Genomic DNA, 110,313 nt, shown 5'->3' on the forward strand with positions numbered 1-110,313 from the left:
GGCACGCACGCCCGACACGGCGTCCTCCAGGACCACCGACGTCGCGGCCGTGGCGCCCAGCACCTCGGCGGCGTGCAGGAAGGTGTCCGGTGCCGGCTTGCCGGCCAGCCCGAGCTCCTTGGCGACCTTGCCGTCGACGACGGTCTGGAACCGGTCGGAGAGCCCGGCGGTCTCGAGGACCGAGGGCGCGTTGGCCGAGGACGACACCACGGCGAGGGGCAGGCCGAGCTCGCGCAGGTGGTCGAGCAGGGCCACGGAGCCGGGGTAGGCGGTCACGCCGTCGCGCTCCAGCACGATGTTGAAGGCGTCGTTCTTGCGGTTGCCCAGCCCCTTGACGGTCTCCTCCGAGCCGGCGTCGTCGTCGCTGCCCTCGGGCAGCTCGATCCCGCGGGAGGCGAGGAAGTCGCGGACGCCGTCGTAGCGCGGCTTGCCGTCGACGTGGGCGAAGTAGTCGGCGTCGGTGTAGGGGGCGGTGTCACCGCCGCCGGACCAGGACTCCAGGAAGCCGTTGAACATCTCCGCCCAGGCCCGCATGTGCACCTCGGCGGTCGGGGTCACCACGCCGTCCAGGTCGAACAGGATCGCGTCGAAGTCGGTCCACGGGACGGCGGAGTCGGAGGTCATGGGTCCAGCGTAGGGAGTGCGCCCCCGCATCCCCGCCTTGAGATCCGCGGGTCGTGGCGTGCGCCACGCCGATAGGCTCGTGGTCATGAGTGACGAGTCCCCGCAGCACGACCTCAAGCCCCGCTCCCGCGACGTCACCGACGGCCTGGAGAAGGCCGCGTCCCGCGGCATGCTCCGCGCCGTGGGCATGGGCGACGACGACTGGGAGAAGCCTCAGATCGGCGTCGCGTCCAGCTGGAACGAGATCACCCCCTGCAACCTCTCTCTCGACCGCCTGGCGAAGGCCGTCAAGAACGGCGTGCACGCCGCGGGCGGCTACCCGCTCGAGTTCGGCACCATCTCGGTGTCCGACGGCATCTCGATGGGCCACGAGGGGATGCACTTCTCGCTGGTCTCCCGCGAGGTCATCGCCGACTCCGTCGAGACCGTGATGATGGCCGAGCGCCTCGACGGCTCGGTGCTGCTGGCCGGCTGCGACAAGTCGCTGCCCGGCATGCTCATGGCCGCGGCCCGCCTGGACCTCGCCAGCGTCTTCCTCTACGCCGGCTCGATCATGCCCGGTCAGGTCGACGGCAAGGACGTGACGATCATCGACGCGTTCGAGGCGATCGGCGCCTGCCTGGCCGGCAAGATGTCGCGCGAGCAGGTCGACAAGATCGAGCGGGCCATCTGTCCCGGCGAGGGTGCCTGCGGCGGGATGTACACCGCCAACACGATGGCCGCCGTCGGCGAGGCGCTCGGCATGTCCCTGCCCGGCTCGGCCGCCCCGCCTGCGGTCGACCGCCGCCGCGACGGGTTCGCGCACCGCTCCGGCGAGGCGGTCGTGGGCATGCTGCGCCAGGGCATCACCGCGCGCCAGATCATGACCAAGGAGGCGTTCGAGAACGCCATCACCGTCGTCATGGCCCTCGGCGGCTCCACCAACGCCGTCCTGCACCTGCTGGCCATCGCCCGCGAGGCCGAGGTCGACCTGACGCTGGACGACTTCAACCGCATCGGCGACAAGGTCCCGCACCTCGGCGACCTCAAGCCGTTCGGCAAGTACGTCATGAACGACGTCGACAAGGTCGGCGGCATCCCCATGGTGATGAAGGCCCTGCTGGACGCCGGCCTCATGCACGGCGACTGCCTCACCGTCACCGGCCGCACGATGGCCGAGAACCTCGCCGACATCGCGCCCCCCGAGGTGGACGACGACGTCATCCGCAAGCTCGACCGCCCCATCCACCGCACCGGCGGCCTGACGATCCTCAAGGGCTCGCTGGCCCCCGAGGGCGCCGTCGTGAAGAGCGCCGGCTTCGACGAGTCGGTCTTCACCGGCACCGCCCGGGTCTTCGACGGCGAGCGCGCCGCCATGGACGCCCTCGCGGCTGGCGAGATCAAGGCCCAGGACGTCGTGGTCATCCGCTACGAGGGCCCCAAGGGCGGCCCCGGCATGCGCGAGATGCTCGCGATCACCGGCGCCATCAAGGGCGCCGGCCTCGGCAAGGACGTGCTGCTGCTCACCGACGGGCGGTTCTCCGGCGGCACCACCGGTCTGTGCGTCGGCCACGTGGCCCCCGAGGCCGTCGACGGCGGTCCCATCGCGTTCGTGCGCGACGGCGACCGGATCACCCTCGACGTCCTCAACCGCACCCTCGACGTCGAGATGGGCAGTGACACCGAGTGGGAGGAGCGCAAGGTCGGCTGGGAGCCGCTGCCGCCCAAGTACACCCGCGGAGTGCTCGGCAAGTACGCCAAGGTCGTCCAGTCGGCCGCCCACGGCGCCGTCACCTCCTGATGGGGCGCTGAGGTGGGCAAGGTCCACGAGGCGATCACCGGTCGGGTCCGGTCGTTCATCGAGCGTCAGCCGGTGTTCTTCGTGGCGACCGCGCCCTCCGGCGACGACGGGCACGTCAACGTCTCGCCCAAGGGCCTCGCCGACACCTTCGCGGTCGTCGACGAGCACACGGTCGCCTACCTCGACCTCACCGCGAGCGGTGCCGAGACGATCGCCCACCTGCGCCAGAACGGCCGCGTCACGGTGATGTTCTGCTCGTTCGAGGCCACGCCCAACATCGTGCGGCTGCACGGCCGCGGCCGGGTGGTGGGCCTCTACGACGAGGAGTACGCCGCTTGGTCGGCGCGCTTCCCGGACAACCCGGCCGCGCGCGCCGTGATCGTGGTCGACGTCGAGCGCGTGAGCGACTCCTGCGGCTACTCCCTGCCGCTGATGTCGCTGGACGGCGAGCGGGACCTGCTCACCCCCAACATGGAGCGCCGCGGCGCCGACGGCGTCGTCGCCTACCGCCGCCTCAAGAACCGCACCAGCATCGACGGGATCCCCGCCTTCGACGACGACCCCGAGCCGGTGTCCGGCGCGTGAGCGCGTGACGGGGGAGCGCCCCGACCGCAGCCGGCTGGTGCTGCTGGTCGTGGCGGCGCTCATGGCCGGCCTCATCGGCGTCGCCTGGGCCGCTGGTGGCCCGGCCGGAGAGCCCGCTCCTGCCGCCGGGCCGAGGGACGACGCGGCCGCCCCGGCGCCGTCGGCGTCGCCGACCCCCAGTCCTGCGCCCGCACCGCCGTCGATCACCCCGGTGCCCCCGACACCGCCGGCGCGCCCGGCCACCCTGCCCGGCGGCCGCACCCGGGTCTTCGGCGGCCACCACTTCCTGGTCGCCTACTACGGCACCGCGGGCACCGGGTCGCTGGGCGTCCTGGGGGAGACCGGTCCCGACCAGGCCATCCGGCGGGTGCGCCGAGCGGCCCGGCCGTTCGCGCGCCCGGGCCGCCCCGTGCAGCCGGTCTACGAGCTCATCGTCACCGTCGCCGACGGGGTGCCCGGACCGGACCGCGACTTCAGCCACGACATCGACCGGGCCGCGGTGCGCGGCTACGTGCGTGCCGCCCACCGCGACGGCGCCCTGCTCCTGCTGGACCTCCAGCCGGGGCGCTCGGACTTCCTCACGGTCGCCAAGCGGTGGGCGTGGGCGCTGCGCCTGCCCAACGTCGGTCTCGCCCTCGACCCGGAGTGGCGGATGGGCCGCCACGAGAAGCCCGGCCGGGTGATCGGCTCCGTGCGTGCCCGCGAGGTCAACCGCGTGTCCGCCTGGCTCTCACGGCTCGCCACGGACCGTCAGCTGCCGGAGAAGCTCTTCGTCCTGCACCAGTTCCGCAGCGACATGATCGAGGACATCCACCGGGTCCGACAGCGACCCGGGCTGGCGATGGTGCAGCACGTGGACGGGTTCGGGACGCGGACGCAGAAGCGGGCGACGTACGGCGCGGTGGCCCGGCCGGGGCAGTTCTCGATGGGCTTCAAGCTCTTCTACGACGAGGACGTCCACCGGATGGGGCCGCGCGAGGTCCACCGGCTCCGGCCCCGGGTGCGGTTCATCAGCTTCCAGTGAGCTGAGGCTCGGGCGTGGGCGATACCGTCGCGACCGTGCCCCATGCCACCGCCCCCACCGACCTCGACCGGCGCGACCCGCTGGCCTCCTACCGCGACCGGTTCGTGGGTGCGGAGAGCCCGCTCGTCTACTTCGACGGCAACTCGCTGGGCCGGCCGCTGCGCGCCACCGGGCCGCGGCTCGCGGAGTTCGTCGAGCAGGAGTGGGGCGGGCGGCTGATCCGGGGCTGGGACGAGCGGTGGTTCCTGCTGCCCGAGGTGGTCGGCGACGACCTGGGCCGCGTCGTGCTGGGCGCGGCGAAGGGGCAGACGGTCGTCGGGGACTCGACCACGGTGCTGCTCTACAAGGCGATGCGCGCCGCCGTCGCCGCCCGGCCGGGGCGCAGGGAGATCGTGATCGACCGCGACAACTTCCCCACCGACCGCTACGTCGCCGACGGCGTCGCCCGCGAGTGCGGACTGAGCCTGCGCTGGATCGACGTGGACACCGCCGGCGGCGTCGAGGCCGACCAGCTGGCCGCCGCCGTCGGGCCGCAGACGGCCCTGGTCGTGCTGAGCCACGTCGCCTACCGCTCCGCCCACCTCGCCGACATGGCCGGGCTCACCGCGATCGCCCACGACGCGGGGGCGCTCGTGCTGTGGGACCTCAGCCACTCCGTCGGCTCGGTCCCGCTCCACCTCGACGAGCACGACGCCGACCTGGCGGTCGGGTGCACCTACAAGTACCTCAACGGCGGCCCCGGCGCGCCGGCGTTCGTCTACGTCGCCGCGCGGCTGCTCGACGAGGTCGCCCAGCCGGTCCAGGGGTGGATGGGCGCGACCGACCCGTTCCTCATGGGACCCGACTACCGCCCCGCCGCCGGCATCCGACGGATGCTCAGCGGCACGCCGCCGGTGGTCGGGATGCTCGCGATGCAGGACATGCTCGCGCTGGTCGAGGAGGTCGGGATGGAGGCCGTGCGCGCCAAGTCGGTCGCGCTGACCGAGCACGCGATCGAGCTCGCCGACGAGCGGCTGCCGGGCGTCACCGTCGCCTCGCCCCGCGAGGCCGACCGTCGCGGCGGCCATGTGACGCTCAACCACCCGGCCATGCGCGAGGTGACCGCCGCCCTGTGGGCCGAGGACGTCATCCCCGACTACCGCGACCCCCACGGGCTGCGCCTCGGGCTGTCGCCCCTGTCGACGTCCTTCGCCGAGGTCGACGCCGGGCTGGAGAGCGTCCGGCGCACGCTGGAGCGACTGACCTCCTGACCGCCCGACCCCAGCGCGACCGCGGGTGGGTGCGGTCATTTCGGGTCATGTGCCGACCACGGGGACCGTGGGGTAATGGGAGGCCCGCCGCCTCCCGAGGAGCCTCCATGACCAGTCGCACCATCGCCCTCACCGCCTGCGCCGGACTGCTGGTGCTCTCCGGTGCCGGTGCCGGGTTCGCCGCCGCCAGCCTGCCCAAGAACAGCGTCGGCACCCTCCAGATCAAGAAGAGCGCGGTCACCGGCGCCAAGGTCAAGGACGGCTCGCTGTCCGCCGCCGACCTCGGCGCCAAGGCACGCGCCAAGCTGCGCGGCGCGCCGGGACCCGCCGGCGCGACGGGTCCGGCCGGCCCGGCGGGACCGTCGACGTCGGTCTTCGCCGCGCGCAACACGCCGCAGGCGATCTCCGCCGCCCCGGTCGCCGTGGTGACGCTCGACGTCAACGGACCCAGCAAGATCACCGTCGACCGCCTCTCCCAGCTGGTCCTGCAGGCGACGATCACCATCGGCAACAACGCCAACGGCGGCGCGACCTCGGTGATCGAGTGCCAGCTGCAGGTCGACGACGGCAGCGGGTTCGACGCCGTGGGGGTGCCCATGCGCACCGACTCCTTCGGCAACAGCGGGCACGACCAGACCACGGTGCTGTCCGTGGTCGCCGCGACGAACGTGCCGGCGGGCTCCTACGACGCCGGACTGTTCTGCTACGACGACCTCAACATCGCCGCCAGCGTGCCGCTGATGCGCACCGGGGCCCTCGTGGCCATCGCGACCGGGCCGGGTCCGGTGGCCTGACGCGCCCCTCCCGGAGCGGTGCGTGGCAGCCTGGGCCCATGAGGTTCCCCGCACCGCTCCGTCCCGGCGACCGCATCGGCGTCACCGCACCGTCCAGCGGTGTCGGCCCCGACCTCCAGCCCCGCCTCGACGCCGCCGTCGCCTACCTGGAACGACGCGGCTACGAGGTCGTCGTGGGGGAGTGCATGTCGGCCGAGGGCGTCACGTCCGCCCCGAAGGCCGCCCGCGCCGCCGAGCTGACGGCCATGCTCACGGACCCGGAGATCGCCGCGGTCGTCCCGCCCTGGGGCGGGGAGCTGGCCATCGACCTGCTCGACGAGCTCGACTGGGACGCCCTCGCCGCCGCCGAGCCGACGTGGCTGGTGGGGTGGAGCGACCTGTCCACGGTGATGCTCCCCATCACGCTGCGCCTCGGCTGGGCGAGCCTGCACAGCCTGAACCTGATGGACACGCCCTACGATCCCGCGCCCGGGCTCGCCCACTGGCTCGACGTGGCGTCCGCCACCGGCCCGGTCACCCAGTCGAGCCCCGGGCTCTACCGCGAGGGCTGGACCGACTACGTCGAGGAACCGAACGTCACGACGATGACGCTCGACCGCGAGGGCCCCTGGAAGGTGCTCGGGGGCGGCGGGGTCGACGTCAGCGGGGTCCTGGTCGGCGGCTGCCTGGAGGTGCTGAGCCCCTTGGCCGGCACGCCGTACGGCGACGTGCCTGCGTTCGGCCGCGAGCACGCCGACGAGGGGCTCCTGGTCTACCTCGAGGCCTGCGAGGCGGAGGCGCCCGCCGTCGGCCGGATGCTGCACGGGCTGCGGTTGGCCGGGTGGTTCGACGACGCCTCGGGCATCCTGATCGGCCGCACGGCCGCGCCGGACGCCGACCGGATGACCCAACAGGAGGCGGTGGCCGACGCCCTCGGCATGCTCGACCTGCCGGTCGTCCTCGACCTCGAGTTCGGCCACGTCCAGCCGTTCCTGCCCCTGGTCAACGGCGCCAGCGCGCGCGTCGTCGCCGACGACCGGCGCCGGGAGATCACGCAGACGATCGGAGGTTGAGGAGGGACGAAGTCCCGTCTCGAAGCCTCCTCAACCCCCGGAGCGGGTCAGTGCACGTGGTCCTGCCAGTCGGCGGGAACGCGGCCCCGGGGTCCCGGCGCAGGCTGGTCCTCGGGGTGCGACGTCGGCGCCGCCAGCGGCGGACCCGCCAGGCCCACCTCGCGGGCGAAGTCCCAGAACCACTCCTCACCCGGCTCGAAGCTGGCCATGACCGGGTGCCCGGTCTCGCGGAAGTGCGCGGTGGCGTGCTGGGAGGGGGAGCTGTCGCAGCAGCCCACGTGGCCGCACTGGGCGCAGCGCCTCAGGTGGACCCACCAGCCGCCGGCGGCGTCGCACTCGACGCAGCCGGTGCCGCTGGGAGGGACGGTGGGGTCGATGCCGTCGGTCATGTACCGACCCTAAGCCGCGGGGCTAGGTTCGTCCCGTGCCTGAGCTGAACGAGTTCGACCAGTACGTCGGCGACCCGGTGCCCGGCTGGGCTCCCCGGCCGCCGGCGACCGCCGTCCGGCTGGAGGGACGCCACGTCACCCTCGAGCCGCTCGCGCGCGAGCACGCGCCTGCGCTGTTCGAGGCGCTCGGCGCGCCCGAGGACCGTCCGCTGTGGACCTACCGGCCGACCGAGCAGCCCGTCGACGTGGCCGGGATGGAGGCGCTGGTCGAGGCGACGCTCGCGGCGCCCGGCACCGAGACGATGGTGCTCCGGCCCGCAAGCGGCCCGGCCGCGGGCGTCGCGTCGTTCATGCGCATCGACCCCGGCTTCGGACAGGTCGAGGTCGCCGGCGTGCTCTACGCCCGGTCGCTGCAGCGCACCACCGCCGCCACCGAGGCCATCCACCTGCTGATGCGCCACGCCTTCGACACGCTGGGCTACCGGCGGTTCGAGTGGAAGTGCGACAGCCTCAACGAGCCCTCCCGGCGGGCCGCGGCGCGCCTGGGCTTCGTCCACGAAGGCCGCTTCCGCAACCACATGGTGACCAAGGGCCGCAGCCGCGACACCGACTGGTTCTCGGTCACCGACGCCGAGTGGCCCGCGGTGCGCGAGGCGCACGAGCGCTGGCTGGCGCCCGAGAACTTCGACGCGTCAGGTCGGCAGCGGACGGCGCTCGGCGACCTGTGGCAGGGTCGGTGAGATGGACCAGCGGATCAGCTTCGTGACCCTCGCGGTCGCCGACCTCGACGCCTCGCGCGCCTTCTACCTCGACGGGCTCGGCTGGGAGGCGGCGCTGGACGTGCCGGGGGAGGTGCTGATGATCCAGGCCGGCGAGCACCTCGTGCTCTCGCTGTGGGACCGCGCCGAGTTCGAGGCCGAGGTGGGGCCGATCGCCGCTGGCGCCGGCGTGGCGCCGTTCAGCCTCGCGCACAACGTCGCCACCAAGGACGAGGTCGACGCGGTGCTGGAGACCGCCCGGTCGGCCGGAGCCGACCCGGTGCACGAGCCCTTCGAGCGGGAGTGGGGCGGCTACAGCGGTTACTTCGGCGACCCCGACGGGTATCGATGGGAGATCGCCTTCAACCCCGGACCGATAGGACAGGTGGTACTGCCATGAGCGACGACCGGAGCGACTCGAGACGGATCCTCACCGGGCACGAGCTGGAGAGCGAGCTGCTGGCCGACTGGCGGGTGCTGTTCTCCACGCTGCACGCCCGCTTCGAGACCGGCGACTTCGCCACCGGCGTGCGCCTCGTCGACGCGATCGGCAAGGCCGCCGAGGAGCTCGACCACCACCCCGACATCGACCTGACCTACCCGCGCGTGACGGTCCGGCTCACCAGCCACGACGTCGGCGGGGTCACCAGCCGCGACGTCGAGCTTGCCCGCCGGATCAGCGACCTCGCCGGCGGCCTGGGCGCCACGCCCGACCCGGCCGGGGTGTCGGTGCTCGAGCTCGGCCTCGACACCTGGGACGCCGACGAGATCAAGCCGTTCTGGGTCGCACTGCTGGGCTACGAGGTGACCGACGACGACGTCGAGCTGGTCGACCCGACCGGCACCCGGCCGACCATCTGGTTCCAGGAGACCGAGCAGCACGAGACGCCGCGGCAGCGCTGGCACCTCGACATCCGGATCCCGCCCGAGGAGGCCGACGGCCGCATCGAGGCGGCGCTCGCCGCCGGCGGGACCATGGTCAGCGACGCCGTCGCTCCGCGTTTCTGGGTGCTCGCCGACCCCCAGGGCAACCAGGCCTGCATCACGACCTGGATCGGCCGCTCCTGACCGCCGCCGTCCGCCACATGGTGGGACCGCCGTCCCGCATCCTGGGACGCCTGCCACACTTGGCTGACGGCACGAGACCACGGCGCTACGGTGGGGCCATGAAGTTCGACCTCCTCGTACGCCCAGGGCGCGCCCGCTGATCTCACGACCAGCCAGCGCGTCACCCCTCGTTGCCCCGGCAACCGAGGGGTTTTTTGTTGGGGCCACATCGCTAGCAGTGCCAGACCAGACGTAAGGAAGACCACCTGATGAGCGAGCACATGACAGGCGCGCAGAGCCTGGTCAAGTCGCTGGAAGCGGCCGGCGCCGAGAACATCTTCGGCATCCCCGGCGGCGCGATCCTCCCGGCCTACGACCCGCTCATGGACTCCTCGATCCGCCACATCCTGGTGCGCCACGAGCAGGGCGCGGGCCACGCCGCCCAGGGCTACGCCTCGGCCACCGGCAAGGTCGGCGTGTGCATGGCGACGTCCGGCCCCGGCGCGACCAACCTGGTGACCCCGCTCGCCGACGCCCACATGGACTCGGTCCCGATGGTGGCCGTCACCGGGCAGGTCGCCGCCAACGCGATCGGCACGGACGCCTTCCAGGAGGCCGACATCCGCGGCATCACGATGCCGATCACCAAGCACAGCTTCCTGGTGACCGACCCCGCCGACATCCCGCGCACCGTCGCCGAGGCCTTCTACATCGCCTCCACCGGCCGTCCGGGCCCGGTGCTGGTCGACGTCGCCAAGTCGGCCCTGCAGGCGATGACCACCTACGACTGGCCCACCGAGCTGCACCTGCCCGGCTACCGCCCCGTCACCCGGCCGCACGCCAAGCAGATCCGCGAGGCCGCCCGGCTGATCCTGGAGTCGCGCCGTCCCGTCCTCTACGTCGGCGGCGGCACGATCCGCTCGGGTGCCTCCCGGGAGCTGCGCGCGCTCGCCGAGCTCACCGGCATGCCGGTCGTCACCACGCTGATGGCGCGCGGCGCGTTCCCCGACAGCCACCCGCAGCACCTCGGCATGCCCGGCATGCACGGCACCGTCGCGGCGGTCGCGGGGCTCCAGCGCAGCGACCTGATCATCAGCCTCGGCGCCCGCTTCGACGACCGGGTGACCGGCAACCTCGACTCGTTCGCCCCCGGCGCCAAGGTGATCCACGCCGACATCGACCCCGCCGAGATCGGCAAGAACCGCCACGCCGACGTCCCGATCGTGGGCGACGTCCGCGAGGTCATCGGCGACCTGGTCGTCGCCCTCCAGGCCGAGGCCGACGCCGGCACCACCGGCGACTACGAGGGCTGGGTGGAGTTCCTGGCCGGCGTGAAGCGGACCTACCCGCTCGGCTACGACGAGCCGACGGACGGCGGGCTGTCCCCGCAGTACGTCATCGAGCGCCTCGGCGCGATCGCCGGCGAGGACGCCATCTACACCTCCGGCGTCGGCCAGCACCAGATGTGGGCCGCGCAGTTCGTGAAGTACGAGAAGCCGCGCACCTGGATCAACTCCGGCGGCCTCGGCACGATGGGCTTCGCCGTGCCGGGTGCGATGGGCGCCAAGGTCGGGTGCCCTGACCAGACGGTGTGGGCCATCGACGGCGACGGCTGCTTCCAGATGACCAACCAGGAGCTGGCCACCTGCGCGATCAACGACATCCCGATCAAGGTCGCGATCATCAACAACGAGTCGCTCGGCATGGTGCGCCAGTGGCAGACGCTCTTCTACAACGAGCGCTACTCCAACACCGACCTCCACAGCAAGCGGATCCCCGACTTCGTCAAGCTCGCCGAGGCCTACGGCTGCGTCGGCCTCGCGTGCGAGGACCCCTCGGACGTCGACGCGACCATCAACAAGGCCATGGAGATCAACGACGTGCCCGTGGTCGTCGACTTCCGCGTCCACCGCGACGCGATGGTGTGGCCGATGGTCGCCGCCGGCACCAGCAACGACGACATCAAGTACGCGCGCGACCTGGCGCCCCAGTTCGAGGAGGACGACCTCTGATGGCCGCCACCCACACCCTGTCGGTGCTCGTCGAGAACAAGCCCGGCGTGCTCGCCCGCATCGCGGGCCTCTTCAGCCGCCGCGGCTTCAACATCGACTCGCTGGCCGTCGGGCCGACCGAGCACGCCGAGATCTCGCGGATGACGATCGTCGTCAACGTCGACGAGTCCCCGCTCGAGCAGGTGACCAAGCAGCTCAACAAGCTGGTCGAGGTCATCAAGATCGTCGAGCTCGACCCCGACGCCTCGGTCAACCGCGAGCTGATCCTGGTCAAGGTCGCGGCCACCGCCGAGACCCGCGGCCAGGTGCTCGACACCGTCCAGCTCTTCCGCGCCAAGGTCATCGACGTCGCCAGCGACGCCGTGACCATCCAGCTGGTCGGCAACTCCGCCAAGATCGGCGACTTCCTGCGCGTGCTCGACCCCTTCGGGGTGCGCGAGCTCGTGCAGTCCGGCCAGGTCGCCATCGGCCGCGGCTCCCGCTCCATCTCCGAGCGCAGCCTGCGCCCGGTCCTCGTGCCTGCCCCGCCCGCCGCGGGCTGAGCGCCGTACCCCCTGTCTTCGACGTGAAGACCCCACCAGAAGGAGAAGCCCGACGTGGCTGAGATGTTCTACGACGATGACGCCGACCTGTCCCTGATCCAGGGCAAGAACGTGGCGGTGATCGGCTACGGCAGCCAGGGCCACGCCCACGCACTGTCGCTGCGCGACTCGGGCGTCGACGTCCGCGTCGGGCTGCAGCCGGGATCCAAGAGCCGCGCCAAGGCCGAGGCCGAGGGCCTGCGCGTCGTGACGCCGGCGGAGGCCGCCGAGGAGTCCGACCTGATCGTGATCCTGGCTCCCGACCAGCACCAGCGCAAGCTCTACGCCGAGGAGATCGCCCCGCACCTCGCCGAGGGCGACACCCTGGTGTTCGGCCACGGGTTCAACATCCGCTTCGGCTACATCACGCCTCCCGAGGGCGTCGACGTCTTCATGGTCGCCCCCAAGGGCCCCGGCCACCTGGTCCGTCGCGAGTACGTCGACGGCCGCGGCGTGCCCGTGCTCGTCGCCGTCGAGAAGGACGCGTCGGGCAACGCCTGGCCGCTCGCGCTGAGCTACGCCAAGGGCATCGGCGGCCTGCGCGCCGGCGGCATCAAGACCACCTTCACCGAGGAGACCGAGACCGACCTGTTCGGCGAGCAGGCGGTCCTCTGCGGCGGCGCCTCGCAGCTGGTGCAGTACGGCTTCGAGGTCCTCACCGAGGCCGGCTACCAGCCCGAGGTCGCCTACTTCGAGTGCCTGCACGAGCTGAAGCTGATCGTCGACCTCATGTACGAGGGCGGCATCGCCAAGCAGCGCTGGTCGGTCTCCGACACCGCCGAGTTCGGCGACTACGTCTCCGGCCCGCGCGTGATCACGCCCGACGTGAAGAAGAACATGGAGGACGTGCTCGCCGACATCAAGAACGGCACGTTCGCCGAGCGCTTCATCACCGACATGGACAACGGCTCGCCGGAGTTCACCAAGTTCCGCGAGCAGGGCGAGTCGCACCCGATCGAGAAGACCGGCCGCGAGCTACGCAAGCTCATGGCCTGGGTGAAGAGCCACGACTCCGACTACGTCGAGGGCACCTCCGCCCGCTGACCGTGACATGACGCTGACCCGCCCGAGACTTTCGGGCGGGTCAGCGTCTTTTCGTGGGTTGAGGAGGGACGAAGTCCCGTCTCGAAACCCCTACTTGACCTCGGACCGCATCACCAGGCCCAGCCCGACGGCCAGCGGGATGACGAGCCAGACGGTGCCGGCCACCGCGAGCTGGGCCCACGACTCGCCGGTCATCTGCCCCTCGAAGAGGGCGCCCTGGGCGAAGTTGAAGTCCACCCACGACTGGGCGTCGCGGAACCACTGCACGCTGTCGGCCAGGAGCATCGAGAGCGTCGGCAGCAGGAACGAGTAGACGAAGTAGCCGACGATGGCGCCCGGTGAGTTGCGGATCAGGACACCGAGCATGAAGCCGATCAGCATGCCGAGCACGTTGGCCAGGATGATGTAGGCGAACTCCGTGGCCGACACGTTCCACACCAGGTCGGTGCCGGTGATGGCCGTGCCGAGCACGTTGCCGAGGGCGCCGATGACGCCGGCCAGCAGCATCGACACGACGCCGATGCCGACCGAGACGAGCAGCTTGGCGCCGATCACGCGCTGGCGGTGCGGGACCAGGGTGAACGTCGTGAGGCCGGTGCGCTGGCTCCACTCGCCGGTGACGGCCAGGATCGCGACCATCGGCAGGATGACGGCGATCGGGAAGCCGATCGCGGTCGCGAAGGTCTCGTAGGTGAGCTCGTCGTCGGGGGCGAACAGGATCACGGCGCCGGTGGCGAGCACCGCGGTGATCGCGATGCTGGCCATGAGCCAGAAGCCGGAGCGGGTGTCGAACATCTTGCGCAGCTCGACGCCGGCCACCCGCGAGAGCGGGATCGGCGGGTGGACGGGACGGGTGGTGGCGACCGGTCGGTCGAGGGTGCTGGGCGCTGCGGTGACGGCACTCATGCCGCTACTCCTTCTCGTTGGGTGTCTGCGGTGAGCTCGAGGAACATCTCCTCGAGCCCGGCGCCGTCGGCGGCGCGGAGCTCGGTGAGGGCGACGCCGGCGGCGAGCGCGACCTTGCCGATGGTGGAGGCGTCCGCGTCGGTGCGCAGCGCCCCGTCGGCGTACGGCGAGCCGCTGAGCCCGGCGGCCTCCAGGGCCCGGACCAGCGCGGGGAGGTCGTCGCTGCGCACGACCGTGCCGGCCGACTCGAGCAGCTCGGTCTTGGTGCCCTGGGCGACGATGCGGCCGTTGCCGATGACGACGATGTCGTCGGCGACGACCTCGATCTCGTGCAGCAGGTGCGAGGACAGCAGCACGGTCCCGCCGCGGTTGGCGTAGCCGCGCAGCAGGTCGCGCATCCAGCGGATGCCGGCGGGGTCGAGGCCGTTGGCGGGCTCGTCGAGGATCAGCACCTCCGGGTCGCCGATCAGCGCGGTGGCGATGCCGAGCCGCTGACGCATCCCGAGGGAGTAGTTGCGCACCCGGCGGCCCGCCTCCTTGTCGGTGAGGCTGACGACCTCGAGCATCTCGTCGACGCGGGACTTCGGCAGGCCCATCGTCTGCTGGGCGATGGCGAGGATCTCGCGGCCGGTGCGGCCGGCGTGCTGGGCCGACGCGTCGAGCAGGACGCCCACCTCGCGGCCCGGGTTGGGCAGGTCGGCGTAGCGCCGGCCGGCGATGAGGGCGGAGCCGGAGGTCGGCGGCGTGAGCCCGACCATGACCCGCATGGTGGTGGACTTGCCGGCGCCGTTGGGGCCGAGGAAGCCGGTGACCCGACCGGTCCGGGCCTCGAAGGTGACGTTGTCGACGGCGGTGAAGCCGCCGTACTTCCTGGTCAGTGAGTCGATGGTGATCATGTCGAGAAGCCTCGCGCCGAGGGCACCTCGCGCACATCGGGGAAGGCTCCCCCTCGCCCCCTGGTCCCGACCCCGAGGCCGTCTCGGGGTCGTCCCTGTCCAGACCACCCGACATGACAACCCGATCGGGGTCGAGACGCGTAGTCGTGGTGTGAAGCCCACCCACCGCCTCGTCCCTCGGGAGTCCTGATGCGATCACCACGTCGTACGTCCGCCCTGACCGGCCTGTTGACGCTGAGCCTCTCCGGGCTCGCGCTCGTGGCCGCCGCCCCGACCGGGTCTGCGGCCGGTGCCGCGGCGCAGTGCCAGGGGCGACCGATCACGATCAAGGCCACCTCAAGCGACAGCACGGTGCAGGGCACTGAGGGCCCGGATGTGATCGACGGTGCCGGATTCAGCGACCTGATGATCCTGGGCCTCGGCGGTGACGACGTGATCTGCTCGGGACGAGGGACCCCCCTGGCGATCCTCGCCGGCGACGGCGACGACCGGATCGAGATGAGGGTGATCAGCTTCGACCACACGGACGACAACACCGCCGACGGCGGTGAGGGCGACGATCAGCTGGTCTTCGTCGGTAACGGGGCCGGAGAAGCCAGGGGTGGCGAGGGCGACGACCGCATCGTGGACGCGGCCAGGTACCACAGCGGCATCACGGTTCTTCCCGGGCCCGGGGACGACACCGTCGTGGGGTCCAGATCGACCACGCTGGCTTTCGGGGGCATGGCGGGGGTGCGCATCTCGGTCACCGAGGGTGAAGCGGACGGTGAGGGGCACGACACGTTCAGCGACATCCGGGCCTTCGTCGGGACCGCAGGCCCAGACACCTTCTTGGGGTCGGGGAGCAGCGACTCGTTCCTGGGCGACCCACGGTCTGTTGCCACCTCGCCCACCAGCACCTCCGACGTGGCATACGGCGGCGGCGGCCCCGACTTCCTGACGCTCGCCGGTCGCGCGAGAGGAGGCGAAGGCCGCGACCACCTGCTGGTGTACGGTCCGACCGCCGCGGCCTGGGGCGGGCCCGGTTCGGACAGCCTCAGGCTCACTGCCGTGAGCTGTACGGCCGCGTGCCGGCTGCGTGCGGACGGTGGCGCCGGGGTGGACCGACTGACCTTGTGGCTGGCTGGCAGGCAGGGCGTGCGGGTCAACCTCACCTCCGGGAGGGCGAGCATGGGGACTCGTGGCCGCGTCGCGTTGGCGGGCGTGGAGGACGTGAGCGGCACCAGTGATCGAGACGTGATCATCGGGAACGCAGGGCCCAACCGGCTCTTCGGAGCCGGCGACGACGATGTCCTGGAGGGGCGAGGCGGCAGGGACGCGCTCACGGGTGGTCGGGGCCGAGACGTGCTTGTCGGAGGAAAGGGTCGTGACCACGCCGACGGTGGGAAGGACCGTGACCGGTGCCAGGCGGAGGTGCGTCGCTCATGCTGAGCCGATGCTCGGGCACGGGGCGACAGCTCGTCGTGCTTCTCGCCACGACCGGCGCGGGCCTCGCGCTCGCGGCCGCGGCTCCGACGGGGTCCGCGACGGCAGCCGCGGCGCAGTGCCAGGGGCTGGCGGTCACGATCGAAGCCACAGCTGACGACAGCACGGTGCGGGGGACCGAGGGCCCGGACGTGATCGACGGCGCCGGACGCAGTGACCTGACGATCCTCGGTCTCGGCGGCGACGACGTGGTCTGCTCGGGACCGGAGAGCCCTATGGCGATCTACGGCGGTGACGGCGACGACCGGATCGAGATGAGGGTGTCCCCGGTGCAGCACGCGGCCGACAACGCGGCCGACGGCGGTGCCGGCAACGACGAGCTGGTCTTCGTCGGAGACGGGTACGGCGAGGGCCGCGGAGGCGGAGGCGACGACCGCTTCGTCGACTCGACCACCTCGTCCGGCTTCATCACGGTGACTCCGGGGGCCGGGGACGACTCCGTCGTGGGGAATCCCGACTCGACCCATCTGGTCTTCGGGGGGACGACAGGCGTGCGCATCTCCGTCGGAGACGGCCGAGCGGAGGGCGAGGGGCACGACACGTTCAGTGGGATCCAAGCCTTCGTCGGGACCGTCGCCTCGGACACGTTCGTGGGGTCGGAGAGCAACGACACGTTCCTCGGCGGGCCATGGACCCGCAGCTTCGCGCCGAGCGGCGCCCCTGACCTGGCGTACGGCGGCGGTGGCTACGACTCGCTGGAGCTCGTGGGTCGCGCGGAGGGAGGCGAGGGGTCCGACCGCCTGCGGGTGTACGGCCCGACCGCCGCGGCTTGGGGAGGACCCGGCAACGACAGCCTCAGACTCTTTCCGGGGAGCAGCTGCACGGCCGCGTGCCGTCTCCGCGCGGACGGTGGTGCGGGTGTGGACCGCATGACCCTGCGGCCGGGGGGCCGCCAGAGCGTACGGGTCGACCTCACCTCCGGGCGGGCCAGCATGGGGGCTCGGGGCCGTGTCGCGCTGGCGGGCGTGGAGGACCTGATCGGCACCAAGTATCGCGACGTCCTCGTCGGCAACGCGCGACCCAACTCCTTCCACGGCGACCACGGCGACGACGTCCTACAGGGGCGAGGCGGCGCGGACGCGCTCACCGGTGGTCGCGGTCGGGACCTGCTGGTCGGCGGCCGGGGCCGCGATCACGCCTACGGCGGCGCCGGCCGCGACCGGTGCCGGACGGAGGTGAGCGAGGGATGCTGAACGTCGGGAGGCGCCGTAGAGGCGTGGTGTCCGCGGCCGTCGGGTTGCTGGCCATGGGCGCAGTTGCCGCGGGCGTGGGTGCGGCCGCAACCGCGCCCGCCGGTGCGGCAGTTCGTCTCTGCCAGGGCGAGGTGGTCACCATCCGAGCCGCCGCGAGCAACAGCACGGTCCTCGGGACGGACGGTCCGGACGTCATCGACGGCATGGGCCACTTCGCCCTGAGGATCCAGGGCCTCGGCGGGGACGACGTCATCTGCTCCGGAGACGGGACCTACGTCGTCATCGGCGGCGGTGACGGCGACGACCGCATCGAGGCGGGCGGTCCTGGCGGCTACGCAGTGGCCCTGGGTGCCGCCGGTGACGACCAGCTGGTCTTCGTCGGAGACCGCGGCGGGTCCGGCGGCGGGGGCGGGGGCGACGACCGGATCGTCGACGCGACCACGGGGAAGGGGTCCGGCGACGTCGTCCGGGTGCGCCCCGGGGGTGGGGACGACACCGTCGTCGGCCGACGCGGCTCCACCGAGCTGGTCTTCCGAGGCGCCACGGGGGTTCGCATCTCGGTGGCGGAGGGTACGGCGGACGGAGAGGGGCACGACACGTTCAGCGGCATCGAGCGCTACGTCGGGACGCAGTCCTCCGACACGTTCCTCGGCTCGAGCGGCCGGGACGCGTTCGTGGGCGGCACCCGTTCCTCCGCAGGTGCCGTCGGGGGCGCCCCGGACGTGGCCTACGGCGCCGACGGCGCGGACACCTTGACCCTGACGGGTCGTGCCGAGGGGGGCGAGGGGGGCGACCGCGTGCAGGTCCACGGTCGACGGTCGGTGGCGATCGGCGGTCCCGGTGACGACGAGCTGTACGTCGAGGCGGGCCGCACCTGTACGTCTCCGGCGGCGTGCGACGTCCGTGTCGACGCAGGAGCAGGGCAGGACGGGATCACGCTGCGTCCCCGCGATCGACGGGGAGTGCGGGTGGACCTGAACCTCGGTCGGGCGCGGCTGCGAGGTGGCCGAGTCTCGTTCGTCGGGGTGGAGAAGGTCTACGGCACTCCTTACCGGGACGTGCTGATCGGCGACGACCGCCGCAACACGCTCGTCGGTGAGGGCGGTGGCGATCTGATGAGGGGTCGCGGGTCGCGTGACGTGCTCGTCGGCCGGCACGGTCAGGACCGGGCCGAGGGCGGCGCCGGCCGCGACCGGTGCGAGGCCGAGGTCCGTCGCTCCTGCTGAGCGGGAATGCCGGGTCGGCGTCCGCGCGTTGACCCGGCATGCGCATCGAGATCTGGTCCGACGTCGTCTGTCCCTGGTGCTACGTCGGCAAGCGCCGGCTGGAGTCGGCGCTCGGCGACTTCGAGCACGCCGACGAGGTCGAGGTCGTCTACCGCTCCTTCGAGCTGGACCCGACGGCGCCGCACCACGGCACCGAGCTGACGCTGCCGAGCATCGCGCGCAAGTACGGGCGCAGCGTGGAGGAGATGCGGCCGATGATGTCCGGACTGATGGACACCGCCGCGCAGGAGGGGCTCGAGCTGCGGCTCTTCGATACCGTCCACACCAACACGATCGACGCGCACCGCCTGCTCCACCTCGCGCTCGCGACCGGCGGCCCCGCGCTGCAGCGCGACCTCAAGGAGAGCCTGCTGGCGGCGTACTTCACGCGTGCGGAGGACGTCGGCGACCACGCCGTCCTGCGCGCGGCGGCCACCGAGGCCGGTCTCGACGCCGAGCGGGTCGACGCGGTCCTCGCCTCCGAGGAGTACGCCGACGCGGTCGCCGCCGACATCGCCCAGGCGCGTGCCTACGGCGCCACCGGCGTGCCGTTCTTCGTCGTGGACCAGCGCTACGGCATCTCCGGCGCCCAGCCGGCCGAGGCGTTCACCGAGGTGCTCGAGCGGGCCTGGGCCGACACCCACCCGGCGATCGAGGTCGTGGCCGGGGCGGCAGGCGCCGACGGCGCCGTGTGCGGCCCCGACGGCTGCGCGATCTAGGACACGTCACCAAGGTTAGGCAGGCCTAAGCGTGGGCGCGTAGGCTGTCGCCTTGTGCTGGGCAACTACCTGATCGGTCTCCGCGAGGGGCTCGAGGCCGCGCTCGTCGTGAGCATCCTCGTCGCCTACCTGGTGAAGACCGACCGACGCCACCTGCTGCCGCGGATCTGGCTCGGCGTCGCCGCCGCGGTGCTGCTCAGCCTCGCCATCACCCTCGGCCTCGGCCTGCAGTCGCGCAAGTTCACCTTCGAGACCCAGGAGCTGATCGGGGGCTCGCTCTCGCTCGTCGCGGTCGTCTTCGTCACCTGGATGATCTTCTGGATGGCCGGGGCCGCGCGCACCATCGGCAGCGAGCTGCGAGGACGCATCGACGTCGCCGCCGAGGGCCGCGCCTGGTCGCTCGTGGTCGTGGCGTTCCTCGCGGTCGGGCGCGAGGGCCTCGAGACCGCGCTCATCCTGTGGACCAACACCCAGGCCGCGATCGGTCGCGACCTGGCGCCGACCGCCCAGCAGACCGCCGAGCCGCTGCTGGCGGCGCTGGCCGGCATCCTCACCGCCGTCCTGCTCGGCTACCTCATCTACCGCGGCGCCATCACGATCAACCTCTCGCGCTTCTTCACCTGGACCGGCGCGTTCCTGATCGTGGTCGCCGCCGGTGTGCTCGCCTACGGCGTCCACGACCTGCAGGAGGCGGCGTTCCTGCCCGGGCTCAACACCCTGGCCTTCGACGTCAGCCACGCGATCCCGCCCGGCTCCTGGTACGGCACCCTGCTCAAGGGCATCTTCAACTTCTCACCCGCCACGACCGTGCTCGAGGCGATGGCGTGGGTCGCCTACGTCGTCCCCGTCTCCTACCTCTTCTTCCGTACGACGGGGCCGCGTTCGGCTGCCCCGTCCCGCCCCGTCCCTGTCCCCGAAGGAAGTAACCCGTGAAGCGTCTCTCCTGGATCGCCGCCGGCCTGCTGATCGCCGCGCCCGTCCTCGCGTCCTGCGGCACCGAGAGCACCGAACCCTCCGGCGGTGGGGGCGACGGCGCCGGCGACGCGCGGGCGCTGACGGTCGACTCCTCCGACGACGCCTGCAAGGTCTCCGCCACCGAGGCGCCGGCCGGCACCGTCACCTTCTACGTCACCAACAGCGGCTCGCAGGTCACCGAGTTCTACCTGCTCGCCGAGGACGGCCTGCGCATCGTCGCCGAGGTCGAGAACATCGGCCCCTCGATCAGCCGCCCGCTGACCGCCGACGTGCCGGCCGGGAAGTACATCACCGCCTGCAAGCCCGGCATGACCGGCGACGGCATCCGCTCCGACTTCACCGTCACCGAGTCCGACGAGGACGTCAAGGTCAGCGAGGACGAGGAGACCCTCGTCAACGAGGCCCAGACCAACTACGCCGCCTACGTGCAGGACCAGTCCGACCAGCTGCTGGTCAAGACCCGCCAGTTCGTCGACCTCTACAAGGCCGGCGACAAGGACGACGAGGCGCGCGCGCTCTACGCCGACGCCCGCACCCACTGGGAGCGCATCGAGACCGTCGCTGAGTCCTTCGGCGACCTCGACCCGATGATGGACGCCCGCGAGGCCGACCTCGAGCCCGGCCAGAAGTGGACCGGCTGGCACCTCCTCGAGAAGGACCTGTGGCCGGCACGCGCGGAGAAGTATGCCGAGCTGAGCCCGAAGGACCGCACCTTCTACGCCGACGACCTGCTGAAGAACACCGAGACCCTCGACAGCCGGATCCAGGACCTGACCTTCACCGTCGACCAGATCGCCAACGGCTCGCGCGGCCTGCTCGAGGAGGTCGCCACGGGCAAGGTCACCGGCGAGGAGGAGTACTGGTCCCGGACCGACCTGTGGGACTTCCAGGCCAACGTCGACGGCGCCAAGGTCGGCTTCGACGGCGTGAAGCCGCTGCTCGAGGAGAAGGACCCCGAGCTGGCCACCGAGCTCGAGACCCGCTTCGACGAGCTGCAGGTGCTGCTGGACGCCCAGCGCACCGACGACGGCTTCCGCTACTACGACGAGCTGTCGCCCGACGACATCAAGGGGCTCTCCGACGCGGTCAACGCGCTCTCCGAGCCGCTGTCGCGCCTGACGGCCGCGGTCCTGTCCTGACCATGGCACCCAGGGTCTCCCGACGCGGGCTCCTCGGCGGTGGCGTGGCCGCCGCCGGGGTGGCCGGCGCCTTCGCGACCGGCCGCGCGACGGCCGACGAGCCGGCGGCGATGCAGCCCGCGGCGGCCGGCGCGGCGTCGTACGCCTTCCGGGGCGAGCACCAGGCCGGCATCGTCACGCCGGCCCAGGACCGCCTCCACTTCGCGGCGCTCGACGTCGTCACCGACTCGCGCGAGGAGCTCGTCGAGCTGCTCCAGGCCTGGACGGTCGCCGCGGAGCGGATGACCAAGGGCCAGGCCGCCGGCGAGATCGGACCGGTCGAGGGCTCCCTCGACCTCCCGCCCGACGACACCGGCGAGGCGATCGGCCTGCCCGCCAGCGGGCTCACGATCACCTTCGGCTTCGGGCCCGGGCTCTTCCGCGACGCCGAGGGGCGCGACCGCTTCGGGCTCGCCGACCGGCAGCCCGAGGCGCTGCAGACGCTGCCGCACTTCCCGGCCGACAACCTGGACCCCGCCCGCTCCTACGGCGACCTGTGCATCCAGGCCTGCGCCGACGACCCGCAGGTCGCCGTCCACGCCGTGCGCAACCTGATCCGGATCGGCTTCGGCACGGTCGCGGTCCGCTGGTCGCAGCTCGGCTTCGGCCGGACGTCGTCCACGTCGACGACGCAGGACACCGCCCGCAACCTCTTCGGCTTCAAGGACGGCACCGCCAACGTCAAGGCCGAGGAGGACGCCGCTCTCGAGGACCACGTGTGGGTGGGGCCGGACGACGACACCGCCGGAGCCTGGCTCGCGGGCGGCTCCTACCTGGTCGCCCGCCGCATCAACATGACGATCGAGGTCTGGGACCGTCAGCCGCTCGGCGACCAGGAGAAGTTCGTCGGCCGCACCAAGGGCACCGGCGCGCCGCTGTCCGGCGGCGAGGAGTTCACCCCGCCCGACTTCGCCATGCCGGGTCGCGGGGGCCCGATCATCCCGGCCGACGCGCACGTGCGGGTCGTCCACCCCGACCAGCACGGCGGCGCCCGGATGCTGCGCCGCGGCTACAACTTCGTCGACGGCAGCGACCCGCTCGGCGGGCTCAACGCCGGGCTGTTCTTCGTCGCCTACGTCCGCGACCCGCGCACCGGCTTCATCCCGATCCAGAACGCCATGGCCAAGAGCGACGCGCTCATGGAGTACCTCAAGGTCACGGGGTCGGCCCTGTTCGCCGTGCCGCCCGGAGCCAAGCCGGGGGAGTACGTCGGGCAGTCGCTGTTCGCCTAGGTCACGACTGCCTGCCCTCGAGCACCGCGAGGTCGCGCTCGGCGTAGAGCCGGTGCTCCCACTCCTCGTTGAGGACGATCCGCAGGCACTCGGCGACCGGGAAGCTGCGCGGGGGCGGCCAGCCGATCGCCTCGACGGGCTCGGTCTCGCCGGCCAGCTGCTCCGCGGTGAGGTCGTCGAAGACGCGACGGACCATCGCCTGCCGGTCGCGGCGGATCTCGAGGACCTCGTCGAGCGACGGGCGCGCCCCACGGTCGCGGGGGACGCCCGGGGTGTCCTCCATCTCGTCCCACGGCAGGCCGAGCGGGTGCCACGGCGACGGGTCGCCCTGGATGGCGCGGGCCACCCACGAGTCGGTGGCGAAGGTGAGGTGGCGCAGCGTCTCGATGAAGGACCACTCGTCGTCGACCGACTCGTGCAGCAGCGCCGGGTCGAGCCGTCGGGCCCGCTCCACCGTGCCGTCCCACAGCTCCTCCAGCAGGTCCCATGCCTCGCGGAAGCCCGCCGGGTCGGTCGGTCGCATCGTGGCCCGCCCGGGATGGCGGCGGTCCAGCTCGGCCTCGATCATCGGCGCCACGTCGACGCCGTTGACGGTCAGCTTGCCGATGTCGCCCTTGATGTCCAGGTCAACGATGTCGACCCCGTGCATGCGCACGCCGATCAGGTCGGTGCCGGTGATGGTCATGTCGTACATCTCCGAGGAGATGATCTCGACGTGCTCGAGGTGCACGCGCTCGAAGCGCGTGTTGCTCAGGTCGACCCGCTCGAAGCGGGTCCCGCTCATGTCCTGGTGGGTGAAGTCAGCCATGCCGGGACGCTAGACCGCGCCGCCGACACCGGTAACCCCTGCGACCTCGGTGGTGGTTTCGAGACGGTTGCTGCGCAACCTCCTCAACCAACGACGGGCTTCGGGCTCATCGCGGACCCGTCAGCAGCGTCGGAGTGCGTCGCAGCCGCTGGGCCAGCAGGGCGGCGGCGAGGAGGAGCACGGTGGACAGGGTCACGACGCCCGGCCAGCCGGCTCCGGTCCAGGCGGCGCCGCCCAGGCTGCCGAAGACCGACGACCCGAGGTAGTAGGCGAAGAGGTAGAGCGAGGCCGCCTGGCCGCTGCTGACCCCGCCGGCGTGGGCGCGCGCCGGCACCCAGCCGCTGGCGACGCCGTGCACGGCGAAGAACCCGATCGTCAGCAGGCCGAGCCCGACCAGCACCAGCGGCAGGTACGCCGGCAGCGTGAGCAGCACGCCGGCCACGGCCACCGCGCAGGCCAGCGGCAGCACCGCGCGCCGCCCGTAGTGGTCGGCCAGCCGGCCCGACAAGGCGGAGCCGAGGCTGCCCAGCGAGTAGGAGAGGAAGACCAGGCTGGCGATGCCGAGACCGAGGTCGAACGGCGGACCGGTCAGCCGGAAGCCGAGGGTGTTGAGCACGGCGACGAACGCGCCCGAGGAGCAGCCGCCGATGGCGTAGAGCGCGAGCAGCGCCGGGTCGGAGAGCGCCCGCCGCGCCATCCGGACCAGCGCGGCGGCGCCCGTGGGGGCGGCGCTGAAGTGCTGGGAGCGGGGGAGCAGAGCGAGCACGACGAGGGCGCAGACCAGGCCGACGGCGGTGTTGGCGCCGAGGCCCCAGCGCCACCCGGCGGCCTCGCCCACGGAGCCGGCCACCAACCGGCCGGCCATGCCGCCCAGCGCCGTACCCCCGATGTAGAGCCCGGCCACGCGGCCGTGGCTGGAGGGGTGCGTCTCTTCGCGGAGGTAGGCCGTCGCGACGGCCGGCAGCCCGGCGAGCGCGATGCCCTGCAGCAGCCGCAAGCCGAGCAGCGCGGGCCAGCTCGGGGCGAACGCGCACGCCACGCCGACGACGGTGGAGGCCGCCAGCGACAGGTGGATCAGCCGGGTGCGGCCGACCACGTCCGACCAGGGGCCGGCGACGAGGAGGGTGACGCCGAGGCCGATCGTCGTGAGCGAGACCGACAGCGTGCTCTGCGCCGAGGAGACCCCGAACTCGTCGACGAGCTCGGGCAGCAGCGCCTGCGTGCTGTAGATCATCGCGAACGTCGCCACGCCGGAGGCGACCAGCGCGCCGACGACGCGGCGGTAGCCCGCGCTGCCGGGCAGGTGCCCCGAGGAGGTCGGGTCGGCGCGGCTCGTCACGCCACCACGCTTTCATCCCGGCTGAGACGACGAGCGGGAGGGCGTCGAAGCAGACCCGGAGAAGAAATTCACGGCCGATGTCGATCGGCCGTTCGCCCGTTCGACTGCTGGGTGAGAGGGTCCGACAGAGATCCGCCATCGTGAGGAGAACACCATGAAGTACATGCTGATCATGCGCTCGACCGACCAGACGTTCGAGGCCGCCGCCGACGTCGACTTCAGCGAGATCCTGGACTCGATGGGCGCGTTCAACGACGAGATGATCAACGCCGGCGTGCTGGTGGCCGCCGAGGGTCTCGAGGACGCCTCGCTCGGCGTGGTCGTCGACTACTCCTCGCAGCCGCCCGTCGTCACCGACGGGCCCTACGGCGAGACCAAGGAGCTGTTCGGCGGCTTCTGGATCCTCGACGTCGCCTCCCAGCAGGAGGCCGTGGAGTGGGCCAAGCGCGCGCCGCTCGCCGGGCCTGGCATGAAGGCCGAGATCCGCCGTGTACCGAGCATCGACGAGTTCCCGCAGGACAACAAGTGGGTGCAGAAGGAGCGCGCCTGGCGGGAGTCGACCGGCCAGCTGTGAGCGTCGGCGGGGGCGGCCGCGAGGCGGTCGAGGCGGTGTGGCGCATCGAGTCGGCGCGCATCGTCGGCACGCTCGCGCGCTTCACGGGCGACTTCGCGCTCGCCGAGGACCTCGCCCAGGAGGCGCTCGCGGAGGCGCTCGTCGGCTGGCCGCGCGACGGCGTACCGGCCAACCCGGCGGGCTGGCTGCTGACCGTCGGCCGGCGGCGCGCGATCGACGCGTTCCGCCGGCGCGCGGCGCTCGACGACCGCTACGCCGTCCTGGCGCGTGACGCCGACGAGGGCGACGGCGGCTCGGACGTGCTGTGGGACCCCGACCGGATCGACGACGACGTGCTGGCCCTGATGTTCATCTCCTGCCACCCCGTGCTGTCGCGCGAGGCGCAGGTGGCGCTGACGCTGCGGGTCCTGGGCGGTCTCACGAGCGACGAGATCGCGCGCGCCTTCCTGGCGCCCACCGCCACGGTTCAGGCGCGGATCACGCGGGCGAAGAAGACGCTGGCGGCGGCGCGGGTGCGCTTCGAGGTGCCCGGGCGTGAGGAGTGTCGCGACCGGCTGGGGTCGGTGCTGAGCGTGCTCTACCTGATCTTCACCGAGGGCTCGACCGCCAGCCACGGCGGCGACCTGATCCGCACCGACGTCGCCGGGGAGGCCGTCCGGCTCGCGCGGATCCTGTCGCGGCTGCTCCTCGACGAGCCCGAGACTCACGGGCTGCTGGCGCTCATGGAGCTCACGGCGGCGCGCTTCCCCGCGCGCGTCGGCCCCGACGGTGCTCCCGTGCTGCTGGAGGACCAGGACCGCAGCCGCTGGGACCGCTCGGCCATCCGCCGCGGGCGCGCGGCGCTGGCCCAGGCAGGCAAGGCGGGGCGCGGGCTCGGCGCCTACGGCGTCCAGGCTGCCATCGCCGAGTGCCACGCGGTCGCGGGCTCGGTCGCCGACACCGACTGGGACCGCGTCGTGCTGCTCTACGAGGCCCTCGGGCGCCTCGCGCCCTCGCCCGTCGTCGAGCTCAACCGCGCGGTCGCCGTGGCGATGGCCTCCGGCCCCGCGGCCGCCCTGGCCGTCGTCGACGAGCTGGTCGCGGCCGGCCGGCTCGCCGACTCCCACCTGCTGCCGAGCGTGCGCGGCGAGCTGCTCAGCCGCCTCGGGCGGCGCGAGGAGGCGCGGGACGAGCTCGGGCTCGCCCTGCACCTCTGCCGCAACGACCGCGAGCGTGATCTCCTCGCGCGCAAGCTCAGCGCGCTCGGCTGAGCAGCCGTCCGTAGGCGACCCGGCGCACGAGCACCTCGAACGGCCCGCGGCGGCCGGTCCGCCGCATCCAGTCGGCGAGCAGCACGGTCGCCAGCCAGGTGGCGACGGCGAGCAGCGCCGTGGTGGTGACCGTGAGCCTGGTAGGGGGGTCAGGCCACGCAGAGCTCGTTGCCCTCGGGGTCGAGCATCACCACGTGGCCCAGCACGCCGTCGTAGTGCTGCTCGCGGACGTGGGTCGCCCCGGCGCCCTGCAGCTCCTCGACCTTGGCGCGGATGAGCCGCTCTCGCTCCGCGAGGTCCCACGGCGGCTCGCCCGCGACGCGGACGTCGATGTGCATGCGGTTCTTGGCGCTCTTGCCCTCCGGCACACGCAGGAACGAGATCGCCGCACCGACCCCGTCGGGGTCGACGAGGGAGGCGCCGTCGGGGTCGTCGTATCCCGGCTCGAGGACGTAGCCGAGCGCCTGGGCCCAGAAGGCGGCCAGGGCATGGGGGTCGGTGGCGTCGCAGCCGAGCGTCCAGTGAGTAGCCATGCCGGCACGGTAGACCCGGCCACGGACAGACCCGCTCGACCTCTGCTCGCACGTCAGGCGGACGGGAGTACGGATGCTCATGCGCATCGGCGGCTGACCGCTGGATACTCCGGCCGTGCCCTCACAGACATCGCAACGAGCCGCCATCGGCGCAGTGGCTGTCGGGGGCCTGTTCGTCTGCGTGGTGCTGACCTGGTTCGGCGCCGTGGCGACCGCCCTCTTCACCTGTGGCGGCGACGGGGGATACGCCTACGCGGCGCCCGCCTCGCGTGCGGGACGGTGGTGCGAGGGCGCCGGCGACGGCTTCTTCGCCACCGCACAGCTCCTGCTGCCGCTCCTCGTGTTCCTGGCGTGCGCGACCTACGCGGTGGTCAAGGTCAGGTGGAGTGGCGTCGTCGCCGGAGTCCTCGTGTCGGCGACGGCCACCGCTGTCATGTACCAGGTGCCTGCGTCCTTCGACACGGAGTGCACCGAGGAGCAGGTCCGTGATCTGACACCCGAGGAGTGCGCGGGCGACTGAGGCGGGGCGTCACTGCGGCACGCGCAGCGCGGCGAGCACCACGTCGTCCACGACGGACACGAAGAAGGCCCGTCCGACCGACCCTCCGCCGGCGCCGAGACGGTGCGTGCTCATCGCCGGGATCACCTCGGCCAGGACCGGGATGCTCGCCGAGCGGTCCGTGCCGACCTCCCCGCGGTCGACCGCGCGGTGCAGCAGTCGCCGGTAGACCTCGACGTAGGGCTCGGTGACCTCGGAGCGGACGACGGCGGCCAGCCGCTCGGAGCTGCGGATGGCGGAGGCGAGGCCAGCGAAGACGGCCATCCGCCGGTCCAGGCCGCCGAGCCAGGGGGAGTCGACGACTGCGAGCAGGTCCGCGCGCAGGGACCCGGTGTCGGGCAGTGCGTCGGCCTCGGGAGGGCGTCCGGCGTCGCGGATGGCGGCCAGGACGAGTGCCTCCTTGGTGGGCCACCGCCGGTAGAGCGTGGTCTTGGCCTTGCCGGTCCGCGCGGCCACCTCGTCCACGGTGAGCCGCTCGTAGCCACGCTCCGCGACCAGGTCGAGCGTGCTGGCCAGCATCAGCCCGTCGCGCGAGTGGTCATAGGGGCGGCCGGTGCGTCCCGTGCCGGAGGTGGTCACGCAGGCAGGCTACCGGCGATGCCGCACTTACGCTACGACGCGGTAGCGTAAGTGGCATGGAACTTCACGACTCAGTCATCGTCATCACCGGGGCGTCGTCGGGCATCGGCGCCGCGACCGCCCGGGCCGCGAACCGGGCCGGCGCCCGTCTGGTGCTCGCGGCCCGTCGCGAGGACCGCGTGCGCGACCTCGCGGCGCAGCTCGGCCGGGCCGTCGCCGTGCGCTGCGACGTCACCGATCAGACCCAGGTGGACGCGCTGGTGGGGGCCGCGCTGGAGGAGTACGGACGCATCGACGTCCTCGTCAACAACGCCGGGCAGGGCCTCCAGGCGACGACCGAGGAGATCGGACTGGACGACTTCCGGGCGCTGCTGGAGCTCAACCTCGTCGCCCCGCTCGCGCTCACGCAGGCCGTGCTGCCCACCATGCGCCGCCAGCGGACGGGCAGCATCGTCAACGTCAGCTCCGGCACGACCTTCGCCGACGTGCCCGGCACGGGCGCCTACGTCGCGTCCAAGATCGCCCTCGAGCGGCTCTCCGCCATCGCCCGCAACGAGCTCGAGGGCACCGGGATCACGGTGTCGACGATGATCCCGTTCGCCACGAGCACGGAGTTCCTCAGCTCGATCCGAGCCGGGCGCGAGGCCGCCGAGGAGATGACGGCCGGCGCGGTCTTCGACAGCCCCGAGCAGGTCGCCGACGCGATCGTCGAGCTCATCCGGAGCGGTGCGCCGCGCGCGGACCTCGTCCCCGCGGCGTACGGCGGCACCCGCTGACCCCACCGTCCGTGCCATGCTGCGCGCCTCACCGAGCCAACTGAAGGACGTGCCCCATGGGTCTCTTCAAGATCAGCAGAACTCCGCAGGCGCAGGCGGAGCGCGACGTCAGGATCGAGGGACGGACCGGCCATCAGAGCCTCCAGGAGCTCCGGGACCAGCTGCGCGCCGTCGGGGACCTCGGCCTCGACCTGGACGAGGCGCTGCGCAGCCCGGCCGTCCGCCAGAAGGTGGACATCACGACGCTGATCAAGGCCCTGACCGTGGCGACGGCCACCGCCGAGCAGGCCCTCGCGGAGGTCATCGCCCTCCGGGAGGAGCTGGCGGGCTCCTGACTGCCCCGTGACATGCTGCCGCGCATGCCCCAGGTGACCGCAGAAGCGTGGGTCGGGGTGGCGCCCGAGGTGGCGTTCGCCGTCTCCCAGACGACGGGCGAGGTCCGGTTGAGCTGGGACCCGTTCATCCGCCACCAGCACCTGATCGACGCCGACCGGCCCGGCAAGGACGTCCGGACCCTCACCAAGGCCCGGGTCGGGCCGACGATGATCAGCCGCTACGTCTCCTACCGGCCGCCCACCTCGGTGGGCATGACGATGGAGAAGGGGCCGTGGTTCTTCGCGACCTTCGGCGGCGGCTGGCGCTTCACCCCCGAGGAGCGGGACGGCGTCGCCGGGACCCGAGCCGTGTGGAAGTACACCTGGTCGGCCCGCCCGAGCTGGCTGGCGCCGGTCGCCAACCCGATCGGCCGGTGGCTGCTCGGCCGCGAGATCCGCGCCCGCATCTCGGCGTTCGCCCGGGCCTGCGCCAACCCCGACGTGCTCGAGGCCGTCTGAGGCCGGGTCACAGGCCGAGCGTCACCGGCGTGCTCGGTACGTCGCCGGCGACCAACGCCGCGAGCGGCGCGGCGAGGTCGCGGGGCGAGAACAGGTCCGGGCCGCCGTAGCCCGCGATGTCGGCGAGTCGCCACCACCGCAGCTCGCTGATGAGCTCATCGGCGAGCTGCTCGTCGGAGAAGGCGCCGCGGGGCTCGAAGCGGGGGGTGCGGACCAGGAAGTAGTCGTTGACCAGCCCGTCGTACTCGCCCTCAAGGCCGGGCATGGCCAGCTCCTGGTGCCAGACGTGCGGTGGGTCGGCCTCGACGACGAGCCCCGTCTCCTCGTGCAGCTCGCGGCGCAGCGCCTCGAGCGGCTGCTCGCCAGGCTCGACGCCGCCGCCGACCGCCGCCCAGACGCCCGTCGCGCCGGCCGGCACGGCCGGGTGCGGCGGACGGAAGCGGCACAGCAGGACGCAGTCGTCGTCCAGGACGACCGCCCGCACGGTGCGTCGCAGCCGTGGGCTCGCGGGAGTACGTGTCACGGCGCCTGGTCCTGGTCCGAGTCGTAGGTCGCCTGGTGCTCCTCGATCTCCGGGTTGTGGTCGACGGCCCACTCGGCGAGCGCCACGGCCGGCGCGATCAGCGTGCGCCCGGTCCCGGTCAGCGCGTACTCGACGCGCGGCGGGACCTCGGCGTAGACCGTGCGCGACACAAGCCCGTCGCGCTCGAGGTTGCGCACGGTGCGGGTCAGCATCCGCTGGGAGATGCCGGGGATCCGCCGTTGCAGCTCGGAGAAGCGCAGCGCCGGACCGTCCAGCGTGGCCACGACCAGCAGGGTCCACTTGTCGCCGATCCGGTCGAGGATGCCGCGGATCGCGCGGCCGCCGTCGCCGCGGATCAAGCAGGTCTTCTCGTACTTCGACACGGACGTCCCTGTCCCTCACGCACACCGGTGTGCCTTTTGTAGGCCTCCTGGAAGTCGCCCAGGATGACCCTAGTTGCCGACGACGACCAAGGAGCCACCATGGAGACCGCGTACTGGATCACCGCCGGTCTGCTCGCCACGTTCTACGCCTACGGCGGCGCCGTGAAGGTCGTGCGCAGCCAGGAGCAGCTGCAGCCGATGATGGCCTGGGCCGGCACCGACGTACCGATGCCGGTGGTCCGGGTCATCGGCGTCGTCGAGCTCCTCGGCGCCCTCGGCCTGGTGCTCCCGCCGGCCCTCGACATCGCCGTGGGGCTGGCGATCGCAGCTGCCGTCGGGCTCGCGGTGCTGCAGGTGCTCGCGTGGCGCGTCCACTGGCGGCGGGGCGAGCGGCGGGACTCGATCATGAACGTCGTCCTGGTCGTCCTCGCTGCCGTCGCGGCCTGGCTCGCGACGGCGTTCTGAGGCCGCTCACTCCCCGAGCATGCAGCCGTAGATCCACTCGTCGCCCTCCTCGAGGTCGCTCGGGGGAGTCGGGTCACCGCCGGCGCACTCCTCGTCCGGGCCCAGGACCTTGTCGCTTGCCGGCATCACCGCGCAACCCTCGCCGCCCTCGACGAGCCAACCGGAGGCGACCCGGTCGACGAAGAAGACCCCGTCCTCGCCCGCGAGCCGGACGTCGACCTCCGACGACCGCCCTGTCCGGCGGACGTCCCCGACCTCGACCTCGTCGCCGGCCGCGTCGCGGACCGCCGCCCGCGGCGACGGGTGTCCCTCGTCCTCGACCAGGTCCAGGTTGCGGTGCCACACCGGGTACTCCGGGCACTCGTAGGCGGTGGGCGCCGCGGTCGGTGTCGAGTCCCCGGTGGACTGGCAGGCGCTCAGCACCGTGACGAAGGCCAGGACCAGCACGAGTCTCACGGGCGTGATCCTCTCAGGCGGGACGAGACCGCGCGACGAAATCCTCCAGCTGCGCCAGCGACGAGCTGAGCCCGACCTGGTGGTCCTCCGCGCCGATGCCGGACGGTACGTCGTCCGCGCGGATCGTCACGCGCGTCCCGCCGCCCTCCGCGGAGACCTCCCAGGTCATCGTCATCGTGCCCGCGAACGCCGGGTCGTCGGACACGAAGTCCACCGCCTGCACGACTCGGACGTCGGGGACCACCTCCACGAACCGGACCTCGACGACGTCGGAGCCCGCCGTCGTCTTGCCGGCGCCGGCCGACTCCTCGGGGTAGGTCAGGACGAGCCGGTAGGAGCCCCCGGCCCGCGCGTCGAAGTGCTCGAACCGCCCGGTCATCCCGTTGGGCGGCAGCCACTGCTCCAGCGCCGCCTCGTCCACGAGCGCGGCGAACACCCGGGGGACGTCCGCGTCGACCACCCGGGACGCCTCGTCTGTCCGTGACATGCCTGCAGGATGCCAAAGTCTCGGGCCCCGGGTGGCCAGGACCGACCGCCGTACGATCGACGGATGCTCCGCCTCTCGGTCGCCGTCCTCACCGCCCTCGCCACGGTCGGCCTGGTTCCGACGGCGTCGACCGCCGCGACGTACGTCGTGGGGCACAGCCGCGTCGCCCGGGCCGCCACCCAGACGGTGGGCAACGGCTCGCCCTCCAGCTGCACGTCCGCCGCAGTGGTGCGCGCCGTCGCCCGCGGCGGCCTGGTCCGCTTCGACTGCGGTCCGCGGCCGGTGACCATCAAGATGCGCCGTACCGCCAAGGTCGTCAACACGTCCCCCTCCGTCGTCATCGACGGCGGCGGCCGCGTGACCCTGAGCGGGATGGGCCGGCGCCGGATCCTCTACCAGAACACCTGCGACCCGCAGCAGACCTGGACGACCTCCCACTGCGACGACCAGGCCACCCCGCGCCTCACCCTCCGCAACCTCACGCTCGCACGCGGCAGCTCCACCGGCCAGCGCTACGACGGCGGTGGCGGCGGCGCCGTCTTCGTCCGCGGCGGCCAGCTCAAGATCGTGGGCTCGACCTTCCTCGGCAACCGCTGCGACCGCCGCGGCCCCGACCTGGGCGGAGGAGCCGTCCGCGTGCTCGACCAGTACCGCGACCGCCCCGTGCAGGTCGTCGGCAGCACCTTCAAGAACGGGCGCTGCAGCAACGGCGCCGCCCTCAGCAGCATCGGCGTCTCCTGGCGGATCCAGGACAGCACCTTCCTCGCCAACCGCGCCCTCGGCCGCGGCGCCAACCCCGCCCGCCCCGGCACCCCCGGCGGCGGCAGCGGCGGCGCCATCTACCTCGACGGCAACCGGTTCACCCTGTCGCTCATCCGCACGACGATGCGCGGCAACGTGGCTCGCGAGGGCGGCGGCGCCGTCTTCTTCGTCAGCAACGACCGCACCGGCACCATGCTGGTCCGCCGCTCGCGCCTCATCCGCAACCCCAGTCGCGGCTTCGAGACCCAGGGCCTGCCCGGCATCTTCTTCCTGGGCGCGCGCCGCCCGAGGATCGTGAAGTCCGTGCTGCGCTGAGCGGAGTCGCCCGCTCGACCGCACCGCAGTCATCCCTCCTCGGCGCCCCAGCGTCCGAGCGCTTCGATCGCGTCGCGCAAGGCCAGTCCACGGTCGGTCAGCGCGTAGGCCCGGGTGTTGTGCCGCAGGGGCAGACGAGTCAGCACTCCGGCCGCCTCGAGCTCACGCAGGCGGGTCGCAAGCATGTTCGTCGGCACTCCGAGGTCGCGCTGCAGGTCGCCGTAGCGCTGCGGACCGTCGAGCAGTCGCTCGACGATGAGCAGTGCCCACCGGGGTCCGAGGATGTCGAGGGCCGCAGCGAGGTCGCTCACGCGGTCGGGTCGGCGTCCGGCTTCATCCAGAACGGCGAGTAGTGGTAACCGTCGAGGTCGTCGAACTGGCGCTGGTACATGAAGGGGTAGTCGTCGGTGTCGCCGATGCGCCCGCCGGCGTGCCCGGCACGTTCGACGAGCTCGTCCACCGCCTCCCGGCTGCCGAGGTCGAACGAGACCGTGACCTTCGAGGGCGTCTCGGGTCCACCGACGAGCTCCTCGACCCCGCCGACGCCGGCGTACATCTCGCGGCTGCCGAGCATGACGTACTGCTCGGGCGCGATGGCGAAGCAGGACACGTTGTGGTCGGACATCTCGGCGTTGAGGGTCCAGCCGAGCGCGGTGTAGAACGCGGTGGCGCGCTCGACACTCTCGACAGGGCAGGTGATGAAGAGGCTCATGCGTTGATACTTGCAAAATGCAAGTGGGATGTCCAGAGAGGCCGTCCCGACAGGTCAGCTGCTGGAAGATCCGCCGTCGCCGACGCCTCCGTGGCCGCCGCCTTCGGACACGCTCACAGCGCCGACGCCGCTCCAGCCCGCAGTGTGGCCGGCGCGACGACGTACGTCGGGGTTGCCCGGCACCAGGACGGCGTCGAGGAAGGCGGCCAGGACGACCACTGCCACGAGCCAGGTGAACGCGGTTGCGACGACCGCCATCCGGCCACCGTGGTTCAGCACGATCGTCGACATCGCGACGACCAGCGCCACCACCGCGACCCCGGCGAAGGTGAGCCAGGCGGTGCGGGAGTGCGGGGCGAGGCGACGGGTGAGGGTGCGCATGCGGTCAGTGTGCGCCGGTTCGGGCGTGGCCGCCAGAGGTCCGCGTGGCTACGTCGCCCGCCACTCGCGCCGGAGCAGGCCGAAGACCCACGAGTCGGACAGGTCACCGTCGACGACGCAGTCCTCGCGGAGCGTGCCCTCGTGCACGAAGCCGAGCTTCTCGAGGACGCGGGCGGAGGCGAGGTTGCGGGTGTCGGTCTCGGCCTGGACGCGGTTGAGGCCGAGGGTGTCGAAGGCCCACTGGAGGACGGCCCGCGCGGCCTCGGTCGCGTAGCCGTGGCCCCAGGCGGCCTCGGCGAGGACGTAGCCGAGGGAGGCCTTGTGGTGCGTCGCGTCCCAGTGGGTCAGGCCGATCCAGCCGAGGAACGCGCCGTCCGACGCGTGCTCGAGGACGAGCCGGGCGCCGGTGCCCTCCGCTTCCACCTGCCGGCACGAGGCGAGGAAGCGCTCGAGGCGGCTCCGATCGGTCCACGGCGGTGAGTCCCAGTAGCGCAGCACGTGGGCGTTGCTGTGCAGGGCGTAGAGCGCGTCCGCGTCGGCGTCGACGAACGGCCGCAGGCGTAGCCGCGCCGTCTGCAGGTGGGGCGTGGGCAGGGGCATGCGGTCATGGTGAGCCGCGGCTGCCATGGGCGGCAACCGGAATGATCGCGGCCCTGCCGGGCACCGGCGGGGCATGGACGAGCGCGAGCACCCCACGACCGAGCAGCCGCTGAACGCCGAGCCGCGCAAGAAGCTGCCCTCGCTGCTGGCGCTCCTCGCGGTGCTGGTCACGATCGCGCTGGTGTTCGCGGTCATCACGTTCCTGCAGCAGCGCACCTAGCCGCCCGATCGTCTGCGAGGACGCGCCGGGTCGTCTAGGTTGACCCGATGATGAAGCGCTCTCGGGTCCTCGCCCTCGTCCTTTCCACCGTAGGTTCGGCCGTGCTGAGCACGACGGCCGTCGCGCCCACGACCTCCGCGTCCGCCGCTGCGTCGGCCCCGGCCGCGGCGCAACGCCCGGCGTACCGATGCGGGATGGACGTGTTCGGTCACACCGCGAGCGGTCGGATCAAGTTCCGTCGGGTGGAGAACGCGCGGGTCGAGGTCTCCAAGACGTCACGTGGCACGGTCGACTGGCGACCGATCTCGTGGGCGCTGGTCAGCCTCAACCGCTGGCCGGGCACCGAGACGACGAACCAGCTCGTCGCGGCCACGGACGGCAAGGTGCGACTCGTCGAGACCGAGTGGCACACCGGCAGCGCCCTGGACGTACGGGTGAGCAAGATCGTCGGCCGGGGCTACCCGAGCCGACGCGTGAGCGTCACCGACGGCCACATCTACTGGGTCGCGGCAGACGGCTCACTGCATCGCAAGACCTGGAACGGTGCGCGGTTCGTCCGGCCCATGAAGCTGCCGGTGTCCCTCAGCACCGCCACCGCGATGACGGCCCTGGAGACGGACTTCGGGAGGCTCGTCTACTACACCGACAGGGCGGGCGCGCTCCACGTCGTCGCCGATGACGGCCCCAACTCCACCGACACCGTGCTCCGGTCGTCGGGCTACGGCAAGATCACCGGTCTGCGCGTGGGCTCCTGCATATCCCGCGACTACAGCGGGCAGCGCTACGACCTCGGCCTGCTGTCCGTCAACCGCAAGCGCGGCGTCGCCCGCTTCCAGCGCGCCCTCCGAGCGGCCGCGGCCGAGCCGGGACGCGTGACGAAGGCGGTGCGGGTGCGTCCGTCGGACTGGACCTGGCGCCGGCTCGGGTAGGTCGGCTCCTACCAGGGCAGGGTGCCGTTCTCGTCCTGGAGCGTGCCGGTCGGGCCGTCGGCGCCGAGCGTCGCCAGGCGTACGACGGTCCGGGTGCTCTCGGCCACCGGGCGACCGATGCCCCACGCGGCGGTCATGTCGGTGGCGGTGGCCCCCGGCTCGACCGCGTTGAAGCGGATCGCCGGCTCGGCCTTCGCGTACTGCACGGTCAGCATCGTGGCCGCCGCCTTGGTCGCGGCGTACAGCGCGAGGGGCAGGCCGAACTCCGGGCGCTCGGGGTTGGTCACGGCCCAGAAGGAGCCCATGCTGCTGGACACGTTGACGACGTTCGGGCTCTCGGACCTGCGCAGCAGCGGGAGTGCGGCCTCGGTGACCCGCACGATGCCGACGGCGTTGGTGTCGAAGCTGCGCAGCGCCGTCGGGCCGTCCAGGGCACTGGCGTCGAGGATGCCGGCGTTGTTGACGAGGACGTCGAGGCCGCCCTCGTCCTCCTCGATGGTCGCCAGCGCGGTCCTCACCGAGTCGTCGTCGGTCACGTCGAGCTGCACGAACCGCGCGCCGAGCTCGCCGGCGGCCCTCTCGCCGCGCTCGGCGGAGCGCGCGCCGACGTAGACGGTGTGGCCCAGCTCCACGAGCTCGCGGGCGGTCTCGTAGCCGATGCCCTTGTTGGCGCCGGTGATCAGTGTGACGGTCATGGTCTCTCCTCGAAATGTTTCGCCCTCCTGGGCTGTTAGAGACGCTATGCACGCCGACACCGCCCAGACAGAGCCCTCCTCAGCCTGGGGTGTGGCAGGACCCCCGCTGCCGGCGTCGACGAGGAACCCGCTCGGCGAGTACCTCCGCGCCCGTCGCCAGCTGGTCACCCCGCAGCAGGCCGGCATCCCCACCATGGGCGTGCGCCGGGTGCCGGGGCTGCGGCGCGAGGAGGTCGCGATGCTGGCCGGCATCAGCGCCGACTACTACCTCCGCCTCGAACGCGGCCGCGACCGCAACCCGTCGGGGCAGGTGCTGGAGGCGCTCGCGCGCGTGCTGCGCCTCGACGCCGAGCACGTCGCCCACCTGCGCAGCCTGGTCTCGCAGGCCCCTCGCCCCCGCGTACGGCGGACAGGTGACGAGGAGCCGCCGCTCGGCGCCCTCAAGCTGCTGGAGTCCCTCGCGCAGCCGGCGTTCATCGAGGGCCGCTACTTCGACATCGTCGCCTCCAACGGCCTCGCCCGGGCGCTGTCGCCGCGACTCGCGCCGGGCGGCAACCAGCTGCGCGACCTGTTCCTCCAGCCGGCCGAGCAGGCGCTGCACCCCGACTGGAAGAACGTCTCGGAGTGCTTCGTCGCCAACCTGCGCCAGGCCGTCGGCAACGACCTCGACGACCCTCGCTACCTCGAGCTCACCGCCGAGCTGTCCGCGCACAGCGGGCACTTCCGCGAGCTCTGGGCCCGCTACGAGGTGCGCAGCCAGCGCGGCACCCCCATCCGCTTCGACCACCCGAAGGTCGGCCCGCTCACCCTCAACCGCGAGCGCCTGGCCATCGGCGGGACCGAGGACCTGATGCTCGTCGTCTACCACGCCGACGCCGGCTCCGCCGACGCCTACAAGCTCGCCTTCCTCGGGTCCGCGGACCTGCCGACGAGGACACCCGTCGCCGCCGCTGGTTGAGGTGCGAGCGAAGCGAGCCTCGCCACCACCCCACCCGGTGGTTGAGGTGCGGGCCAAGCGAGCCTCGAAACCACCCCAGAGGGGCGGCTCAGCGCTTCGATAGGCCAGGAAGTGTCCACAGTCGAGCGCTCGCGCACGCCTGCTCCACAGACGACGTACGTCTGCTCCTCAACAGTCGGCGATCCGGCCTAGCGTCGAGGACATGTTCGAGACGTCCATGGCCGCCCTCCACGAGGCGAAGGCTGCCCTCGCGGAGGCACCGAGCGACCTCTCGGACGCCCAGCTGGTCGACCTGATCCGCGAGGCGGAGGAGCTGAAGTGCAGCGCCGCGGCCGCGCAGGCCGCCGCCGCCGTCCGCCTCGACGAGTCGCAGCGCGCGGCCCAGGTCGAGGCCGGGGTGCGCCCGGCGCGGGTCGGGGAGGGCATCGCCGAGCAGGTCGGCCTGGCCCGCCGTGAGTCGGCGGCCAAGGGCGCCCGGCTGCTCGGCCTCGCCAAGGTCCTCGAGCACGAGATGCCGCACACGCGGGCCCTGATGCGCGACGGGCGGCTCAACGAGTGGCGCGCCACCATTCTCGTCCGCGAGACCGCCTGCCTCTCGCTCGCCGACCGCCGCACCGTCGACGAGCGCCTGTGCGCCGGGGGAGAGGCTGCGACGATGAGCGACCTCGCCCTGACCCGCGCGGCCAAGAAGCTCGCCTGCGAGCTCGACCCCGCGTCCGTCGCCGAGCGCGCCCGCCGGGCCGAGTCCGAGCGCCACGTCTCGATCCGTCCCGCGCCCGACACGATGTGCTGGGTCACCGCGCTGCTCCCCGTGAAGCAGGCGGTCAACATCTACGCCGTGCTCCTGGCCATGGCGGCGACCGCCCGTGCCCAGGGCGACGAGCGCTCCAAGGGCCAGGTCATGGCCGACACCCTCGTCGAGCGCGTCACCGGCCGCCCGGCCGAGGAGGCGCCTCGGGTCGAGATCAAGCTCGTGATGACCGATGCGTCCCTCTTCGGCCAAACCGACGACGCCGCCCACGTCGAGGGCTACGGCCCGGTCCCCGCCCCCTGGGCCCGCGCGTTCGTGGTCGGCGCCATGTGCGCCACCCGCGCCTGGATCCGTCGCCTCTACGTCGCTCCGACGACCGGCCAGCTGGTCGCCATGGACTCCCGCGCCCGCTGCGCCCCCGCCGGCCTCGCCGACTTCGTCGCCACCCGCGACCAGGGCATCTGCCGCATCCCCTGGTGCGGCGCCCCGATCCGCCAGACCGACCACGTGACGGCCTGGGCCGACGGCGGCAAGACGACCGGAGCCAACACCCAGGGCCTCTGCGAGCGCCACAATCTCGCCAAGGAGGCCCTCGGCTGGTCCGCGATCGCCATCCTCGATCCGGACGGCACGCACACCGTGGAGACCACCACACCCACGGGTCACCGACATCGGTCCCGGGCGCCCGCGCCACCAGGCGCTGATCGCGTCTCGACCTCATCCGGACCGCCCGGCTTAGAGCTCACGGCTTGAGCCAACGTGCAGCTGCCGCGCGCACTCTGGCAGGAGCGCGGGTCTAGCGCGGTGGAAAGGCGCTTTGCCTGCGCGCGGATCGCAGCATGGGAGTGCGTCTCAGGCGAACGGGACGGTGTCCTCGTTGATGGAGTCCACGATCCACACCTTGCGCCCCAGCACTTGCTGGAGAACCTGCTCCAGCGTCCGGATATCGCGTAGAGCGAGCAGGTCGCTTTGTGAAAGCACGAAAATCCGCTCGTCCTCAGAAGTGATCGGGAGTGTGCGCAGGTCCCCGTCATAACCGGCTAGCGAGAAGGCCCCGCGCACCGCCGTGACCACTCCTACCGAGAACATGGCGGCAGGCTACTCGGCGCGACCGTTCATCGGCACGACCGATCGTTTCGCGGCAGATCCGGACGTTCGGTGCCATCATGCCGCTATGGACCGGGACGCCCTCATCAAGTCCTTACAGCGCCCCGACCCGGCGTCCCAGGAATGCTTGTCAGCGGTCGCACAAGGCGCCGAGTTCGAGGTGTTCGAGGGGACAGTGGCGGTCGCCGAGTTGATCACGATCTTCCAGCGCAGACGGGATCACGTTGACGCGATCGGGCTGGACCACGGAGGGTTCGGCCAAGCACTCGCCGAACTGGAAACCCACGAGGCCGGGGGCGCCCGCCTCGGACAGGTGACCGACGGGATCGCGCACCGGCACTACCAACTGTTCCTCCCGGCTGACCACGATGGCGTGCCTGTGGGTGAGAAGCGACTCGCACGGGTAGCGAACGGAACGCGGCGTGAGAGAACAGACGGATCGCGGCTTGAGCGGGCGTCCTAAGCGAACTCCGCACCCGGTCCGTAGACGTGGTCACGGACGACAGGGTCGCGGACGAGGATGTGGTCGACGAGCGCCCAGAAGTCACCGATGAGCGGATGACCTATCGCTTCCTCACGAGACAACTTCCGTCCGAAGAACGGACTGTGAGTGAACGCAGTCGCGCCAGTGGTCAGCGACGCTCCGGGATCGGACTGACCAGCGACCTGGCCGACCCGGCATCCGAAGGTGAAATGATCGTCCGCTGCGTCCTCCCATGTCCGGCTGAACACTGCATCGATGAAGACCTCGTGACCGTCGTGGTGGTAGCAGGAGGCTATGTAGACCGCGTGCGCATCGCCATCCCGATGCACGTAGCCCTGAACTCGTTGAAACGGCTGCGAGCAGCGAGCGCAGGTGTGCTCGGTGACCGTCGGGTCCGCCTCGATCACAAGCGCAGAGTCAGACACGAGGGAACCGTATCCCGTCGCTACGTGGGTGACCCCTCATCGGCAGATCAGTGCGTCCGGTTCGCGGTGGAATGACCTAGCTCAGCTCGCGTCGTCTTGCCTGCAGCTCGCGCCCCAGCCGCTCGATGGTCTCTTCAAGCGCTCTGATTCGAGCGGCGGGATGCGCCAGTGCTGTCGTGCTCGTGTGGTTATCAGCCAGAGCCAGCACAAGCTGCTCGAGACGATCTAGCCGTTCATCGATTGTCATATGGACACAGAAACAGACGCCACCGACAGTTCGGTTCGATCAGCGGCGGGAGCGGCGAGCAGGCGGCGGAAGCACGCACGTCCGGGCACATCAGCGCCTGACCAACGCTGGTCGCAACTGCTGGCGCCCGGATAATGCCGTAGTCACGCAGGCTCCGTAACCTCCAATATCTGCGCAACACCATCGAACAGCTCGTCGAAGGTGTACACCTGCACGTCGCGGAGACTCCTGCGGAAGAGATCGAATGAGGTTCGTTCTGCCACTGTGAAATTTTCTCGAGACAAGTCGCCAATAACGACGAAACACATTGGTGGGGAGTCGGCCGTGAGGCGGTCCACAGGTTCCGCACGGGCATTGAGTAGGTCGAGATTCTGCATGAGGGACCTACGGCTCTCGAGAACCTGAACGCATCCGCCGACGAGTTCCTCACTAGGAAGCACTACATTCCCTCGGTACCTCTTGCCAAGCAGACCAGCCGATGCGGTCTTGATCTCGATGCAAGCGAGGCTGGTCGCATGGACAGCTAGGAAGTCGAGTTCGTTGCCGCCGCGGTTGTCGACACGCTTGCCTCCGACATAGCTCTTACCTCCAAGCCGAAAGGCGCGACCTTGCAGCATCATGGCGAAGCAGGCAGGCGTTGCCATCAGCAGCTGTTGCCAGTGTTCCTCCGTTTCCTGACCGTCGCGCGCATTCCAGGTGTCCAGAGCGTCTACTAGTGGACCTCGGACGGTTGTCGACACTCGCCTAGGTGCTGGCGTAGCAGCCAACTCAATCCCTTCGCGTACGCGCCGTTCGTGCGTTGCCTTCACCTGCTTAAGCCACTCCGCCGTGTACCTAGTGCTTGCAGCGGTCACGTGGTTGTGAGCTGGGCACAAGACGATCAGGTTGGACTCGCTTGCTACCTGGTCCGGCGAGAGGGCACCAGCGTCCCGACGGCTAACAATGTGGGACAGTGTGAGTAGGGGCATGCCTTGGTCTTCCTGCACCAGCTCACAACCGGGAAAACTGCACCGGTTGCCGGCGAGTGCCATCAAGCGAAGGCGCGTTGCGCGCGCGATGCTGCGGCGCTGGGGCGCTCCGTCAAGCGCAGAGTTTGACCACTCATCAGGCATCCGCCCACGCTAGCGTCCTATCGCTGCGCATCGGTCGTCAAACAACCGTCGTTCGACGCCAGCTCACCGTCGCCCAAACAGCTTGAGCGTCGCCCCAGCGGCGGCTCGGATGCCCCAGGGCCCGACTGAACGCCTGAGAGGCACGGAGGGGCCAAGGCGGTGGGATGACGCACTCTACATAAAGGCAGGGACGGGACGGGTACTACCGTCCGCAACGGTTGATGACGAGGACGATGATCTTCGGATTGCGTTCGACTTCGACGGCGTTCTCGCGGACGACGCCTCCGAGCAGGTGATGCAGGAGAGCGGGCTGCCTGAGTTTCACAGCCACGAGAGTGCCAATGCGGTCTCGGCACACAACCCAGGTCCCCTGCAGCCGTTTCTCATCCAGGTGGCGCAGATCCAAGCGCGCGAACGCAAGCGTCAACTCTCCGAGCCGGGCTACCGGGTCAGGTTGCACATTGCGCTGGTCACGGCGCGCAATGCCCCGTCGCACAAGCGAGCGGTGCAGACTCTCAAGTCCTGGGGTGTCATGGTCAATGACGCGTTTTTCCTTGGTGGAATCGACAAGAACGCCATCATCAGCGTGCTGCGTCCCCATATTTTCTTCGACGACCAGCGCGGTCACCTTGACTCCACGTCCGTTTCGGCACCGTCCGTGTACGTCCCATTTGGGGCCTTGAACGAACTGACCGAGACGTGGGTGCCCCGCGAAGGCTAAGGCGGGTGCCGCTGCGAAAAAGAGCAAGCGGCAACCGGCGTCGGTGCCGTGATAATTCATGCCGGCGGAATGACGTCAAGATCGCTGGGCCTTCGTAGCGCCGCCCAATCACCCTTCGGAAGTCAGGAAGCGTCCACGGTCGTATCGCCCGCTGATGGCAGCTGAGGATGCGTCCCTAGCGTGTTAGACGCTCTTCTGCAGCCGTCGCGCGGTGATCACTCAAGGAGTCTTGCTTGCGACAGCCTTCGCTAGTTCACGGATCTCCCTTAACAACGAAGCGGTGTCCGTAGCGGACAGGTGCGAGGAATCCATAAATTTGCCACCTCCTCCGCCCTGCCCGAACGATCTCTCAACGAACGCTTTCTTCGCGTCACGCACTGCGTCTTCATCGTCGATGTCGGCAAAGAACGGCCCAATGGCGCGGAGTTCGAGCTCCATCCGCTTGTTGGAGCTGGAGCGTGACAGGAACACTCCGCCGAGGCGAAAGGCGACCGCTGACGCGGCAACGATCGTGAGGGTCACGCCGAGCTTCAGCCCGGTGTATTGCCAAGTGATGTCTTCGTCCGCACTGACCTTGCTGACGGTGCGCACGATGAGCCATACACCCAGCGCGAGGGTCAGAAATCCCAGTATGTTTGCGCCGACTCCCCAGCGCCACTGCTGGTCAGAATACTCCTTGTACTTGCCAGCGAGGATGTCCGCAGATGCCAAGCCGGCGACCTTCTCCGTTCCCTCGCGAAGTGCGTCGATCTCCTTGTACCTCGCGTCCGCTTGTTGCACTGCCTCTTGGATCGCGTTGAGGTCCTTGATGGCCAGATGCTTGAGAGCCAAGCCCTGCTCTTGGACGAACTCGTTGAACTTCTCCTCGCGCTCGGTCTGTTTGGTCGTGAAAGCTTCGTTGTTGTTGGTGAGCGCAACGTCGAGGCGGGCCTCGTCGGCAGTGATCTTGGTGCTCAGGTTCGCGATCTCGACTCGAAGGGCGGCGACCGCCGCCTCGTGGGTTGCCTGCTGATCTCTGAGGTTGTCTTGAAGCGCGACGTTTGAATCACGAATGTTCGAGAGTGCCTCTTCCGCAGCATCGCGGTACTCCGTAAAGATCTTGTTGGCCTGTGCGGCGGCACCGCCCTTAAGTGGCGCCACCGGCCAGGCACCGAGTAGTTGAAGTACTTGATCCGCGTACGTTTGGGCATTTGTCAGGTGCCCAACGTTGTCGTTGGCGATGAAGTTGGAGAGCTCGTTCGTTATGTTGGGCAGGTTGCCATTGACCGCACTTAGAGCAGTAGCGGAGTACGGCGCCGCATCGGCCGGGTCTGCATGCGACTTGATGAGCGAAACAAAATATCGCAGATCAACAAGCGCAGGTTCCGACCCGGCGGTCGCCTTTTGCTCGGCTTGCTGGAGAAGGTCGTTCAATTGATGAACTGAGGCCCAGATGGGATGGGCTTCGAACGATGACTTCTGCATGCGTTTGCTCCTACGGCGGTGGGCGGCTCCAACCGGAAGGTATCGCCTCCCGCCGACGGACGCTCTCGGATCGCCGCAGAGCCGCGACTCCGTGGCGCCGGACATTTTTTGGAACCCATGGACGTGCGTCACTGTGGGCGGAATGTCCCGAGCTCGCGCGGAGCCATCCGGCGAGACGTAAGCGCACGCGGGGTCGAACCGGGTCGCACGTGGCGCCAGACATCATCTTGGAGGGAACTCAGGAACAGCGACACAACCTCGCCCAGGAGGCCCTCGGCTGGTCGGCCACCGTCATCGCCGACCCGGACGGCACGCACACCGTCGGGACCACGACCCCCACCGGCCACCGGCATCGCTCCCGCGCCCGCGCCACCAGGCGCCGCTCGGCCCATCACCCCACCCGGGCCACCCGGGTCAGGCGCCGTCAGCGGACGCGGACCGTGCGCGACCTGATCGCGGGGGCGTAGCCGGTCGCCGGATCCAGCACGGCCACGGTCGTGACGTAGTAGCGGCCGGCGGCCACGCGCTTGCTGAACTTGCCCTTGGCCGTCGTGGTGCGGACCGCGACGAGCTTGTCGCGACCGGGCCGAACCTTCCAGACCCGGACCTTGCGCTGGGCGGCGAACGCAGGGGAGCCCGGGGCACGAAGGCGTCCGGCGACCGCCGAGGGGGTGCTCTTCCTGCTTACGGCGAGGGCGCGGGTGACGAGGGGGCAGCCGTTGGCCGTCGCAGCGGCACTCGTGGGGCACTTGTCCCGCGGCGGGGAGAGGCGGTCGTCATCGAGGTCGGAGCCGTTGAAACGCAGCGCCGCGCTGTCGCACGACGTGGCCTCCATGGTCCACGACGACAGCACCGTGCCCTTCGGACGCTCGATGCGCAGCACCACCTTCATGGGCTGCCCTGCCGGGATGGGGTACGTGCCCGTGGTGGGGCCGTAGGTGTTGGAGGAGTAGAGCCCCCAGGTGTCCGAGCCGTTGCTGGACCCCGCGTCCTCGTTCATGTAGACGAGGCCGCCCGAGGTGACGATCGTGTGGTTGATGTAGCCGCCCTCGTCGTCAAGGTTCTCGACGAGGACGTCGAGGCTCCAGTCGCCGCTGGCACACCCTGTCGAGTTCACTCCGGTCACGGACCAGCTCTCGGCGGCGTCGGCGGCGTGCCCGGGCGAACCGGCGGCCCCCAGCAGGCTGACGACGAGTGGCAACAGGTAGAGCCAGGACTTCTTGCGCATGTGGGTCTCCGGGGGTCGGATCGGGTTGAGGCGGAACGCAGATCCGTTGCAGGCCCCCACGCCGCGCCTGTCCGGTCCTACCACGCCGGTCGCGCTGCGCGACAGGACTTCATCGGATCCACGCGGAGTGGTCAGTACCAGCGGGGGTGCGAGGTTGACATGGACCGAGACACCCACCTGGTGGCCGGGTGCACCCGCCGCCTGTGCGGGCCGTCCGCCGTACGCCGAACGGCGTACGCCGAAGTGCCTGCCGTGGCCAGACGCGTCGAGCCCGCGGGATTGACAGCGTGGTCGCCATGACTACTGAACTCCGGGCGCCCGAGCAATCCGGCGCCGATACCCCACCCAAGAGGTCACGGACCAAGACCGTGCTGCCGTGGCTCGTGCTGGCGGTGTGGATCGGGCTGGTGGTGGGCGGATACTCCCTCGCAGGCAAGCTCGACTCGGTCACGCGCGACGGGCAGGCCGACTACCTGCCGGCCAGCGCCCAGTCGACCAAGGTCATCCAGGCCGAGGCCGACCTGCCTGGCGGCGAGAACGGCCTCCTGATGGTGGCCTACGAGCGACCGGGCGGCCTCGAGCCGGGTGATCGGGAGGCGGTCGAGCGCGGCCAGTCCGAGCTGGCGGAGCGGTTCGGCATCGACAAGGGGGCCCTGCCCGAGATCGTCGCCTCCGACGACGGCGCGGCGCTGATGTACGCGCTGCCGCTCGACCGCGAGGCGGTCGCCGAGGAGGCGGATGCCACCGGGGACGCGCGTGCCCTTCTCGACGACCGGCCGAGTGGCCTGGACGCCTACGTCACCGGTCCGACCGCGCTGGGGGCCGACATGGACGAGGTGTTCGATGCCGTCGACGCGACGCTGATGCTCGCCACTGCCATCGTGGTGGCGGTCCTGCTGATCCTGACCTACCGCAGTCCGCTGCTGTGGCTGGTCCCGCTCACGGCGGTCGGAGTCGCGGCGATCACGTCGATGGGGGTCGTCTACGCACTCACCCAGATGTTCGACTTCACCATCACGAGCATGAGCTCGGCGCTGCTGATCGTGCTGGTCTTCGGCGCCGGCACCGACTACGCCCTGCTGCTCGTGTCTCGCTACCGCGAGGAGCTGCACCACCACGAGCGGCCGGTCGACGCGATGCTGGCGGCGCTGCGGGGGGCCGGTCCGGCCATCCTCGCGTCGGCGGCGACGGTGGTCGCCGGCCTGCTGTGCCTGCTGGCCGCGGATCTCAACAGCATCAGCAGCCTCGGCCCCGTGGGTGCGGCGGGCATCGTGGCCTCGCTGCTCGTCATGCTGACCCTCTTCCCGGCCCTGCTCGTGCTGCTCGGGCGCCGCGTCTTCTGGCCGTTCGTGCCGAGGCTCGGGGACGAGGTACGCGCCTCCGGATCGCGCTGGGCCCGGCTCGGCGAGCTGGTCGCGCGGCGCCGCGTCGTCAGCTGGGCGGTGCCGCTGGTGATCCTGGGCGGTCTCGCGCTGGGCACCGTGGGCGTCAACACCGCCCTTCCGCAGCTGGACCAGTTCGCCCGGTCGACGCCGGACTCGGTGGTCGGGGCGAAGATGATCGAGAAGCGCTACCCCGACGACAGCGGGCAGCCGCTCACCGTGCTGAGTCGTCCGGACCAGAGCCGCAAGGTCCTGGCCGCCGTGGAGGGTACGCAGGGGGTCGCCCGGGCCGAGATCGGCCGGACCAGCGACGACTGGGTGGAGATGTCCGTGCTCCCGGTCGACGCTCCCGAGAGCGCGGCTGAGACGGCGACGATCAAGAAGCTGCGGGACAACCTGCGCGAGGTCGCCGGTCAGGACGCGCTCGTCGGCGGGCCGAGCGCCGAGAAGCTCGACGAGGCCGAGACCAACAAGACCGACCGCAACCTCGTGATGCCCCTGATCCTGCTCGTGGTGCTGGCCATCCTCGGGCTGCTGCTGCGGGCGATCGTCGCTCCGCTCGTGCTGGTCGCCACCGTCGTGGTGTCGTACCTCGGAGCCCTGGGGCTGTGCAACCTGGTGTTCGACCACGTCCTCGGGTTCGCCGGGATGGAGTCGTCGGTGCCGCTGATCGGGTTCCTCTTCCTGGTCGCGCTCGGGGTCGACTACAACATCTTCCTGATGACCCGGGTGCGCGAGGAAGCCGTCCGGCACGGCACCGTCGAGGGCACGAAGCTAGCCCTCTCCGTGACCGGTGGCGTGATCACCTCGGCCGGCGTCGTGCTGGCGGCGACGTTCGCGGTGCTCGCCTCGCTGCCGCTCGTCATGCTGGTCGAGATCGGGATTCTGGTCGCGGTCGGCGTGCTCATCGATACCTTGCTGGTGCGGTCCATCGTGGTGCCCGCACTGACGATGTCGCTGGGCTCGAGGATCTGGTGGCCCAGCAACCTCTCGCGGACGAGTGAGGACAGTGTCGATGACCGTGTGTGAACGATGAGGACGCTCCGTCCGCCAGTGGCCGATCGGCTGCTGGCGGCGGGGTCGTTCGCGCTCGGCGTCGCCATCGCGTTCGCGCTCGAGGCGGTCACCGCCGAGGACGAGCGGAGCGTGGATCTCGGGGCGATCGCGCTCCTGGCCGCGATCTCGCTGCCGTTGCTGGCCCGGCGGCGCTGGCCGATCCCGGTCGTCCTGGCGGTCCTCGCCGTGTCGACGCCGTACCACCTCCTCGACTATCCCCACGAGGCCACGATGCCGGCCCTGGTCGTGGCGGCGTTCACGGTGGCGCGCTACAGCGAGCGACCGCGACCGGCGTACGCCGCCGTGGTGGTCGTGGCCACGGTGCTGCTGCCGGCCGTCGCCGCGTCGGGCGCGCTCGGTGATGCCCTCCTCGGCGTCGGGTGGCTGTTCATGGCCTTCTTCGCCGGGCTGGCGGTCCGCTTCTACGGGAACTGGACGGCCGCCGTCGCCGCGCGGCTCGAGCAGGAGCGCGCCGACGAGGTCGAGCGGCGGGTCGCCGGGGAGCGGGTCCTGATCGCTGCCGAGCTGCACGACGTCCTGGCCCACGGCCTCGCGGTCGCCAACGTCCAGGCGTCCGTCGCCGCACACCTGATCGACCAGCTCCCGATGCGGGACGACGCGTCGTTGCGGGAGCTGTCCACCACGCTGCACTCCCTGTCGGACACGAGCCGGGCCACGCTCCACGAGCTGCGCGCGGTGCTCGACGTGCTGCACGGCGGCCAGGCCGAGCCGACCGAGCCGGCGCCCCACCTCGGTGAGCTCCAGCGCCTCGTGGAGGTGGCCGAGGCGGCGGGTGTCCGGGTCGAGGTGGAGGCTGACGTGCTGTCGGAGGAGCTGCCCTCGACGGTGTCCGTCGTGGCCTACCGGATCATCCAGGAGTCGCTCACCAATGTCATCCGACACTCCACGGCCGAGCACGCGACCGTCCGGCTCGACCACGACGGCCACCGGCTGCGCATCGCCGTCGTCGACCACGGGCCCGCGCGACCGGCCTCGACCGTGACACCCGGTGGCTTCGGGATCGCCGGGATGACCGGGCGGGCGCAGGCCGTCGGCGGCGAGCTGTCCGCCGGCCCGTGCGAGTCCGGAGGATTCGAGGTGGTGGCCGACCTGCCGCTGCCGACGACCTGGCGGGTGCCGTCGTGATCCGCGTCCTGCTCGCCGACGACCAGGCCCTGGTGCGCGGCGCGTTCGCGCTGCTGGTCGGCTCCGCCTCCGACATGGAGGTCGTGGGAGAGGCCGGCACCGGCGACGAGGCGGTGAGGCTGACCCGGGACCTGCGCCCCGACGTCGTCCTGATGGACATCAGGATGCCGAGCACCGACGGCATCGAGGCGACTCGTCAGATCGTCGCCGACGACGGGTCGAGCGGCAGCAGGGTGCTGATCCTGACCACGTTCGAGACAGACGCCAACGTCCTGCGCGGCCTGCGCGCGGGTGCGTGCGGGTTCCTGCCCAAGGACACCCGTCCGGACGCGCTGCTGGACGCCATCCGCACCGTCGCGACGGGCGAGGCGCTGCTGTCGCCCGGCGCGACCAGGGCGGTCGTCACCCGTGCCCTGAGTCGCCCGGACGCGCCGGCGCCCGAGCGGCTCGCCAGCCTGACGGCGCGCGAGCGCGAGGTGCTGCTGCTGGTCGCCGCGGGCAGGAGCAACCAGGAGATCGCGGACGAGCTGGTCGTCAGCCCGCTGACCGCCAAGACGCACGTGGGCCGCATCCTCGCGAAGATGGGCGCCCGCGACCGCGTGCATCTCGTGATCGCCGCGTACGAAGCCGGGATCCTCTAGGCCGCGTGCCGGTCACGGAGCCCGGTAGGCCCAGACTCCGTAGTAGTAGCTCGACGTGTCGGCGGCTTCCTCGGTGAAGCTGAGGTAGAAGGTGGACCTCCCCGCGGACGGGTTGTCCCAGGAGTAGACACCGGCGTCGGTGAACCCGTCGAGGCCGTCGAGATAGACGCAGACCTGGCCGGCCGGTGCCGTGGGGGAGTCGAAGCTGCCGGTGCACGTCGCGTCCTCCGGGGACTCGGCGATCGAGTCGGCCCCGAAGCCGTAGCTCGAGGGCGCCGATGGCGCCTTGCCGGGGAAGCTGATGTTCTCGACCTGGAAGTTGGCGGTGGCCCCGGACATCCCGGTGTCGTAGAAGTAGCCCGTGACGGTCTTTCCTGCCGGGATGGCGTCCCAGGCGTTGCGGCCGGGTGCGCCCTGAGATCCCTTGAGCGACGCGACCGTCTTCTTCGACAGGTCCTTGCCGGTGAGGGTGCGGTTCTTGATGTCTCGGCTGGTGATGGTGTTGTCCTTGATCTGCTTGCCCGTGATCAGGGAGCCGGCGACGGCCCCTCCGGTCGAGGCGAGCAGCAGGCACACGGCGGCGATCACGAGGACCGGGACGGAGCGAGGTGTCATCTTCATCGTTCGACGCTAGGCGGGACGTGCACCCCGTCGCATGACCCGATCGGGCCACTGTCGAACCACCCGACCGGGGGGCAGGACGATCCGGGCCACGTCGACGTCGTGCCGGCGCTACGGCACGATGAACAGCCGCGACGGACTGTCGTACCAGAGCTCGGTGGTGCCGAGGTCGCGCATGCCGACGCGCTCGGCGACCCGGATCGAGGGCCGGTTGTCGAGGTGGGTGAGCGCCCGGATCTCGCCCATGCCCACGGCGAGGCCGTGGTCGAGAAGGGCGCGGGCCGCCTCGGCGGCGTAGCCGTGGCCGTGGCTGTCGGGGTGGAGGTTCCAGCCGATCTGCACGAGCCCGTCGGAGTCCGGGATCCCGACGAGCATCACCGACCCGGCAGGCACCCCGGTCTCCTTGACCTCGACCGCCCAGACGCCGCGCGGCGCCTCGATCGCGTGCCAGGACTCGATCTTGGCGCGGGCGCCGTCGAGGTCGGTGAGGAGGTCGGGCTCGCCGTCGCCGAGCCAGCGGGCGACCTCGACCCGGCCCAGGATGTCGAGGACGCGGGGTGCCTCGTCGAGGCGCCAGGGACGAAGGACCAGCCGGTCGGTCTCGAGGTGCACGGACGTCACTCTGGCACCAGCTCCACGGTCCGGTCGACCGAGATGTCGGCGAGCAGCCGCTCGTCGTGGCTGGCGACCAGCAGCGCTCCGCCGTACGACGACAGCGCGGAGACCAGCGCGTCGTAGGAGGCGAAGTCGAGGTTGTTGGTCGGCTCGTCGAGGAGCAGCAGGCGAGGAGCGGGGTCGGCGAGGAGCACCGCGGCCAGGGTGGCGCGGAAGCGCTCGCCGCCCGAGAGCACGCCGACGGGTCGGTCGGCGGCGGTGCCGCGGAAGAGGAACCGCGCCAGCCGAGCCCGCACGGCGTTGACGTCGGCGCCCGGCGCGCGCGCCGCGACGTTCTCGAACACGGTGGCGTCGTCGTCGAGCAGGTCGAGCCGCTGGGGGAGCAGGCCGAGCGCGACGTGCACCTCCGCCGACCCCGACACCGGCGCCACCAGGCCGGCCACCGTGTGGAGCAGCGTGGTCTTGCCGCTGCCGTTGGGGCCGACCAGCGCGACCCGGTCGGGGCCGTGCACGTCGAGCTCGACGGCGGCGCCGGTGCGGATCACGAGGTCCTGGGTGCTCAGCACCGCGCTGCCGCGCGCCACGACGGTGTCGGGCAGGTCGACGCGGATCTCGCGGTCCTCGCGCAGCCGAGACTCGGCCTCCTCCAGCCGCGACCGGGCGTCGCCGAGCCGCTCCTCGTGCACCTTGCGGTAGGACGCGGCGGAGCGCTCGGCGTTGTTGCGCAGCCGGCCGGCCGCGATCCGCGGGAGGCTGCCCGAGAGCTGTGCCTGCCGGCCGGTGCGCCGGCGCTGGGCGAGGACGCGCTCGGCCTCGAGGACGTCGTGCCGCTGCCGGCGCACGTCGGAGCGCGCGCTGGTGACCGCGTGCTCGGCGGCGTCCTGCTCGGCCGCGACCTGCGCGGCGTAGGCGGAGTAGCCGCCGCCGTACCAGCGCACGCCGCCGTCGCGCAGGTCGCCGACGCGGTCCACGCGCTCCAGCAGCTCGCGGTCGTGGGTGACGACGACCAGGGTCCGGCTCCACGTCTCCACGACGTCGTAGAGCCGCTGGCGCGCGGCGGCGTCGAGGTTGTTGGTCGGCTCGTCCAGCAGGAGTACTTCGGGCCGCTGCAGCAGCAGCCGCGCCAGCCCCAGCTGGGTGACCTCGCCGCCGGAGAGCTCACCCATGGTGCGGCCCAGCACGTCGGCAGGGAGACCGAGTCGTGCGAGCTCGGCCTCGGCGCGGTGCTCGACGTCCCAGTCGTCGCCGATCGCGTCGAAGTCGGCCTGGTCGACCGAGCCCGACTCGACCGCGGCGAGCGCCCTCAGGACGCTCTGGATCCCCAGGAAGTCGGTGACCGGCTGCGCCGTGGACAGGGTGAGGTCCTGGGGGAGGTAGCCGACCTCGCCGGTGACCGTGACCCGCCCTGAGGAGGGCGTCAGCGCGCCGGCGGCGAGGCGCAGCAGGGTCGACTTGCCGGCGCCGTTGGTGCCGACGAGGCCCGAGCGGCCGGAGCCGACGAGCAGGTCGAGCCCGTCCAGGACGGGGGTGCCGTCGGGCCAGGAGAAGTCGACGGAGGAGAGGGTGATGACAGCAGACATGCGTGCTCCGAGCAGGGTGGGGTCGGTGCGCCGGGAGACGGCGCGGGGACGGCACCTCAGAGCAGCAAGACGACCACCTCGGTCGGGGACACGGACTCCTCGAGGCTAGGTGTCTTGCGACCGGCGCGCGATTCATTTACCCGTGTGTCAGTCAGGTAACGTGGCTCGGGCACAGCGTCGTGCGACCTCCCGTCTGCATCAACCAAGAGGACATCGCTGTGAGCAAGCCCGTCGTACTCATCGCCGAAGAGCTGAGCCCCGCCACCGTCGAGGCGCTCGGTCCGGACTTCGAGATCCGCAGCTGCAACGGCGCCGACCGCGCCGAGCTGCTGCCCGCGATCGCCGACGTCGACGCGATCCTGGTCCGCTCCGCGACCAAGGTCGACGCCGAGGCCCTGGCCGCGGCCACGAAGCTCAAGGTCGTCGCCCGCGCCGGCGTCGGTCTGGACAACGTCGACGTCAAGGCCGCGACCCAGTCGGGCGTCATGGTCGTCAACGCCCCCACCTCCAACATCGTCTCCGCCGCCGAGCTCGCCGTCGCGCTGATGCTCGCCGCCGCGCGCCACGTGTCGCCGGCCCACGCCGCGCTGCGGGGCGGGGAGTGGAAGCGCTCCAAGTACACCGGCATCGAGCTCTACGAAAAGACCGTCGGCATCGTCGGCCTGGGCCGCATCGGCGTCCTGGTCGCCCAGCGCCTGAGCGCCTTCGGCATGAACGTCATCGCCTACGACCCCTACGTGCAGGCCGGCCGCGCCGCCCAGATGGGCGTGCGCCTCGTCGACCTCGACACCCTGCTGGCCGAGGCCGACTTCATGTCGGTCCACCTGCCCAAGACCCCCGAGACCGTCGGCCTGATCGGCGCCGAGGAGCTGGCGAAGGCCAAGACGTCGCTGGTGCTCGTCAACGCCGCCCGCGGCGGCATCGTCGACGAGGCCGCGCTCTACGACGCCCTCAAGACCGGCAGCATCGCCGCCGCCGGCCTCGACGTGTTCGCCAAGGAGCCCTGCACCGACAGCCCGCTCTTCGAGCTGGAGAACGTCGTCGCCACGCCCCACCTCGGCGCGTCCACCGACGAGGCGCAGGAGAAGGCCGGCATCGCCGTCGCCAAGTCGGTGCGCCTCGCGCTCTCCGGCGAGCTCGTGCCCGACGCGGTCAACGTCCAGGGCGGCGTGATCGCCGAGGACGTGCGCCCCGGCATCCCGCTCACCGAGAAGCTCGGCCGCGTCTTCACCGCGCTGGCCGGCGAGGTCGCCCAGCAGATCGACGTCGAGGTGCGCGGCGAGATCACCGAGTTCGACGTCAAGGTGCTCGAGCTGGCCGCGCTCAAGGGCGTCTTCAGCGACGTCGTCGAGGAGCAGGTCTCCTACGTCAACGCCCCGCTGCTGGCCGCCGAGCGCGGGACCGCCGTACGCCTGGTGGCGGACGCCGAGAGCCCCGACCACCGCAACCTGATCACGATCCGCGGCACCCTCGCCGACGGCTCGCAGGTCTCGGTCAGCGGCACGCTGGTCGGCCTCAACCAGAAGGAGCGCCTGGTCGAGGTCAACGGCTTCGAGATCGACATCGAGCCGACCCACCACCTCGCCTTCCTCACCTACAGCGACCGCCCCGGCATGGTCGGCACCGTCGGCCAGATCCTCGGCGACGCCCAGGTCAACATCGCCGGCATGCAGGTGGCCCGTGCCGCCAAGGGCGGCGAGGCGCTGGTCGCCCTGTCGGTCGACTCCGTCATCCCCGCCGAGGCCCTCGCCGAGATCGAGAGCGCGATCTCGGCGTCCTCGGTGCGCGCGGTCGACCTCGGCTGACCCTCACCGGCTGACCGCGTCAGGCCACCATCACGCGCGCCGAGGGGCGCCGGGTGGTGGCCTGACCGTCTCGTACGGCGGTCCAGGCGGCGGCCAGCCGCGTGACGGCCTCGTCCATGACGTGGGGCGGTCGCGTCCAGGGGATCCGCACGAACTGGTCGAGCCCGCCCTCCGCCGCGAACACCGGCCCGGGCGCGATGATCACGCCGCGGCGCTCGGCCTCGTCGGTCAGCGCCGTGCCGAGCGGTCCGGGCAGCTGGACCCACAGCGCGAGCCCGCCGCCGGGCAGCCGGAAGCGCCACTCGGGCAGCTGCTCGCGCAGCCCGGCGGCGAGCCGGTCGCGCTGCTCGCGCAGCCGGTCGCGGTGGACGTCGACGACGTCGGCGCCGCGCGCCAGCAGCCGGGCCAGCACGAGCTGCTCCATGACCGGCGCGCCGAGGTCGAGGCCCACGCGGGCCTGGGTCAGCCGCTCCATCTGCCCGTGGGGCGCGCGGATCCAGCCCAGGCGCAGGCCGCCCCAGTAGGTCTTGCTGGCGCTGCCGATCGTGATCGTGTCGGAGGCGAACGCCGCGAAGGGCCGCGGCATCGCCTGTCCGTCGAGCGGCAGCGCCTGGTGGGCCTCGTCGACCACGGCGACCGTGCCGGCGCGCCGCAGCAGGGCGGCGTACTCCTCGCGCTGCGCCTCGGACATCAGGTGGCCGGTGGGGTTCTGGAAGTCCGGGATCAGGTAGGCCAGCCGCGGCGAGGTCTGGCGCAAGGACGCGGCGACCGCGCCGAGGTCCCAGCCATCGGGGTCGACGGGCACCCCGGCCAGCCGCGCACCGCTGTTGCGGATCGACAGGGTGGCGTTGGGGTAGACCGGCGACTCCACGAGCACCCGGTCGCCCGGTCCGGTGAACGCCTGCGCCACGATCGCGGCGGCCGAGAGCGCGCCGGGCGTCACCATCACCTGGTCCGGAGACGTCGGCAGCCCGCGGGCGTCGTAGGTCGCGGCGATCGCGGCCTGGAGCTCGGGCAGGCCGGCGGGGAAGTAGCCGTGCCCGCCGAAGTACGCCGGCAGGTCGGTCGCGGCCTCGGCGTAGGCGGCCGCCACCCCGGGAGGCGCCGAGGAGGCCGCGCAGTTGAGGTCGATCGCCTCGTGGTCGCCGGCGCGGGGGAGCAGCGCCCGGTCGTGGGCGCGGGCCCGGCCGCCGGGCACGCGCGTGAACGTGCCGGCCCCGCGGCGCGCCTCGGCGTAGCCGGTGTCGCGCAAGGTGGCGTAGGCGCGGGTCACGGTCGTCCGGGACACGCCGAGGGCGTCGGTCAGCTCGCGCTCGCTGGGTAGCCGGGTGCCGAAGCCGATGCGGCCGTCGCCGATGAGGAGCGTGAGCGCGTCGGCCAGGCCGGCGTAGGCGGGGCTGCGGTCGAAGTCGCCGACGAGCAGGGCGGTGCGGGCGGCCGAGATCGAGGTGGACGTGCTCATGCAGTCCACTCTCTCACGATTGGCTATTTGTTCAAGGGCCAATCGGGGACATGCTGGAGCCATGAGCATCAGCCCGCCCGCCGCCGCACCCCTCGTCGACCTGGGACCCGTCGCGCAGCTGCGCGCCGGTCGCCTGGCCGTGCGCCTGCCCCTGCTCTACGTCGGCCTGGTGGTCTACGGCGCCTCGCTCGCGATGATGGCGCGCGCCGACCTGGGCCTCGCGCCTTGGGACGTGCTGCACTCCGGGCTGATCAACCACGTGCCGATGACCCTGGGCCAGGCGGTCGTGGTGATGAGCTTCGTGGTGCTGGTCCTGTGGATCCCCCTGCGGGAGATGCCCGGCCTGGGCACGATCAGCAACGCGCTCGTCGTCGGCTTCGCCTGCGACGCGACGCTGTCCCTGCTGGACCGGCCCGACGCGCTGGCGCTCCGCATCGTGCTGATGCTGGCCGGCGTGGGCACCTGCGGGCTGGCCACGGCGCTCTACATCGGCGCCCAGCTGGGCCGTGGCCCGCGCGACGGGCTGATGACCGGCCTGGTCCGGCGCACCGGTCTCTCCATCCGCCTCGTGCGCACCGGCCTGGAGGTGAGCGTGGTCCTGATCGGGCTGCTGCTCGGCGGCGCGCTCGGCATCGGCACGGTCGTCTTCGCCCTGACGATCGGCCCGATCACCCAGGTGCTGCTGCCGCTGTTCACCGTCGACCTGGACCGCCCGCGGGCTGCCTAGGAGCGGGAAGCCCGGGGGCGTGACAGACTTCCGCCGACGGCGCAGTCCACAGCCTCCGGAGGCCCCCATGACGACACCCGCTGGATCCCCGAACGACGCGGCTGCTGCCGCGGCCCCGGCGCCCCTGGCCCCACCCGACCAGGCCCTGACGCTGACCGCGCCCGAGGCCCCCGCGCTCGTGATCGAGACGCAGGCGCCGAAGATGGCGCCGCAGGTCTCCGCCGAGGCGATGCCCGAGCTCGACAGCAAGGTCGAGTCCTTCATGACGGCGCTGACCAGCACGGCCGCGCGCAGCCCGGAGTTCGCCGCGCAGGCCGAGAGCGTCCGCACGATGGGCGACGCCGACATCCGCAAGGCCGCCGAGACGTCCAACCGGATGCTCAACCAGCCGGTGCGCGCGCTCAAGGAGGGCGGCCTCTCGCAGGGCTCCCAGGTCGGCAAGACGCTGCTCGAGCTGCGCCGCACGATCGAGGACCTCGACCCCAGCGAGGCCAAGGGCGCCCGCAAGTTCATGGACTTCCTGCCGTTCGGCGACAAGGTCGAGGACTACTTCCGCAAGTACCAGTCCAGCCAGACCCAGCTCAACGGCATCCTGCACAGCCTGCGCAACGGCCAGGACGAGCTGACCAAGGACAACGTCGCGCTCAACCTCGAGAAGACCAACCTGTGGTCGGTCATGGGCCGGCTCAACCAGTACGTCTACGTCGCCGAGCGCCTCGACGCCAAGCTGTCGGCCAAGATCGCCGAGCTCGAGCTCACCGACCCCGACGCCGCCAAGGCGCTCTCGCAGGACGTGCTGTTCTACGTGCGCCAGAAGCACCAGGACCTGCTGACCCAGCTCGCGGTGTCGATCCAGAGCTACCTCGCGATCGACATCATCATCAAGAACAACGTCGAGCTCATCAAGGGCGTCGACCGGGCGTCGACGACGACCATCTCCGCCCTGCGCACGGCGGTCATCGTGGCGCAGGCGCTGGGCAACCAGAAGCTCGTGCTCGACCAGATCACCGCGCTCAACACCACGACGTCCAACATGATCCAGCGCACCTCGGAGATGCTGCGCGAGAACAGCGCGGCGATCCAGGAGCAGGCGGCCTCGTCGACGATCGGCATGGAGCAGCTGCAGGCGGCGTTCGCCAACATCTACGCCACCATGGACTCCATCGACGACTTCAAGCTGAAGGCGCTCGACTCGATGTCGGCGACGATCGGCGTGCTGGAGGGCGAGGTCGTCAAGTCGCGCGACTACCTCGACCGGGTCCAGGCCCACGACCAGCGCAACTCCGCCGGCACCCTGGACCTCACCAACGTGCCGACTCGCTGACGCCCCGATCCCCGAGGACACCTTGAGTCTCAAGTCGTGGCTGAAGCGGCGGCGCGCACCGGACGACGCGGGCCAGCCCGCGGTCCCGGCCGCGCCCACCGAGCAGGACATCCTGGTGTCGCTCAACCGCGTCCACGCGATGCTCACCGAGGGCAACGCCCCGCCGGTCGTGACCTCGCGGGTCATCCGGATCGCGCGCACCATCAACGACACGCTGCCCCGGCTGCGCAACCTGGGGCTGGGCAGCATGGAGAGCTACTCGGTGGTGGCGACCGCGACCGACTACCTGCCGGAGGCGGTGGGCGGCTACCTGCGGCTGCCGCGCGAGTGGGCCGACACCCGGCCGATCGACGGCTACAAGACCTCGCTGATGGTGCTCATCGACCAGCTGGAGCTGCTCGGGTCGACGATGGACAAGATCTTCGACGCCGCCAACCGCGCCGACGCGCAGGCGTTGCTCGCGCATGGCATGTTCCTCGAGAGCAAGTTCGGCCACTCCGGTGGCACCGACATGACACTGGGGTCTCCTGATGCCTGACGCGCTGTCCCTGTCCGATGCGCTCGACGCGCTGGTCGCCACCGCGGCGACCGCCGGCGTCGACGGCGCCACCGCGCGCCGCGAGGGGGAGTGCCTCGCCGCGACCATCGCCGAGCCCGCGCGCGGCGCGTTCGTCGACTGGTCCGTAGCGACGGGTCGCGACCGCTCGTCGGAGGAGTTCATGGACGCGGCCTCGCGGGGGCGCCGCTACCGCTCCGCGCCCACGCCGACCATGGGCCAGCTCTCGCTGACCGGGTCGGCCCACGCGCCGGCGTACGCCCAGGCGCTGGCGGACGTCGCCCTGGCCGCGGCCACCCTCGGTGAGGAGAACCCCCGCACCGTCGGCAACGCTGCCACCGCGGCGGCCGCCCAGCTGGGGGAGCCGCGCACCCCCGCGCCCAGCCTCGACCTGCCGCCGGCCCGCGAGCAGGTGCCCGGCGTCGGCGACCACTTCCTCGCGCAGATGATGGACCAGCTGACGCAGGTGCAGCGCAAGCTCACCAACCTCGACCTCCAGCAGCAGGCCACGCCCCCGGGGGTTGAGGAAGGCGCGCTAGCGCCTGTCTCGAAACCCCTCGAGCCCGGAGAGCCCGGTCGCCCCGGAGGTTTCGAGACGGTTGCTGCGCAACCTCCTCAACCACCGGAGGAGGAGCCCGCGGAGCCGGAGCCGGAGCCGAAGACGGTCGAGGAGCTGCTGGCCGAGCTCGACGAGCTGGTCGGGCTGACGGACGTGAAGGCCGAGATCCACCGCCAGGCGGCGATCCTGCGCGTCGAGGGCCTGCGCAAGGAGGCCGGGCTGACCTCGCCGACGATCACGCGGCACATGATCTTCAACGGCAACCCCGGCACCGGCAAGACCACGGTGGCCCGGCTGGTGGCCGGCATCTACCGCGCGCTCGGCCTGCTCTCCAAGGGCCAGCTCGTCGAGGTCGACCGCTCCGAGCTCGTCGCGGGCTACCTCGGCCAGACGGCGATGAAGACCGCCGAGGTCGTGACCTCGGCCGAGGGCGGCGTGCTGTTCATCGACGAGGCCTACTCGCTGGCCGGCGACCAGTACGGCCAGGAGGCCATCGACACCCTGGTCAAGGAGATGGAGGACAAGCGCGACGACCTGGTCGTCATCGTCGCCGGCTACCCCGTCCCGATGGCCGTCTTCATCTCCCAGAACCCCGGGCTCGAGAGCCGCTTCCGCACCCAGATCGACTTCGCCGACTACACCGACGACGAGCTGGGCAAGATCTTCGGCGTGATGGCCAAGGCGGCGGAGTACGACGTCGACGAGACGGTCCTCGCGCGGCTCCGCGAGCTGCTCGGGGCGGTCCAGCGCGGGTCGAGCTTCGGCAACGCCCGCTACGTCCGCAACGTGCTGGAGGCCGCGATCGGCCGTCATGCCTGGCGCCTGCGCGAGATCGAGAAGCCCACCCTGGACCAGCTGCGCACGCTGCAGGCCGACGACCTGGACCAGGTCGTGCCCGACGGCCCGACCGAGCCGGTCGAGTGGGACCCCACCCCCGAGCCCGACGTCGAGCAGGACGCCCCCACCGAGGAGGAGCCCGCATGAGCCAGGCCACCCAGGGCCGGCCGGCACCCGCCGGCGTGGTCACCCCCGCCAGCCGGGTCCGCTCGCAGGTCGCCATCGCCGGCAAGCCCGCCCCCGGGACCGTCGAGGACGTCCCGAGGCTGCTCAACCGCCTCCAGGTGCTCGGCGTCGCCACGTGCGTGGTGTTCGGCGTGGTCGCCGCGCTGCTCCAGCTGCTCGCCTGGCAGGCCAGCGGCCGCGCCGCCGACAACACCGAGCAGCTCGTGCGCGTGCAGCAGATCCAGTCCTCGCTGTTCCGCGCCGACGCGCTCGCCACCAACGCCTTCCTCGTCGGTGGGCTCGAGAACGCCGAGCAGCGAGCGGAGTACGACGCCGCGCTCGACCAGGCGCTGCGCCAGATCGCCGACGCCGCGGACGCCCAGCCGGCCGACCGCAAGGTCCTGGCCGACCTCAACACCGAGGTGGCGGCGTACGCCACGGCCATCACGCAGGCCCGCGACAACAACCGCCAGGGCTTCCCGATCGGCTCGCTCTACCTGCAGCAGGCCGGCGTCCAGCTGCGCGCCGATGCCGTGCCGATCCTGCAGGGCCTCAGCGACGCCAACACCGAGCGCGCCACGGACGAGATGGGCGGGCAGAACACCCTGCCGCTCTTCCTGGTCGGCCTCGCCGCGGTCGCGGTGCTGTGGTGGGTCAACCGGGAGCTGGCCAAGCGCTTCCGCCGCCGCGTCAACGTCGGCGTGGCGGTGGCGGCGCTGGCGATCACGGTGGTGACGCTCGTCGCGGTCGTGGTGAGCGCCGGCACCTCCAGCAAGCACGACGGGCTCCGCGACGGCAGCCTCACCCTGGCGATCGACGAGTCGGCGGCCCGCACCGCGGCCAACGACGCCAAGGCCGAGGAGAGCCTGCGCCTGATCGCCCGCGGCTCCGGCGCCACCGCCGAGCCGAAGTGGCAGGAGAAGGCCGCGGTCGTGGACGACAATGCCTCGCGCGAGACCCGTCTGCTGTGGCAGGACTACGTCGCGCTGCACGACGGGGTCGTCGCGAGCGACGACGAGGGCGACTGGAACGAGGCCGTCAGGCTGGCCACGACCACGGACAGCGGCGGCACCAGCGCCGCGCTCACGGCGTTCGACCAGGCCTCCCAGGAGGTCGTGAGCGACGCGGCGGAGAGCACCGCCGACTCGCTGCGCTCCGGCGGGGTCGTGGCGTGGATGCTGATGATCGTGGCCCTGCTGGCGGGCCTCGGGGCGGCGGCGACCGTCGCCTGGGGAGTCGGCCAGCGGCGGAAGGAGTACGCATGAGCAGGCGCGCACGTCCCCTGGCGGCCCTCGCTGTGGTGGCCGCCCTCGCCCTCGGGGCCTGCGGTGGCTACGACGAGACGGTGCCCAAGCCCCCGAAGCCGGTGGCGGGTGGACCCGTGGCGTCCGCGACGCCACCTGCCACGTGCCCTGACCCCACCGCCGACCCGACCCGCTCCTACGAGCCGACCGGTGCGCTGCCGGCGCCCGAAGACCTGCCCCCGGGCAGCACCATGGCCGCGATCCGCAAGCGCGGCCGGCTCATCGCCGGGGTCTCGGCCGACACCTACCTGCTCGCCTCCAACAACCCCTTCACCGGCCAGATCGAGGGCTTCGACATCGACATGGTCGAGCGGGTCGCGAAGGCGATCTTCGGCGACCCGAAGGCCTACGAGCTCAAGGTGATCACCGCCGGCGACCGGCTGAAGGTCCTGCAGGAGGGCACCGTCGACATCGTCGTGCGCAACATGACGATCAACTGCGCCCGCTGGCAGTCCATCGCCTTCTCCGCGGAGTACTACCGCTCGGGCCAGAAGATCCTCGTGCGCCAGGACCTGGCCGACAAGGGCGTGGACTCCGTCGCCGAGCTCAAGGGCGTCAGCGTCTGCGCGCCGACCGGCACCTCGAGCCTGGACAACATCCGGGAGCAGGCCCCCGACGCAGTGATCAAGGAGGCGGCGAACCACACCGGCTGCCTCGCGCTCTTCCAGCAGGGCACCGTTGCTGCCATCACCGGTGACGACACCGTGCTCGCCGGGCTGGCGGAGCAGGACCCGTACGCCGTCGTACCGCCGCAGGAGACGTTCACCGACGAGCCCTACGGGATCGGCGTCAACAAGGAGAACGACGACCTGGTGCGCTTCGTCAACGGCGTGCTGGAGCGGATGCGCGCCGACGGCAGCTGGCAGGAGAGCTACGCGAGGTGGCTCCAGCCGGCGCTGAACGTCCCCGCGACCCAGCCGAAGCCCGTCTACGGCAGGACCCCGTGACCCTGGCGGCGCCTGCGGCCCCGGGGCGGATGGGGCAGGCGCTGGAGCCGGCGGTGCTCCAGGCCTACCTCGGTGACCTCGAGGCCTGGGTCAGGGGCCGGCGCACCGAGCTCGACGAGCTCGACCAGGCCGCGCTCGCCGCCGGCCGCGGCGCCGACGTCGCCTCCGACATGGCGCTGTCGCTGGCGCTGTGGAAGGCGGTCTCCGACCGCTACCAGCTGGTCTTCGCGACGTGGGACGGCGGACGCGTGCTCCAGGCCGAGCGCGAGCGGATCTCCACGCTGATCTGGGGCCGCCTCGACGGCGCCGCCTCGCTGCCGGGCAACCTCGTCGTCTCGCTGCCCGAGGCCTGCCGGCTCTCCGACGCGCTCGCGGGCCAGCTGCGCACCCGGCTGGCGCTCACGCCTGGTGCGGACGCCGCGGCCGCCCGCGTCCGCGGGCTGCGCGCCCAGTGCGAGCGGCTGCGCGACCAGGTGGGCCTGGAGCCCGCCGCCGGGCGCGACGGCGCGGTCCGCGAGCTCGCCGGCCTGATGAGCCGCCTGGAGACCATCGCCGAGAAGGCCCGCCGCGGTGCCGACGTCGGGGGACTGCTCGGCCCGCTCGAGATCGACGCGACCCGCTTCGAGCGGGACCTGATCGTCGGCAACGCGCGCCGCCGCGAGGCTCGCGGCCAGGTGCAGCAGGCCCGCGAGCTGCGCGCCGACCTCGAGGCCCGCGAGGCCGCGCTGGCCAGCCTCGCCGACACCTGCGTGCGCACGGTCGAGCCGGCCCCGCGCTACGCCGTCCCCGACGTCGACGCGCTCGGCCCGATCCCCAACACCCCCGAGGCCATCGGCCCCTACCTGCAGCGGCTCGACCGCGTGGGCCAGGCGATGAGCCTCGCCCAGGAGAAGTACGCCGCCGCGCTGGCCGACCTCACCGACCTCACCCAGCTGCTCGACGCCTACGTCGCCAAGGCGCGCGCCCTCGGGGTGGCCGACCGCGGCGACCTGCGCGAGAGCGAGCGCCAGGCCCGCCAGGTGCTGGGCCGCCGGCCCGCCCCCATCGCCGTCTGCCGCCAGCTCGTCACGACCTACCAGACCTGGCTCACCCAGGCCGGCACCGCCTCCCACCAGGAGACCGCATGACCACCTGCACCCAGCCCGGCTGCACGGGCACGATCACCGACGGCTACTGCGACGTCTGCGGCATGGCCCCGGCGGGTGCCGCGGGTGCCGCCCCGGCCGCCGGGATCGCGCCCGTGGCGCCCACGTCCACCCCCGCACCGGCCGCTGCGGCCGTCCCGGTGGCCGACGGCAGCCCGTGCGGTCAGCCCGGCTGCACCGGCACCATCGCCGACGGCTACTGCGACACCTGCGGCATGGCCGCCAGCGCCACTGGGTCGGCGGGTCCCGCAGCCGCCTTCGACGCCGACGCCGCGGTCTCGGCCCGCACGTCGTCCAGCCAGGTGCAGTCGGCCGCGATCGGCTCGCGGCGCGCGCAGGGCACCTCGTCCACCCACCGCACCCGTGCCGGCTCGCAGCGCATGCGCGCCGCCCGGCTCGGCGCCGGCCTGACCGTCGTACCCCCCGAGCCGCCGGTCGACGCGAGCAAGGCCATCAACCCGAACCCCTCGGTGCCCGAGGACAAGCGGGTCTGCTCCAAGTGCGGCACCGAGATCGGGCGCTCGCGCGACGGCAAGCCGGGACGCAGCGAGGGCTTCTGCCCCCAGTGCGGCCAGGAGTTCTCGTTCTCGCCCAAGCTCCAGCCCGGCGACGTCGTCGGCGGGCAGTACGAGGTCGTGGGCGCGATCGCGCACGGCGGTCTCGGCTGGATCTACCTCGCCAAGGACCGCAACGTGTCCAACCGCTGGGTGGTGCTCAAGGGCCTGCTCAACTCCGGCGACCCCGACGCGCTGGCCGCCGCGATCGCCGAGCAGCAGTTCCTCGCGCAGGTCGAGCACCCGCTGATCGTCGAGATCTACAACTTCGTCACCCACGAGGGTGCCGGCTACATCGTCATGGAGTACATCGGCGGCAAGTCGCTCAAGCAGATCCTCAAGCAGCGGATGAGGGACAACAACGGCGCCTACGCCCCGCTGCCGGTCGACCAGGCGCTGGCCTACCTGCTCGAGGTGCTGCCGGCGTTCCAGTACCTGCACGACCTCGGCCTGGTCTACTGCGACTTCAAGCCCGACAACCTGATCCAGGTCGGCGACGCGGTGAAGCTGATCGACCTCGGCGGGGTCCGGCGCATCGACGACCAGGAGTCGGCGATCTACGGCACGGTCGGCTACCAGGCGCCCGAGGTCGCCGAGGTCGGCCCGAGCGTGGCCTCCGACATCTACACGATCGGCCGCACGCTGGTCGTGCTGTGCATGGAGTTCCGCGGCTACCAGGGCACCTACCTGCACACGTTGCCGCCGCCGGAGTCCACGCCGCTGTTCGCCGAGCACGACTCGCTCTACTGGCTGATCGCCAAGTGCTGCGCGCCCGACCCGGCCGACCGCTTCGCGTCGGCCGACGAGCTGCGCACGCAGGTGCTCGGCGTGCTGCGCGAGGTCGTCGCGGGCCGCACCAGCGGCACCGCGCTGACCTCGGCGGCGTCGGTGCTCTTCGAGTCGCCCTCCACGTCGGCGTCCGCGCTGGAGTGGTCGCAGCTGCCCGACCTGAGGCCGGACACGACCGACGACCAGTACGCCTGGCTCTCCGGCATCGGCGCCGAGGACCCGAAGCAGCGCCTGGAGGACCTCGAGGCGGCGCCGGAGAACACCGCGGAGGTGTGGCTCGCCCGGGCCCAGGCCGCGCTCGAGCTCGAGGAGCCGGCCCGAGCCCGCGGCTACGCCGCCGACCTGCTCGCCCAGGACCCCTGGGAGTGGCGGGCCCTGTGGATGGACGGGCTCGCGACCCTGCAGCTGGAGGACTGGGACACCGCCGCGGCGTCGTTCAACGCCGTCTACCAGCAGGTCCCCGGCGAGCTCGCGCCCAAGCTGGCGCTGGCCCTGGCATGCGAGCGCGGGGGACAGGGCGAGATCGCGGAGCGGCTCTACGCCACGTGCGCCGCGACGGACGCGACGTACGTCGCCCCGGCGTCGTTCGGCATGGCGCGCGTGCGCACCCAGCGCCACGACCTGCAGGGCGCGGTCGCCGCCCTCGACATGGTGCCGAAGACCAGCCGGGGCTACCCCGAGAGCCGTCAGCTGCGCGCCGACGTGCTCCTGTCCGGGGACAGCACCGACCTCGCGCTGCTCGACCAGGCGATGCGCTCGATCGAGTCCGTGCCGATGGACCCGCGCACCCGCGAGACCTACAGCGTGCGGATCCTCGAGCAGGCGTTGGCCGTGGTGGTGAGGAGCGCGCCGCGACCGGATGCGAAGGTAGGCGCTCACCCGGCGACCGAGGCGGGGCTGCGGGACGCGCTGGAGCGCTCGTTCCGGTCCCTCGCCCGTGATGCCACCGAGCTGCGGCAGCGCGTCGAGCTCGTCAACCAGGCCAACGCCGTACGGATGTGGACGCTGACATGACTGACGCCCCTACCTGCCCCAACTGTGGGTCCGCCACGCCCGAGGGCACGCTGTTCTGCGAGAACTGCGGCTTCTCGCTGGGGGCGCCCCCCACCGGCGAGACCCCGCTCCCGGTCTCGCTCCAGGGCGGTGTCGCGCCCGACGCGAGCACCCCGATCGACGACGTGGCCCCGATCAGCGCGGCCACCCACGCGACGGGCGGCACGCCACCCGCGCCCGCCGCGTCGGGCCGCATCCCGTGCCGCACCTGCGGCGGCGAGGTCGGACCCGACGGCTACTGCGGCCAGTGCGGCACCAAGGCGCCCACCGAGCGCGACCACTTCCGCGAGGCCCCGGCGGCCTGGGTCGCCGGTGTCTGCGACCGCGGCATCCGCCACAGCCGCAACGAGGACGCCATGGCGCTGCTCGCCTCGCCCACCCCGGGGGAGCGGGCGGTGCTGCTGGTCATGGACGGCGTCTCCAACACCGATGACTCCCACATCGCCTCGCTCGCCGGTGCCCGTGCGGCGATCGAGGTGCTGCGGACCCCGCTGCCGCGGGGGATGGGCACGCCGGACAGCCGGATCGCCGCGGTGACGAAGGTCTTCGCCGACGCGGTCTCGGCCGCCAACGACGCCGTGGTCGCGACGGCACCGGCCGGCACCCCGACCCCGCCGTCGGCGACGTTCGTGTGCGTGGTCGTGGAGGGCTCGACGCTGTCCTTCGCCAACGTCGGCGACTCGCGGGCCTACTGGCTGCCCGACGGCGCCCCCGGCGTGCAGCTGTCGGTCGACGACTCCGTCGCCCAGCAGCTGATCGCCGCCGGCACCCCGCGCCACCAGGCGGAGACGTCGGCGCAGGCGCACGCGATCACCAAGTGGCTCGGACGCGACGCGCGCGACATCGCGCCGCGGGTGGGCACCCTCGACGTGAGCGGCCCGGGCTGGGTCCTGGTGTGCTCCGACGGCCTGTGGAACTACGCCTCGGAGCCCGAGGCGCTCGCCGAGCAGGTCCGCGCCAGCGGGGCGACCGATCCGGCCGCCCTCGCGCTCGCGCTGACCGACTGGGCCAACGCCCAGGGCGGGATCGACAACATCACGGCCACGCTGGCACGACTGGACGGACCGGTTGCGGGGCAGGATGTGGTCACCGCGGCCCAGAGCGTCAGCGACCCGAACGCCGAGACCGCCGCCTACCCCGTCGTACCCCAGGAGGAGACCCATGGCTGACTTCACCGCCGCCGTCTACCAGAACGAGTTCCTGCCCGACGGCGGGACGGACGTCAACGCGATCGTCACCGTCACCTGCACCGGCGCCGGCACGGCCGGGCAGTCCGGCGGCGGGTCGGCCGGCGAGATCATCATCGTCGACACCTCCGGCTCGATGGGCCCGCAGACGATGGCGGCCGCCAAGCAGGCCGCCCAGGCCGCGATCGCGGAGATCGTGGACGGCACGTGGTTCGCCGTCGTCGCCGGCTCCGACCGCGCGATGCTGGCCTACCCCCAGGTGTCCTCGGGGCCGGGCATGGTGCAGGCCGACGCCCGCACCCGCCAGGAGGCCACCGCCGCGGTCGGTCGCTTCGTGGGCAGCGGCGGTACGGCGATCAGCACCTGGCTCGACCTGGCCGGCACGCTCTTCGCGTCGGTGCCCGAGGTGACCCAGCGCCACGCGATCCTGCTCACCGACGGCGAGAACCGCGAGCAGCCCGGCTCCCTCGACTCGGCGATCCGCCGCGCCACCGGGGTCTTCCAGTGCGACTGCCGCGGCGCGGGCACGGACTGGCAGGTCGAGGAGATCCGCCGGATCGCCCAGGCGCTGCTGGGCAGCGTCGACATCATCCCGGAGCCCTCGCAGATGCAGGCTCAGTTCCAGGACATGATGCGCTCCTCGATGGCGCGCGGCGTGGCCGACGCCCAGCTGCGCGTGTGGACCCCGCAGGGCGCGCAGGTGCTGTTCGTCCGCCAGGTCTCGCCGACCGTCGAGGACCTGACCGACCGCCGGGTGGAGGTCAACCCGCTGACGGGCGCCTACCCGACCGGGGCCTGGGCCGACGAGGCGCGCGACTACCACGTCGCCGTGCGGGTCGCGGCCAAGGCCATCGGCCAGGAGCAGCTCGCCGCGCGCGTGCAGCTGGCCCTGGGCGAGAACGTCGTGACGCAGGCCCTGGTCAAGGCGACCTGGTCCAACAACTCCGAGCTCACCACCCGCATCGACCAGCAGGTCGCCCACTACACCGGGCAGACCGAGCTGGCCTCGATGATCCAGGAGGGCCTGGCGGCCAAGGCGGCCGGTGACGAGGCGACCGCGACCACCAAGCTCGGCCGCGCCGTGCAGCTGGCCGCCGAGACCGGCAACGACGAGGCCACCTCCAAGCTCAAGAAGGTCGTCGACATCACCGACGAGCGCGAGGGCACCGTGCGGCTCAAGGCCGGCATCGCCAAGGCCGACGAGATGGCCCTCGACACCGCGTCGACCAAGACGACCCGGATCAAGAAGTGAACGTCTGCCCGGCGGGCCACGACACCGCCGCCACCGACTACTGCGACGTCTGCGGGATCGCCATGCCCGCGGGCGGCGGCGACCCCGGCGACGCGACCGGCACCCTGCCCGTCACGCCCGCAGCGGCGCCGGACACGACGTCCTGCCCGCACTGCTCGGCGGCCAACCCGCCCAACGCGCTGTTCTGCGAGGCCTGCGGCTACGACTTCACGACCGGCACGCTGCCCCGGCCGCTGAACCCGCTCGACGTGTCCTCGCCGTCCGCTCCGCCGGCTCCTGCCGACGACGCGCCGGCGGCGCCGGCGACCGCGACCGCCAACCCGGCGCCCGCGCTGGCCGACGCGTGGGTGGCGGAGGTCTGGATCGACCCCGACTGGTACGCCGACCAGAAGAGCACCGACCCCCTGCCCTCGCCGGGCCTGCCGACCGTCGTACCGCTCAAGCACACGTCGGTCCTCATCGGCCGCGCCTCGCGCAGTCGCAACATCACCCCCGACATCGACCTGTCCTCCGACAACGGCATCAGCCGCCGCCACGCCCAGCTCACCACCGACGGCACCCGCTGGTTCGTCGAGGACCTCGGCTCGTCCAACGGCACCTACGTCGGCAGCTCGGTCGGCCCCCTCCCCAGCACCCCGGTGCCGCCGGGGCAGAAGCAGGAGATCGCCTCCGACGACCGCGTCTACGTCGGCGCCTGGACCCGCATCGTCGTCCGCCGGGCCACTGACGGAGAGTTCTGAGGGATCAACCCAGCGCCGCTACCTCTTCGTGGCGACGATCGTGCTGGCATCGCGGGCGACCATGATCTCGACGGTCGTGAAGCGCTCGTCGGTGAGCCACCGCTCGCGGAGGGTGTCGACGCGACCGTCGGTGATCGGCGGCCACATCTCGCAGGGGGTGAAGTCGTCGAGGACCACGATGCCGCCGTCCTCGACGAGGTCGGCGACGGCGTCGACGCCCACCTCGGTGGGCTGGCCGGAGTCGAGGAAGAGCAGCGAGAAGGGGCCCTTGTCGAGCAGGGTGGACCAGTCGGCGGCGAGGACCTCGACCTGCGGGTCGTCGACGAAGATCTCGGCGGCCGCGGTGGCCAGCTTGGCGTTCAGCTCGGCGGTGACGATGCGCGCGTCACCGCGGACGCCGGAGCGCAGCCAGGCGGTGCCGACGCCGCAGCCGGTCCCGAACTCCGCCATCGTGCCGGTGCGGGTGGCGGCCAGCATGGCCAGCAGGCGACCGGTCTCGTTGCGGCAGAACGACACGTAGCCGGCCTTGCGGGAGACGGCGAAGGCGCGGTTCACCACGTCGGGGAGGTCAGGTGGGGCGCTCATGTCCCGAGTCTTTCATCATGGGACGGCCGTCTCGGCATGTGACCAGTTTGCTGGATGCGGTGGCGGCGGCGAGGTCCGCGCCCTAGCGTGGCCACATCATGCGGAGCGTTCTCGTACTTATCGTGCGCCGCGGCGAGGCCCAGCAGTAATCACTGCTCACAGAGGCCACCTCGCCGCGGTGATCAGCGGTGTGCGGTCTCTTACCTCGTCTCTCGCTCCGCCGCAGGATCCCGATCAGCCCTCGCGCGATCCGCATCCTGCTCGGTCAGCTCCTCCCACGTGATCCGTGGGTCCCGCCTCTCCTGCGGCGGAGCGCAGACGACGCACCATCCCTCGTCCTCCCTCCGTCCGGCACCAACCAACCAGGAGCAGCGCCATGTACGACATGTACCCCGAGTGGGGCCCGGCCCAGCACCACCCCGAGAACCCGCGCAGCCACGAGGCCGTCCAGGCCTCGCTTGACCTGCGAGACAACGGCGGCCAGCGCCCCGACGACAACTAACGTCTGCGCCCATGACCACCACTGACTCGACCTCGTCCGGCACGCTCAAGCTCGCCGTCATCCCCGGCGACGGGATCGGCCAGGAGGTCACCGCCGAGGCCCTCAAGGTCCTCGAGGTGGCCGCGCCCGCCGGCGTGAAGTTCGAGCCGACCCGCTACGACCTCGGCGCGGAGCGCTACCTCGCGACCGGCGAGGTGCTGCCCGACTCGGTGCTCGGCGAGATCCGCCAGCACGACGCCATCCTGCTCGGCGCGGTGGGCGGCAAGCCCAACGACCCGAACCTGCCGCCGGGCATCCTCGAGCGCGGGCTGCTGCTGCGCCTGCGCTTCGAGCTCGACCACTACGTCAACCTGCGTCCCTCGCGCATCTTCCCGGGCGTGGCCTCACCCCTCGCCAGCCCGGGCGACGTCGACTTCGTCGTGGTCCGCGAGGGCACCGAGGGTCCCTACACGGGCAACGGCGGCGCCCTGCGCGTCGGTACGCCGCACGAGATCGCCACCGAGGTCTCGGTCAACACCGCGTTCGGCGTCGAGCGCGTCGTGCGCGACGCCTTCCACCGCGCCCAGCGCCGCCCGCGCAAGAAGCTGACGCTGGTCCACAAGACCAACGTGCTCGTCAACGCCGGCGCCGTGTGGTGGCGACTGACCCAGGAGGTCGCCCGCGACTTCCCCGACGTCACCGTCGACTACATGCACGTCGACGCCGCCATGATCTTCATGACGACCGACCCGTCCCGCTTCGACGTGATCGTCACCGACAACCTCTTCGGCGACATCATCACCGACCTGGCCGCCGCCATCACCGGTGGCATCGGCCTGGCCGCCTCCGGCAACGTCAACCCCGACCGCACCGCGCCGTCGATGTTCGAGCCGGTCCACGGCTCCGCGCCCGACATCGCGGGCCAGCAGAAGGCCGACCCGACGGCCGCGATCCTGTCGGTGTCGCTGCTGCTCGACCACCTCGGGCACACCGATGCCGCGGCCGTGGTCGAGACGGCGGTCATCGCCGACCTGGCCGACCGCACGCCCGCCGCCGTCCGCCGTACCTCCGAGATCGGCGACGCCATCGCGTCGCGAGTAGGCGGCTGAGCCCCGGCAGCACCACGACGCAGCACCACGACGTCGGCGCCGGGCACGGGACACGTGCCCGGCGTTCGTCATTTCCCACACATCTCCCGACCCGGAGGGTCCGATACCGTGACGTCCATGCAGATCAGCACCACCGCCAACGCGGCCCCCGTCGACGACGCCCGCCTCGCCGAGATCCTCGCCAACCCCGGCTTCGGGGTCCACTTCACCGACCACATGTTCCTGGTCGAGTGGACCCCCGACGCCGGGTGGCACGACGCGAGGATCGAGCCCTACGGCCCCCTGGCGATGGACCCCGCGACGGCGGTCCTGCACTACGCCCAGGAGACCTTCGAGGGCATGAAGGCCTACCGCCACGACGACGGCTCGGTGTGGACCTTCCGTCCTGAGGAGAACGCCGCACGGATGGTGCGCTCCAGCCAGCGCCTGGCCTTCCCCGAGCTGCCCGTCGCCGAGTTCGTGCAGGCCGTCGACGCGCTCGTCGAGATCGACCAGCGCTGGGTGCCCGACCCGGCGGGGGAGAAGAGCCTCTACCTGCGCCCGTTCATGTTCGCCTCCGAGGTCTTCCTCGGCGTGCGCCCCGCGCAGCACGTCACCTTCATGGTGATCGCGAGCCCGGCCGGCGCCTACTTCAAGGGCGGCGTCAAGCCGGTGACCCTGTGGCTGACCGAGGACTACACCCGCGCCGGCCGCGGCGGCATGGGTGCGGCCAAGACCGGCGGCAACTACGCCAGCTCGCTGGTCGCGCAGCAGGAGGCCACCGCGCAGGGCTGCGACCAGGTCGTGTTCCTCGACGCACAGGAGGGGAAGTACGTCGAGGAGCTCGGCGGCATGAACCTCTACTTCGTCCACGACGACGGCCGGATCGTGACCCCCGAGACCGGCACCATCCTCGAGGGCATCACCCGCGCCAGCATCATCGAGCTCGCCGGCAAGCTGGGTCACCAGGTCGAGGAGCGCCGCTTCTCCATCGACGAGTGGCGCGACGGGGTGACCAGCGGCCGCATCACCGAGGTCTTCGCCTGCGGCACCGCCGCGGTCGTCACCCCGGTCGGCTCGCTGAAGTGGGACGGGGGAGAGGTGCCGGCACCCGCCAGCACGGACCTCACGATGCGCGTGCGCCAGGCGCTCGTCGACGTGCAGTACGGCCGCGCCGAGGACGCGTTCGGCTGGATGCACCGCATCGTCTAGCGCGCCCTCCTGCCGCGGTGGAGCTCGGTGTCGAGCGCGTCGAGGCGCTGCTCCCAGAAGGCGCGGAACGGCGTGAGCCAGGCGTCGACCTCGGCGAGCGGCCCGGCGGCGACGGCGTAGATCCGGCGCCGGCCCTCGGCCCGCACGTCGGTGAAGCCGGCCTCGCGCAGCACCTTGAGCTGCATCGAGACCGCCGGCTGGCCGATGCCGAACTCCGCGGAGATCACCTCGACGACGGCGCCGGCCGGCTGCTCGCCCTCGGCCAGGAGCTCGAGGATCCGGCGGCGGACCGGGTCGCCCAGCACGTCGAGGGCGTGCACGTCAGCCCTCCGGCGTCGCGGTGTAGGCCTCGGCCGTACGGCGGGCAGCCGCGCGGGCGGCCTCGGGCTCGGCGCCGGCACTGATGTCGACCTCGCCCCAGGCCGCGCTGGAGGCGTGCATGTAGTCGGTCAGGTCGGGCACGGTCTCGCGGGGCGGACGCTCGGCGTCGGGGGCGGCCAGGTGCTCGGCCATGCCCATGAGGCCCAGCTCCCAGCCGATGCCGACCGCACCGGGGCCGAACTGCTCCCACATCTCCGGCGGCACCGGGGCGGAGTGGTCGAGCTGGAGGAGCGTCCCGGCCTCGGTGGGGCGCAGGCTGACGTCGACCCAGCTCACCTGACCGCCGTACTCCCAGGTCAGGGCCAGCCGCTCGGGCGGGACGCAGTCGAGCACCTCGCCGCCGGCGTTGCCCTCCAGCTGGAAGCGGCCGCCGACCTCGAGGTCACCGGTGACAGGCATCATCCAGCGCTCGATGCGCTCGGCGGTGGTGAGGGCGTCCCACACCTCGTCGGGAGCGGCGTCGAAGGTGCGGCTCACCGTGAGCAGCCGCAGCTCCTGGCCGTCGCGGGTGATCGTGGTGAGGGCGCGGTCGACGGCGCCCAGGTGGTCGGCGGGGGAGAACGTCATGGGCGCCAACATATCAAGACCTGCTGATATGGCAAGAGTGTCCCCGGCTGCGAGTGAACAGAGGTTACCCTTGCCTAAGTCGTCGTCGGACCAGGTCGGGAGGGTGAGCATGTCCGTGCTCGCCCCGTCGCGCCCGCCCGTCGAGAGCCGCCCGCGCACGGCCCGCCGGGGTGTCGTGGCCGTCGTCGCGCTGCTCGTTCTGCTGCTCCTGGTCTCCCTGGCCAGCCTGATGTGGGGCGTGCGCGACGTGTCCGCCTCCGACGTGCTCGACGCACTGCTGTCCCCGGTCACGGGCGACAACGACCACGCGGTGGTGCGCACCGAGCGGGTGCCGCGGACCCTGATCGGCCTGGTCGGCGGTGCGGCGCTCGGCGTGGCAGGCGCCCTGATGCAGGGCGTCACTCGCAACCCGATCGCCGACCCCGGCCTGCTCGGCCTCAACTCCGGCGCCTCGCTCGCGGTCATCGTCGCGATCGCCGGCTTCCACGTGACCTCGGTCGACGGCTACGTCTGGTTCGCCTTTCTCGGCGCGGCGATCGCAGCCGTCGTCGTCTACGGCGCCGCGTCGATGGGCTGGGAGGGCGTCACGCCGGTCAAGCTGGCGCTCGTCGGCGCCGCGGTGACCGCGACGACGACCTCCCTGATCACCGTCGTGCTGCTCACCGACCGCAACACGCTCCGGGAGTTCCGGTTCTGGCAGGTCGGGTCGCTGGCCAACCGGTCGGCGGACTCGCTGACCTCGGTGCTGCCGTTCGTGGTCGTGGGCCTGCTGCTCGCCCTGGCCGCCGGCCGGGTGCTCAACGCGCTGGCGCTCGGGGACGACGTGGCGCGCGGCCTCGGTCAGGACGTCACGCGCGGCCGGCTGCTCGTCGTGCTCGCCGTCGTGCTGCTCTGCGGATCGGCGGTCTCGCTCGTGGGGCCGATCGCGTTCGTCGGGCTGGTCGTGCCCCACGTGGCGCGCGCCCTGGTCGGGCCCGACTACCGGTGGATCGTCGTGCTGTCGGTCCTCATCGGCCCGCTGCTCCTGCTCGCCGCCGACGTCGTCGGTCGCCTGGTGGTGGCCGGCGAGCTCGAGGCCGGCCTGGTCGTCGCGGTCATCGGCGCCCCGGTGCTGCTCGGCCTGGTGCGCGGCTCGCGGAGCGTCGCCGCGTGAGCGCCGTCCTGGCCGCCCACGCCGTCGCCGGCGAAGGCCTGCGGTCCACCCGTCTGCGTCGCCGCACGCGCCGGTCCCTGGTCACGCTCGGCCTCCTCCTCGCGGCGGTTGCCCTCTGCGTCGCGGCGCTCATGCTCGGCGACTACCCGCTCACGGCCCGCGAGGTGGTCCGCGCCCTGCTCGGGCTCGACGACGGCCCGGCGCAGATCGTGGTCTTCGACTTCCGGCTGCCCCGGGTCGCGCTCGGCGTGCTCGTCGGCGTCGCCTTCGGCCTGGCCGGCGCGCTCTTCCAGAGCGTGCTGCGCAACCCGCTGGCCAGCCCCGACGTGATCGGGGTGTCCCAGGGCGCGAGCGCCGGCGCCGTCGGGGCGCTGCTGCTGGGCGGGGTGACCGGATTCTGGGTCTCGGTCGCGGCTTTCGCGGGTGGCGCCGCCGTCGGGCTGCTGCTCTACGCCGTGGCGTGGCGCGGTGGCATGACCGGCCACCGCTTCGTGCTGTCGGGCATCGGCGTGGCCTACGTCTGCACCAGCGTCGTGGGCTACCTGCTCACCCGCAGCGAGGTCCAGGAGGCGCAAGCAGCGCTGCTCTGGATGACCGGCAGCGTCGCGCAGGCCGACTGGGCCATGGTCACGATCCTCGCCGTCCTGGTGGCCGTCCTGCTCCCGCCGGTCCTCCTCGTCGCCCGCGGCCTGGACCTGCTGCTGCTCGGCGACGAGCAGGCGGCCGGCCTCGGGCTGCGCCCGGAGGTCACCCGGGGGCTGGTCATCGCCCTCGGCGTCGCGCTCGCGTGCGCCGCCACGGCCGCCGCCGGTCCGGTCGCCTTCGTGGCCCTCATCGCGGCCCCCGTGGCCCGCCGGCTGCTCGGCGACGGCTCGCTGGCCCTCGTGCAGTCCGCGCTGGTCGGGGTCGTGCTCGTCACCGGGGCCGACCTCGTCGCCCAGCACGTCCTGCCCAGCCTGCTGCCCGTCGAGTTCTCCGTGCCCGTCGGCGTCGTCACCGGCGCCATCGGCGGGCCCTACCTGATCTGGCTGATGGCGGCCGGACGCACGCGCACCTCGTGAAGGAGCTGCCATGAGCCTCGTCGCCCACGACGTCCACCTCGCCTACGACCGCCGCACGGTCGTGCACGGCGTGGACTTCGCCGTGCCCGCCGGTGAGGTCACCGTGATCGTCGGCGCCAACGGCTGCGGCAAGTCCACGCTGCTGCGCGGCCTGGGCCGGATCATGCGCCCCACGCAGGGCCGCGTGGAGCTCGACGGCACCGACCTGCGCCGGCTGCGCCCGCGCGACGTCGCGACCCGGCTCGGCCTGCTGCCGCAGCAGCCCACGGCGCCCCACGGCATCACCGTCGCCGACCTCGTCGGCCGCGGACGGCACCCCCACCAGGGCGCCTTCCGGCGCTGGAGCGGCGACGACGCCGAGGCCGTCGCGCAGGCACTGGCGCTCACCGACACCCACGAGCTGGCCGGGCGCCGGGTCGACGAGCTGTCCGGCGGCCAGCGGCAGCGGGTCTGGATCGCGATGATGCTGGCGCAGGACCCCGCCACCATGCTGCTCGACGAGCCGACGACGTACCTCGACATCGCCCACCAGGTCGAGGTCCTGGACCTCCTCGCCGAGCTCAACGCCGAGCGGGGGACCACGGTCGTGATGGTGCTGCACGACCTCAACCTCGCCGCCCGCTACGCCCACCAGCTGGTGGTGATGAAGGAGGGGCGGATCCTGCGCTGCGGGGCGCCCGAGGACGTGCTCGACGCGGCCTGCGTCCGCGAGGCCTTCGGCCTGGAGTCGCAGGTGCTGCCGGACCCGGTCGCCGGCTGCCCCATGGTCGTGCCGATCGGACGGCACCTTCCCGTACGGCGGACCACCGCCCCGGCGTGACGGCGATCGTTATAAGGTGAGGCTCGCCTAACTAGTCGACCGACCGGTCCGTACCCCGAGGAGTGACGTGTCCCCGAGCCGTCTCCCGCACCGCCCCCGCCGATCCCTCGCGCGCGCCGTCGCGCCGCTGGCCGCCGTGCTGCTGGCCCTGCCGCTGGCCGCCTGCGGCTCCGAGAGCGAGGACGGCAACGACGACGACAGCGCGCACTCCGGGGAGGCCTTCGAGCCCGTCACGATCGAGCACGCGCTCGGCACCACCGAGATCGAGGAGAAGCCGGAGCGCGTCGTGACCTGGGGATGGGGCTCGCCGGACGCCGCGATCGCGCTCGGGGTCACACCCGTCGCCATGGAGGGGCTCACCTACGGCGCCTCGAAGGACGGCTTCATGCCGTGGCAGGAGGAGGCGTTCGAGGAGTCCGGCGACGACAAGCCGACCACGCTGACCCCCGGCGAGTCGCCGCCGTTCGAGGAGATCCTCGCGGCCGACCCCGACGTGATCCTGGCCAACTACTCCGGCATCACCGAGGCCGACTACGAGAAGCTCACGAAGATCGCGCCCACCGTGGCCTACCCCGACGAGCCGTGGGCGACCCCGTGGCGCGACGTCGTCACCACCGTCGGCCAGGTGCTCGGCGAGGCGGACGCCGCCGACCAGCTGCTCGAGGACATCGACGGCGAGGTCGCCGCCGCGGCGAAGGCGCACCCGGAGTTCGAGGGCAAGACGATCGCGGCGGTCGCCATCGACCCGAGCGCCTTCTACGTCTACCGCGGCGCGGACCCGCGCGTGCAGTTCCTCGAGGACCTCGGGTTCACGCTGGCGCCCAGCGTCGGCGAGCTCGACACCGAGGAGACGACGTTCTACTACACGATCAGCCCCGAGGTGGTCGACGAGCTGACCTCCGACGTGCTGCTGTCCTACGTGCCCGACGAGGACGCCGCCAAGACGATCGCCGACGACCCGACGTACCAGGCGATGTCGCAGTTCCAGGACGACCGCGTCGCCACCGTCGTCGGTGAGGCCGAGGTCTCCTCGGTGTCGCCGCCGACCGCGCTGTCCCTCACCTGGGGCCTGGACGCGTTCGTCGAGGCGCTCGTCCCCGCAGTCGAGGCGGCCGGGTAGCGGCCTGTCGCGGCGGCGGGGAGCCGCTCGGCCCGGGTAGATTCGTCCCTGTGTCCGAGCTGCCGGTGACCCCGCTGCCGCGGGCCGGCGCGCCCGCGCGGGACCGGGTCGGCCCCTACACGCTGCTCTCCAAGATCGGCGAGGGCGGCATGGGCGTGGTCCACCTGGCGCGCAAGGAGGCCGGCCCCGGCGAGATCGGGCCGCGGGTCGCGCTCAAGATGCTGCGGCCCCACATCGTCGGCGACGACGAGGCCCGCGCCCGCTTCGCGCGCGAGGTCAACTCGCTGCGCCGCATCCGCAGCCGGTGGGTCGCCGAGATCGTCGACGCCGACCCGTGGGCCGCGGTGCCCTACGTCGCCACGCGCTACGTGCCCGGGCTGTCCCTGCACGACTACGTCGTGGAGGAGGGCGCCATCGAGGGGCCCAACCTGATCTGGTTCGCGGGGTGCCTGGCCGAGGGGCTGGCCTCCGTGCACGACGTCGGCGTGCTGCACCGCGACATCAAGCCCTCCAACGTCCTGATGGAGGGCCGCACCCCGATCCTCATCGACTTCGGCCTGGCCCGCGTCGCCGACGACCCCAAGCTCACCCACACCGGCTGGCTGCTGGGCACCCCCGGCTACCTCGCGCCCGAGATCCTCTACGGCGACGACGCGACCGCCGCCTCCGACGTCCACTCGTGGGCCGCCACGGTCGCCTACGCCGGCACCGGCAACCCGCCCTTCGGCCGCGGGCCCAGCATGGCGATCATGGACCGCGTCCGCCGCGGCGAGCACGACCTGACCGGCCTGCCCTACGCGCTGCGCCAGCTCGTCGAGGCCGCCCTGGACCCCGAGCCCGACCGGCGGCCCAGCCTCGAGGCGATCCTCGCGTGGCTGCGCCCGCAGACCACGCGCCCCCACACCGCCGTACCCCCGGTGCCCACGGGCTCCGAGGACATCTTCACGATCCCCCTCGCGCTCGCGGGAGCCCAGGCCGCCGAGGCCCCGACCGCGGTCGAGCGCGAGCTGGCGCCGCCGCCCACCCGGATGCTCACCGAGGTCACGCGCGTCGAGCCGCCCCCGCACCACCCGTGGGCGCAGGACTGGGAGGACCCTGTGCCGCCGCCGGCGCCTCCGGTGCCGTGGGGCGAGAAGGTACGCCGGGCGGTGCTGCTCACCAGTGGCGCGCTCGCGCTCGGGGGCGGTCTGATGGTGGCCCCGTGGGTGGTCGCCGGGCTGGTGTGCCTGCTGGTGTGGCTGCTGCGCAGCGGCTCGCTCGCCGCGAGCGCCGCAGGCGACCGTCGGCTGCGCCGCGGCCGCAAGTGGTACGACGGCGCGCAGGTGCTCGTCGGCGCTCCCTGGCACCTCGTGCAGTCGGTCGGGGGCACCCTGATGCTGCTGCTGTGGAGCGCCGGGCTCGCGGTCTCGGCCGCCCTCGTCTGCTACGCCGTCGCGGCCGGCGTGGGGACGACGCTCTTCGCGAGCGGGGTCGTGCTGGCCGTGGCGCTGTGGTCGGGCCCGGGCGGCAGCCGGCTGCGCTCGCCGTTGCGTCGCGTGGTGCACCCGCTGTCGCGCAGCCACGGCCCGTGGGCCGCGGGCGTGGCGGTGCTGCTGGTGATCGCCGCCGTGCTCGTCGTGCGCGCCGCGGACGTCGGCACCACCTGGGCGCCCGGCGACGAGCGGCCCTTCGCCGACCTGGGCCCGCGCTGAGGCTCGCATCGCGAGATCGCTGTCCACGGCACGGCCCGCATGGCACGATGGGTGCCATGCAGCACCGCATCATCATTTCCTAGCGCATCGAGCACCCCTGCCCGATGCGCCGCCTCTCGTACTCCGAGAGGTTTTTTTGTGCCCTGGACCCGACCCGAGAGTGACTCCGATGGACCTGCACGGCGCCTTCCACGTCTACGACACCACCCTGCGCGACGGCGCGCAGCAGGAGGGGCTCAACCTCTCGGTCGCCGACAAGCTCAGCATCGCGCGGCAGATCGACGGGCTCGGCGTGGGCTACATCGAGGGCGGCTGGCCGGGCGCCAACCCCAAGGACACCGAGTTCTTCCGCCGGGCCGCGCAGGAGCTCGACCTGCGGCACGCCACCCTGGCGGCGTTCGGCGCGACCCGCAAGGCGGGCGTGCGCGCGGCCGACGACCCGCAGGTGGCGGCCCTGCGCGACAGCGGCGCGGGCGTGGTCACCCTGGTCGCCAAGTCCCACGACCGGCACGTCGAGCTGGCCCTGCGCACCACGCTGGAGGAGAACCTCGCGATGGTGCGCGACACGGTCAGCCACCTGCGGGCCGAGGGCCAGCAGGTCTTCCTGGACGCCGAGCACTTCTTCGACGGCTACCGCGCCAACCGCGACTACGCCCTCGAGGTGCTGCGCACGGCCTACGAGGCCGGCGCCGAGGTGGTCGCGCTCTGCGACACCAACGGCGGCATGCTGCCGAGCTGGGTGTCCGACACGGTCCACGACGTCATCGAGTCGACCGGCGTGCGCGTCGGCATCCACGCCCACAACGACACCGGCTGCGCGATCGCCAACTCGCTCGCGGCCGTCGACGCCGGCGCCACCCACGTGCAGGGCTGCATCAACGGCTACGGCGAGCGCACCGGCAACGCCGACCTGATCTCCGTCGTCGCCAACCTCGAGCTCAAGCTGGACCGCACCGTCCTGCCGCAGGGGCTGCTCGCGGAGTCGACCCGGATCGCCCACGCCGTCGCGGAGGTGACGAACTTCCCGCCGGCCTCGCGCCAGCCGTACGTCGGCACGTCGGCGTTCGCGCACAAGGCCGGCCTGCACGCCAGCGCGATCAAGGTCGACCCCAACCTCTACCAGCACATGGACCCCGTGGGCGTCGGCAACGACATGCGGCTGCTCATCTCCGACATGGCCGGTCGCGCCTCGATCGAGCTCAAGGGCAAGGAGCTCGGCTTCGACCTGTCGGGCGACCGCGAGCTGGTCGGGCGGGTGACCTCGCGGGTCAAGGAGCTGGAGCAGCGCGGCTACACCTTCGAGGCGGCCGACGCCTCCTTCGAGCTGCTGCTGCTGGAGGAGGTCGAGGGCGCGCGCCCGTCGTACTTCGAGGTCGAGTCGTGGCGGGTCATCACCGAGACGCTCACCCACGCGCAGACGGGGGAGGAGGCGGTCTCCGAGGCCACCGTCAAGCTCAAGGCGGCCGACGTGCGCTACGTCGTGACCGGCGAGGGCAACGGCCCCGTCAACGCGCTCGACTCGGCGCTGCGCTCGGCGATCGTGCAGGCCTTCCCCGAGGTCGCGAAGTTCGAGCTGATCGACTACAAGGTCCGCATCCTCGACCAGGGCCACGGCACCGACGCGATCACCCGGGTGCTCATCGAGACGACCGACGGCGGCTCCTCGTGGGTCACCGTCGGGGTGGGCCACAACGTCATCGAGGCCTCGTGGGGTGCGCTCGTGGACGGGCTGACCTACGGGCTACGGCGCCACCACGTCGACTGAGACCACGCGCCGCACGAGGTCGTCCCAGCCGCGCCGGATCCGCTCCAGCGGTACCTGCTCGATGTGGGTCTGCTGCTGCAGGATCACGATCTCGAGCGGGGCCAGCAGGGCCGTGGCGAGGATCGGCACGTCGCCGCGCACGCCGAGCTCGGTGAGCAGGTAGCGCACGTGCATCGCCACGAACGACACCGCGGCGTAGGCCCGGGAGCCGGACTGGCCGGCCGCCTGGATCAGGTCGCCGTGCAGCAGGTTGGTCTCCATGCGCGAGTGCCCGAACGCGAGCAGCCGCTCCAGGGGAGGGGCGCCCGGGCCCAGCGGCGGGGGACCGGAGAGCACCGACTGCTGCCAGGCGGTCTCGGAGCGGTTGAGGAGCGCGGCCATGAGGCCCTCGCGACTCTCGAACCGGCGGTAGACCGTCCCCTTGCCCACGCCGGCGCGCGCGGCCACCGCGTCCATGGTCACGCCCTGCACGCCGCAGCGCTCGTGGACGAGCTCCTCGGCGGCGGCGAGCAGCGCCTCGCGGTTGCGCGCGGCGTCGCTGCGCTCGACGGGCCCCCCGTCGAGCAGCGGCAACATGCGCAGCCCGTCCATGCCCGCAACAGTAGGGCTCGAAGAAAGTCCGGCCGCCGGGAATAGAAAGCGGACTGCGGTCCGTTTAGCCTGCCATGACCTCCACCACTCGCATCGTCGCCCTCGTCGGCAGCCTCCGCGCCGACTCCCTGAACCGCCGCATCGCCGAGGCGCTGCGCGACCGCGCGCCCGAGGGCGTGACCGTCGAGATCGCCGAGGGCCTGGCCGACCTGCCGTTCTACAACGAGGACGTCGACGCCACCGAGACCCCGGCCGTCGCCGCCGCCCTGCGCGAGCTCGTCGCCGGCGCGGACGCCGTCCTGGCCGTCACGCCGGAGTACAACGGCACCATGCCGGCCGTCCTCAACAACGCCATCGACTGGCTCTCGCGCCCCTACGGTGCGGCCGCCCTGTCCGGCAAGCCCTTCGGCGTCGTGGGCGCCACGCCCACGCCCTACGGCGGCAAGTGGGCCCACGAGGACGCCGTGCGCTCCTTCGGCGTGGCCGGTGCGGTCGTCGTCGACGGCGCCGTGCACTCGCAGTCGGCCATCGACGTCGACGTGCTCGAGGACGCCGACATCCTCGAGCGCCTGCAGGCCGTCGTCGACTCGCTCGCGACCTTCGAGGCGCCGGCCGCCTGACGCCCGACCGCGGGGTCGCTAGGTTCGACCCGTGACCGAGCTGCACGACCTGACCGCCCTCGAGCAGGGCGCGCTCGTGCGCTCGGGCGCGGTCTCGCCCCGCGAGCTGACCGACCACTACCTCGAACGCGCCGCACGTCTCGACGACGTCGGCGCGTTCGTCACGCTCACCCCCGACCTCGCGCGGGAGCGGGCGGACTCGCTGGCTGGTGGGTCGGGTGGCCCGCTGCACGGGGTGCCGACCGCCATCAAGGACCTCAACCTCACCGCGGGAGTGCGGACGACCTTCGGGTCGGCGGCGTTCGACGACTTCGTGCCCGACGTCTCCGACGGGGTGACGCTGTCCCTGGAGGACGCCGGGATGGTGAGCCTCGGCAAGACGAGCACCCCGGAGTTCGGCTCGCCCTGCTACACCGAGCCCGACGGTCGGCCGCCCGCGGTGACGCCGTGGGACCGCACCCGCATGGCGGGCGGCTCGTCGGGCGGGGCCGCGGCGGCCGTGGCCGCCGGGCTGGTGCCGGTGGCGCAGGGCTCCGACGGCGGCGGCTCCATCCGGATCCCTGCCTCCTGCTGCGGCCTGGTGGGCCTCAAGCCGTCGCGGGGTCGGATCTCCGGCTTCCCCGTGTACGGCGACCCGGTCGGCCTCGGCACCGCGGGCTCGATCGCGCGCACGGTGCGCGACGCGGCCGCGCTGCTGGACGTGATGGCGGGTCGCCGCGAGGGCGACCCCTTCTGGGCGCCGGCGCCGACCTCGACCTTCCTCTCCGCCTGCGACCGCGAGCCCGGGCGGCTGCGCGTCGCCCGGTTCGTCACGCCGGTCATCGCCGACGTCCCGGTGGACCCGGCTTGTGTGACCGCCTACGAGGACGCGTCGCGGCTGCTGGAGTCGCTCGGTCACGAGGTCGTCGACGTGCCCGTGCCGATGCCGCACGAGGCGGTGCCCGTGTTCGAGACGTGCTGGGCCGTGCTCACCGCCCTGACGGTCGTGCCGCCCGAGCGCGAGCACCTGCTCCGCCCGCTCACCCGCTGGCTGGCCGAGCAGGGGCGGGCCGTGAGCGCGCCGGAGCTCGGTCTCGCCATCGGGGCGATGCGCCGCTACGCCGCCGACGCCCTGCGCGCGCTCTCGCCGTACGACGCGGTGCTGACGCCGACGCTCGCCCTGCCGCCTCAGCCGGTCGGTGCGCTGCGCGACGACGCCGACCCGGCCGCCGACTTCGCGGCGCAGAAGGCCTTCACGCCGTACACCTCGGCGTGGAACGTGACCGGCATGCCGGCGGTCTCCCTGCCGCTCCACTGGACCGCGGACGGGCTCCCGGTCGGTGTCATGCTGGCGGCGCGCCCCGCCGAGGAGGAGCTGCTGCTCTCGCTGGCGGCCCAGGTCGAGACGGCGGCACCGTGGTCGGAGAGGAGGCCACCGCGATGGTGACTCAGCTGGTCATGTGCCACACCGCCGAGATGACGCCGGAGGAGCTCGGCGCCGTCCGTGGCCTGATGGACGAGGCCTTCGGCGACTTCACCGACCACGACTGGGGTCACGCGCTCGGCGGGCAGCACGCCCTCGTCGTCGAGGACGGAGTCGCGGTCGCCCACGGAGCGCTCGTGATGCGCCGCCTGCTGCACGCCGGCCGCTCGCTGCGCACCGGCTACGTCGAGGGCGTCGCCGTACGACCCGACCGCCGACGGCGTGGTCACGCCGACCGGGTCATGACCGCGCTGGAGTCGCTGGCACCGGCGTACGACGTGCTGGCGCTGTCGTCCTCCGAGCAGGGCGTCGCGCTCTACGAGAGCCGTGGCTGGCAGCGGTGGCGCGGCCCGACCTCGGTCCTGTCGCCATCGGGCGTGGTGGCGACCCCCGACGACGACGGCTCGGTATTCGTCCTGGGCGGCACGGACCTCGACCTCGACGACGTCCTCACCTGCGACTGGCGCGACGGCGACGTCTGGTAGCTCAGATCGTCAGCTCAGGCAGGACCGGGGAGCCGCATCAGCCAGCCGATGGCGAAGGCGCCAGCACACCGACGACGTCGGCTTCGTGGGTCCCACCGTGACCGCTACGTCGTCGAAACGCTTCGACGTCGCCGGCAGCACCTCGATGCTCACGAGGGCCCACGCTAGTACGGACCCCCTTCCGCGGGTACCCGAGCGAATGCCCGGCCAGCGCATGACTCACGACCGATCGGACTCCCGATGCACGTCCCGAGCCTGGTAGCCGTCCCCGGTCTGGGCCTGGGCGCCGAGGCCTGGCGACCGACGCTGTCCCTCTGGGGGCGTGGCGACGGCGACGTGCGGCTGCTGCCGGGGTACGGCGTCCCGCTCGCCCGCGCCGCACCGTGGACTCCCGTGGACATCGCGGCACAGCTGTGCGGGGTGCTGCGAGGACCGACGACGCTGCTCGGTCACTCGTCGAGCTGTCAGGTCGTGGCGCACGCAGCGCGGCTGAGGCCGGACCTCGTGACCGGCCTGGCGCTGGTCGCGCCGACGACCGACCCTCGTGCCGGCTCGTGGCCCGCGCTGATGGGGGCGTGGTGTCGGACGGTCGGTCACGAGGATCCGCGGCAGCTGCCGTTGTTGCTGCGGCAGTACCGGCGCACCACGCTCAGGTCCATGCTGCGCACCATGGACCGCTCACGCCGTGACGACATCGCCGCGACCCTGTCGCAGGTCGGATGTCCGGTGGTCCTGGTCCGTGGGGTCCATGACCGCATCGCTCGCAGCGACTGGCTCCGGGCCTTGGCGGACGGCGGTCCCGGCCGGACGGTGATCGAGCTGGGCGTGGGCGCACACATGGTGCCGCTGACCCACCCGGACGTCCTGGCCGCCGAGGTGGGTGCGGCGCTCGGACTCCCCACAGAGGGGTGAGCCTTCAGAGCCGCTGGAGGCGGGTCAGTCTCGGCGGTCGACGATGATCTCGGCGCCGCGACGCAGGGCGTGCGCGACGCGCAACCTGAGCACCTGGCTGTAGCCGCGCACGAGCTCGGCGTAGCGGGGCGTGCGGCCGTGGTAGCCCAGGAACCCCTTCGGACCCTCGACCATCTTGCCGGTGCCGACGTCGTAGCGCGCCTGGTGCCACGGACAGACCAGGCACCCGTCGGCGTCGATGCTGCCCTGGGACAGGTCTCCGAGCTGGTGGCGGCAACGGCGCGAGACCGCGAACAGCTCGCCCTCCCGGTTGCCCACCGCCCATGCCCCAGCCCGGCGCACCTGACCCGGGGTCAGCTCATCGGCGGGCACGCTCGGCGGTGTCTTCGTCATGCCCCCACTCTGCGCGCTCTCCCGGGCCTCCGCCTACGTCCTAGAGGGTGATCGGTGGGACCGACCCCTGCACCTCTGGTCACCTCCTCGCGTGAATCGGTGGTCGCGTGCGGCGCCGCGGTGGTCGCCGTGCTTGGCAGCTACGGGGACGAGGCAGGCGGTGGTGGCGCGCCGCTGCCGGCTTCCGGCGGTTGAGGTGCGAGCGCAGCGAGCCTCGAAACCACGTGCCGGTGGTTGAGCAGCGAGGAGCGCCAGCGACGAGCGAACGTCGAGACCCCCGCACCTCTGGTCACCTCCTGTGGTGAATCGGTGGCGCCGTACGGCGCCGCGGTCGTCGCGGTGGTTGGCAGCTACGGGGACGAGGCAGCCGGTGGTGGTGCGCCGCTGCCGGCCTCCGGTGGTTGAGGTGCGAGCGCAGCGAGCCTCGAAACCACGTGCCGGTGGTCGAGCAGCGAGGAGCGCCAGCGACGAGCGCCCGTCGAGACCCCCGCACCTCTGGTCACCTCCTCGCGTGAATCGGTGGTCCCGTGCGGCGCCGCGGTCGTCGCGGTGGTTGGCAGCTACGGAGACGAGGCAGCCGGTGGTGGCGCGCCGCTGCCGGCTTCCGGTGGTTGAGGTGCGAGCGCAGCGAGCCTCGAACCCACCCCACCCAGAGGGCTGAAAGTAAAATCTGAGAATGAAGGCCACTTACCCTCCACACCCTGTGGATAACCGGTCTTTTCGGCCCTTCACTGTCGGTGGCGGCTGCTTGAGTAGGCATCATGAGCAGCCGCGCCACCCACCCGCCGAGCCACCCCGTGGTCCAGAAGGTGGCGCGCCTGCGAGCCGAGCTCGCCGAGCTCAACGAGACCCCACTGTGGTCCATGACCCCCGAGGAGGCCGCCGACACTCTCGTCGAGACGACCCGCCTCAACGCCCAGGCAGATGAGCTCGAGCTCCGCCTGGCCGCTCACGCCGATCGCTGCGAGGTGGGCACCTCCGAAGGCGCGACGTCGACGGCGGTCTACTGGGCCCACCAGACCCACCTGACCCAACGCGACGCCGCGTCGAAGATGAAGCTCGCGAAGGCGATCGAGGCTCATGCGTCTGTCGAGCGCGCACTTGCTCACGGTGACGTACTCGCCGACCAGGCGAAGGTGATCGTCGAGGCAGTGGACGCCCTGCCCGACGACGTCGTAGCCGAGGTCAAGACGCAGGCGCGTGAGCACCTCCTCGCGGAGGCGGCTCACTTCGACGCCAAGCGGCTACGGGTCCTAGGCCTGCACGCCCTGGAGGTCGTGGCCCCCGAGGTCGGGGAGGCAGAGACGGCCCGTCAGCTCGAGGCCCAGGAGCGCAAAGCCCTGGCCAAGGCCAGGTTCACGATGCACGACGACGGCCACGGCACCACCCACGGCCGGTTCTCGATCCCGACCCATCAGGCAGACAAGCTCCGCAAACCACTCAACGCCCTCGCCGCACCCAAAGCCGGCGGCGAAGGCTCCACCCCGCACGGCCTGGGGCTGGCGTTCATCGAGTACATCGACCGATTCCCCACCAAGAAGCTGCCGCAGGCGGGCGGGATGGACACCACCGTCGTGGTCACCATGACCCTGGAGACGCTCATGGGTGGGTTGAAGGCGGCGCATCTGGACACCGGCACCCCGATCAGCCCCGGACTCGCCCGGCGGATGGCCTGCGAGGCCGGTGTCATCCCCGTCGTCCTGGGTGGGAAGTCCCAGGTCCTCGACGTCGGCCGCAGGATGCGGTTCCACACCAAGGCCCAGAGGATCGCGATGGCCGTCCGCGACGGCGGCTGCATCGCCCTGGGCTGCGACAGGCCCTCAGCGTGGTGTCACGCTCACCACCTAGACCCCTGGTCCCAAGGCGGCCACACCTCCGTCGAGCGCGGCGGGCTGCTCTGCACCGGCCACCACCCGCTCGCCCACCACCCCGGCTACGTCATGACCCATCACCCGGGCGGCAAGGTCTCCTTCCACAGGCGGGAGTGAGGAGCACGCGGCTGATGGTTGGATGCGACGCATGGCCGTGCGACACCTGTACCTGGCGAGGCACGCTGAGCCGGACGATGACGACAACCTGACGGAGCGGGGCGTCGCGCAGGCGATCGCGCTCGGGCGGCGCCTGTCGTACGTGCCGTTCTGCTCGGTGCTGCACGGACCCCTGCCCAGAGCGCGCGCCACAGCGACCTTGGTCGCCGGCCAGCTCGACCACCAGGCGCCTCTGGTCGAGCTTGAGGCTGCTGGAGACTACGTGCCGCACCTACCGTCACCGGACGAGGTGGACCCGACGTACCGACCAGGCGTCATGGCCTTCCTCGCCGACGTGACTCCGGAGCAGGCCACCCAGGGAGCGAAGCACGCCGCGGAGGCCGTCCGGCTGCTGACCGTGCCGCAGCAGACGGAGGGGGACAGCCACCAGCTCGTGGTGACGCACGCGTTCACCATCGGGTGGCTCGTTCGCGAGTTCCACGATGCACCGCCGTGGCGATGGGTGGGGATCGACAGCTGCCACGCGGCGTTGACGGTGATCCGCTGCTCCAGCGACCGACCGCCGGCTGTCGCGGTGTTCAACGACATGTCGCACCTGCCCGAAGACCTGCGGTGGACGGGCTTCCCGGAGCACCTGCGGCTGTGACGCTAGCGTGCCGCCATGGACCTCGACGACTACCAGCGCGCGGCGATGCGCACGGCCCGCGACAAGGATGCTCCCGACGAGTTCATGCACCTGGTGCTGGGCCTGGTGGGTGAAGCGGGCGAGGTCGCCGAGAAGGTCAAGAAGCTGGTGCGCGACAAGAACAGCGACCTGGCCCACCTGGATCGCGACGACATGGCCGCCGAGCTCGGCGACGTCCTCTGGTACGCCGCCGTCCTGGCCAACTTCCTCGACCTCTCGCTGAACGACGTCGCCCAGCGCAACGTCGACAAGCTGGCGGACCGGCAGCGGCGCGCGGTCCTCGGTGGCTCGGGGGACAACCGCTGACGTCTCACTGCTCGCAGCGGAAGGTCCTCTCGGCGACGCACCGGTCCTCACCGCGCCCTCCGACGGCCACGTCGTCGCCGCGCCCGCCGAGCAGGATGTCGGGCATCCATCCGCCACGGAACCTGTCGTCACCCCGGCCGCCCTTGATGACCAGCTCGTTCTCCTCACCGAGGTAGCCACAGCCAGCATCGCCGTCGTTGAACGCCTCGACGAGGTCCGCACCCCGACCGGCGTCCACGACACCCCGGCATCCCAGCGCCTGGAAGTGATCCGGCCCCCGCGTCCCACGCACGTCGAGACGGACCGTCATGAACCGGTGGCGTTCGAAGCCGCGGATCCGGGCCCGCACCGCCCGTCGCTCACGCTGGAAGAGCAAGCGCGCCCGGGGGAGGACCACGCCGTGTCGGGACTCAGCCCAGGGCGAGGACGAGGGCGAGGACGGGACGTGTGACGAGCACGCGAGGCATGACGCACCTTGGCACGCGGGAGCGGCGTCGAGGGCACGTTTCGGGTGATTGGCAGGGCGACCGGTCTACGCGGAGACGCGAGCCAGGGCGAGCGCCACCAGGGCGAAGGCGCCGAGGATGACGGCGACCCGGACGTAGTGCAGTCGGTCCCACCGCTGCGTCTGCTCGCGCCAGTCCGGGGGAGCGGTCTCGGGCGTCCAGGTCATCGCGCGTGAGTTGATGGGCACGAGCAGGAGGACGGACATGGCGACGCTGACCGCGAGCAGCCCCGCCGAGACGAGCGCGGGCGCAGAGGAGGGCTCGCCCCAGGCCAGTACGCCCCATCCCACCACCAGCACGAGGCTTGCGACGTACCAGAACGGCATCAGCCTGCCGAGGACCCGCCCTCCGTCGGCACGCGCCGCCAGGCTGCTGTCCGTGGGCAGTCGGTTGAGCAGGGGGTTGACGAAGGCGGCCACGGCGAGCTCGACGCCGACCATGGTGCCGATGACGACGACGGTGATGATGCCTAGTGCGGTCACGAGGACTCCTAGTTAGCAGTGCTAGATATGCGAGCAATGCTAGAGTAGCGAGCATGGACGAGGCCGGCAAGGACGCGATGGCAGGCTCCGCGCGGGAACGACGCCTGGCGGCGAGACGCCAGGAGATCCTGGACGCGGCGCGCCGCCTCGCCGAGGAGGCCGGCTGGGCCGGCGTGACCACCCGCGCGCTGGCGGACGCGATCGGCTACAGCCAGCCGGTCCTCTACGGTCACTTCCCCGAGGGCAAGGCCCAGATCATGAGCGCGGTCGCCCTCGACGGGTTCGTCGAGCTCACCCAAGCGCTGCGGACGGCGGGGGCGGGCCGAAGCTCGGCGGAGGCGGCGGTCGCCGTCGCGGAGGCCTACCTGACGTACGCCGTCGCCCATCCGGCCGTTTATGAGGCGATGTTCACGCTGCCGATCAGTCCCCGCTTCGCCGAGGCCGACTCCGAGCCAGAGCTCCAGGAGGGGTTCGCGGCCCTCGTCGCCGTGATGGGCGGACCGTCCGACGACGTGCCGACCGCGACCGAGGTGTTCTGGAGCGCCCTGCACGGCATGGTCGGCCTCGAGCGGGCCGGTCGCATGCGCGCCGAGGATCGCGCGGAGCGGACGCGCGTGCTCGCGGCCCGCTTCGGCAGCGGGGCGTGAGGCGGCGTCGCGACCGCCGTCCGACAGCGGGGCTCAGCTCCGAGGCGTCGGCCGCGTGCTTCGGCACGGTGCAAGCTCTCGAGCTACTCGCGCGCCAGCTGGATGCCGATCGCCACGCCGCCGATGACGATCCCGAGCAGCCCCACGGCGCCCAGCGCCATCCCGAGGGTCAGGAAGAGCTCGCGGTCACTGCCGCCCGCCTGAGCGATGAAGATGCCTCCGCCGACGGCGGCGACCAGCCCTCCGAGGGCCTTCACCCATCCACGCTGGTCGGCGGCGTCGCTCATCGCCTTCTCCATGGTGGGGATTCTAGGTTGCTCCACCGGTCGTCCGCCGGCGTTCGCGCGGTCGTCCGGGCGCTCTCGTGCGCGAGGTATCGCTGCATCAGCTCGACCAGGATGAGGCCGACGGACAACACGAGCACCGACGCGGGTCCGACCGCGCTCCAGGGGAGCTCGTTCACTCCGGGGGCTCAGTAGTCCTGGAAACAGCGAGCGTCCGGCTCCGCGACGCCGGTCAGGTGGTCGGCGGCGCGGTGCCGGCCGAGGTTCCAGGCCAGCCAGTCGTCGTCGGCCTTGCGGCGTCCGTCGAGCGCGCAGTGGGCGTCGTCCCCGGGGAGGTCGGCGAGCACGGGGACGGCGTCGTCGGAGAGGCCGCGCAGGTAGTACCAGTCGACCTTGCCGGTCTCGGCGTACCGGTCGACGTTGTGCTGGGCGATCCAGGCGTCGGGGTTGATCGCGGCCAGGGCGAGCAGGAGCCCAGCGCCGCTGAGCAGTGCGGCGCGGGGGAGCCAGGCGGCGCGCAGGGTCACCCCGGCGGCCATGACGGCCAGCACCAGCAGGCCCAGCCAGCCCTCGAAGACGTCGACCAGGAGCCGTAGCCGGGTGAAGCCGTAGGCCTCCTGGTAGACGTGCATCCGGTAGAGCGCGGAGACCACGACGACGAGGGTCAGCGCGCACAGCACGCCGAGCGCGCCGCGGAGCCAGACGAGGTCCGAGCCGGAGGTGCGGGGTGCCTTGCGCCCTGCGGCCCACACCACCAGGAGCGTGAGGGCGGTGGCGACCGTGAGCTGGCCGAAGCCTTGGTGGACGTACTCGGCGTAGGTCAGTCCCGTGGTGCGCTCGAGGTAGTCGTGGCCGCCGAAGATGACGGTGGCCTGCGCGACGAGGAAGACGGCGAAGACGGCGTCGACGAGCAGGACGGGCGCGAGCCACTCGTAGCGGTGGGCGACGGGCCGGGCCGGGGTGGTCCCGGTGTCGACGTCCGGCGGGTTCAGCGCGAGGTACGCCGCCGCGAGCACCATCCCGCCCACCGCCACCGTGACGAAGGCGCGCATCACGAACGACTCCAGCTCGAGGTCGGGCACGACCGCGCCGGCCCACTCCGCGAAGACCGCGTCGGCGGAGGCGAAGAGCAGACCGAAGACCAGCAGGGCCAGCACGGACCACACGACGGTGCGCAGGGCCGCCGCGCTCGCGTTGAGCGCGCCCACCTTCCGCAGCGACCGGCCGAGCCACGGCAGCCCGCGCAGCCCGGAGAGCGGCCAAGCGACGCCGGCGATGACGAACGCCGGCAGCGTGCGGCCGTTGACCACGCCGGCCATGCAGACTGCCCCGCCCGCGAACAGGCAGAGCAGCACGATCCAGTCGGCGTCGCGCAGCACCACCGTCAGCGCGAGCAGGGCGCAGAGCGCGGCGCAGGCGAGCGTGAACGGCGAGCGGCGGTGAACGCTGAAGCCGAGCACCACGCCTCCGGCCGCCAGCAGGAGGGCCGCGGTGCCCACGCCGGTGTCGCGGTAGGGCAGGACGACGGCTCCGAGCAGGCCGACGGCGAGGCTGGCGAGCACCACGCGCGGGTTGCCGGGGACCCCGTCGGGCCAGAACCGTCCGAACATCAGGTCGAGCGCGGGGGGCTGGGCCATGGTCGGAGGTGCAGTGGGATGCGCCGGCGCCGCGGGCGGCGGGGGACTGGGCAGGGACACGACTGGCTCCTGGGTCGGTGGGATCGGCAGAGGGATGCGGCTCGGGCTCGTGGGCGCGACCGAGGGGTGTCGTCGCGGCTGGAGGGGGAGGTCCACGCGCACCCGGGCGCCACCCCGCGGTGGCTCGGGGTCGACGAAGTGGATGGTCCCGCCGTGCAGGTCGCTGACCCACCGGGCGATCGCGAGGCCCAGCCCGGTCCCGCCGCCACCCTCGGCGTCCGACAGGGTGCCGAACCGCTCGAAGACCCGGTCCCGGTCGGCGGCCGGCACGCCGGGTCCGTCGTCGGCGACCTCCAGCCGCCACCCTGTCGGCGTCGCTTCGGCCGTCAGGGAGACCCGGCCCCCCGGTGGGCTGTGCCGCGAGGCGTTGTCGAGGAGGTTCGCGACCAGCTGGTGCAGGCGCGCGGGGTCGGCCTCGGCGGTCAGCGAGGCGGGCGTGACCTGCACGCCGTACGTCACCGCGCGACCGGTCACCCGTGCCTCGGCCACGGCGGTCTCGAGGAGATCCCGCACCGGCACCGTCGCAGTGGCCAGGGGTGCCTTCCCGGCGTCGACGCGGGCCAGGTCGAGCAGGTCGGAGGCGAGCGCGGACAGCCGCTCGGCCTGGTCGAGGGCGGTGCGCAGCGACACCGGGTCGGGCTCGGCGACGCCGTCCACGAGGTTCTCGAGTACGGCGCACAGTGCGGCCAGCGGGGTCCGCAGCTCGTGGCTCACGTTGGCGACGAGCTCGCGGCGCTGGCGGTCCACGGCGGCGAGGTCCTCGGCCATGCGGTTGAAGGCGCGGGCCAGCTCGCCGACCTCGTCGTTGGAGGTGGCCGTGACCCGGCCGGAGTAGTTGCCGCGCGCCATGTCGCGGGCCGCGGCGGTCATCTCGCGCAGCGGGGAGGTCATGCCCACGGCGAGCAGCTGCGTCACCCCCAGGGCGAGCGCCACCGTGACCGGGATGCTGAGCCAGAACGGCACGTCGCTGGAGGCGCCGGTGGCCGCGACCACCGCGGCCACGGTGACGCTCACGGCGACCAGCACACCGAGCTTGACCTTGACCGAGGTGACCTGGTCGAGCAGCGGTCCGCTCATGCGGAGGTCCCGGTCTCGAGGGCGTAGCCGACGCCATGGACCGTGCGCACGCGGTGGGCGCCGATCTTGGCGCGCAGCGCCTTCACGTGGCTGTCGACCGTGCGCGTGCCGGACGCGCCCGACCAGCCCCAGACCTCGGCGTACAGGTGCTCGCGGGTGAGCACCGTGCCGGGGCTGCCGGCCAGGCAGAGCAACAGGTCGAACTCCGTCGGCGTCAGGTGCACCTCGTCGCCGCCGACGCGCACGCGTCGGGAAGCGGCGTCGACGTGCAGGTCGCCGAGGTCGCCCAGGGGTGCGGGGGAGCGGTCGGCGAGCTCGGCCGCGCGCTCGACGCGACGCAGCAGCGCCGCGACCCGGGCCACCAGCTCGCGCATCCGGAAGGGCTTGGTGAGGTAGTCGTCGGCGCCCACGCCGAGCCCGACCAGGATGTCGGCCTCGTCGTCGCGGGCGGTCAGCATCAGCACGGGGACCGGGCGCTGGGCCTGGATCCGCCGGCAGACCTCGTGGCCGTCGAAGCCGGGGAGCATCACGTCCAGCACGACCAGGTCGGGTGAGGTCTCCGCGCACAGCGCCACCGCGCCGGGGCCGTCCCAGGCCTGGACGACGTCGTAGCCCGAGCCCTGCAGCCGCTCGGTCACCGCCTGGTTGATGACGGGCTCGTCCTCTACGACGAGGATCCTGGGAGCGGTGAGGGGCATGGGCCGAGCCTAGGAGCGCCGGAGGCCGGGAGACGCGGACGACTCGTGAAGGTTGTGTGCAGGTCTGCGCCGCGGCGGCTGAGCGGCTGTCGGCGCCACAGCATAGGGTCGTGCCCGTGAGTGGACGATGAGCAAGATGGACGCCCTGCGGGCGATGCGTGAGGCCAAGTACGCCGCGGCGCAGAAGGCCAAGCCGGCGAGCAAGCCCGCCGCGCGGCCCAAGGTCGCGCCGGACAAGCCGGCCTCCAAGGCGGCCGCCGCCGCCAAGGCGCTGGCTGCCGACCCCGGACCGGTCGACGCCGTGACCGAGGAGCTGTGCGGCCACCGCAACATGTCCGGGCGCACGTGCACCCGCGAGGCCGGCCACTCGGCCAAGAGCCACCGCTACTCCTGAGGGCAGCGCCGCCTCAGTCGTCGCCGATGCCGCGGGCGTGCAGCGCGTCGCCGGTCTCGTGGGCCCGGGCGACGACGCGGACGACGAACGGCGTGAGGTAGGCGCGGGGGTGCCGGCCGAGGCCGCGCGCCCGGGCGGCGTCCCGGGTCTCCAGCGCCAGCGCCACGGTGCCGGGCAGCGACTGGATCGCGAGCGCGAAGGTCAGCGCGACGCGGTCGGGGTCGACGCCGACCCGCCGCAGCGGTCGGACCCATCGCACGAGCGCGTCGAGCATGGCGTTGACGGGCGTGGTCGCCGACAGCACGACCGCCGCCAGCGCCAGCGCGACCAGGTCGACGAGCGTCTCGACGGCCTTGTCGCGCCCGTAGAACCACCACTGCAGCCCCGCGACGAACACCGCGAACAGCAGGACCACGCGCGTGGCACGGGCCAGCACGCCGAGCCGGGTGCGGGCCAGCAGCGCGACGACGAGCGCGAGCGCGAGGAACACCCACGACGCGCGGACGTCGCGCACCAGCACGACGGTCAGGCTGAACGCGCCGAGACCGAGCACCTTGAGCCCCACCGGCAGCCGGTGCAGCAGGGTCTCGCCCGGTTGGTAGACCCCGACCAGGATCGAGCCGCTCACGGCGTGGCCGACGCGACGTAGTGGTCCACGGCCGCCCCGGCCTCGCCGTCGAAGACGATCCGGGCGCCGTCGACCACGAGGACCCGGTCGCAACGGCGGGCCTGCTCGAGGTCGTGGGTGACCAGCACCAGCTGCTGCTCCAGCCCGAACAGCAGCTCGGCCACCCGTCGGGTGTTGGCCAGGTCCAGCAACGTGGTCGGCTCGTCGGCCACCAGCACCGACGGCTCGGTGGCGAGCACCCCGGCCAGGGCGAGCAGCTGCTTCTGCCCGCCGGAGAGCGCGTGCACGCTGACGTGGGCGTGCCCCGCGAGCCCGAAGCGCTCCAGGACCGCCAGCGCGAGCTCGCGGCGGCGCCCGGGGTCCCGCTCCCTCTTGCGCAGCGACAGCTCGACGTCCTCCACGCAGGTCGGCATCACCAGCTGGGCGGCCGGGTCGGTGAAGACGAACCCCACCCGGCGGCGTACGGCGGACCCGCGGCGCGCGACGTCCAGCCCGTCGACCAGCACCCGCCCGGAGGTGGGCGTGACCAGGCCGTTGAGGAGCCGGGCGAGCGTCGACTTGCCCGATCCGTTGGCGCCGACGACGCCGATGCGCCGCTCGGTCAGGGTGAGCGTCGTGGGCGCGAGGATGACCCGCTCGCCGTCGGGGACGTCGACCGTGACCGCCGCGCCGTCGAGCTCGATCGTCGCCATGCGTCGTGTCCGGCGGGTGCTAGCGACGGGGATGCAGCAGCTGCGGGAAGGCGCGGTGCACCTCGGCGGCGATCAGCGCGACCAGCGTGGTCTTGACGACGTCACCGATCCAGAACGGCGCGTCGTAGCCGACCGCGTCGGACCAGGGCACGTCGAAGAACAGCTTCATGCCGGCGATGCCCATCGGGTGGATGACGAGCACGCTGCCGGCCAGGGAGCACAGGAACACGAACACCGCGCGGGTCTTGCGCTCGCGCCCGGCGACGTAGGCGACCAGGAAACCGGCTAGGGCGGCGGCCAGGGGGAACGACCACAGGTAGCCGGCGCTGGCGCCCGTGAAGACCCCGAGGCCCGAGGAGTGCTCGGCGAAGACCGGCAGCCCGATGGCGCCGAGACCGAGGTAGAGGGCGGCGGCGAGGAAGCCCCGCACGGGGCCGAGCAGGCACCCGCCGAGCATGATCGCCAGGCTCTGCAGGGTGATCGGGACGCCGGAGCCGCCGACCGGCACCGACCCGACGTACGCACAGGCCGAGGTGAGCGCCGCGAACGCCGCCACGAGGGCGAGGTCGGTGGTGCTGAAGCGCGGTCGTCGCTCCGTGCCGGTCTCGGGGGTGTCGGTCATGCTCATGCCTGCGTCCTCGCGGTCCGCACCTGAACGGTGGTCAGGTGAACGGCGTTCAGGTTAGGGTGTGCGCGCCGATGCCGTCAACGAGAGGGGCCAGCGACGTGCGCCACCACCGCCAGGACGTGGTCGACCGGGCGATCGACGTCCTCGACCGCTACGGCCTCTCCGACCTGACGATGCGCCGGCTCGGCGCCGAGCTCGGCGTCCAGCCCAGCGCGCTCTACCACCACTTCGCCCACAAGCAGAGCCTGCTCGCGGCGGTCGCCGACGAGATTCTGGAGCGCGGCGCACGTCCCGTGCCGGAGCGTCGCTGGGACGCGCGCGTGGTCGCGGTCTGCGGGCAGCTGCGCGACGCGATGCTGGCCTACCGCGACGGCGCCGACCTGGTGGCCACGGTGCACGCCTTCGGCCTCGGTGCCGCCGCGCCGTACGACGCACTGCTGGCCGCCCTCGCCGACGGCGGCTTCCCGGCCGACCTGTCGCGCACCGCGGCGCGCACGCTGCTGCACTTCGTCTTCGGGCACGCCATCGACGAGCAGACCCACCTCCAGGCCGGCAGCGCCGGCGCGATCGACGACGAGCCCCGCGACGCCAGCGACTTCGACCTCGGCCTCGCGCTGGTCGTCGACGGCATCCGGCTGCGCCAGCCCACGGACCTGCACCAGCCGCTGTAGTCGGGCTCAGACCTCGACGCGCCCGCCGCTGCGCCAGTAGACGCCTTCCTCGCGGGTCAGGAAGTCGCCCTCGACGAGGTAGCGGCGCAGGGCGGCGTGGTCGGGGTGGAAGCGGTTCAGGATCTCGTTGACGTCCGCCTCCGGGTAGCTGCGGCCGATCTCGAAGGACTGGGCGAGGTGGTCGAGGACGACGCGCAGCTTGGCCTGCTTGCTGGGGATCGTCCGCAGTCGGCCGTCGGCGTCGAGGAAGTTGGCGAGCACGCGTGAGTCCACGTCACCACTGTCACACGCCCGGGCGCCACCGCGCGATCGGATTCTCCAACGTGCCGGCGTACATCAGCGACTGCGCCTGGTCGCTGAGGTCGACCATCTCGAGGGTGTTGCGCAGCTGGAGCCGGTTGAGGCAGCTGTGGTCGAACTCCGCCCGGAACAGGTCGTACGCCGCCACGGCGGCGCCCAGCCGGGGGTGCTCGGCCTCGTGGTCGGCGACGCAGCGGGCGACCTCGGCCCAGAAGTCGTCCTGGTCGAGCACGCCGTCGGTGTGCAGGATCGCGGCGAGGTGGCGCAGCACGCCGTCGAACACGTCGGTGAGCAGCGCCAGCGCCTTGACGTCGTCGCTGACCTTCACGCGGACGCGCTCCACGTCGGGCGGCAACGGCTGCTCGCCCATCACGGCGACCTCCTCGCCGATGTCCTTCATCAGCGCGCGCACCACCACGCCGTCGCGCAGCACGAGGACGAGGTTCTCGCCGTGCGGCATGAACGCCAGGTCGTGCGCGAGCAGGCAGTGCACGATCGGTCGGACGTAGGCCCGCAGGTAGGACCGCACCCAGGTCGCGGCGTCCAGCCCGGACGCCTCGACGAGCGCCGCCGCCAGCGAGCGGCCGTCGGCGTCGCGGTGCAGCAGTGAGGCCATCGTCGCCAGCCGCTCGCCATCGCGCACTCGAGGGAGCGGGCTCTCGCGCCAGAGCGCGGCCAGCATCTTCTGGTAGGGCGAGCGGACGCCGTGGGTGTGGGCCAGATCGTGGAAGGCGTCGCCGGTGTAGCCGATCGCGGCGTGCTCGCGCAGCACCCCGAAGCCGCACCCCTGCAACGTCTCGTCACCCTCGACCACGGCGGCGACCCAGTCGTTGATCGCAGGCGTGGGGCCCATGTAGCCCGGCGACAGGCCGCGCAGGAAGCCCATGTTCTGGATCGCGAGCGCGGTCTTCACATAGCTGCGCCGCGGGTCGCTCACGTTGAAGAACGTCCGGATCGACTGCTGCGCGCGGTAGTCGTCAGGCCCCTCGCCGAGCGGCACCAGGTCGCGCCGCGCCACGTCGGGCGCGAACGTCACGGCGACCTTGTCGGTCCACTGCCACGGGTGCAGCGGCAGGTAGAGGTAGTCGGCCGGGTCCAGCCCCAGCTCGCTCAGCCGTCCCTCGAACGCCGCGCGCGTCCCGGCCGCGAGCTCGGCGCCGTACAGGCTCCCCTCGGTGAGCCCGGCGCCGAGCGAGAGCCGCGTATGCGCGCGCCGCGCGGCCACCCACACGAGCCGCAGCCGCGACCCGGTCTCGGGGGCGTAGGCCTCGAAGTCGTCCAGGCCGTAGCCCACGCGGCCGTTGTTGGCGATGAACGACGGGTGTCCCTCCGTCATGGCCGCCTCGATCTCCTGGTAGTCGGCCTCCACCAGGTCGGCGGCGCTCGCGGTGTGGTGGTACCGCTTCCAGGCGGCGCTCGCGAGGGTGGCGGCGAGCTCCTCGAGGTACGTCGGCAGCAGCTGGTCGGGGATGCCCAGCCGCTCGGCCATCTCGACGACGAACGCCTGCACGTCGAGCGCGGCCGGCTCGCCGTCCACGGTCCGCTCGATGCTGGCCTCGTCCACGGCCCAGTGGTCGAGCGCCAGTCGCTGCGCGCGGAAGGAGTACGTCGTCGTGCGCGACGGCGTCGTCAGCACGTACTCCGTGGGTCGAGGAGGGCCCTCCGGGGCCCGTCTCGACACCTCCGGCGCCAGCAGCCGCTCGTGGGAGAGCTCCGCGATCGCCTTGGCGACCAGGTGCCGCTGGGCGGCGGCGAGGGTGTCGGGGTTCAGGTGGTCGGCGGCGATCACGAGGGCACCCCGCGCAGCAGGTCGGAGGCGAGGAACGCCTCGCGCGTGCAGAACGACAGCGCGGCGTCCTTGCTCGGCAGCGTGACGATGCGCTCGACCTCGAAGCCGGCCAGCGCGTTGAGCACCAGGATCCTGTCGTTGCGCACGTCGGGGTCGACGACCACGCGACGCACCCCGTCGTCGGCGAAGCAGTGCTCCATCACCGCGCGGAACACCCGGCGCGTGAAGCCCGCCACCGGGGTGTCGGTGGGCGCGACGAGCACGTGCATCCCGAGGTCGCCGTCGCGGAGCTCGGGCAGGTCCGCCAGCAGCGAGTGGGCGGGGTCGTAGGTCTCGGCGAGGAACGCCGGCTCGCCGTCGACGCGGCCCAGCCACGCGTGGTGGTGCGGGTCGTCGCCGATCTGCGCGTACTCCCGCGCGACGTCCTCGACGCTCGCGTCGGGCATCTCCCAGTAGACCGAGCCGGGGTGCGTGACCCAGGCGTGCAGCCGGGCGAGGTGCGGCTCGAGCTCGAGCGCCTCGATCGTGACGATCATCGTGCCCTCCTCAGGTGGTCGGGGACGCCGAAGCTCTGCACGGCGATCCGCTTCTCGACGGGGTAGACCTCGCGGCCGGTGACCGCGGCGACGATGACCGAGTTGCGGTAGGCGCCCATGCCGAGGTCGGGCGCGACGAAGCCGTGGGTGTGCTCCTCGGCGTTCTGCACGAAGATCTCCTGACCCGTGTGGTCGACGGCGTAGGACGCGTCGGCGACGTAGCGTCCCTCAGCATCCCACCGGATCCGGTCGCGCACGCCGTCCAGGAACGCCGGCACCTGCGCGGCGTACCCGGTCGCGAGCACGAGCCCCTGCGTGCGCAGGCCGAAGTGCTCGTCGGTCTCGTGGTGGTGCAGGTCGAGGTCGTACGCCGCACCGTCCCAGGCCGCGCCGGTCACCTCGGTGTTGGTGACCATCGTGGTGCGCGGGCCGTCGCCGGTGACCCGCTGCTGGTAGTGCAGGTCGAAGATCGCGTCCACCAGGTCGCCGCTGATCCCCTTGTAGAGCGAGCGCTGCTCGCGCAGCAGCCGCGCGCGGGTGAGCTGGGGCAGGTCCTGGAAGTAGGAGGTGTACTCCGGTGACGTCATCTCCAGCGTCAGCTTGGTGTACTCCATCGGGAAGAAGCGCGGGCTGCGCGTCAGCCAGGTCAGCGCGTAGCCGTGCGCGGGCGCCTCGGTGAGCAGGTCGAGGTAGATCTCCGCCGCGCTCTGCCCGCTGCCCACGATCGTGATGGACTCCAGCGCCTGCAGCTCCGCCTTCCGCGACAGGTAGTCCGAGGAGTGCAGCGCCACGCCGCCGGAGGTTGAGGAGGGACGAAGTCCCGTCTCGAAACCCCTCGAGCCGGGCACCACCCCGGCCAACGCCTCCGGGACCCGCGGCTGCGTGCCGGTGCCGAGCACCAGCCGCCGACCGCGGTGCGCCTCGCCGGTGCTCGTGGTGACGACGTACGACGACCCGCGGTCGTCCTCGACGTGCTCGACGCCCACGACGGACTGCCCGAACCGCACGCTCGGGAGCCGCTCGGCCGCCCAGCGGCAGTAGTCGTCGTACTCGCGGCGCAGCGGGTAGAAGGACTCGCGGATGTAGAAGGGGTAGAGGTTGCCGGTCTCCTTGAGGTAGCTCAGGAAGGACCAGCGCGAGGTCGGGTCGGCCATCGTCACCAGGTCGGCGAGGAAGGGCACCTGCAACGTCGCGTCGTCGAGCATCATCCCGGGGTGCCAGGCCAGCTCGTCGCGCGCCTCGAGGAAGAGCGTGTCGAGGTCGAGGGGGTCGGTGAGGCAGGCCAGCCCGAGGTTGAACGGGCCGACGCCGATGCCGATGACGTCGCGCATCACGCGACCACCGGCGCGGGCGCCTGCTCGCGGGCCAGCTCGTCGCCGAGCGAGACGATCCGCGCGCAGATGCCCAGCACGTCCTCCGGCGTCGCCATCGGGTTGAGCAGCGTGAGCTTGAGCCACGCGCGGCCGGACACCTTGGTCGCGGCGATCATCGCGGCGCCGCTCTCGTAGAGCGCGGTGCGGACGCGCGGCACGAGCAGGTCGGCCCGGTCCTCCGAGAGGCCCTCGGGGCGGTAGCGGAACACCACGGTGCTCAGCTGCGGCGTCGCCGCGACCTCGAGCGCGGGGTCGGCGTCGAGCCGCACGGCGACCTCCCGTGCCAGGTCGATGACCGTGTCGACGTACTCGCCGATGCGGTCCGGGCCCATGACCCGCAGCGTCAGCCACAGCTTCAGCGCGTCGAAGCGCCGGGTCGTCTGGAGGCTCTTGTCGACCTGGTTGGGGTGCTCGGCATCCTTCGGGTTGAGGTAGTCGGCGTGCCACGTCACGTGGCCCAGGTGCGCGCCGTCGCGCACGAGCAGCGCGCTCGAGGACACCGGCTGGAACCACGTCTTGTGGAAGTCGACGGTCACCGAGTCGGCCTGGTCGATCCCGTCGAGCAGGTGGCGTCGCGTGGTCGAGGCGAGCAGCCCGCCGCCGTACGCCGCGTCGACGTGGCACCACGCGCCGTACAGCTCGCTGAGGGCGGCGACCGTGCGCAGCGGGTCGATCGCGCCGAAGTCGGTGGTGCCGGCGGTGGCCACCACCGCCATCGGCACCAGCCCGGCGGAGGTGGCGTCGGCCAGGGCCTTGCCGAGCGCGCCGACGTCCATGCGGCGCTCGCCGTCGACCGGCACCGTCACGACCGCGTCGTCGCCGAGCCCGAGGATCCGCGCGGCCTTCTGGACGCTGAAGTGCCCGTCGACCGAGGCGAAGACCCGCAGGCGGCGCGGCTCGGCGCCCGTCGCGGCGAGGGCGCGGTCGCGGGCGAGGAGCAGCGCCTGGAGGTTGGACTGCGAGCCGCCGCTGGTGAAGATGCCGTCGGCCTGCGGCGCGAAACCGATCCGGCCGTTGGTCCAGTCGACGAGGTGCCGCTCGACGAACGTCCCGCCGACGGACTGGTCGAAGGTGTCGAGGCTGGAGTTGACCGCCGACACGAACACCTCGGCCAGCAGCGCGGGGATCACGACCGGGCAGTTGAGGTGGGCGGCGTACGTCGGGTCGTGGAACCACACCGCGTCATCGAGGTAGAGCCGGCTCATCTCCGCCAGCGCGAGGTCGGCGTCCTCCAGCGGCCGGTCCAGGTCGACGTCCGCGACCGCCTTGGCCGCGTGCTCGGGCGACGTCCCCGTCGACGGGCCGGTCAGCGTGCGCATCGTGGCGGCGAGGTGGTCGACACCCCGGCGCATGGTGTCGGCGTAGGCGTCGACGTGCTGCGGGTGGAACACGTGGGAGAGCGGGTGCACAGCGGGGACGGCCACCGGTCATCCTTCCGAGCAGAGGATTAGGTAAGGCTCACCTTACTTGTTTGCGGCAGGTGCGCAACCCGCCGTCGTGGGTCGAGGAAGGCGCGCCAGCGCCTGTCTCGAAACCCACCCGCTCAGCGGCTCCAGTCGACGGCGTCGTGCACGGCCAGCAGGCGGGCGCCGCGCACCGGGTCGTGCTGGGCGACCCAGGCGATGCGCCCGCGCAGGTGCTCCTCGAAGGCGGGCACGTCGTGGCGGTTCTGCGAGCTGGGCCCGTGGCGCCGGCAGTTGTGGAGGATGGCGCGCAGGAGGTCCACGTCGTGGCGGGAGACCCGCGGCCGCTCGTTGACGACGAGGCCGCCCAGGGTCTGCCGGCCGCCGCGCGGCATCACGCCTGTCTTGAGTGCGTTGAGCTTGAACCCCTCGTCGCGCACGATCTTCTCGACGGCGTCGAGGAGCCGCGAGGTGCCGGTGCCCCATCCGGCGGCGCCGGAGAACGCCAGGTCGTCGGCGTAGCGGGTGTAGCGGCCGCCCCAGGACCGGGCGAGCGCGGTCAGCCGCACGTCGAGCCCGTACGCCGCCAGGTTGGCCATCGCGGGGGAGGTGGGTGCGCCCTGCGGGAGGTGCGGCGCGGCCAGTCGTCGGCCCAGCCGCCAGTGGGCGTCGAGGAGCCACTCGTCGGCCGGCCGGGGGACCGCGCGCCACGCGGACCGCGGCAGCACGCTGGTGACGAGCCCGGCGAGGCTGTGGGCGACCGGCTCGGGGTAGCCCGCCGAGCGCCAGATCCCGTAGACCCTCGCCACCGTGACGCTGGCGAAGAACGCCTCCAGATCGAGCCGGATCACCACGGGCCGGCCGGCGTGCGGTGCGGCGTAGGACCGCACCGAGCCGCCCGGCCGGAAGCCGCGCGCGGCGTCGTGCGGCGGGATCAGCGACGCGACCTCGTCGAGGAGCTGCCGTTGGATCCGTCGCAGTCTCGGCTTGGGTGCCTCGAGCACGCGGATCCCGCCGCTCGCGGCCGTCCGGTGGCTGACCCGGTAGTGCTGCAGTGGGACGACGCCCGTGGAACGCGCGAGTCGCCGCGGGTCGGAGAACCAGTCGAGCTCCGAGGTCGTGACCCCTAGGAGCTCGGCGAGGTCGCCGGGGTCGTGGAGCTCGGGCAGCCGCCAGCGGTTGCCGAGCATGCGGGTGCCCGGCATCGGCTGCACGACCGGAGGTGCCCCCAGCGCCTTGTCCGCCGCGGGGCGGGAGCGGATGTTGGTCGCGAGCTCGCGCGGCCGGTCGTACGGCGGCCGGGGGTAGAGCGACAGGGTCTGGTTGACCAGCGGCTTCAGCCACCGAGGCCGACGGCCCAGGACGACCGCTCCGCTCGCGAGGAGGCCGGCCGGCGTCCACTCGCCTCCCAGGAACCCGGCCGCGAGCGCCCGGGCGAGGTCCTTCCTCACGGCATGCGGTGGTCGGTGGACGTGGGGGTGTGCGGCAGCGATGCTCGACCTGTCCCGTCGTGCGCGCGATGACCTGCAGCGGAGCGCAGCGAGTCGCGCGCGGTGCCGTGCCCGAACATTCCGGTGGCCCCCGGGGTAGCCCCGGGGAGGCTTGCCGGTGTCACGCACCGGTTCGCCGTCTCGAGAGAACGCTGCCGCACCCGCGCACAGTAGCCGCCCGAGGTGCCCTCGGTGGTCGAGCAGTGAGGAGCGCCAGCGACGAACGCCCGTCGAGACCCGGCGAGGGAGGCAGGGCGTGGGGCACCGCGGTCGCTGCCCTGCACACGTGCGGGTATCTCGACGGGCGCTCAGGCCCTGGCGGCCTTCGCTGCTCGATCACCGATGCCGACCAGCAGCCCCTTGCACGCCTCGATGAGCCGCGCGCGCAGCGGGGCTCCGCGCTCGGCGAAGCGGCGCTGCGCCTCGACGTAGGCGGCCTTGCCCTCGGGCGTCTCGATGCGCACGGGCTCGAAGCCCAGGTCGGCGAGGTCGTACGACGCGGCGCGCATGTCGAGCTCGCGATGTCGCGAGCCAGCTCGAAGCAGTCGGCCACCAGGTCGGAGGCGATCATCGGGCTCAGCCGGAAGGCGTGCTTGTAGAGGGCCCTAGTCAAGGCAGTCACAGGCTTCTCGTCAGCCGTTTGCGCTGGCACTGCGCGGCGCGAGACAATGGTGCCGCAGCAGAGTGGGGCGGTCAGGGCTCTGGGCACAATCCTTCGCCTTGCTGACCGCCGCGACCTGAGCCTCACCTGTACAAAGGACATCGAAGTCTCCACCCGCTGCTTCATCGAGGGTCGTATCTACTGGCGACTTGCTCACCGACCCGAAGGCCTCCACGCGCCGCTCTCGAGGTCGTGTCCCTCGATGATGGGAAGAGACTAGCCGCTCAACCCCCTCGTGTCCAGCCTTGTGGGCACTACGCTTGCGCCGGAGCGTTACGGCGATTGGTCGAGGTGACCCCCGCGCTTATACCCATATTGGCGCTGCGGCTGCTACGGTTACTACTAGATCTCCATTCATCACCTGTAAGCATCTACCCATTGCCGCCCGGCCCGGCGCAACCGAGGGGAACTGACAAGTGCTCGAGCCCAGTCCTGACGCGCTCGCTGCCGCTGAGGCTCTCTCCCGCCGGAACAAGAACCGGACGGCGCAGGTTCGGCGCCAGTTCGTCGCTCGGATCTCTGTGCAGAGCCCTACACCGATGGGCGAGATGCTCCGTGGTGGGCGTGGTGGCCAGGTACGGCTGAAGACGTACTTGTCGATGATCTGGTTGGCTGCCAATCCGCCGCACGATGTGCAGTACCCCGCCCGTGCCTGGGCGACGCTTCTTGACCTGCCCGACCCGGAGGGCAGAGGCGCTCGTCGTGTCAACGAGGCGATCGGGTGGCTAGAGAGCCACGCATTCGTTGGGGTCGAGATGCAACCAGGTCACCCGAACCGCGTCACACTGCTGAACGAGCTCGGTGACGGTCGTCGCTATCGCGTCCCCGGGGACGCTTACAACCGTGCTCAATCGCGCGAGGCTGATCCGGAGGTGCTGGCCAGACATCGGTACGTTCGGATTCCCCCGACCTTCTGGACCAACGGCTGGATGGCCACCCTCTCGGCTGCTGCGTTGGCGATGTACATGGTGCTGCTCGTTGAAGACTCCGGCTCGACGAAGGATGAACTGTGGTTCAGCCCAAACGAGGCACAGAAGCGGTACGCGATCTCGGACGACACTCGGTCGAAGGGTCTTAATGAGTTGCGCCGAGCCGGTGTCATCACGGTTCAGCGTCGGCCCATCGCAAGTGATGTCTTCGACGTCATGCGGTTCCGCAACACTTACTCATTTCTCCCGGACGCACTCCAGAGTGTTGCGCGAATCCCTGAGAAGCCTTCTGAGGAACTAGCAGACTTCTGAGTTGGCGCTTCTGGTGTGCGCTTACACCTGGCCGAGGTAGGCCCCGCTCAAATCAGGTGATCCGTCGAGCGACGATCACAACCGACGGCCCGCCATCGAAACGGCGTAGGTTGTCCCTATCGTTCCGAGAACGACCCCGCTTTTCCGATGAACCCCTGTGGGGGACGTGAGGTTCGCGGCGAGCGAGTTCGATGCAAGCCCCGTGTTGTGCCAAGACCAGAGGTCGCGGGTAGTCGTCGCTCCGTTCAGCCGAACAGCGGCCAGCCGACCGAGTCGGAGAGGCGCTGATTGGCGACCCATTTGGCGCTTCTCCTCAATCTGAAGGAGACGCGAGGAGCACCCGACCTCCGCACCGAACGACGAGGGTGGCGAGTACAGCCACGGCTTGGGGGAAGAGCGCCGCGACGCAGGCGGACGCCGCCCTGCCCAAGACCGCCAGTGAGCAGGTGCGCGACATGCGCCGTGAGGCGATCCGGTTCCGAGCTGGGGAGACCGCTCAGGGGCGCTGAGCATGTCGGAGCAGACCCGGCACTGCCCTCGTCGTGTGGTGCTGGGTCTGCAGTCCGTGTGCATATCAGCGGCCGTCCGATTCAGGGCTCGCTTCACGTCATGGCTGATGACTCAAGTGACGTGAAGCGGCTCCCGGTCGTGGGAGCGCGTCCCGAAGTGCTGGGGCGCTGGACGCCCTCAGCACTGCAACTGGCCTCTCCAAGGCGTTCCTGATCCGTTCGGCGCTGACGGACTTGGGACTGCTTGTGGAGACCGACGAGTACCGACCACCAACCCCAGGAAGAAGGATCACTGTCATGCGGCGCCGGGAGGGGTAGGGAGGCACAGGTGTCAATTGCTGGGCAGGTGGGCCCAGAAGGTCGGGGCGAACACGCTGAGCGGGTTTTCCACTTCGGTGCCTTCTTCCAAGGTGGCCCTGATTTGGGACGCAATCTGCGCGTTGTACGACGCCAACTGAGGGACCAGTGTGTAGATGTCCGTCGTGTCAATGACCACTGTTCGAACCTGCCCGATGTCGAAGGGCAGCCGGTCCGCTTGACGAGTGATCTGCACGATTGGCTTGCGCACTGCGTGCCGCAGAGCGAGTTCGTAGAACACGTTCGGATTGTGGAACGAGAGGTCAGCGATGACGAGTTTGCTGTGGAGGATGTATTCGATGATCTGGCGCGTGATCATGCCAGCCTCGCCAATCTGATCAGCACGCACGACAGTCAGACCGAACTCCTCCAGAGCCGGTTCCACCAGCGACCCCATGAACAGGTCGGCGTGCCTTCTTGCATCGCTGTCATCACTTCCGATCGGCGTGATGTAAAAACACACGTTGTCGAAGTCGTTGCCTGCCGCTTGGGAGACCGGGGCCGCAGGAGTTCTCGTGTCAGGCGTGGAGGTTGTCCCGCTCACCCTCGGTGTCTCTTGCTTCGCTGACGAGTCCTGCTTGACGTAGTCCTCGACGAGTGTGTCCAAAGTGATGAAGCGCTCCGCTCCACTGATGGAGCGCAATACGCCGACATACTTCGCGTTGACTGTGAAAGTCTCGACGCAGGCGACCGCGTCCTGCTCGGGAATGCCTAGTTCGCGTGCCTTGTCGACCAATACGGCCTGCACCGGCAGTCGAGTATCGATGTAGGTTTCGTACATCTGCTTGAACACATCGACGTGCGCGATTGCCAGATTGAACATCGCCCTTGTGCGATCCCGGGCGCTCACGCCGTCGGCTACAACCTTCAAGCCACCCTCGGTGAGGTTCAGCATCTCGGCTCGGTAACTGCCAACCGTCAGTCCATACTTCGAACTGTTTGTGATCTGTTGGCGCACCAGACCACTCGTCGGGCTCTTGCCCAGTTCATCGAGCAGCGTGATCCGCCGAACCGGCTGCCCGGCGCCCATCTTGTACACAGCCGTCGCCATTTCCAATGCATCCTCGAACGTGGATGCGGGAAATAGTGGCGTGCGTCGGGATTTCTTCACCGCCTCTACTTGCCCCTCAGACTCGCCGCTGGTCTCGGCTTCAGCAGCAGTTGGTTCGTCGGTAGATGCGCTCATGCCTAGACGCTAAGCGACGCCACCGACATGTCGTGGCGATTCTTGGCGGATGAACCGCCTCGGCTCATAGGGACGGGCGCCGTGTCTTCCGCGCTAGGTCCCCACCGACACCAGCAACATCACCAACGCAGGCTGTCGGATGACCTGCCGCGTGGGCGGAATGATGAGAGCTTAGATACCTGGCTTGCCCTCGGCGCCTGGCGAACATGTTCGACAGCGTTTCGGCGTGTCGCCACAACATCTGGACGTGTTTGCGGATCCTTGAACTGCATCTAGTTCAGGGAGGGATCCCGATGGCCTGTCTGCTCATCACCTACGACCTGAACACGCCGGGCCAGGGCTACACGGCCCTCCATGACGAGATCAAGAGCCTGGGCGCGTGGTGGCACCACCTCGACTCGACGTGGCGTGGTTACGTCGTCCACGACTAGCTAGATCAGCGACCGCCTCATGAAGACGATGGACAAGAACGACAGCCTGCTGATCATCAACGTATTGAACGACGACTACGCGGGCTGGTTGCCGGAGAGGGCCTGGGAGTGGATCAGGAAGCACATAGTTGGCGCCTATGCGCGTTAGTGAACTGGTAGCAGTCGCTCGCACTGTTTCACGAGCGCGCGGCGTATAACTTGGCCTCGTTCAGAGAACTGCTTCTGAGCAGCGACGTACTCCTGCTTGCCCTCCGGCGTCTCGATCTTGACCGGCGTCCACTCCTCGCCGGTGTGATCCATGGTGATGCCGGTGAAGTCGTACGGCGCGGCTCGCATGTCGAGCTCGCGGATGTCTCGCGCCAGCTCGAAGCAGTCGGCGACGAGGTCGGAGCCGATCATCGGCGTCAGGCGGAAGGCGTGCTTGTAGAGGTCCATGCCGGCGTGCAGGCAGGCCGGCTGCTCGAACGACGGGCGGTCGTCGCGGCCGGGGGAGAGGGTGTTGAGCGGGCGGGCCTGCGGGGTGAAGAAGCGGAACGCGTCGAAGTGCGAGCACGCCACCTTGTGCGACTCCACGACCCGGTCGGTGCCCTCGGCGCCGAGGCGCAGCGGCCAGTCGGCGTGGCGGGTCTCGTCCTCCTCCAACCGGTAGACCATCGCCCACTCGTGCATCCCGAAACAGCCGAAATTGGCCGGTCGGCCCGCCGTCGCGGTGAGCAGCGCGTGGATCGACTCGACCAGCGGGCGTTGGGACTCGACGAAGGCGGCGCTGACGGTGACGGGGTGTCGAGACGGTTGCTGCGCAACCTCCTCGACCCCCGAGGCGTAGCCCTTGAGGGTCGCGTACTCCTCAGCGTCCTCCAGGGCGACGCCGAAGCCCGGGTGCCAGCGGCGCAGCTGGGCGGGGCGCTGGGAGTAGTAGGTGAAGAGGAAGTCGTGGACCGGGTGCTTGACGCTCGCGCCTCGGCGCTCGAGGTGCGGGCGCACGAACGCGTCGACGCGCTCGGCGTGGGCGGCAGCCCGGGCGCGCCACGTCGCCTCGTCGAGCACCTGCGTCATCACGCACCAAGGGTAGGTCCGCGACGTACGGCGGATAGGGTCGGGACGTGCGTATCGCGAGGTTCACCACCGGTTCGGAGCCGTCCTACGGCGTGGTCACGGGCGAGGTCGACGAGTTCGGCCAGCCCGCCGAGGACAGCGTCATCGTGGCGATCGCCGGCGATCCGCTGTACGTCGGCATCACGCTGCTCGACCAGGAGCACCGGCTCTCCGACGTGCGCCTGCTGGCGCCGGTGCTGCCGCGCAGCAAGGTCGTCGGCATCGGGCGCAACTACGCGGCCCACGCGGCCGAGCTCGGCAACGACGTGCCCAGCGAGCCGCTGATGTTCCTCAAGCCCAACACCAGCGTGGTGGGGCCGGGCGACCCGATCTACTACCCGCGTCAGACCCAGGACCTGCACTACGAGGGCGAGCTCGCCGTCGTGATCGGGCGGATCTGCCGCGACGTGCCGGCCGAGCAGGCGACGGACGTCATCCACGGCTACACGATCGCCAACGACGTGACCGCGCGCGACCTGCAGCGCTCCGACGGGCAGTTCACGCGGGCCAAGGGCTTCGACTCCTTCTGCCCGCTGGGCCCGTGGATCGAGACCGACCTCGACCCGCAGCACTTCATCGACGGCGTCCGCGTCCAGACCCACCTCAACGGCGAGGTGGTGCAGGACGGCTCGACCGCCGACATGATCTTCGACATCCCGGCGCTCATCGCCCACGTCTCCAGCGTGATGACCCTGCTGCCCGGCGACGTCATCCTCACCGGCACCCCCGAGGGCGTCGGTCCCATGCAGGTCGACGACGAGGTCGAGATCTCGATCGCCGGCCTCGGCACCCTCACCAACAAGGTGGCCACCCGATGACCCAGACCCCCGTCCCCGGCGCATCTCCCGTCCGCGTCCGGATGGCCCCGTCGCCGACCGGCAGCCCCCACGTCGGCCTGGTCCGCACCGCCCTCTACAACTGGGCGTTCGCGCGCCACCACGGCGGCACGTTCGTCTTCCGCATCGAGGACACCGACGTCGCGCGCAACACCCAGGAGTCCTACGACGCCCTGCTCGACCTCTTCGCGTGGCTCGGCCTCGACTGGGACGAGGGCCCCGTGGTGGGCGGTCCCCACGCGCCGTACCGCCAGTCGGAGCGCAGCCACCTCTACCGCGACGCCCTCGAGCGGCTCACCGCCGCCGGGCACACCTACCGCTGCTTCTGCACCAACGACGAGGTCGAGGCGCGCCGCAAGGCGTCCGGCTCCAAGCTCATGGGCTACGACGGCTTCTGCCGGGACCTGGACGCCGAGCAGGTCGC

120 protein-coding genes and 2 pseudogenes (2 of these 122 cut by a window edge) are annotated in these 110,313 nt (G+C 71.8%); 70 read left to right on the forward strand and 52 right to left on the reverse strand.

The genetic code is table 11. The annotated features are described in order from the left end of the window. Positions 1-624, reverse strand: the 5' portion of a protein-coding gene (locus E4622_RS02275; RefSeq protein ID WP_134738463.1) for a beta-phosphoglucomutase family hydrolase. Its footprint begins 117 nt before the window's first position; only the first 624 of its 741 coding nucleotides appear in the window; the start codon lies at positions 622-624; its stop codon lies beyond the left edge, outside the window. An 85-nt stretch (positions 625-709) separates the two neighbouring features. Between E4622_RS02275 and ilvD the strand changes: the two genes are divergently transcribed. The 6 genes from ilvD (at position 710) to E4622_RS02305 (ending at position 7,109) form a co-directional block, all read left to right on the forward strand. Then, positions 710-2,404: a dihydroxy-acid dehydratase gene (gene ilvD, locus E4622_RS02280; protein ID WP_134738464.1), complete on the forward strand. Its 1,695-nt coding sequence runs from the start codon at positions 710-712 to the stop codon at positions 2,402-2,404. A 12-nt stretch (positions 2,405-2,416) separates the two neighbouring features. Next, positions 2,417-2,989, forward strand: a complete 573-nt coding sequence (locus E4622_RS02285) for a pyridoxamine 5'-phosphate oxidase family protein (RefSeq protein ID WP_134738465.1) — start codon at positions 2,417-2,419, stop codon at positions 2,987-2,989. 4 nt (positions 2,990-2,993) lie between these two features. Then, positions 2,994-4,013 (forward strand): hypothetical protein, encoded by a 1,020-nt coding sequence (locus E4622_RS02290; RefSeq protein ID WP_134738466.1) that lies wholly within the window; start codon positions 2,994-2,996, stop codon positions 4,011-4,013. 35 nt (positions 4,014-4,048) lie between these two features. Next, on the forward strand, positions 4,049-5,263 hold the full coding sequence (locus E4622_RS02295) for an aminotransferase class V-fold PLP-dependent enzyme (RefSeq protein WP_209021750.1): 1,215 nt from the start codon (positions 4,049-4,051) through the stop codon (positions 5,261-5,263). Between the two features lie 107 nt (positions 5,264-5,370). After that, on the forward strand, positions 5,371-6,057 hold the full coding sequence (locus E4622_RS02300; protein ID WP_134738468.1) for a hypothetical protein: 687 nt from the start codon (positions 5,371-5,373) through the stop codon (positions 6,055-6,057). 38 nt (positions 6,058-6,095) lie between these two features. Next, complete coding sequence (locus E4622_RS02305) at positions 6,096-7,109, forward strand: S66 peptidase family protein (protein WP_134738469.1); 1,014 nt, start codon at positions 6,096-6,098, stop codon at positions 7,107-7,109. Between the two features lie 47 nt (positions 7,110-7,156). Here E4622_RS02305 and E4622_RS02310 read toward each other — a convergent pair whose 3' ends face one another. After that, positions 7,157-7,498 carry a UBP-type zinc finger domain-containing protein gene (locus E4622_RS02310; protein ID WP_134738470.1) on the reverse strand — a complete coding sequence of 114 codons (342 nt, stop codon included), beginning with the start codon at positions 7,496-7,498 and terminating at the stop codon, positions 7,157-7,159. 35 nt (positions 7,499-7,533) lie between these two features. On the opposite strand from E4622_RS02310, the gene E4622_RS02315 reads away from it, so the two are divergent. The 6 genes and pseudogenes from E4622_RS02315 to ilvC all read left to right on the forward strand — a co-directional run bounded on the left by E4622_RS02315 (position 7,534) and on the right by ilvC (position 12,940). Then, positions 7,534-8,238, forward strand: a complete 705-nt coding sequence (locus tag E4622_RS02315) for a GNAT family protein (RefSeq protein ID WP_134738471.1) — start codon at positions 7,534-7,536, stop codon at positions 8,236-8,238. 1 nt (position 8,239) lies between these two features. Then, positions 8,240-8,656, forward strand: a complete 417-nt coding sequence (locus tag E4622_RS02320) for a VOC family protein (RefSeq protein WP_134738472.1) — start codon at positions 8,240-8,242, stop codon at positions 8,654-8,656. Next, positions 8,653-9,324 (forward strand): 4a-hydroxytetrahydrobiopterin dehydratase, encoded by a 672-nt coding sequence (locus E4622_RS02325; protein ID WP_134738473.1) that lies wholly within the window; start codon positions 8,653-8,655, stop codon positions 9,322-9,324. The genes E4622_RS02320 and E4622_RS02325 overlap by 4 nt, the downstream gene beginning before the upstream one ends. A gap of 236 nt (positions 9,325-9,560) precedes the next feature. Further along, a pseudogene (locus E4622_RS02330) lies at positions 9,561-11,315 on the forward strand (acetolactate synthase large subunit); the annotation flags it as partial. Further along, positions 11,315-11,857: an acetolactate synthase small subunit gene (gene ilvN / locus E4622_RS02335; RefSeq protein WP_134738475.1), complete on the forward strand. Its 543-nt coding sequence runs from the start codon at positions 11,315-11,317 to the stop codon at positions 11,855-11,857. The pseudogene E4622_RS02330 and the gene ilvN, both read left to right, overlap by 1 nt. 54 nt (positions 11,858-11,911) lie before the next feature. Continuing rightward, positions 11,912-12,940: a ketol-acid reductoisomerase gene (gene ilvC / locus E4622_RS02340; RefSeq protein ID WP_280633736.1), complete on the forward strand. Its 1,029-nt coding sequence runs from the start codon at positions 11,912-11,914 to the stop codon at positions 12,938-12,940. A 90-nt stretch (positions 12,941-13,030) separates the two neighbouring features. Here ilvC and E4622_RS02345 read toward each other — a convergent pair whose 3' ends face one another. Beyond that, positions 13,031-13,846 (reverse strand): ABC transporter permease subunit, encoded by an 816-nt coding sequence (locus E4622_RS02345; RefSeq protein WP_134738476.1) that lies wholly within the window; start codon positions 13,844-13,846, stop codon positions 13,031-13,033. Then, positions 13,843-14,742: an ATP-binding cassette domain-containing protein gene (locus E4622_RS02350; RefSeq protein WP_134738477.1), complete on the reverse strand. Its 900-nt coding sequence runs from the start codon at positions 14,740-14,742 to the stop codon at positions 13,843-13,845. The genes E4622_RS02345 and E4622_RS02350 overlap by 4 nt, the downstream gene beginning before the upstream one ends. Before the next feature lie 375 nt (positions 14,743-15,117). Between E4622_RS02350 and E4622_RS02355 the strand changes: the two genes are divergently transcribed. The 7 genes from E4622_RS02355 (at position 15,118) to efeB (ending at position 22,789) form a co-directional block, all read left to right on the forward strand. Then, entirely contained in the window at positions 15,118-16,173 is a 1,056-nt protein-coding gene (locus tag E4622_RS02355) for a hypothetical protein (protein WP_134738478.1), read from the forward strand. Beyond that, positions 16,167-17,420, forward strand: coding sequence for a calcium-binding protein (locus E4622_RS02360; RefSeq protein WP_134738479.1), 1,254 nt, complete (start codon positions 16,167-16,169; stop codon positions 17,418-17,420). Before E4622_RS02355 ends, E4622_RS02360 begins: the two co-directional genes overlap by 7 nt. Before the next feature lie 131 nt (positions 17,421-17,551). Next, complete coding sequence (locus E4622_RS02365; RefSeq protein ID WP_134738480.1) at positions 17,552-18,646, forward strand: calcium-binding protein; 1,095 nt, start codon at positions 17,552-17,554, stop codon at positions 18,644-18,646. A 38-nt stretch (positions 18,647-18,684) separates the two neighbouring features. Next, entirely contained in the window at positions 18,685-19,404 is a 720-nt protein-coding gene (locus E4622_RS02370) for a DsbA family oxidoreductase (RefSeq protein ID WP_134738481.1), read from the forward strand. 54 nt (positions 19,405-19,458) lie between these two features. After that, positions 19,459-20,337 (forward strand): iron uptake transporter permease EfeU, encoded by an 879-nt coding sequence (gene efeU, locus E4622_RS02375; protein WP_134738482.1) that lies wholly within the window; start codon positions 19,459-19,461, stop codon positions 20,335-20,337. Beyond that, a complete protein-coding gene (gene efeO, locus E4622_RS02380) occupies positions 20,334-21,518 on the forward strand; it encodes an iron uptake system protein EfeO (protein ID WP_209021752.1) in 1,185 nt (394 codons plus the stop codon). The genes efeU and efeO overlap by 4 nt, the downstream gene beginning before the upstream one ends. A gap of 2 nt (positions 21,519-21,520) precedes the next feature. Further along, positions 21,521-22,789, forward strand: coding sequence for an iron uptake transporter deferrochelatase/peroxidase subunit (gene efeB / locus E4622_RS02385; protein WP_134738483.1), 1,269 nt, complete (start codon positions 21,521-21,523; stop codon positions 22,787-22,789). 1 nt (position 22,790) lies between these two features. Here the strand turns inward: efeB and E4622_RS02390 are convergent, their stop codons facing one another. Together E4622_RS02390 and E4622_RS02395 are read right to left on the reverse strand one after the other, a co-directional pair. After that, on the reverse strand, positions 22,791-23,597 hold the full coding sequence (locus E4622_RS02390; protein WP_134738484.1) for a DinB family protein: 807 nt from the start codon (positions 23,595-23,597) through the stop codon (positions 22,791-22,793). A gap of 106 nt (positions 23,598-23,703) precedes the next feature. After that, positions 23,704-24,936 carry an MFS transporter gene (locus E4622_RS02395; protein WP_245155844.1) on the reverse strand — a complete coding sequence of 411 codons (1,233 nt, stop codon included), beginning with the start codon at positions 24,934-24,936 and terminating at the stop codon, positions 23,704-23,706. 154 nt (positions 24,937-25,090) lie between these two features. On the opposite strand from E4622_RS02395, the gene E4622_RS02400 reads away from it, so the two are divergent. Then, positions 25,091-25,510: a YciI family protein gene (locus tag E4622_RS02400; protein WP_134738485.1), complete on the forward strand. Its 420-nt coding sequence runs from the start codon at positions 25,091-25,093 to the stop codon at positions 25,508-25,510. Continuing rightward, positions 25,507-26,760 carry an RNA polymerase sigma factor gene (locus E4622_RS02405; RefSeq protein ID WP_209021753.1) on the forward strand — a complete coding sequence of 418 codons (1,254 nt, stop codon included), beginning with the start codon at positions 25,507-25,509 and terminating at the stop codon, positions 26,758-26,760. The genes E4622_RS02400 and E4622_RS02405 overlap by 4 nt, the downstream gene beginning before the upstream one ends. On the opposite strand, the pseudogene E4622_RS02410 reads toward E4622_RS02405, so the two are convergent. Further along, positions 26,744-26,887, reverse strand: a pseudogene (locus E4622_RS02410) (DUF418 domain-containing protein); the annotation flags it as partial. The gene E4622_RS02405 and the pseudogene E4622_RS02410 overlap by 17 nt on opposite strands. 22 nt (positions 26,888-26,909) lie before the next feature. Continuing rightward, complete coding sequence (locus tag E4622_RS02415; protein ID WP_134738487.1) at positions 26,910-27,293, reverse strand: VOC family protein; 384 nt, start codon at positions 27,291-27,293, stop codon at positions 26,910-26,912. Positions 27,294-27,408: 115 nt separating this feature from the next. Between E4622_RS02415 and E4622_RS02420 the strand changes: the two genes are divergently transcribed. Further along, entirely contained in the window at positions 27,409-27,813 is a 405-nt protein-coding gene (locus E4622_RS02420) for a hypothetical protein (protein WP_134738488.1), read from the forward strand. 9 nt (positions 27,814-27,822) lie between these two features. Here E4622_RS02420 and E4622_RS02425 read toward each other — a convergent pair whose 3' ends face one another. Beyond that, positions 27,823-28,431, reverse strand: a complete 609-nt coding sequence (locus tag E4622_RS02425) for a TetR/AcrR family transcriptional regulator (protein WP_134738489.1) — start codon at positions 28,429-28,431, stop codon at positions 27,823-27,825. Between the two features lie 56 nt (positions 28,432-28,487). Here E4622_RS02425 and E4622_RS02430 point away from each other — a divergent pair, with 56 nt between their 5' ends. Genes E4622_RS02430 through E4622_RS02440 form a run of 3 tightly spaced genes read left to right on the forward strand, consistent with a single transcriptional unit; the run spans position 28,488 to position 30,040 of the window. Further along, the gene (locus E4622_RS02430; protein ID WP_134738490.1) at positions 28,488-29,207 is read left to right on the forward strand and encodes an SDR family NAD(P)-dependent oxidoreductase; all 720 of its coding nucleotides are present in this window, start codon (positions 28,488-28,490) and stop codon (positions 29,205-29,207) included. A gap of 56 nt (positions 29,208-29,263) precedes the next feature. After that, positions 29,264-29,542 (forward strand): hypothetical protein, encoded by a 279-nt coding sequence (locus E4622_RS02435; RefSeq protein ID WP_134738491.1) that lies wholly within the window; start codon positions 29,264-29,266, stop codon positions 29,540-29,542. A gap of 24 nt (positions 29,543-29,566) precedes the next feature. Then, positions 29,567-30,040, forward strand: a complete 474-nt coding sequence (locus E4622_RS02440) for an SRPBCC family protein (protein ID WP_134738492.1) — start codon at positions 29,567-29,569, stop codon at positions 30,038-30,040. 7 nt (positions 30,041-30,047) lie between these two features. On the opposite strand, the gene E4622_RS02445 is transcribed toward E4622_RS02440, so the two are convergent. Both E4622_RS02445 and E4622_RS02450 read right to left on the reverse strand, forming a co-directional pair. Then, on the reverse strand, positions 30,048-30,563 hold the full coding sequence (locus E4622_RS02445; RefSeq protein WP_134738493.1) for an NUDIX domain-containing protein: 516 nt from the start codon (positions 30,561-30,563) through the stop codon (positions 30,048-30,050). Beyond that, positions 30,560-30,946 (reverse strand): helix-turn-helix domain-containing protein, encoded by a 387-nt coding sequence (locus E4622_RS02450; RefSeq protein ID WP_134738494.1) that lies wholly within the window; start codon positions 30,944-30,946, stop codon positions 30,560-30,562. Before E4622_RS02450 ends, E4622_RS02445 begins: the two co-directional genes overlap by 4 nt. A 99-nt stretch (positions 30,947-31,045) precedes the next feature. On the opposite strand from E4622_RS02450, the gene E4622_RS02455 reads away from it, so the two are divergent. Further along, a complete protein-coding gene (locus tag E4622_RS02455) occupies positions 31,046-31,411 on the forward strand; it encodes a DoxX family protein (RefSeq protein ID WP_134738495.1) in 366 nt (121 codons plus the stop codon). A 6-nt stretch (positions 31,412-31,417) separates the two neighbouring features. Here the strand turns inward: E4622_RS02455 and E4622_RS02460 are convergent, their stop codons facing one another. Both E4622_RS02460 and E4622_RS02465 read right to left on the reverse strand, forming a co-directional pair. Next, the gene (locus tag E4622_RS02460) at positions 31,418-31,867 is read right to left on the reverse strand and encodes a hypothetical protein (protein ID WP_134738496.1); all 450 of its coding nucleotides are present in this window, start codon (positions 31,865-31,867) and stop codon (positions 31,418-31,420) included. A gap of 13 nt (positions 31,868-31,880) precedes the next feature. Next, entirely contained in the window at positions 31,881-32,354 is a 474-nt protein-coding gene (locus E4622_RS02465) for an SRPBCC domain-containing protein (protein ID WP_134738497.1), read from the reverse strand. Between the two features lie 63 nt (positions 32,355-32,417). Here E4622_RS02465 and E4622_RS02475 point away from each other — a divergent pair, with 63 nt between their 5' ends. Next, the gene (locus tag E4622_RS02475; RefSeq protein WP_167735951.1) at positions 32,418-33,431 is read left to right on the forward strand and encodes a hypothetical protein; all 1,014 of its coding nucleotides are present in this window, start codon (positions 32,418-32,420) and stop codon (positions 33,429-33,431) included. Positions 33,432-33,460: 29 nt separating this feature from the next. Here E4622_RS02475 and E4622_RS02480 read toward each other — a convergent pair whose 3' ends face one another. The 4 genes from E4622_RS02480 to E4622_RS02495 are packed head-to-tail and all read right to left on the reverse strand — an operon-like array spanning position 33,461 to position 35,124. Continuing rightward, entirely contained in the window at positions 33,461-33,742 is a 282-nt protein-coding gene (locus tag E4622_RS02480) for a helix-turn-helix domain-containing protein (RefSeq protein ID WP_134738500.1), read from the reverse strand. Continuing rightward, entirely contained in the window at positions 33,739-34,143 is a 405-nt protein-coding gene (locus tag E4622_RS02485; RefSeq protein ID WP_134738501.1) for a VOC family protein, read from the reverse strand. The genes E4622_RS02480 and E4622_RS02485 overlap by 4 nt, the downstream gene beginning before the upstream one ends. Positions 34,144-34,197: 54 nt before the next feature. After that, positions 34,198-34,524, reverse strand: coding sequence for a hypothetical protein (locus E4622_RS02490; protein ID WP_134738502.1), 327 nt, complete (start codon positions 34,522-34,524; stop codon positions 34,198-34,200). Positions 34,525-34,572: 48 nt separating this feature from the next. Further along, positions 34,573-35,124: a GNAT family protein gene (locus E4622_RS02495; RefSeq protein WP_134738503.1), complete on the reverse strand. Its 552-nt coding sequence runs from the start codon at positions 35,122-35,124 to the stop codon at positions 34,573-34,575. A 73-nt stretch (positions 35,125-35,197) separates the two neighbouring features. On the opposite strand from E4622_RS02495, the gene E4622_RS22610 reads away from it, so the two are divergent. Both E4622_RS22610 and E4622_RS02500 read left to right on the forward strand, forming a co-directional pair. Beyond that, positions 35,198-35,344 carry a hypothetical protein gene (locus tag E4622_RS22610; RefSeq protein WP_167735952.1) on the forward strand — a complete coding sequence of 49 codons (147 nt, stop codon included), beginning with the start codon at positions 35,198-35,200 and terminating at the stop codon, positions 35,342-35,344. A gap of 101 nt (positions 35,345-35,445) precedes the next feature. Continuing rightward, positions 35,446-36,273 carry a hypothetical protein gene (locus E4622_RS02500; RefSeq protein WP_167735953.1) on the forward strand — a complete coding sequence of 276 codons (828 nt, stop codon included), beginning with the start codon at positions 35,446-35,448 and terminating at the stop codon, positions 36,271-36,273. An 8-nt stretch (positions 36,274-36,281) separates the two neighbouring features. Here E4622_RS02500 and E4622_RS02505 read toward each other — a convergent pair whose 3' ends face one another. Next, positions 36,282-36,968 carry an SDR family NAD(P)-dependent oxidoreductase gene (locus tag E4622_RS02505; RefSeq protein ID WP_134738505.1) on the reverse strand — a complete coding sequence of 229 codons (687 nt, stop codon included), beginning with the start codon at positions 36,966-36,968 and terminating at the stop codon, positions 36,282-36,284. A 91-nt stretch (positions 36,969-37,059) separates the two neighbouring features. Between E4622_RS02505 and E4622_RS02510 the strand changes: the two genes are divergently transcribed. Then, positions 37,060-37,926 carry a helix-turn-helix transcriptional regulator gene (locus E4622_RS02510; RefSeq protein ID WP_245155846.1) on the forward strand — a complete coding sequence of 289 codons (867 nt, stop codon included), beginning with the start codon at positions 37,060-37,062 and terminating at the stop codon, positions 37,924-37,926. A gap of 202 nt (positions 37,927-38,128) precedes the next feature. Further along, positions 38,129-39,430, forward strand: a complete 1,302-nt coding sequence (locus tag E4622_RS02515) for an HNH endonuclease signature motif containing protein (RefSeq protein ID WP_209021754.1) — start codon at positions 38,129-38,131, stop codon at positions 39,428-39,430. A 99-nt stretch (positions 39,431-39,529) separates the two neighbouring features. Here E4622_RS02515 and E4622_RS02520 read toward each other — a convergent pair whose 3' ends face one another. The 7 genes from E4622_RS02520 to E4622_RS02550 all read right to left on the reverse strand — a co-directional run bounded on the left by E4622_RS02520 (position 39,530) and on the right by E4622_RS02550 (position 45,465). Further along, complete coding sequence (locus E4622_RS02520) at positions 39,530-39,766, reverse strand: hypothetical protein (RefSeq protein ID WP_134738507.1); 237 nt, start codon at positions 39,764-39,766, stop codon at positions 39,530-39,532. Between the two features lie 148 nt (positions 39,767-39,914). Further along, on the reverse strand, positions 39,915-40,151 hold the full coding sequence (locus E4622_RS02525) for a hypothetical protein (RefSeq protein ID WP_134738508.1): 237 nt from the start codon (positions 40,149-40,151) through the stop codon (positions 39,915-39,917). A gap of 92 nt (positions 40,152-40,243) precedes the next feature. Beyond that, positions 40,244-40,693: a hypothetical protein gene (locus E4622_RS02530; RefSeq protein WP_134738509.1), complete on the reverse strand. Its 450-nt coding sequence runs from the start codon at positions 40,691-40,693 to the stop codon at positions 40,244-40,246. Positions 40,694-41,083: 390 nt separating this feature from the next. Continuing rightward, positions 41,084-42,052, reverse strand: coding sequence for a Shedu anti-phage system protein SduA domain-containing protein (locus tag E4622_RS23295; RefSeq protein WP_134738510.1), 969 nt, complete (start codon positions 42,050-42,052; stop codon positions 41,084-41,086). Between the two features lie 202 nt (positions 42,053-42,254). Further along, complete coding sequence (locus tag E4622_RS23095) at positions 42,255-42,680, reverse strand: hypothetical protein (protein WP_245155847.1); 426 nt, start codon at positions 42,678-42,680, stop codon at positions 42,255-42,257. 312 nt (positions 42,681-42,992) lie between these two features. Next, positions 42,993-44,237 (reverse strand): hypothetical protein, encoded by a 1,245-nt coding sequence (locus tag E4622_RS02545; protein ID WP_134738512.1) that lies wholly within the window; start codon positions 44,235-44,237, stop codon positions 42,993-42,995. 424 nt (positions 44,238-44,661) lie between these two features. Beyond that, complete coding sequence (locus tag E4622_RS02550; protein ID WP_134738513.1) at positions 44,662-45,465, reverse strand: hypothetical protein; 804 nt, start codon at positions 45,463-45,465, stop codon at positions 44,662-44,664. A gap of 296 nt (positions 45,466-45,761) precedes the next feature. Here E4622_RS02550 and E4622_RS02555 point away from each other — a divergent pair, with 296 nt between their 5' ends. Genes E4622_RS02555 through E4622_RS02565 form a run of 3 tightly spaced genes read left to right on the forward strand, consistent with a single transcriptional unit; the run spans position 45,762 to position 49,690 of the window. After that, entirely contained in the window at positions 45,762-47,876 is a 2,115-nt protein-coding gene (locus tag E4622_RS02555; RefSeq protein WP_134738514.1) for an MMPL family transporter, read from the forward strand. 24 nt (positions 47,877-47,900) lie between these two features. Next, a complete protein-coding gene (locus tag E4622_RS02560) occupies positions 47,901-49,049 on the forward strand; it encodes a histidine kinase (protein WP_245155848.1) in 1,149 nt (382 codons plus the stop codon). Further along, positions 49,046-49,690 carry a response regulator transcription factor gene (locus tag E4622_RS02565; protein WP_134738516.1) on the forward strand — a complete coding sequence of 215 codons (645 nt, stop codon included), beginning with the start codon at positions 49,046-49,048 and terminating at the stop codon, positions 49,688-49,690. Before E4622_RS02560 ends, E4622_RS02565 begins: the two co-directional genes overlap by 4 nt. Positions 49,691-49,702: 12 nt before the next feature. On the opposite strand, the gene E4622_RS02570 is transcribed toward E4622_RS02565, so the two are convergent. From E4622_RS02570 to E4622_RS02580, 3 genes are all read right to left on the reverse strand, one after another. Further along, positions 49,703-50,311, reverse strand: coding sequence for a hypothetical protein (locus E4622_RS02570; protein WP_134738517.1), 609 nt, complete (start codon positions 50,309-50,311; stop codon positions 49,703-49,705). 111 nt (positions 50,312-50,422) lie between these two features. After that, positions 50,423-50,923 (reverse strand): GNAT family N-acetyltransferase, encoded by a 501-nt coding sequence (locus E4622_RS02575; protein WP_134738518.1) that lies wholly within the window; start codon positions 50,921-50,923, stop codon positions 50,423-50,425. Between the two features lie 5 nt (positions 50,924-50,928). After that, positions 50,929-52,506 (reverse strand): ABC-F family ATP-binding cassette domain-containing protein, encoded by a 1,578-nt coding sequence (locus E4622_RS02580; protein ID WP_134738519.1) that lies wholly within the window; start codon positions 52,504-52,506, stop codon positions 50,929-50,931. A gap of 218 nt (positions 52,507-52,724) precedes the next feature. Between E4622_RS02580 and serA the strand changes: the two genes are divergently transcribed. Continuing rightward, positions 52,725-54,311 carry a phosphoglycerate dehydrogenase gene (serA, locus tag E4622_RS02585; RefSeq protein ID WP_134738520.1) on the forward strand — a complete coding sequence of 529 codons (1,587 nt, stop codon included), beginning with the start codon at positions 52,725-52,727 and terminating at the stop codon, positions 54,309-54,311. 19 nt (positions 54,312-54,330) lie between these two features. On the opposite strand, the gene E4622_RS02590 is transcribed toward serA, so the two are convergent. Beyond that, a complete protein-coding gene (locus E4622_RS02590; RefSeq protein WP_134738521.1) occupies positions 54,331-55,773 on the reverse strand; it encodes a PLP-dependent aminotransferase family protein in 1,443 nt (480 codons plus the stop codon). Between the two features lie 61 nt (positions 55,774-55,834). Here E4622_RS02590 and E4622_RS02595 point away from each other — a divergent pair, with 61 nt between their 5' ends. From E4622_RS02595 to E4622_RS02645, 11 genes are all read left to right on the forward strand, one after another. Next, positions 55,835-56,500: a hypothetical protein gene (locus E4622_RS02595; RefSeq protein ID WP_134738522.1), complete on the forward strand. Its 666-nt coding sequence runs from the start codon at positions 55,835-55,837 to the stop codon at positions 56,498-56,500. A gap of 67 nt (positions 56,501-56,567) precedes the next feature. Then, complete coding sequence (locus tag E4622_RS02600) at positions 56,568-57,824, forward strand: toxic anion resistance protein (protein WP_134738523.1); 1,257 nt, start codon at positions 56,568-56,570, stop codon at positions 57,822-57,824. A 22-nt stretch (positions 57,825-57,846) separates the two neighbouring features. Beyond that, entirely contained in the window at positions 57,847-58,362 is a 516-nt protein-coding gene (locus E4622_RS02605; RefSeq protein ID WP_209021755.1) for a hypothetical protein, read from the forward strand. Beyond that, the gene (locus E4622_RS02610; protein WP_134738524.1) at positions 58,355-59,923 is read left to right on the forward strand and encodes an AAA family ATPase; all 1,569 of its coding nucleotides are present in this window, start codon (positions 58,355-58,357) and stop codon (positions 59,921-59,923) included. Before E4622_RS02605 ends, E4622_RS02610 begins: the two co-directional genes overlap by 8 nt. After that, complete coding sequence (locus tag E4622_RS02615) at positions 59,920-61,206, forward strand: hypothetical protein (protein WP_134738525.1); 1,287 nt, start codon at positions 59,920-59,922, stop codon at positions 61,204-61,206. The genes E4622_RS02610 and E4622_RS02615 overlap by 4 nt, the downstream gene beginning before the upstream one ends. Beyond that, entirely contained in the window at positions 61,203-62,192 is a 990-nt protein-coding gene (locus tag E4622_RS02620; RefSeq protein WP_134738526.1) for a glutamate ABC transporter substrate-binding protein, read from the forward strand. The genes E4622_RS02615 and E4622_RS02620 overlap by 4 nt, the downstream gene beginning before the upstream one ends. Continuing rightward, positions 62,189-63,319, forward strand: coding sequence for a hypothetical protein (locus tag E4622_RS02625; RefSeq protein ID WP_245155849.1), 1,131 nt, complete (start codon positions 62,189-62,191; stop codon positions 63,317-63,319). The genes E4622_RS02620 and E4622_RS02625 overlap by 4 nt, the downstream gene beginning before the upstream one ends. Further along, complete coding sequence (locus tag E4622_RS02630) at positions 63,316-65,694, forward strand: serine/threonine-protein kinase (RefSeq protein ID WP_134738527.1); 2,379 nt, start codon at positions 63,316-63,318, stop codon at positions 65,692-65,694. Before E4622_RS02625 ends, E4622_RS02630 begins: the two co-directional genes overlap by 4 nt. Next, a complete protein-coding gene (locus E4622_RS02635; RefSeq protein ID WP_134738528.1) occupies positions 65,691-66,902 on the forward strand; it encodes a protein phosphatase 2C domain-containing protein in 1,212 nt (403 codons plus the stop codon). The genes E4622_RS02630 and E4622_RS02635 overlap by 4 nt, the downstream gene beginning before the upstream one ends. Next, positions 66,895-68,172, forward strand: a complete 1,278-nt coding sequence (locus E4622_RS02640; RefSeq protein WP_134738529.1) for a VWA domain-containing protein — start codon at positions 66,895-66,897, stop codon at positions 68,170-68,172. The genes E4622_RS02635 and E4622_RS02640 overlap by 8 nt, the downstream gene beginning before the upstream one ends. Continuing rightward, a complete protein-coding gene (locus E4622_RS02645; protein WP_245155850.1) occupies positions 68,169-68,912 on the forward strand; it encodes an FHA domain-containing protein in 744 nt (247 codons plus the stop codon). Before E4622_RS02640 ends, E4622_RS02645 begins: the two co-directional genes overlap by 4 nt. A gap of 18 nt (positions 68,913-68,930) precedes the next feature. On the opposite strand, the gene E4622_RS02650 is transcribed toward E4622_RS02645, so the two are convergent. Then, on the reverse strand, positions 68,931-69,497 hold the full coding sequence (locus E4622_RS02650) for a class I SAM-dependent methyltransferase (protein ID WP_134738530.1): 567 nt from the start codon (positions 69,495-69,497) through the stop codon (positions 68,931-68,933). A 376-nt stretch (positions 69,498-69,873) separates the two neighbouring features. On the opposite strand from E4622_RS02650, the gene E4622_RS23300 reads away from it, so the two are divergent. The 3 genes from E4622_RS23300 to E4622_RS02660 all read left to right on the forward strand — a co-directional run bounded on the left by E4622_RS23300 (position 69,874) and on the right by E4622_RS02660 (position 72,278). Next, positions 69,874-69,999 (forward strand): hypothetical protein, encoded by a 126-nt coding sequence (locus tag E4622_RS23300; protein WP_280633737.1) that lies wholly within the window; start codon positions 69,874-69,876, stop codon positions 69,997-69,999. Between the two features lie 11 nt (positions 70,000-70,010). Further along, entirely contained in the window at positions 70,011-71,087 is a 1,077-nt protein-coding gene (locus E4622_RS02655; RefSeq protein ID WP_134738531.1) for a 3-isopropylmalate dehydrogenase, read from the forward strand. 117 nt (positions 71,088-71,204) lie between these two features. Then, positions 71,205-72,278: a branched-chain amino acid aminotransferase gene (locus tag E4622_RS02660; protein ID WP_134738532.1), complete on the forward strand. Its 1,074-nt coding sequence runs from the start codon at positions 71,205-71,207 to the stop codon at positions 72,276-72,278. On the opposite strand, the gene E4622_RS02665 is transcribed toward E4622_RS02660, so the two are convergent. Together E4622_RS02665 and E4622_RS02670 are read right to left on the reverse strand one after the other, a co-directional pair. Further along, a complete protein-coding gene (locus E4622_RS02665; protein WP_134738533.1) occupies positions 72,275-72,598 on the reverse strand; it encodes a metalloregulator ArsR/SmtB family transcription factor in 324 nt (107 codons plus the stop codon). The two genes, E4622_RS02660 and E4622_RS02665, sit on opposite strands and share 4 nt — an antisense overlap. Before the next feature lies 1 nt (position 72,599). Beyond that, the gene (locus E4622_RS02670; RefSeq protein ID WP_134738534.1) at positions 72,600-73,226 is read right to left on the reverse strand and encodes an SRPBCC family protein; all 627 of its coding nucleotides are present in this window, start codon (positions 73,224-73,226) and stop codon (positions 72,600-72,602) included. 109 nt (positions 73,227-73,335) lie between these two features. On the opposite strand from E4622_RS02670, the gene E4622_RS02675 reads away from it, so the two are divergent. The 6 genes from E4622_RS02675 to cimA all read left to right on the forward strand — a co-directional run bounded on the left by E4622_RS02675 (position 73,336) and on the right by cimA (position 80,836). Then, a complete protein-coding gene (locus tag E4622_RS02675; RefSeq protein WP_134738535.1) occupies positions 73,336-74,379 on the forward strand; it encodes an iron ABC transporter permease in 1,044 nt (347 codons plus the stop codon). Beyond that, a complete protein-coding gene (locus E4622_RS02680; RefSeq protein ID WP_134738536.1) occupies positions 74,376-75,440 on the forward strand; it encodes an iron ABC transporter permease in 1,065 nt (354 codons plus the stop codon). The genes E4622_RS02675 and E4622_RS02680 overlap by 4 nt, the downstream gene beginning before the upstream one ends. Before the next feature lie 10 nt (positions 75,441-75,450). Beyond that, positions 75,451-76,260: an ABC transporter ATP-binding protein gene (locus E4622_RS02685; RefSeq protein WP_134738537.1), complete on the forward strand. Its 810-nt coding sequence runs from the start codon at positions 75,451-75,453 to the stop codon at positions 76,258-76,260. 67 nt (positions 76,261-76,327) lie between these two features. After that, entirely contained in the window at positions 76,328-77,380 is a 1,053-nt protein-coding gene (locus E4622_RS02690; RefSeq protein ID WP_209021756.1) for an iron-siderophore ABC transporter substrate-binding protein, read from the forward strand. A gap of 50 nt (positions 77,381-77,430) precedes the next feature. After that, positions 77,431-79,071: a serine/threonine-protein kinase gene (locus E4622_RS02695; protein WP_134738538.1), complete on the forward strand. Its 1,641-nt coding sequence runs from the start codon at positions 77,431-77,433 to the stop codon at positions 79,069-79,071. A gap of 169 nt (positions 79,072-79,240) precedes the next feature. Continuing rightward, positions 79,241-80,836 carry a citramalate synthase gene (gene cimA, locus E4622_RS02700; RefSeq protein WP_134738539.1) on the forward strand — a complete coding sequence of 532 codons (1,596 nt, stop codon included), beginning with the start codon at positions 79,241-79,243 and terminating at the stop codon, positions 80,834-80,836. Here the strand turns inward: cimA and E4622_RS02705 are convergent. Further along, on the reverse strand, positions 80,813-81,427 hold the full coding sequence (locus E4622_RS02705) for a TetR/AcrR family transcriptional regulator (protein ID WP_134738540.1): 615 nt from the start codon (positions 81,425-81,427) through the stop codon (positions 80,813-80,815). The genes cimA and E4622_RS02705 overlap by 24 nt on opposite strands. Positions 81,428-81,501: 74 nt before the next feature. Between E4622_RS02705 and E4622_RS02710 the strand changes: the two genes are divergently transcribed. The 3 genes from E4622_RS02710 to E4622_RS02720 are packed head-to-tail and all read left to right on the forward strand — an operon-like array spanning position 81,502 to position 83,994. After that, positions 81,502-82,047: an NAD(P)H-dependent oxidoreductase gene (locus E4622_RS02710; protein ID WP_134738541.1), complete on the forward strand. Its 546-nt coding sequence runs from the start codon at positions 81,502-81,504 to the stop codon at positions 82,045-82,047. Between the two features lie 31 nt (positions 82,048-82,078). Then, entirely contained in the window at positions 82,079-83,473 is a 1,395-nt protein-coding gene (locus E4622_RS02715) for an amidase (protein WP_134738542.1), read from the forward strand. Further along, complete coding sequence (locus E4622_RS02720; protein WP_134738543.1) at positions 83,467-83,994, forward strand: GNAT family N-acetyltransferase; 528 nt, start codon at positions 83,467-83,469, stop codon at positions 83,992-83,994. The genes E4622_RS02715 and E4622_RS02720 overlap by 7 nt, the downstream gene beginning before the upstream one ends. A 9-nt stretch (positions 83,995-84,003) precedes the next feature. On the opposite strand, the gene E4622_RS22620 is transcribed toward E4622_RS02720, so the two are convergent. Continuing rightward, complete coding sequence (locus E4622_RS22620) at positions 84,004-84,147, reverse strand: hypothetical protein (protein ID WP_167735955.1); 144 nt, start codon at positions 84,145-84,147, stop codon at positions 84,004-84,006. 87 nt (positions 84,148-84,234) lie between these two features. On the opposite strand from E4622_RS22620, the gene E4622_RS02725 reads away from it, so the two are divergent. After that, positions 84,235-84,906, forward strand: a complete 672-nt coding sequence (locus tag E4622_RS02725) for an alpha/beta hydrolase (protein WP_134738544.1) — start codon at positions 84,235-84,237, stop codon at positions 84,904-84,906. 24 nt (positions 84,907-84,930) lie between these two features. Here E4622_RS02725 and E4622_RS02730 read toward each other — a convergent pair whose 3' ends face one another. Then, the gene (locus tag E4622_RS02730) at positions 84,931-85,299 is read right to left on the reverse strand and encodes a Rieske (2Fe-2S) protein (protein WP_134738545.1); all 369 of its coding nucleotides are present in this window, start codon (positions 85,297-85,299) and stop codon (positions 84,931-84,933) included. A 761-nt stretch (positions 85,300-86,060) separates the two neighbouring features. On the opposite strand from E4622_RS02730, the gene E4622_RS02735 reads away from it, so the two are divergent. Genes E4622_RS02735 through E4622_RS02745 form a run of 3 tightly spaced genes read left to right on the forward strand, consistent with a single transcriptional unit; the run spans position 86,061 to position 88,278 of the window. Next, positions 86,061-87,287, forward strand: a complete 1,227-nt coding sequence (locus E4622_RS02735; protein WP_134738546.1) for an HNH endonuclease signature motif containing protein — start codon at positions 86,061-86,063, stop codon at positions 87,285-87,287. Positions 87,288-87,318: 31 nt separating this feature from the next. Then, positions 87,319-87,933 (forward strand): histidine phosphatase family protein, encoded by a 615-nt coding sequence (locus tag E4622_RS02740; RefSeq protein ID WP_209021757.1) that lies wholly within the window; start codon positions 87,319-87,321, stop codon positions 87,931-87,933. Positions 87,934-87,948: 15 nt separating this feature from the next. Next, a complete protein-coding gene (locus tag E4622_RS02745) occupies positions 87,949-88,278 on the forward strand; it encodes a nucleoside triphosphate pyrophosphohydrolase family protein (RefSeq protein WP_134738548.1) in 330 nt (109 codons plus the stop codon). Positions 88,279-88,282: 4 nt separating this feature from the next. Here the strand turns inward: E4622_RS02745 and E4622_RS02750 are convergent, their stop codons facing one another. Further along, entirely contained in the window at positions 88,283-88,516 is a 234-nt protein-coding gene (locus E4622_RS02750; RefSeq protein ID WP_134738549.1) for a hypothetical protein, read from the reverse strand. Positions 88,517-88,810: 294 nt separating this feature from the next. Next, entirely contained in the window at positions 88,811-89,266 is a 456-nt protein-coding gene (locus E4622_RS02755; RefSeq protein ID WP_245155851.1) for a DUF1772 domain-containing protein, read from the reverse strand. A 53-nt stretch (positions 89,267-89,319) separates the two neighbouring features. Here E4622_RS02755 and E4622_RS02760 point away from each other — a divergent pair, with 53 nt between their 5' ends. Continuing rightward, positions 89,320-89,913 (forward strand): TetR/AcrR family transcriptional regulator, encoded by a 594-nt coding sequence (locus E4622_RS02760; protein ID WP_209021758.1) that lies wholly within the window; start codon positions 89,320-89,322, stop codon positions 89,911-89,913. A gap of 83 nt (positions 89,914-89,996) precedes the next feature. Here E4622_RS02760 and E4622_RS02765 read toward each other — a convergent pair whose 3' ends face one another. The 3 genes from E4622_RS02765 to E4622_RS02775 all read right to left on the reverse strand — a co-directional run bounded on the left by E4622_RS02765 (position 89,997) and on the right by E4622_RS02775 (position 93,669). Further along, positions 89,997-90,212 carry a hypothetical protein gene (locus E4622_RS02765; RefSeq protein WP_134738550.1) on the reverse strand — a complete coding sequence of 72 codons (216 nt, stop codon included), beginning with the start codon at positions 90,210-90,212 and terminating at the stop codon, positions 89,997-89,999. A gap of 173 nt (positions 90,213-90,385) precedes the next feature. Continuing rightward, positions 90,386-92,971 carry a DUF4153 domain-containing protein gene (locus tag E4622_RS02770; RefSeq protein WP_134738551.1) on the reverse strand — a complete coding sequence of 862 codons (2,586 nt, stop codon included), beginning with the start codon at positions 92,969-92,971 and terminating at the stop codon, positions 90,386-90,388. Next, positions 92,968-93,669: a response regulator transcription factor gene (locus tag E4622_RS02775; protein ID WP_134738552.1), complete on the reverse strand. Its 702-nt coding sequence runs from the start codon at positions 93,667-93,669 to the stop codon at positions 92,968-92,970. The genes E4622_RS02770 and E4622_RS02775 overlap by 4 nt, the downstream gene beginning before the upstream one ends. A gap of 127 nt (positions 93,670-93,796) precedes the next feature. On the opposite strand from E4622_RS02775, the gene E4622_RS23015 reads away from it, so the two are divergent. Further along, on the forward strand, positions 93,797-94,063 hold the full coding sequence (locus E4622_RS23015) for a hypothetical protein (protein ID WP_209021759.1): 267 nt from the start codon (positions 93,797-93,799) through the stop codon (positions 94,061-94,063). A gap of 13 nt (positions 94,064-94,076) precedes the next feature. Here E4622_RS23015 and E4622_RS02785 read toward each other — a convergent pair whose 3' ends face one another. From E4622_RS02785 to E4622_RS02795, 3 genes are read right to left on the reverse strand one after another with little or no spacing between them, the layout of a single operon-like run. Further along, a complete protein-coding gene (locus tag E4622_RS02785) occupies positions 94,077-94,691 on the reverse strand; it encodes an energy-coupling factor transporter transmembrane protein EcfT (RefSeq protein ID WP_134738553.1) in 615 nt (204 codons plus the stop codon). Beyond that, a complete protein-coding gene (locus E4622_RS02790; RefSeq protein ID WP_134738554.1) occupies positions 94,688-95,383 on the reverse strand; it encodes an ABC transporter ATP-binding protein in 696 nt (231 codons plus the stop codon). The genes E4622_RS02785 and E4622_RS02790 overlap by 4 nt, the downstream gene beginning before the upstream one ends. Before the next feature lie 19 nt (positions 95,384-95,402). Next, the gene (locus tag E4622_RS02795) at positions 95,403-96,011 is read right to left on the reverse strand and encodes a biotin transporter BioY (RefSeq protein ID WP_134738555.1); all 609 of its coding nucleotides are present in this window, start codon (positions 96,009-96,011) and stop codon (positions 95,403-95,405) included. A 98-nt stretch (positions 96,012-96,109) separates the two neighbouring features. Between E4622_RS02795 and E4622_RS02800 the strand changes: the two genes are divergently transcribed. Further along, positions 96,110-96,682, forward strand: coding sequence for a TetR/AcrR family transcriptional regulator C-terminal domain-containing protein (locus E4622_RS02800; RefSeq protein WP_134738556.1), 573 nt, complete (start codon positions 96,110-96,112; stop codon positions 96,680-96,682). 6 nt (positions 96,683-96,688) lie between these two features. Here the strand turns inward: E4622_RS02800 and E4622_RS02805 are convergent, their stop codons facing one another. The 7 genes from E4622_RS02805 to E4622_RS02835 all read right to left on the reverse strand — a co-directional run bounded on the left by E4622_RS02805 (position 96,689) and on the right by E4622_RS02835 (position 104,082). Further along, positions 96,689-96,955 carry a DUF2087 domain-containing protein gene (locus E4622_RS02805; protein WP_134738557.1) on the reverse strand — a complete coding sequence of 89 codons (267 nt, stop codon included), beginning with the start codon at positions 96,953-96,955 and terminating at the stop codon, positions 96,689-96,691. 10 nt (positions 96,956-96,965) lie between these two features. Then, complete coding sequence (locus tag E4622_RS02810) at positions 96,966-98,771, reverse strand: IucA/IucC family siderophore biosynthesis protein (protein WP_134738558.1); 1,806 nt, start codon at positions 98,769-98,771, stop codon at positions 96,966-96,968. Further along, complete coding sequence (locus E4622_RS02815) at positions 98,768-99,307, reverse strand: GNAT family N-acetyltransferase (protein ID WP_134738559.1); 540 nt, start codon at positions 99,305-99,307, stop codon at positions 98,768-98,770. Before E4622_RS02815 ends, E4622_RS02810 begins: the two co-directional genes overlap by 4 nt. Next, positions 99,304-100,638 carry a SidA/IucD/PvdA family monooxygenase gene (locus tag E4622_RS02820; protein ID WP_134738560.1) on the reverse strand — a complete coding sequence of 445 codons (1,335 nt, stop codon included), beginning with the start codon at positions 100,636-100,638 and terminating at the stop codon, positions 99,304-99,306. The genes E4622_RS02815 and E4622_RS02820 overlap by 4 nt, the downstream gene beginning before the upstream one ends. Next, positions 100,638-102,104 (reverse strand): aspartate aminotransferase family protein, encoded by a 1,467-nt coding sequence (locus E4622_RS02825; RefSeq protein WP_245155852.1) that lies wholly within the window; start codon positions 102,102-102,104, stop codon positions 100,638-100,640. Before E4622_RS02825 ends, E4622_RS02820 begins: the two co-directional genes overlap by 1 nt. Before the next feature lie 119 nt (positions 102,105-102,223). Continuing rightward, positions 102,224-103,534 carry a reverse transcriptase family protein gene (locus E4622_RS02830; RefSeq protein ID WP_134738561.1) on the reverse strand — a complete coding sequence of 437 codons (1,311 nt, stop codon included), beginning with the start codon at positions 103,532-103,534 and terminating at the stop codon, positions 102,224-102,226. A gap of 347 nt (positions 103,535-103,881) precedes the next feature. Then, positions 103,882-104,082 (reverse strand): hypothetical protein, encoded by a 201-nt coding sequence (locus tag E4622_RS02835; protein ID WP_209021760.1) that lies wholly within the window; start codon positions 104,080-104,082, stop codon positions 103,882-103,884. A gap of 691 nt (positions 104,083-104,773) precedes the next feature. Between E4622_RS02835 and E4622_RS02840 the strand changes: the two genes are divergently transcribed. Further along, positions 104,774-105,475 (forward strand): hypothetical protein, encoded by a 702-nt coding sequence (locus E4622_RS02840; RefSeq protein WP_134738562.1) that lies wholly within the window; start codon positions 104,774-104,776, stop codon positions 105,473-105,475. 840 nt (positions 105,476-106,315) lie between these two features. On the opposite strand, the gene E4622_RS02845 is transcribed toward E4622_RS02840, so the two are convergent. Then, positions 106,316-107,527, reverse strand: a complete 1,212-nt coding sequence (locus tag E4622_RS02845) for a hypothetical protein (protein WP_134738563.1) — start codon at positions 107,525-107,527, stop codon at positions 106,316-106,318. A 293-nt stretch (positions 107,528-107,820) separates the two neighbouring features. On the opposite strand from E4622_RS02845, the gene E4622_RS23020 reads away from it, so the two are divergent. Both E4622_RS23020 and E4622_RS23305 read left to right on the forward strand, forming a co-directional pair. Next, a complete protein-coding gene (locus E4622_RS23020; RefSeq protein WP_209021761.1) occupies positions 107,821-107,958 on the forward strand; it encodes a hypothetical protein in 138 nt (45 codons plus the stop codon). A 19-nt stretch (positions 107,959-107,977) separates the two neighbouring features. Next, a complete protein-coding gene (locus E4622_RS23305; protein ID WP_280633738.1) occupies positions 107,978-108,106 on the forward strand; it encodes a hypothetical protein in 129 nt (42 codons plus the stop codon). Here the strand turns inward: E4622_RS23305 and E4622_RS02855 are convergent. After that, a complete protein-coding gene (locus tag E4622_RS02855; RefSeq protein ID WP_134739377.1) occupies positions 108,103-109,014 on the reverse strand; it encodes a 3-methyladenine DNA glycosylase in 912 nt (303 codons plus the stop codon). The two genes, E4622_RS23305 and E4622_RS02855, sit on opposite strands and share 4 nt — an antisense overlap. Positions 109,015-109,061: 47 nt before the next feature. On the opposite strand from E4622_RS02855, the gene E4622_RS02860 reads away from it, so the two are divergent. After that, positions 109,062-109,871, forward strand: a complete 810-nt coding sequence (locus tag E4622_RS02860; RefSeq protein ID WP_134738564.1) for a fumarylacetoacetate hydrolase family protein — start codon at positions 109,062-109,064, stop codon at positions 109,869-109,871. After that, positions 109,868-110,313 carry the 5' end (the start) of a glutamate--tRNA ligase gene (gltX, locus tag E4622_RS02865; protein ID WP_134738565.1) on the forward strand. The gene runs 1,042 nt beyond the window's last position, so 446 of the gene's 1,488 nt are visible here — the first part of the coding sequence; the start codon lies at positions 109,868-109,870; its stop codon lies beyond the right edge, outside the window. Before E4622_RS02860 ends, gltX begins: the two co-directional genes overlap by 4 nt.

This window comes from Nocardioides sp. 503 (genome assembly GCF_004522095.1).
Classification (GTDB): domain Bacteria; phylum Actinomycetota; class Actinomycetes; order Propionibacteriales; family Nocardioidaceae; genus Nocardioides.

Bases quoted from the DNA above. Each gene is read 5' to 3' on its own strand.
- E4622_RS02545 (WP_134738512.1), bottom strand. From the start codon at position 44,237: ATGCAGAAGTCATCGTTCGAAGCCCATCCCATCTGGGCCTCAGTTCAT.
- E4622_RS02485 (WP_134738501.1), bottom strand. From the start codon at position 34,143: ATGAGCCTCTTCATCACCTGCCCTGTCGAGAGTGTCGAGCGCGCCACC.
- E4622_RS02660 (WP_134738532.1), top strand. From the start codon at position 71,205: ATGCAGATCAGCACCACCGCCAACGCGGCCCCCGTCGACGACGCCCGC.
- E4622_RS02325 (WP_134738473.1), top strand. From the start codon at position 8,653: ATGAGCGACGACCGGAGCGACTCGAGACGGATCCTCACCGGGCACGAG.
- E4622_RS02745 (WP_134738548.1), top strand. From the start codon at position 87,949: ATGGACCTCGACGACTACCAGCGCGCGGCGATGCGCACGGCCCGCGAC.
- efeB (WP_134738483.1), top strand. From the start codon at position 21,521: ATGGCACCCAGGGTCTCCCGACGCGGGCTCCTCGGCGGTGGCGTGGCC.
- E4622_RS02720 (WP_134738543.1), top strand. From the start codon at position 83,467: ATGGTGACTCAGCTGGTCATGTGCCACACCGCCGAGATGACGCCGGAG.
- E4622_RS02350 (WP_134738477.1), bottom strand. From the start codon at position 14,742: ATGATCACCATCGACTCACTGACCAGGAAGTACGGCGGCTTCACCGCC.
- E4622_RS02300 (WP_134738468.1), top strand. From the start codon at position 5,371: ATGACCAGTCGCACCATCGCCCTCACCGCCTGCGCCGGACTGCTGGTG.
- E4622_RS02650 (WP_134738530.1), bottom strand. From the start codon at position 69,497: ATGAGCGCCCCACCTGACCTCCCCGACGTGGTGAACCGCGCCTTCGCC.
- E4622_RS02495 (WP_134738503.1), bottom strand. From the start codon at position 35,124: ATGCCCCTGCCCACGCCCCACCTGCAGACGGCGCGGCTACGCCTGCGG.
- E4622_RS02400 (WP_134738485.1), top strand. From the start codon at position 25,091: ATGAAGTACATGCTGATCATGCGCTCGACCGACCAGACGTTCGAGGCC.
- E4622_RS02475 (WP_167735951.1), top strand. From the start codon at position 32,418: ATGCTCCGCCTCTCGGTCGCCGTCCTCACCGCCCTCGCCACGGTCGGC.
- E4622_RS02435 (WP_134738491.1), top strand. From the start codon at position 29,264: ATGGGTCTCTTCAAGATCAGCAGAACTCCGCAGGCGCAGGCGGAGCGC.
- E4622_RS02360 (WP_134738479.1), top strand. From the start codon at position 16,167: ATGCTGAGCCGATGCTCGGGCACGGGGCGACAGCTCGTCGTGCTTCTC.
- E4622_RS02730 (WP_134738545.1), bottom strand. From the start codon at position 85,299: ATGACGAAGACACCGCCGAGCGTGCCCGCCGATGAGCTGACCCCGGGT.
- E4622_RS02770 (WP_134738551.1), bottom strand. From the start codon at position 92,971: ATGAGCGGACCGCTGCTCGACCAGGTCACCTCGGTCAAGGTCAAGCTC.
- E4622_RS02440 (WP_134738492.1), top strand. From the start codon at position 29,567: ATGCCCCAGGTGACCGCAGAAGCGTGGGTCGGGGTGGCGCCCGAGGTG.
- E4622_RS02515 (WP_209021754.1), top strand. From the start codon at position 38,129: ATGTTCGAGACGTCCATGGCCGCCCTCCACGAGGCGAAGGCTGCCCTC.
- E4622_RS02550 (WP_134738513.1), bottom strand. From the start codon at position 45,465: ATGCGCAAGAAGTCCTGGCTCTACCTGTTGCCACTCGTCGTCAGCCTG.
- E4622_RS02795 (WP_134738555.1), bottom strand. From the start codon at position 96,011: ATGAGCATGACCGACACCCCCGAGACCGGCACGGAGCGACGACCGCGC.
- E4622_RS02725 (WP_134738544.1), top strand. From the start codon at position 84,235: ATGCACGTCCCGAGCCTGGTAGCCGTCCCCGGTCTGGGCCTGGGCGCC.
- E4622_RS02310 (WP_134738470.1), bottom strand. From the start codon at position 7,498: ATGACCGACGGCATCGACCCCACCGTCCCTCCCAGCGGCACCGGCTGC.
- E4622_RS02630 (WP_134738527.1), top strand. From the start codon at position 63,316: ATGACCACCTGCACCCAGCCCGGCTGCACGGGCACGATCACCGACGGC.
- cimA (WP_134738539.1), top strand. From the start codon at position 79,241: ATGGACCTGCACGGCGCCTTCCACGTCTACGACACCACCCTGCGCGAC.
- E4622_RS02610 (WP_134738524.1), top strand. From the start codon at position 58,355: ATGCCTGACGCGCTGTCCCTGTCCGATGCGCTCGACGCGCTGGTCGCC.
- E4622_RS02835 (WP_209021760.1), bottom strand. From the start codon at position 104,082: ATGCGCGCCGCGTCGTACGACCTCGCCGACCTGGGCTTCGAGCCCGTG.
- E4622_RS02455 (WP_134738495.1), top strand. From the start codon at position 31,046: ATGGAGACCGCGTACTGGATCACCGCCGGTCTGCTCGCCACGTTCTAC.
- E4622_RS02345 (WP_134738476.1), bottom strand. From the start codon at position 13,846: ATGAGTGCCGTCACCGCAGCGCCCAGCACCCTCGACCGACCGGTCGCC.
- E4622_RS02820 (WP_134738560.1), bottom strand. From the start codon at position 100,638: ATGCGCGACGTCATCGGCATCGGCGTCGGCCCGTTCAACCTCGGGCTG.
- E4622_RS02735 (WP_134738546.1), top strand. From the start codon at position 86,061: ATGAGCAGCCGCGCCACCCACCCGCCGAGCCACCCCGTGGTCCAGAAG.
- E4622_RS02520 (WP_134738507.1), bottom strand. From the start codon at position 39,766: ATGTTCTCGGTAGGAGTGGTCACGGCGGTGCGCGGGGCCTTCTCGCTA.
- E4622_RS02675 (WP_134738535.1), top strand. From the start codon at position 73,336: ATGTCCGTGCTCGCCCCGTCGCGCCCGCCCGTCGAGAGCCGCCCGCGC.
- E4622_RS02415 (WP_134738487.1), bottom strand. From the start codon at position 27,293: ATGGCTACTCACTGGACGCTCGGCTGCGACGCCACCGACCCCCATGCC.
- E4622_RS02640 (WP_134738529.1), top strand. From the start codon at position 66,895: ATGGCTGACTTCACCGCCGCCGTCTACCAGAACGAGTTCCTGCCCGAC.
- ilvD (WP_134738464.1), top strand. From the start codon at position 710: ATGAGTGACGAGTCCCCGCAGCACGACCTCAAGCCCCGCTCCCGCGAC.
- E4622_RS23305 (WP_280633738.1), top strand. From the start codon at position 107,978: ATGAAGACGATGGACAAGAACGACAGCCTGCTGATCATCAACGTATTG.
- E4622_RS23300 (WP_280633737.1), top strand. From the start codon at position 69,874: ATGTACGACATGTACCCCGAGTGGGGCCCGGCCCAGCACCACCCCGAG.
- E4622_RS02845 (WP_134738563.1), bottom strand. From the start codon at position 107,527: ATGAGCGCATCTACCGACGAACCAACTGCTGCTGAAGCCGAGACCAGC.
- ilvN (WP_134738475.1), top strand. From the start codon at position 11,315: ATGGCCGCCACCCACACCCTGTCGGTGCTCGTCGAGAACAAGCCCGGC.
- E4622_RS02370 (WP_134738481.1), top strand. From the start codon at position 18,685: ATGCGCATCGAGATCTGGTCCGACGTCGTCTGTCCCTGGTGCTACGTC.
- E4622_RS02580 (WP_134738519.1), bottom strand. From the start codon at position 52,506: ATGTCTGCTGTCATCACCCTCTCCTCCGTCGACTTCTCCTGGCCCGAC.
- E4622_RS02305 (WP_134738469.1), top strand. From the start codon at position 6,096: ATGAGGTTCCCCGCACCGCTCCGTCCCGGCGACCGCATCGGCGTCACC.
- E4622_RS23295 (WP_134738510.1), bottom strand. From the start codon at position 42,052: ATGCCTGATGAGTGGTCAAACTCTGCGCTTGACGGAGCGCCCCAGCGC.
- E4622_RS02555 (WP_134738514.1), top strand. From the start codon at position 45,762: ATGACTACTGAACTCCGGGCGCCCGAGCAATCCGGCGCCGATACCCCA.
- E4622_RS02765 (WP_134738550.1), bottom strand. From the start codon at position 90,212: ATGGAGAAGGCGATGAGCGACGCCGCCGACCAGCGTGGATGGGTGAAG.
- E4622_RS02615 (WP_134738525.1), top strand. From the start codon at position 59,920: ATGAGCCAGGCCACCCAGGGCCGGCCGGCACCCGCCGGCGTGGTCACC.
- E4622_RS02775 (WP_134738552.1), bottom strand. From the start codon at position 93,669: ATGCCCCTCACCGCTCCCAGGATCCTCGTCGTAGAGGACGAGCCCGTC.
- E4622_RS02390 (WP_134738484.1), bottom strand. From the start codon at position 23,597: ATGGCTGACTTCACCCACCAGGACATGAGCGGGACCCGCTTCGAGCGG.
- E4622_RS02570 (WP_134738517.1), bottom strand. From the start codon at position 50,311: ATGAAGATGACACCTCGCTCCGTCCCGGTCCTCGTGATCGCCGCCGTG.
- E4622_RS02595 (WP_134738522.1), top strand. From the start codon at position 55,835: ATGAGCATCAGCCCGCCCGCCGCCGCACCCCTCGTCGACCTGGGACCC.
- E4622_RS02430 (WP_134738490.1), top strand. From the start codon at position 28,488: ATGGAACTTCACGACTCAGTCATCGTCATCACCGGGGCGTCGTCGGGC.
- E4622_RS02840 (WP_134738562.1), top strand. From the start codon at position 104,774: ATGGGCGAGATGCTCCGTGGTGGGCGTGGTGGCCAGGTACGGCTGAAG.
- E4622_RS02710 (WP_134738541.1), top strand. From the start codon at position 81,502: ATGACCTCCACCACTCGCATCGTCGCCCTCGTCGGCAGCCTCCGCGCC.
- E4622_RS02490 (WP_134738502.1), bottom strand. From the start codon at position 34,524: ATGCGCACCCTCACCCGTCGCCTCGCCCCGCACTCCCGCACCGCCTGG.
- E4622_RS02505 (WP_134738505.1), bottom strand. From the start codon at position 36,968: ATGACCGTCACACTGATCACCGGCGCCAACAAGGGCATCGGCTACGAG.
- E4622_RS02590 (WP_134738521.1), bottom strand. From the start codon at position 55,773: ATGAGCACGTCCACCTCGATCTCGGCCGCCCGCACCGCCCTGCTCGTC.
- E4622_RS02855 (WP_134739377.1), bottom strand. From the start codon at position 109,014: ATGACGCAGGTGCTCGACGAGGCGACGTGGCGCGCCCGGGCTGCCGCC.
- E4622_RS23015 (WP_209021759.1), top strand. From the start codon at position 93,797: ATGAGCAAGATGGACGCCCTGCGGGCGATGCGTGAGGCCAAGTACGCC.
- E4622_RS02465 (WP_134738497.1), bottom strand. From the start codon at position 32,354: ATGTCACGGACAGACGAGGCGTCCCGGGTGGTCGACGCGGACGTCCCC.
- E4622_RS02655 (WP_134738531.1), top strand. From the start codon at position 70,011: ATGACCACCACTGACTCGACCTCGTCCGGCACGCTCAAGCTCGCCGTC.
- E4622_RS02600 (WP_134738523.1), top strand. From the start codon at position 56,568: ATGACGACACCCGCTGGATCCCCGAACGACGCGGCTGCTGCCGCGGCC.
- E4622_RS02620 (WP_134738526.1), top strand. From the start codon at position 61,203: ATGAGCAGGCGCGCACGTCCCCTGGCGGCCCTCGCTGTGGTGGCCGCC.
- E4622_RS02320 (WP_134738472.1), top strand. From the start codon at position 8,240: ATGGACCAGCGGATCAGCTTCGTGACCCTCGCGGTCGCCGACCTCGAC.
- E4622_RS02790 (WP_134738554.1), bottom strand. From the start codon at position 95,383: ATGGCGACGATCGAGCTCGACGGCGCGGCGGTCACGGTCGACGTCCCC.
- E4622_RS22610 (WP_167735952.1), top strand. From the start codon at position 35,198: ATGGACGAGCGCGAGCACCCCACGACCGAGCAGCCGCTGAACGCCGAG.
- E4622_RS02670 (WP_134738534.1), bottom strand. From the start codon at position 73,226: ATGACGTTCTCCCCCGCCGACCACCTGGGCGCCGTCGACCGCGCCCTC.
- E4622_RS23020 (WP_209021761.1), top strand. From the start codon at position 107,821: ATGGCCTGTCTGCTCATCACCTACGACCTGAACACGCCGGGCCAGGGC.
- E4622_RS02705 (WP_134738540.1), bottom strand. From the start codon at position 81,427: ATGGACGGGCTGCGCATGTTGCCGCTGCTCGACGGGGGGCCCGTCGAG.
- E4622_RS02685 (WP_134738537.1), top strand. From the start codon at position 75,451: ATGAGCCTCGTCGCCCACGACGTCCACCTCGCCTACGACCGCCGCACG.
- E4622_RS02635 (WP_134738528.1), top strand. From the start codon at position 65,691: ATGACTGACGCCCCTACCTGCCCCAACTGTGGGTCCGCCACGCCCGAG.
- E4622_RS02815 (WP_134738559.1), bottom strand. From the start codon at position 99,307: ATGATCGTCACGATCGAGGCGCTCGAGCTCGAGCCGCACCTCGCCCGG.
- E4622_RS02740 (WP_209021757.1), top strand. From the start codon at position 87,319: ATGGCCGTGCGACACCTGTACCTGGCGAGGCACGCTGAGCCGGACGAT.
- E4622_RS02760 (WP_209021758.1), top strand. From the start codon at position 89,320: ATGGACGAGGCCGGCAAGGACGCGATGGCAGGCTCCGCGCGGGAACGA.